Source organism: Collimonas arenae (assembly GCF_000786695.1).
GTDB classification, from domain to species: Bacteria; Pseudomonadota; Gammaproteobacteria; order Burkholderiales; family Burkholderiaceae_D; genus Collimonas; species Collimonas arenae_A.
In genome coordinates this window covers 5237981-5352993 of record NZ_CP009962.1, presented here as the reverse complement: position 1 = coordinate 5352993, position 115013 = coordinate 5237981, and the positions used below count along the sequence as shown (strand labels likewise).

General features: G+C 56.1%; 110 protein-coding genes and 1 pseudogene (2 of these 111 running past the window's edge). 62 read left to right on the top strand and 49 right to left on the bottom strand.

Features of this window, described 5'->3' with window-relative positions:
- Window positions 1–36: the start of a pseudouridine synthase gene (locus LT85_RS23685; RefSeq protein WP_038493961.1), read on the bottom strand. Its footprint begins 687 nt before the window's first position; 36 of the gene's 723 nt are visible here — the first part of the coding sequence; its start codon is at window positions 34–36; its stop codon lies off the left edge, out of view.
- A gap of 101 nt (window positions 37–137) precedes the next feature.
- Here LT85_RS23685 and LT85_RS23680 point away from each other — a divergent pair, with 101 nt between their 5' ends.
- Window positions 138–482 carry a low molecular weight protein tyrosine phosphatase family protein gene (locus tag LT85_RS23680; RefSeq protein WP_038493958.1) on the top strand — a complete coding sequence of 115 codons (345 nt, stop codon included), beginning with the start codon at window positions 138–140 and terminating at the stop codon, window positions 480–482.
- A 14-nt stretch (window positions 483–496) separates the two neighbouring features.
- Here LT85_RS23680 and LT85_RS26825 read toward each other — a convergent pair whose 3' ends face one another.
- From LT85_RS26825 to LT85_RS23665, 4 genes are all read right to left on the bottom strand, one after another.
- Entirely contained in the window at window positions 497–811 is a 315-nt protein-coding gene (locus LT85_RS26825; protein WP_156117626.1) for a hypothetical protein, read from the bottom strand.
- Window positions 812–813: 2 nt separating this feature from the next.
- Window positions 814–1404, bottom strand: a complete 591-nt coding sequence (locus LT85_RS23675) for a DNA-3-methyladenine glycosylase I (RefSeq protein ID WP_038493955.1) — start codon at window positions 1402–1404, stop codon at window positions 814–816.
- Window positions 1405–1470: 66 nt separating this feature from the next.
- Window positions 1471–2946, bottom strand: a complete 1476-nt coding sequence (locus LT85_RS23670; protein WP_038493952.1) for a PepSY domain-containing protein — start codon at window positions 2944–2946, stop codon at window positions 1471–1473.
- A 19-nt stretch (window positions 2947–2965) separates the two neighbouring features.
- Window positions 2966–5152 (bottom strand): TonB-dependent receptor, encoded by a 2187-nt coding sequence (locus tag LT85_RS23665; protein ID WP_437177305.1) that lies wholly within the window; start codon window positions 5150–5152, stop codon window positions 2966–2968.
- Window positions 5153–5391: 239 nt separating this feature from the next.
- Between LT85_RS23665 and LT85_RS23660 the strand changes: the two genes are divergently transcribed.
- Both LT85_RS23660 and LT85_RS23655 read left to right on the top strand, forming a co-directional pair.
- Window positions 5392–6240: a D-amino acid aminotransferase gene (locus LT85_RS23660; protein WP_038493949.1), complete on the top strand. Its 849-nt coding sequence runs from the start codon at window positions 5392–5394 to the stop codon at window positions 6238–6240.
- 167 nt (window positions 6241–6407) lie between these two features.
- The gene (locus LT85_RS23655) at window positions 6408–6722 is read left to right on the top strand and encodes a DUF493 family protein (RefSeq protein WP_052135424.1); all 315 of its coding nucleotides are present in this window, start codon (window positions 6408–6410) and stop codon (window positions 6720–6722) included.
- Here the strand turns inward: LT85_RS23655 and gcvA are convergent.
- Window positions 6706–7662, bottom strand: a complete 957-nt coding sequence (gcvA, locus tag LT85_RS23650) for a transcriptional regulator GcvA (protein ID WP_038493945.1) — start codon at window positions 7660–7662, stop codon at window positions 6706–6708. The genes LT85_RS23655 and gcvA overlap by 17 nt on opposite strands.
- Before the next feature lie 167 nt (window positions 7663–7829).
- Here gcvA and LT85_RS23645 point away from each other — a divergent pair, with 167 nt between their 5' ends.
- The 6 genes from LT85_RS23645 to LT85_RS23620 all read left to right on the top strand — a co-directional run bounded on the left by LT85_RS23645 (window position 7830) and on the right by LT85_RS23620 (window position 15435).
- Window positions 7830–8144, top strand: a complete 315-nt coding sequence (locus LT85_RS23645) for a DUF2917 domain-containing protein (RefSeq protein ID WP_038493942.1) — start codon at window positions 7830–7832, stop codon at window positions 8142–8144.
- A 13-nt stretch (window positions 8145–8157) separates the two neighbouring features.
- On the top strand, window positions 8158–8787 hold the full coding sequence (locus LT85_RS23640; protein ID WP_038493939.1) for a glutathione S-transferase family protein: 630 nt from the start codon (window positions 8158–8160) through the stop codon (window positions 8785–8787).
- A 63-nt stretch (window positions 8788–8850) separates the two neighbouring features.
- Window positions 8851–9525: a lipoyl(octanoyl) transferase LipB gene (gene lipB, locus LT85_RS23635; RefSeq protein ID WP_052135423.1), complete on the top strand. Its 675-nt coding sequence runs from the start codon at window positions 8851–8853 to the stop codon at window positions 9523–9525.
- A gap of 38 nt (window positions 9526–9563) precedes the next feature.
- The gene (gene lipA / locus LT85_RS23630; RefSeq protein ID WP_038493936.1) at window positions 9564–10571 is read left to right on the top strand and encodes a lipoyl synthase; all 1008 of its coding nucleotides are present in this window, start codon (window positions 9564–9566) and stop codon (window positions 10569–10571) included.
- Window positions 10572–11184: 613 nt separating this feature from the next.
- Window positions 11185–12333, top strand: a complete 1149-nt coding sequence (locus tag LT85_RS23625) for an efflux RND transporter periplasmic adaptor subunit (RefSeq protein ID WP_052135422.1) — start codon at window positions 11185–11187, stop codon at window positions 12331–12333.
- A gap of 18 nt (window positions 12334–12351) precedes the next feature.
- Complete coding sequence (locus LT85_RS23620) at window positions 12352–15435, top strand: efflux RND transporter permease subunit (protein ID WP_038493934.1); 3084 nt, start codon at window positions 12352–12354, stop codon at window positions 15433–15435.
- Window positions 15436–15451: 16 nt separating this feature from the next.
- Here LT85_RS23620 and LT85_RS23615 read toward each other — a convergent pair whose 3' ends face one another.
- Window positions 15452–16459: an aldo/keto reductase gene (locus tag LT85_RS23615; RefSeq protein WP_038493931.1), complete on the bottom strand. Its 1008-nt coding sequence runs from the start codon at window positions 16457–16459 to the stop codon at window positions 15452–15454.
- 102 nt (window positions 16460–16561) lie between these two features.
- Between LT85_RS23615 and LT85_RS23610 the strand changes: the two genes are divergently transcribed.
- Together LT85_RS23610 and LT85_RS23605 are read left to right on the top strand one after the other, a co-directional pair.
- Window positions 16562–17464 (top strand): LysR family transcriptional regulator, encoded by a 903-nt coding sequence (locus LT85_RS23610; protein WP_038493928.1) that lies wholly within the window; start codon window positions 16562–16564, stop codon window positions 17462–17464.
- A gap of 118 nt (window positions 17465–17582) precedes the next feature.
- Window positions 17583–18182 carry an SH3 domain-containing protein gene (locus LT85_RS23605; RefSeq protein WP_081992652.1) on the top strand — a complete coding sequence of 200 codons (600 nt, stop codon included), beginning with the start codon at window positions 17583–17585 and terminating at the stop codon, window positions 18180–18182.
- A gap of 42 nt (window positions 18183–18224) precedes the next feature.
- Here the strand turns inward: LT85_RS23605 and LT85_RS23600 are convergent, their stop codons facing one another.
- From LT85_RS23600 to pxpB, 8 genes are all read right to left on the bottom strand, one after another.
- Window positions 18225–18641, bottom strand: coding sequence for a F0F1 ATP synthase subunit epsilon (locus tag LT85_RS23600; protein WP_038493925.1), 417 nt, complete (start codon window positions 18639–18641; stop codon window positions 18225–18227).
- 117 nt (window positions 18642–18758) lie between these two features.
- Window positions 18759–19412 carry a pyroglutamyl-peptidase I gene (gene pcp / locus LT85_RS23595; RefSeq protein ID WP_038493922.1) on the bottom strand — a complete coding sequence of 218 codons (654 nt, stop codon included), beginning with the start codon at window positions 19410–19412 and terminating at the stop codon, window positions 18759–18761.
- Window positions 19413–19422: 10 nt separating this feature from the next.
- The gene (locus tag LT85_RS23590; protein WP_038493919.1) at window positions 19423–20433 is read right to left on the bottom strand and encodes a DUF2891 domain-containing protein; all 1011 of its coding nucleotides are present in this window, start codon (window positions 20431–20433) and stop codon (window positions 19423–19425) included.
- A 9-nt stretch (window positions 20434–20442) separates the two neighbouring features.
- Window positions 20443–21429, bottom strand: a complete 987-nt coding sequence (locus tag LT85_RS23585) for a DUF979 domain-containing protein (RefSeq protein WP_038493916.1) — start codon at window positions 21427–21429, stop codon at window positions 20443–20445.
- Window positions 21426–22154: a DUF969 domain-containing protein gene (locus tag LT85_RS23580; protein WP_038493913.1), complete on the bottom strand. Its 729-nt coding sequence runs from the start codon at window positions 22152–22154 to the stop codon at window positions 21426–21428. Before LT85_RS23580 ends, LT85_RS23585 begins: the two co-directional genes overlap by 4 nt.
- Before the next feature lie 85 nt (window positions 22155–22239).
- Entirely contained in the window at window positions 22240–23040 is an 801-nt protein-coding gene (pxpA, locus tag LT85_RS23575) for a 5-oxoprolinase subunit PxpA (protein ID WP_038493910.1), read from the bottom strand.
- 16 nt (window positions 23041–23056) lie between these two features.
- Entirely contained in the window at window positions 23057–24034 is a 978-nt protein-coding gene (locus LT85_RS23570; RefSeq protein WP_038493907.1) for a biotin-dependent carboxyltransferase family protein, read from the bottom strand.
- Window positions 24031–24684 (bottom strand): 5-oxoprolinase subunit PxpB, encoded by a 654-nt coding sequence (gene pxpB, locus LT85_RS23565; protein ID WP_038493903.1) that lies wholly within the window; start codon window positions 24682–24684, stop codon window positions 24031–24033. The genes LT85_RS23570 and pxpB overlap by 4 nt, the downstream gene beginning before the upstream one ends.
- A gap of 364 nt (window positions 24685–25048) precedes the next feature.
- On the opposite strand from pxpB, the gene LT85_RS23560 reads away from it, so the two are divergent.
- Window positions 25049–25561 carry a winged helix DNA-binding protein gene (locus LT85_RS23560; protein WP_038493901.1) on the top strand — a complete coding sequence of 171 codons (513 nt, stop codon included), beginning with the start codon at window positions 25049–25051 and terminating at the stop codon, window positions 25559–25561.
- 51 nt (window positions 25562–25612) lie between these two features.
- On the opposite strand, the gene LT85_RS23555 is transcribed toward LT85_RS23560, so the two are convergent.
- From LT85_RS23555 to LT85_RS23525, 7 genes are all read right to left on the bottom strand, one after another.
- Entirely contained in the window at window positions 25613–26140 is a 528-nt protein-coding gene (locus tag LT85_RS23555; protein ID WP_038493898.1) for a peroxiredoxin family protein, read from the bottom strand.
- 229 nt (window positions 26141–26369) lie between these two features.
- Window positions 26370–28349, bottom strand: coding sequence for a M48 family metallopeptidase (locus tag LT85_RS23550; RefSeq protein ID WP_038493895.1), 1980 nt, complete (start codon window positions 28347–28349; stop codon window positions 26370–26372).
- A gap of 226 nt (window positions 28350–28575) precedes the next feature.
- Window positions 28576–29166 (bottom strand): LemA family protein, encoded by a 591-nt coding sequence (locus LT85_RS23545; RefSeq protein WP_038493892.1) that lies wholly within the window; start codon window positions 29164–29166, stop codon window positions 28576–28578.
- Window positions 29167–29264: 98 nt separating this feature from the next.
- Window positions 29265–29942 carry a BON domain-containing protein gene (locus LT85_RS23540; RefSeq protein WP_038493889.1) on the bottom strand — a complete coding sequence of 226 codons (678 nt, stop codon included), beginning with the start codon at window positions 29940–29942 and terminating at the stop codon, window positions 29265–29267.
- Complete coding sequence (locus LT85_RS23535) at window positions 29935–30531, bottom strand: phosphoheptose isomerase (protein WP_038493886.1); 597 nt, start codon at window positions 30529–30531, stop codon at window positions 29935–29937. The genes LT85_RS23540 and LT85_RS23535 overlap by 8 nt, the downstream gene beginning before the upstream one ends.
- A gap of 360 nt (window positions 30532–30891) precedes the next feature.
- The gene (locus LT85_RS23530; RefSeq protein WP_038493882.1) at window positions 30892–31275 is read right to left on the bottom strand and encodes a YraN family protein; all 384 of its coding nucleotides are present in this window, start codon (window positions 31273–31275) and stop codon (window positions 30892–30894) included.
- 19 nt (window positions 31276–31294) lie between these two features.
- Entirely contained in the window at window positions 31295–32446 is a 1152-nt protein-coding gene (locus LT85_RS23525; RefSeq protein WP_038493879.1) for a penicillin-binding protein activator, read from the bottom strand.
- Between the two features lie 12 nt (window positions 32447–32458).
- Between LT85_RS23525 and rsmI the strand changes: the two genes are divergently transcribed.
- Complete coding sequence (rsmI, locus tag LT85_RS23520) at window positions 32459–33361, top strand: 16S rRNA (cytidine(1402)-2'-O)-methyltransferase (protein ID WP_038493876.1); 903 nt, start codon at window positions 32459–32461, stop codon at window positions 33359–33361.
- Between the two features lie 287 nt (window positions 33362–33648).
- Window positions 33649–35562, top strand: coding sequence for a potassium transporter Kup (locus tag LT85_RS23515; protein WP_437177279.1), 1914 nt, complete (start codon window positions 33649–33651; stop codon window positions 35560–35562).
- Window positions 35563–35613: 51 nt separating this feature from the next.
- Here the strand turns inward: LT85_RS23515 and trmB are convergent, their stop codons facing one another.
- The 7 genes from trmB to LT85_RS23480 all read right to left on the bottom strand — a co-directional run bounded on the left by trmB (window position 35614) and on the right by LT85_RS23480 (window position 40966).
- On the bottom strand, window positions 35614–36303 hold the full coding sequence (gene trmB / locus LT85_RS23510) for a tRNA (guanine(46)-N(7))-methyltransferase TrmB (protein WP_038493870.1): 690 nt from the start codon (window positions 36301–36303) through the stop codon (window positions 35614–35616).
- Window positions 36304–36528: 225 nt separating this feature from the next.
- On the bottom strand, window positions 36529–36786 hold the full coding sequence (locus LT85_RS23505) for a BTH_I0359 family protein (RefSeq protein WP_014008142.1): 258 nt from the start codon (window positions 36784–36786) through the stop codon (window positions 36529–36531).
- 298 nt (window positions 36787–37084) lie between these two features.
- On the bottom strand, window positions 37085–37498 hold the full coding sequence (locus tag LT85_RS23500; RefSeq protein ID WP_052135421.1) for a hypothetical protein: 414 nt from the start codon (window positions 37496–37498) through the stop codon (window positions 37085–37087).
- 147 nt (window positions 37499–37645) lie between these two features.
- Window positions 37646–39175 carry a YifB family Mg chelatase-like AAA ATPase gene (locus tag LT85_RS23495; RefSeq protein WP_038493866.1) on the bottom strand — a complete coding sequence of 510 codons (1530 nt, stop codon included), beginning with the start codon at window positions 39173–39175 and terminating at the stop codon, window positions 37646–37648.
- 10 nt (window positions 39176–39185) lie between these two features.
- Complete coding sequence (locus LT85_RS23490) at window positions 39186–39428, bottom strand: accessory factor UbiK family protein (protein WP_038493864.1); 243 nt, start codon at window positions 39426–39428, stop codon at window positions 39186–39188.
- A 301-nt stretch (window positions 39429–39729) separates the two neighbouring features.
- Entirely contained in the window at window positions 39730–40437 is a 708-nt protein-coding gene (locus tag LT85_RS23485; RefSeq protein ID WP_038493861.1) for a GNAT family N-acetyltransferase, read from the bottom strand.
- 58 nt (window positions 40438–40495) lie between these two features.
- Window positions 40496–40966, bottom strand: coding sequence for a GNAT family N-acetyltransferase (locus LT85_RS23480; RefSeq protein ID WP_253273614.1), 471 nt, complete (start codon window positions 40964–40966; stop codon window positions 40496–40498).
- A 199-nt stretch (window positions 40967–41165) separates the two neighbouring features.
- On the opposite strand from LT85_RS23480, the gene LT85_RS23475 reads away from it, so the two are divergent.
- From LT85_RS23475 to LT85_RS23395, 17 genes are all read left to right on the top strand, one after another.
- Complete coding sequence (locus LT85_RS23475; protein ID WP_038493859.1) at window positions 41166–42239, top strand: alpha/beta fold hydrolase; 1074 nt, start codon at window positions 41166–41168, stop codon at window positions 42237–42239.
- Window positions 42240–42241: 2 nt separating this feature from the next.
- Window positions 42242–43735 (top strand): PLP-dependent aminotransferase family protein, encoded by a 1494-nt coding sequence (locus LT85_RS23470; RefSeq protein WP_038493856.1) that lies wholly within the window; start codon window positions 42242–42244, stop codon window positions 43733–43735.
- A gap of 279 nt (window positions 43736–44014) precedes the next feature.
- Window positions 44015–44800 carry a TorF family putative porin gene (locus LT85_RS23465; RefSeq protein ID WP_038493853.1) on the top strand — a complete coding sequence of 262 codons (786 nt, stop codon included), beginning with the start codon at window positions 44015–44017 and terminating at the stop codon, window positions 44798–44800.
- Window positions 44801–44864: 64 nt separating this feature from the next.
- Window positions 44865–45203, top strand: coding sequence for a P-II family nitrogen regulator (locus LT85_RS23460; RefSeq protein ID WP_038493850.1), 339 nt, complete (start codon window positions 44865–44867; stop codon window positions 45201–45203).
- Window positions 45204–45272: 69 nt separating this feature from the next.
- Window positions 45273–46772: an ammonium transporter gene (locus LT85_RS23455; protein ID WP_216595091.1), complete on the top strand. Its 1500-nt coding sequence runs from the start codon at window positions 45273–45275 to the stop codon at window positions 46770–46772.
- Window positions 46773–46919: 147 nt separating this feature from the next.
- Window positions 46920–47468, top strand: a complete 549-nt coding sequence (locus LT85_RS23450; protein WP_253273613.1) for a GNAT family N-acetyltransferase — start codon at window positions 46920–46922, stop codon at window positions 47466–47468.
- Window positions 47469–47823: 355 nt separating this feature from the next.
- Window positions 47824–49122, top strand: coding sequence for a glutamate--cysteine ligase (gene gshA / locus LT85_RS23445; protein WP_038493845.1), 1299 nt, complete (start codon window positions 47824–47826; stop codon window positions 49120–49122).
- 22 nt (window positions 49123–49144) lie between these two features.
- Entirely contained in the window at window positions 49145–50086 is a 942-nt protein-coding gene (gene gshB, locus LT85_RS23440) for a glutathione synthase (protein WP_038493842.1), read from the top strand.
- 103 nt (window positions 50087–50189) lie between these two features.
- Window positions 50190–50594, top strand: a complete 405-nt coding sequence (locus LT85_RS23435; protein WP_038493840.1) for a PTS sugar transporter subunit IIA — start codon at window positions 50190–50192, stop codon at window positions 50592–50594.
- Between the two features lie 99 nt (window positions 50595–50693).
- Window positions 50694–50963 (top strand): HPr family phosphocarrier protein, encoded by a 270-nt coding sequence (locus tag LT85_RS23430; protein ID WP_038493837.1) that lies wholly within the window; start codon window positions 50694–50696, stop codon window positions 50961–50963.
- Between the two features lie 166 nt (window positions 50964–51129).
- Complete coding sequence (ptsP, locus tag LT85_RS23425) at window positions 51130–52884, top strand: phosphoenolpyruvate--protein phosphotransferase (protein ID WP_038493834.1); 1755 nt, start codon at window positions 51130–51132, stop codon at window positions 52882–52884.
- Window positions 52885–53314: 430 nt separating this feature from the next.
- The gene (gene metX / locus LT85_RS23420) at window positions 53315–54499 is read left to right on the top strand and encodes a homoserine O-succinyltransferase MetX (RefSeq protein ID WP_052135419.1); all 1185 of its coding nucleotides are present in this window, start codon (window positions 53315–53317) and stop codon (window positions 54497–54499) included.
- Window positions 54489–55091: a methionine biosynthesis protein MetW gene (metW, locus tag LT85_RS23415; protein ID WP_038493831.1), complete on the top strand. Its 603-nt coding sequence runs from the start codon at window positions 54489–54491 to the stop codon at window positions 55089–55091. Before metX ends, metW begins: the two co-directional genes overlap by 11 nt.
- A 92-nt stretch (window positions 55092–55183) precedes the next feature.
- Window positions 55184–56419 carry an AmpG family muropeptide MFS transporter gene (locus LT85_RS23410; protein WP_038493828.1) on the top strand — a complete coding sequence of 412 codons (1236 nt, stop codon included), beginning with the start codon at window positions 55184–55186 and terminating at the stop codon, window positions 56417–56419.
- A 191-nt stretch (window positions 56420–56610) separates the two neighbouring features.
- Window positions 56611–58533, top strand: coding sequence for a PrkA family serine protein kinase (locus LT85_RS23405; RefSeq protein ID WP_038493826.1), 1923 nt, complete (start codon window positions 56611–56613; stop codon window positions 58531–58533).
- Window positions 58534–58589: 56 nt separating this feature from the next.
- A complete protein-coding gene (locus tag LT85_RS23400; protein WP_038493823.1) occupies window positions 58590–59858 on the top strand; it encodes a YeaH/YhbH family protein in 1269 nt (422 codons plus the stop codon).
- Window positions 59855–61402: a SpoVR family protein gene (locus LT85_RS23395; RefSeq protein ID WP_038493820.1), complete on the top strand. Its 1548-nt coding sequence runs from the start codon at window positions 59855–59857 to the stop codon at window positions 61400–61402. The genes LT85_RS23400 and LT85_RS23395 overlap by 4 nt, the downstream gene beginning before the upstream one ends.
- A 108-nt stretch (window positions 61403–61510) precedes the next feature.
- Here LT85_RS23395 and guaD read toward each other — a convergent pair whose 3' ends face one another.
- The 4 genes from guaD to xdhA form a co-directional block, all read right to left on the bottom strand.
- Window positions 61511–62863, bottom strand: a complete 1353-nt coding sequence (gene guaD / locus LT85_RS23390; protein ID WP_052135418.1) for a guanine deaminase — start codon at window positions 62861–62863, stop codon at window positions 61511–61513.
- 217 nt (window positions 62864–63080) lie between these two features.
- Complete coding sequence (gene xdhC, locus LT85_RS23385; protein ID WP_038493818.1) at window positions 63081–64181, bottom strand: xanthine dehydrogenase accessory protein XdhC; 1101 nt, start codon at window positions 64179–64181, stop codon at window positions 63081–63083.
- Window positions 64182–64195: 14 nt separating this feature from the next.
- Complete coding sequence (gene xdhB, locus LT85_RS23380; RefSeq protein WP_038493815.1) at window positions 64196–66565, bottom strand: xanthine dehydrogenase molybdopterin binding subunit; 2370 nt, start codon at window positions 66563–66565, stop codon at window positions 64196–64198.
- Between the two features lie 46 nt (window positions 66566–66611).
- Entirely contained in the window at window positions 66612–68141 is a 1530-nt protein-coding gene (xdhA, locus tag LT85_RS23375; protein WP_038493812.1) for a xanthine dehydrogenase small subunit, read from the bottom strand.
- 511 nt (window positions 68142–68652) lie between these two features.
- Between xdhA and LT85_RS23370 the strand changes: the two genes are divergently transcribed.
- The 5 genes from LT85_RS23370 (at window position 68653) to LT85_RS23350 (ending at window position 73389) form a co-directional block, all read left to right on the top strand.
- Entirely contained in the window at window positions 68653–69954 is a 1302-nt protein-coding gene (locus LT85_RS23370) for an NCS2 family permease (RefSeq protein ID WP_038493810.1), read from the top strand.
- 249 nt (window positions 69955–70203) lie between these two features.
- Window positions 70204–70587, top strand: a complete 384-nt coding sequence (locus tag LT85_RS23365; RefSeq protein ID WP_052135417.1) for a helix-turn-helix domain-containing protein — start codon at window positions 70204–70206, stop codon at window positions 70585–70587.
- Window positions 70588–70712: 125 nt separating this feature from the next.
- A complete protein-coding gene (locus LT85_RS23360; RefSeq protein WP_038493807.1) occupies window positions 70713–70922 on the top strand; it encodes a SymE family type I addiction module toxin in 210 nt (69 codons plus the stop codon).
- A gap of 599 nt (window positions 70923–71521) precedes the next feature.
- Window positions 71522–72469 (top strand): retron St85 family effector protein, encoded by a 948-nt coding sequence (locus LT85_RS23355; RefSeq protein WP_038493804.1) that lies wholly within the window; start codon window positions 71522–71524, stop codon window positions 72467–72469.
- Window positions 72466–73389: a retron St85 family RNA-directed DNA polymerase gene (locus tag LT85_RS23350; RefSeq protein ID WP_038493801.1), complete on the top strand. Its 924-nt coding sequence runs from the start codon at window positions 72466–72468 to the stop codon at window positions 73387–73389. The genes LT85_RS23355 and LT85_RS23350 overlap by 4 nt, the downstream gene beginning before the upstream one ends.
- Window positions 73390–73458: 69 nt before the next feature.
- On the opposite strand, the gene LT85_RS23345 is transcribed toward LT85_RS23350, so the two are convergent.
- The 3 genes from LT85_RS23345 to LT85_RS23330 all read right to left on the bottom strand — a co-directional run bounded on the left by LT85_RS23345 (window position 73459) and on the right by LT85_RS23330 (window position 78246).
- Entirely contained in the window at window positions 73459–74133 is a 675-nt protein-coding gene (locus tag LT85_RS23345; protein ID WP_038493799.1) for a DUF4276 family protein, read from the bottom strand.
- Window positions 74130–75221, bottom strand: coding sequence for an AAA family ATPase (locus LT85_RS23340; protein ID WP_038493796.1), 1092 nt, complete (start codon window positions 75219–75221; stop codon window positions 74130–74132). Before LT85_RS23340 ends, LT85_RS23345 begins: the two co-directional genes overlap by 4 nt.
- 820 nt (window positions 75222–76041) lie before the next feature.
- Window positions 76042–78246 carry an OsmC domain/YcaO domain-containing protein gene (locus LT85_RS23330; protein WP_038493791.1) on the bottom strand — a complete coding sequence of 735 codons (2205 nt, stop codon included), beginning with the start codon at window positions 78244–78246 and terminating at the stop codon, window positions 76042–76044.
- Between the two features lie 705 nt (window positions 78247–78951).
- Here LT85_RS23330 and LT85_RS27640 point away from each other — a divergent pair.
- The 8 genes and pseudogenes from LT85_RS27640 to LT85_RS23300 all read left to right on the top strand — a co-directional run.
- A pseudogene (locus LT85_RS27640) lies at window positions 78952–79185 on the top strand (PAAR domain-containing protein); the annotation flags it as partial.
- A gap of 45 nt (window positions 79186–79230) precedes the next feature.
- On the top strand, window positions 79231–79506 hold the full coding sequence (locus LT85_RS27265) for a hypothetical protein (RefSeq protein ID WP_253273612.1): 276 nt from the start codon (window positions 79231–79233) through the stop codon (window positions 79504–79506).
- 62 nt (window positions 79507–79568) lie between these two features.
- Complete coding sequence (locus tag LT85_RS23320; RefSeq protein WP_038497286.1) at window positions 79569–80216, top strand: M35 family metallo-endopeptidase; 648 nt, start codon at window positions 79569–79571, stop codon at window positions 80214–80216.
- Window positions 80213–80668 (top strand): hypothetical protein, encoded by a 456-nt coding sequence (locus LT85_RS23315; protein ID WP_038493788.1) that lies wholly within the window; start codon window positions 80213–80215, stop codon window positions 80666–80668. Before LT85_RS23320 ends, LT85_RS23315 begins: the two co-directional genes overlap by 4 nt.
- 50 nt (window positions 80669–80718) lie before the next feature.
- A complete protein-coding gene (locus tag LT85_RS26820; RefSeq protein ID WP_156117625.1) occupies window positions 80719–81153 on the top strand; it encodes a hypothetical protein in 435 nt (144 codons plus the stop codon).
- An 18-nt stretch (window positions 81154–81171) separates the two neighbouring features.
- A complete protein-coding gene (locus LT85_RS23310; RefSeq protein WP_156117624.1) occupies window positions 81172–81636 on the top strand; it encodes a hypothetical protein in 465 nt (154 codons plus the stop codon).
- A 50-nt stretch (window positions 81637–81686) separates the two neighbouring features.
- Window positions 81687–82094: a hypothetical protein gene (locus LT85_RS23305; protein WP_156117623.1), complete on the top strand. Its 408-nt coding sequence runs from the start codon at window positions 81687–81689 to the stop codon at window positions 82092–82094.
- A 241-nt stretch (window positions 82095–82335) separates the two neighbouring features.
- Window positions 82336–82929, top strand: a complete 594-nt coding sequence (locus LT85_RS23300; protein ID WP_156117622.1) for a hypothetical protein — start codon at window positions 82336–82338, stop codon at window positions 82927–82929.
- 395 nt (window positions 82930–83324) lie between these two features.
- Here LT85_RS23300 and LT85_RS23295 read toward each other — a convergent pair whose 3' ends face one another.
- The 5 genes from LT85_RS23295 to rocD form a co-directional block, all read right to left on the bottom strand.
- Window positions 83325–84065 carry a hypothetical protein gene (locus LT85_RS23295; RefSeq protein ID WP_038493775.1) on the bottom strand — a complete coding sequence of 247 codons (741 nt, stop codon included), beginning with the start codon at window positions 84063–84065 and terminating at the stop codon, window positions 83325–83327.
- 84 nt (window positions 84066–84149) lie between these two features.
- Window positions 84150–85049 (bottom strand): SGNH/GDSL hydrolase family protein, encoded by a 900-nt coding sequence (locus LT85_RS23290; protein ID WP_038493772.1) that lies wholly within the window; start codon window positions 85047–85049, stop codon window positions 84150–84152.
- Window positions 85050–85198: 149 nt separating this feature from the next.
- Complete coding sequence (gene metH, locus LT85_RS23285; protein ID WP_038493769.1) at window positions 85199–88969, bottom strand: methionine synthase; 3771 nt, start codon at window positions 88967–88969, stop codon at window positions 85199–85201.
- 120 nt (window positions 88970–89089) lie between these two features.
- Window positions 89090–89968, bottom strand: a complete 879-nt coding sequence (locus LT85_RS23280) for a dimethylarginine dimethylaminohydrolase family protein (protein ID WP_038493766.1) — start codon at window positions 89966–89968, stop codon at window positions 89090–89092.
- Window positions 89965–91206, bottom strand: coding sequence for an ornithine--oxo-acid transaminase (gene rocD, locus LT85_RS23275; RefSeq protein ID WP_038493764.1), 1242 nt, complete (start codon window positions 91204–91206; stop codon window positions 89965–89967). Before rocD ends, LT85_RS23280 begins: the two co-directional genes overlap by 4 nt.
- Window positions 91207–91638: 432 nt before the next feature.
- Between rocD and LT85_RS23270 the strand changes: the two genes are divergently transcribed.
- The 3 genes from LT85_RS23270 to LT85_RS23260 all read left to right on the top strand — a co-directional run bounded on the left by LT85_RS23270 (window position 91639) and on the right by LT85_RS23260 (window position 93501).
- Complete coding sequence (locus LT85_RS23270) at window positions 91639–92118, top strand: Lrp/AsnC family transcriptional regulator (RefSeq protein WP_038493761.1); 480 nt, start codon at window positions 91639–91641, stop codon at window positions 92116–92118.
- A gap of 173 nt (window positions 92119–92291) precedes the next feature.
- Window positions 92292–92924: a cysteine hydrolase family protein gene (locus tag LT85_RS23265; protein ID WP_038493759.1), complete on the top strand. Its 633-nt coding sequence runs from the start codon at window positions 92292–92294 to the stop codon at window positions 92922–92924.
- 172 nt (window positions 92925–93096) lie between these two features.
- The gene (locus tag LT85_RS23260) at window positions 93097–93501 is read left to right on the top strand and encodes a tautomerase family protein (protein WP_038493756.1); all 405 of its coding nucleotides are present in this window, start codon (window positions 93097–93099) and stop codon (window positions 93499–93501) included.
- 8 nt (window positions 93502–93509) lie between these two features.
- Here the strand turns inward: LT85_RS23260 and LT85_RS23255 are convergent, their stop codons facing one another.
- Window positions 93510–93812, bottom strand: coding sequence for a 2Fe-2S iron-sulfur cluster-binding protein (locus LT85_RS23255; protein ID WP_038493753.1), 303 nt, complete (start codon window positions 93810–93812; stop codon window positions 93510–93512).
- 138 nt (window positions 93813–93950) lie between these two features.
- Here LT85_RS23255 and LT85_RS26270 point away from each other — a divergent pair, with 138 nt between their 5' ends.
- Window positions 93951–94106: a DUF3096 domain-containing protein gene (locus LT85_RS26270; RefSeq protein WP_081992646.1), complete on the top strand. Its 156-nt coding sequence runs from the start codon at window positions 93951–93953 to the stop codon at window positions 94104–94106.
- Window positions 94107–94122: 16 nt separating this feature from the next.
- Here the strand turns inward: LT85_RS26270 and LT85_RS23250 are convergent, their stop codons facing one another.
- Window positions 94123–95025 carry a LysR family transcriptional regulator gene (locus tag LT85_RS23250; RefSeq protein ID WP_038493750.1) on the bottom strand — a complete coding sequence of 301 codons (903 nt, stop codon included), beginning with the start codon at window positions 95023–95025 and terminating at the stop codon, window positions 94123–94125.
- Between the two features lie 60 nt (window positions 95026–95085).
- A complete protein-coding gene (locus tag LT85_RS23245) occupies window positions 95086–96177 on the bottom strand; it encodes a BMP family ABC transporter substrate-binding protein (RefSeq protein WP_052135414.1) in 1092 nt (363 codons plus the stop codon).
- Here LT85_RS23245 and LT85_RS26815 point away from each other — a divergent pair.
- Window positions 96171–96464, top strand: coding sequence for a hypothetical protein (locus LT85_RS26815; RefSeq protein ID WP_156117621.1), 294 nt, complete (start codon window positions 96171–96173; stop codon window positions 96462–96464). The genes LT85_RS23245 and LT85_RS26815 overlap by 7 nt on opposite strands.
- A gap of 18 nt (window positions 96465–96482) precedes the next feature.
- Complete coding sequence (locus LT85_RS23240; protein ID WP_038493747.1) at window positions 96483–97247, top strand: class II glutamine amidotransferase; 765 nt, start codon at window positions 96483–96485, stop codon at window positions 97245–97247.
- Window positions 97248–97518: 271 nt separating this feature from the next.
- On the opposite strand, the gene LT85_RS23235 is transcribed toward LT85_RS23240, so the two are convergent.
- The gene (locus tag LT85_RS23235) at window positions 97519–98286 is read right to left on the bottom strand and encodes an exodeoxyribonuclease III (RefSeq protein WP_038493744.1); all 768 of its coding nucleotides are present in this window, start codon (window positions 98284–98286) and stop codon (window positions 97519–97521) included.
- 233 nt (window positions 98287–98519) lie between these two features.
- Between LT85_RS23235 and pyrE the strand changes: the two genes are divergently transcribed.
- Entirely contained in the window at window positions 98520–99185 is a 666-nt protein-coding gene (gene pyrE / locus LT85_RS23230) for an orotate phosphoribosyltransferase (protein WP_038493742.1), read from the top strand.
- Between the two features lie 190 nt (window positions 99186–99375).
- Window positions 99376–99996 carry a DUF4124 domain-containing protein gene (locus tag LT85_RS23225; protein ID WP_038493739.1) on the top strand — a complete coding sequence of 207 codons (621 nt, stop codon included), beginning with the start codon at window positions 99376–99378 and terminating at the stop codon, window positions 99994–99996.
- A gap of 62 nt (window positions 99997–100058) precedes the next feature.
- Here the strand turns inward: LT85_RS23225 and gatB are convergent, their stop codons facing one another.
- The 4 genes from gatB to gatC all read right to left on the bottom strand — a co-directional run bounded on the left by gatB (window position 100059) and on the right by gatC (window position 103936).
- On the bottom strand, window positions 100059–101519 hold the full coding sequence (gene gatB / locus LT85_RS23220; RefSeq protein WP_038493736.1) for an Asp-tRNA(Asn)/Glu-tRNA(Gln) amidotransferase subunit GatB: 1461 nt from the start codon (window positions 101517–101519) through the stop codon (window positions 100059–100061).
- A gap of 10 nt (window positions 101520–101529) precedes the next feature.
- The gene (locus tag LT85_RS23215; protein ID WP_038497278.1) at window positions 101530–102063 is read right to left on the bottom strand and encodes a hypothetical protein; all 534 of its coding nucleotides are present in this window, start codon (window positions 102061–102063) and stop codon (window positions 101530–101532) included.
- A 12-nt stretch (window positions 102064–102075) separates the two neighbouring features.
- Window positions 102076–103542 carry an Asp-tRNA(Asn)/Glu-tRNA(Gln) amidotransferase subunit GatA gene (gene gatA, locus LT85_RS23210; protein WP_038493732.1) on the bottom strand — a complete coding sequence of 489 codons (1467 nt, stop codon included), beginning with the start codon at window positions 103540–103542 and terminating at the stop codon, window positions 102076–102078.
- A 91-nt stretch (window positions 103543–103633) separates the two neighbouring features.
- Window positions 103634–103936 (bottom strand): Asp-tRNA(Asn)/Glu-tRNA(Gln) amidotransferase subunit GatC, encoded by a 303-nt coding sequence (gene gatC, locus LT85_RS23205; RefSeq protein WP_038497276.1) that lies wholly within the window; start codon window positions 103934–103936, stop codon window positions 103634–103636.
- Between the two features lie 247 nt (window positions 103937–104183).
- Here gatC and LT85_RS23200 point away from each other — a divergent pair, with 247 nt between their 5' ends.
- The 10 genes from LT85_RS23200 to LT85_RS23155 all read left to right on the top strand — a co-directional run.
- Window positions 104184–105227 carry a rod shape-determining protein gene (locus tag LT85_RS23200; protein ID WP_038493730.1) on the top strand — a complete coding sequence of 348 codons (1044 nt, stop codon included), beginning with the start codon at window positions 104184–104186 and terminating at the stop codon, window positions 105225–105227.
- Window positions 105228–105555: 328 nt separating this feature from the next.
- Entirely contained in the window at window positions 105556–106566 is a 1011-nt protein-coding gene (gene mreC / locus LT85_RS23195) for a rod shape-determining protein MreC (RefSeq protein WP_038493727.1), read from the top strand.
- Window positions 106563–107075, top strand: coding sequence for a rod shape-determining protein MreD (mreD, locus tag LT85_RS23190; RefSeq protein ID WP_038493724.1), 513 nt, complete (start codon window positions 106563–106565; stop codon window positions 107073–107075). Before mreC ends, mreD begins: the two co-directional genes overlap by 4 nt.
- A 65-nt stretch (window positions 107076–107140) precedes the next feature.
- On the top strand, window positions 107141–109144 hold the full coding sequence (gene mrdA / locus LT85_RS23185) for a penicillin-binding protein 2 (protein WP_038493721.1): 2004 nt from the start codon (window positions 107141–107143) through the stop codon (window positions 109142–109144).
- A gap of 29 nt (window positions 109145–109173) precedes the next feature.
- Complete coding sequence (gene rodA, locus LT85_RS23180; protein WP_038493718.1) at window positions 109174–110286, top strand: rod shape-determining protein RodA; 1113 nt, start codon at window positions 109174–109176, stop codon at window positions 110284–110286.
- Window positions 110287–110371: 85 nt separating this feature from the next.
- Window positions 110372–111499, top strand: coding sequence for a septal ring lytic transglycosylase RlpA family protein (locus LT85_RS23175; protein ID WP_081992644.1), 1128 nt, complete (start codon window positions 110372–110374; stop codon window positions 111497–111499).
- A 243-nt stretch (window positions 111500–111742) separates the two neighbouring features.
- Entirely contained in the window at window positions 111743–112591 is an 849-nt protein-coding gene (gene phnC, locus LT85_RS23170; protein WP_253273611.1) for a phosphonate ABC transporter ATP-binding protein, read from the top strand.
- An 84-nt stretch (window positions 112592–112675) separates the two neighbouring features.
- Window positions 112676–113653, top strand: a complete 978-nt coding sequence (phnD, locus tag LT85_RS23165) for a phosphonate ABC transporter substrate-binding protein (RefSeq protein WP_038493712.1) — start codon at window positions 112676–112678, stop codon at window positions 113651–113653.
- A 27-nt stretch (window positions 113654–113680) separates the two neighbouring features.
- Window positions 113681–114460 (top strand): phosphonate ABC transporter, permease protein PhnE, encoded by a 780-nt coding sequence (gene phnE, locus LT85_RS23160; RefSeq protein WP_414649086.1) that lies wholly within the window; start codon window positions 113681–113683, stop codon window positions 114458–114460.
- Window positions 114461–114588: 128 nt separating this feature from the next.
- Window positions 114589–115013, top strand: partial view of a GNAT family N-acetyltransferase gene (locus LT85_RS23155; RefSeq protein ID WP_172657017.1) — the 5' portion only. The gene runs 67 nt beyond the window's last position; only the first 425 of its 492 coding nucleotides appear in the window; the start codon lies at window positions 114589–114591; its stop codon lies off the right edge, out of view.

The window sequence follows — 115013 nt, the reverse complement described above, 5'->3', positions numbered from 1 at the left end:
CGATTGCAGGATCCGGTCTAAGGTCAGTTTAGGCATGGCGGGAATGTAGCAGAACGACAGGCAGACGGAAAGGGGTCATGTAGCATGCTGCCAGATCAAATAAATAACAAAAACGATAAAAACGATAAAAGCGATAAATGACCAGATTACTCTTTGTTTGCAGCCGTAACCAATGGCGCAGCCCCACGGGAGAGCAAATATGGCGACGCCAGCCGGACATCCGGGCGCGCTCGGCAGGCACCAGCCCGAATGCGCGCAAGACAATCAGCGCCGCCGATATTGCCTGGGCCGATCTGATCTTTGTGATGGAGAGCAAGCACAAGCGCCGCATCATGGCGGAGTTTGGAAGCTTGCTTGAAAACAAAAAGATCCATGTGCTGGATATTCCCGATGAATACAAGTACATGGATCCTGAGCTGGTTGAGCAACTCACCGATGCTGTCGCCTGTGTGCTGGCAAACGACAACCTTGGACAGACGTAGCTGCCCGCCTGTGCTCATGCCAGCTTGGCATAAGCTTCCAGCAAACGCCGGTGCATTTCACAGCCTTCCAGGTTCAGCCAGGAGCGCTCGTCAATGTGAGAACCGAGCATTTCCGATCTGGATTTCATCGAACTGACGGGGGAGTCAAGCGAGGCGTCTTTGCCCGGGATAAAGTTTTCGGTTGTCGCGGGGTCTCCTGGATGGAGAGTGGGAGAGGTGGAGCGACAAAGTGTCCATTGCCGCAATGGCAACAGCGCAACAATCTTGGCATCGCGGAATGGCCTGACGACACCTTGCCTTGTGCCGCCGCTCACAGCCACCTCGGCCAAGATTACTTCTGTACGGCGTGGTGCCTGTAACATTCGACGCAATGGTCATTGACCATGCCGATTGCCTGCATATAAGCGTAAATGATGGTGGATCCGACGAATTTGAAGCCGCGCTTGGCCAAATCCTTGGAAATCCGGTCAGATAACGGCGTCTTGGCAGGATTGCCTCCCAGTAATGTCCATTGATTCTGGATCGGCTCGCCATCGACAAAGGCCCACAAATAAGCATCGAGACCACCCAGTTCAGCCTGTAGCTTCAGATAGGCTTGCGCATTGGTGATGGCGGCCGCGACTTTCAGGCGATTGCGGACGATGCCGGCATCGGCCAGCAGAGACGCCACCTTGCTTTCATCGTAACGGGCGATCTTTTTGGCATTCCAGCCATCGAACGCGCGCCAGTAATTCTCGCGCTTGTTGAGAATGGTTTCCCAGCTAAGGCCAGCTTGCGCTCCCTCCAGGTTGAGCATTTCGAACAGGCGCACTTCGTCGTGGCAAGGCTGGCCCCATTCCTCGTCGTGATAGGCAAGGTAACGCGGATTGGCGGGATTGGCCCAGGCACAGCGGACAACGGGAGAGGAAGCAGAGTCGGTCATGGCGAGCGGGCGGAGGAACTGCTACGTTCCCCGGGAGTTGAATTACGCACATGCTACCGCACAAAATCATCTGCTGCGGCAACGCCGCCAGGCGATCACGATTCCGCTTGCGCTCAACACAAAACCGCCCACGCTGAAAAAGATCAGCGCAATGTCCCACAAGGGCCGGCTGGCCAGCATCGGCGGCAGATCCCAGCTATGCAGGAAAGAGAATAGCCAGCGTTGCAGACGCTGGCGTGCGTCAAGCTGGCCGAGAATGACGCCGCTGTAGGGATCGATGTGGACCCAGGTTTGTTGCGGGTCGGCGAATTTGACGCGCAGCATCGGCAGGCGTTGCGTGGCGTCGCCCATCATGGTGTGGGCATCGCGGCTGTAGTAGTACGCGTCATAACGCCGGAGCAATTCTGTTTCACCAATCGCGGCCGGAAACAAATGACTGGCGGCGGCAACCAGCTGCTGCGTCGGGAAAGAGGAAAGCGCGGGCCGGTCTGCTGCCGACACAATCCGTGTGCGCCCAATACTATCCTTTGCAACCAGGTAAGGCAGGCCGTCCAGCAGATGCCAGCTGATTTCGCGTGTCCGCAAGTCTCCCCGCAAACCTGCCAGCGCATCCCGGGCCTCGATCCTGAATTGCGTCGGCTGCAGTTCGCCGCCTGCATACGCTAGCCGGTTTATCGGCGCACCGCCGGTATGGAAGATTTTCCATGGATTCATCGACATCAGACCGCTGAAGATCCAGGTGACCGTTACCGCCGCAAATAGCAATCCGCTGAGATGATGCCAGCGCATCATCGATGCGCGATACGGTGTCTTGCCGCCCGATTTGAACTTGCCGCGAAAGCGCCAGCGCAGCAAGCCAACCACAGTGCCGGTAAGCGCCAGCACTACGCCGGCCAGCGACAGGTAGACCACGATGCCGGTCCAGGCCCAGTCCACCGGCCCGCCACGGAACATGTACAGCCAATGCAGCCAGGCGCCGGCATAATTCCAAAGCCGTTCGTTGCGGGTCGCAGTGCGCACCACATCGCCGGTGGCCGACGACACGTAGAGCAAAGTACGGGCGCCATCGGTCATGTGCACGCGATGCAAGGGCCGGTGCGGATCCAAAGACCGCGAATGGCTCCAGCTGTCTTCCGTCACTGCATCCTGGTAAGTCGCCTCCGCCCGCGGCATAAAAGCGCGCGCGGCGCGCAACGCGTCTTCTGCATCAACCTTGGTCAACCGGACGCCGCTGACGGCATCCACGGCGGCAATGCCATGCCCGATGCGGAACTGGTACTGCGGCTTGCCGGCTACGCTGGTGAGCGTGATCGCCGATGGCTTTGCATCCGGCGGCAAAGCCTGGGACGCACGCGCCAGGGAAATGATGGCCGGTGCAGCCGCGCCGGCATCCAGTTCAGGCAAGTGTGTCAGCCGCTCGGCCGCCGTCAGCTTGGGATAGCCCACATACATCATCACTACACCGCTGAAAAACCAGAGCGCCATGAACAGGCACAAGCTCACGCCCAGCCAGCGGTGCAGCAGATACAGGTAGCGTTTCATTTTTCGTGCAAAGCGCTGGTCACAGGTCGACGCTCAGGGCAAGCTCAACGCTGCGCGGCGCACCCAGGTAAAACATGGGCGTGCTGGTGATGTTGTCGGCGTATATCTTGTCCGTCAGGTTTTTTACCCTAAGTGCGACGCTGCTGCTTTTCTGCAAGCGATAACTGAGGCTGGCGCCATAAATCGTATAGGCAGGTGCGCTGACCGTGTTGGCCGTATTGCCGTAGACCGAGGAGACATAGCGCGCATCGGCGCCGATATTCCAGTCTCGCAGAAAGCGGTAATCCAGCCACAGGTTGGCGACACGCGAAGGCGTATTGGTTGGGCGCTTGCCGGCCCGTGAGACGCTGACGCCGCCGACGTTCTCGGTGAAATCGTCGAACTGCGCGCTAACCAGCGCCAGGTTGCCTTGTATACGCAAGTCGTCCAGCGGACGCAAGCCGAATGCCAGTTCGACGCCCTTGGACGATTGTGCGCCGACCGGCAAGGTCATGGTTGGATTGTTGGGATCGGCTACCGCCAGGTTCTTGCGCTTGATGCTATACGCCGCCAGAGTGGCGTTGCCGCAGCCATTCCAGAAATCGGCCTTGCTGCCGATTTCGACCTGGCGTCCGGTACTGAGATTGAAATCGCGCACCTGCCCCAGGCTGGCGGTGCTGAGTATCCCGGCCGGCGGATCGGCGGCGGTGCTGTACTGGATGTAGACGTTGGCATGCGGCGTGATATCCAGCACCAGTCCGGCGCGGCCGGTTGTGGGAGCGTAGTTGCGCTTGAAATAGGCGGGATTGCTGGCGCTGGCCACACGCTTGTTATCCACTTCCAGCGTGATTTCATCATGCCGCAAGCCGCTCACCAGCGACAGGTTCGGCAGCAAGCGTGTGCGGTTTTCGAGGAAGGCCGAGAAGGTGCTGACGTGGTTGGTCCGGTCCGGTGAGAAGCCAGGCTGCATGCCAGGTATCGCAAAGAAAGATCCGGTGCTGAAGTCATAAGGATCCACCGTGCTGACCGGTCCCGGCAAGGAACGCGGGAAGCGCGTGGTTTTGTTGACGCTGTAATCGATGCCACCGGCCCAGTCGGAAGCGAGCTTGCCGAGCTTGCCCCGATGTTGCACTTCCAGCCGGTCGCCGATCAGTTCCTGATCGTGCCGTTGCAGCAGCGCTCCGGAACGGATGATCTGGCTGTTGTCGGCGTTGTAGCGGTATTCCTCCACGTTGCGGAAATCGCGCAGCGCCGTGTAGCGGTAGAAGGTGTTTTTGACGGAAGTCTGCGAGGACAGGCGGTAGTCCAGTATCGAGCGCAGCCACTGCACATTTTGCTGATACAGCGCATCGCTGGCGTTGTAGTTTTTGAAGCGGATACCGCTGTCGATGCGGCCGTCGCCCAATATCGGATTGAGCAGCGGCGTACCCCAGTAAGGTCGTTTCACGGTTTCCTTTTGATACTCATAAGCCAGGGTGTGCGAAAGGTTCGGCGTGAAATCGCTGAGCAGCGACAGTGCAATATTATTCGCGCGCCGTGATACGCCATCGACATAGCCATCGCCGGCCGAGCGACTGGCGTCAATCCGAAAATAGTTGGCGATGCCTTGACGGTCATCGCTGATTTTGCGGTTCAGGCCGAATGCCAATACCGACGTATTGTGCGAGCCATAGCTGCCGAACAGCTGCGTTGCGTTACCGTCGCGATTGGCCAGCTTGGTGATGTAATTGATCGAACCGCCGACCGCGCCCGCGCCATACAAAAAGCTGGAAGCGCCGCCGACCGCTTCCACACGGTCGTAGATCCAGCTGTCGACGGGACGGGCGGCGATGGTGTCGTACTGTACCGTGATGCCGTTGAACAGTTGTGTGATCTGGCTGCCGCTGAAACCGCGATAGGAAACAAAGCCGGCGCTGCCGGGCGGCGAGGAGGCGGTAATGCCGGGCACGCCTTTGAGAATCTGCTGGGTGTCGGAAGCGCCGCGCGCTTCGATGGCCGCGCGGTCGACGATGCTCACGCTGGCCGGCGTTTCACGCAGGGTCAGGCCGAGCCGGCTGCCGGTAGAGCCAGTTTCGTCCAGTGGCAGCTGGGCATTCGGCGCCTCACGCGTGGCGCTCACATGGACTACGTCGAGCGTGGTTTCTGGCTGGGTTTGCGGGGTGGCGGCATGACTTGTGCCGGTCATCATGCCGATCAGGTTGCAGGCGGCAAATACGGCCAGGGCCATGCTGTGCGGAGCGCATTGCCGGGGCAGGGAGGTACAGGCGGAATGGAAAATACGGCTCACCGGTGAACTCCAAAAACGAGGAATTCTACGGTTGGCGCGCGGGCTTGCACATGTGACAGATTGTCGCAGCGGCAGTCAGCCAGCCAGCGGCAACATACTTTTTTTGCATACCCCGCATGGCGGCGCTGTGCCAGAATTGAGTTCTCTACTCTTTCAGGAAGCCGATTGTGCAAGATTCTATGCAAGACCCGCTGGTCTATCTCAATGGCAGCATGACTCCGCTCTCGGAAGCGCACATCCCTGTGCTCGATCGTGGCTTCATTTTTGGCGACGGCGTATACGAAGTGGTCCCTATCTATGGCCGCAAACTGTTTCGTTCGGAGCATCATCTGGCGCGCCTGTTCCGCAGCCTGGCGAAGATCAGTATTCCGAATCCGCATGACAAGCAGCAGTGGCTGGCGCTGATCCAGGGTGTGATCGACGCCCATCCGGCGGCTGACCAGATGGTCTATATCCACGTTACCCGCGGCGTCGCCAAGCGTGGGCACGCGTTTCCGAAGGAACCGTTGACGCCGACCGTGTTCATCATGACCAACCCGCTGGTATTGCCGAGCGCGGCTTTGCGCGCCAGCGGCGTGCCTTGCGTGGCGATGGAAGACCAGCGCTGGCTGCACTGCGAGATCAAGTCGATCTCGTTGCTGGGTAACGTGCTGGCGGCGCAGAATGCGGCCGAGCACGGCGTGGTCGAGGCGATCCAGTTTCGCGACGGCTGGCTGACCGAGGCTTCGTCTTCCAATGTCTGGATCGTCAAGCACGGCAAGCTGATGGCGCCGCCCAAGAACAACCTGATCCTGGAAGGCATCCGCTATCAGCTGATCGAGGAATTGTGCGCCGGCGGCGGCATTCCGTTCGAGGCGCGCCGCATTGCGCGCGAAGAAGTGTTTGCCGCCGATGAAGTGCTGCTGTCGTCGGCCACCAAGGAAGTGCTGCCGGTAGTGTCGATTGACGGCAAGACTATTGGAAATGGCGCACCCGGCCCCATATACAAGCAGTTATACGAGGCTTATCAAGCAGCGAAGGCGGCTTGAACAGAAGTCGTTGTTGCAGCTGGCAGCTGACAGTTAAGTGATTACAGGATGGAAAACCCAGCGTCTTTCCATCCTGTTTCCATTTGCGCAACGGATTCTTGCGGATTGTCTTACCTTTGATAAGCTTGGAGAGTAAACTACCTGATCACCATTGAAGAGCAGCTACCATGACCAAGCCCATCGATCCAAGCAAACCCCTCGATCTGAACGCGCCTATCGATCCGGCTGACAGCCTGATCGAATATCCCAGTGTTTTTCCGATCAAGATCATGGGGCCGACGCATGATGCTTTTGCCGAAACCATCGTCGGCGTGGTGACCCAGCATGATCCGACTTTTCATATCGGCAAGCTGGAAGTACGGCCATCGGCCAAAGGCAACTACACCGGCCTGACGGCCAATGTGTACGCCACCCACCGTGAGCAGCTGGACAACCTGTACCGGGCCTTGTCTTCGCATCCGATGGTCAAGATGGTGTTGTAGCGCTCTCGTCAAGGGACAGCGGCGGCGGCCCCGGCCAGTCGCTCTGCGCCTTGAAAATCTTCACTTCCTCCAGCAGCCAGCGATAAAACGCCTGGACTTGCGGTTTGTTCATGGCTTCCGGCGTGCAGGCGAAATAATAGGAAGTCGGGCAGCGCGCCACGACATCGAACAGGCGTATCAGCTGTCCCGAGGCGATTTCCTGCAGCGCAATCGCATGCCTGGTCAAGGCAATCCCCAACCCGTCCGAGGCCGAACGCAGCAGCATGGAGGCGTCCTCGATCAGCAAGCCGCCGGTCGGCTCTACCAGATTCACCTTGGCGGCATCGAACCACGGCAGCCACGATGCCTCCGTATCCATTCTCAGCAGGCTGCACTGCTCCAGCTCCTGTGGCGATTTCGGCAGGTTGCCGTTTCGATAGGTCGGGCTGGCCACCGGATAATAAAAGTCGTCCATCAGTTTCTCGACCACCATGCCCGGATAGTTGCCAAAGCCGAAGCGCAGTCCCACATCAATCGGTTCGCGCGCCAAGTCGTTGAGGTGGCTGCTCGATTGCAACACCACCTCGGTGTCAGGATGCAGGTCAATGAATTTCCACAGGCGCGGCGCTAGCCAGCGCGATGCAAACGATGGCAAGGCTGAAATCGTCAGTCGCTTCTGCTTGGCGTCGAATTTCAAGGTTTCGGTGGCAAGTGCGATTTCATCCAGTGATTTACGGATGGTGGCGGCGAAGCGCTGCCCCTGTTCGGTGATGGTGATGCGCTTGCCGTGACGGGTAAACAACTGCACGCCCAATTCCTGTTCCAGAGTCCGGATCTGATGACTGATCGCCCCCGGCGTCACGTAGATTTCTTCTGCCGCGCGTGAACAACTGCCGGTACGGGCAGCAGCTTCAAAAGCGCGCAAGGCAGAGAGATTCGGCAGTTTTCTGAGATCGACCATGGCGGACCTGGATTTATGTGAGAAAAATTAGCAAGAGAGAGGAAAATTACTCGTTTTGTTAACACTCTTGGCTTGATTAAAATAACCCTCTAGAAACAACAAACGGCTATATCAAGCGCTCTAAAGATGTAGCGGTCAATATACCAGCAGTTTCAAGGAGTGACATCATGAGAAAATTATTAGCTAACGAATCGTTGACTATCGGCGCCGGCCAAGCCATGTCGGTGACTGCGCCAGTGGCGCAAACCCTGCAAATCACCCAAGGCCGGGTATGGGTGACAGTATCGGGTCAAGGCGACGATTATTGGTTGTCTGCCGGTCAATTCCTGAATGTCGCGGCCGACAGCCATATCGTGATCGAAGCGTACAAGGGCAACAGCGTGGTGCAAGTCCAGCAGCAAGCGACTCGCCTGCCTGCGGTCAGCGCACGTGCCGGTTTCAGCAAGCCGCTGACGGCAGGCCGCACTCCGGCGACTTGCTGATCAGATACCGGATATGCAAGACCAGATCGCGTTTTACGGCAACGCCGTTTCCGGACACGCTTACAAAGTCGGTTTGATGCTGGCCGTGAGCGGTGTTGCGCACACTTACCAGTCTATCGATATCGACCAGCCGCGCCATTTGCGGCCGGAGCCGTTTCGCAGCCTCGCCAAGTTCGGCGAGGTGCCGTTGTTGGTGCACAACGGTCAGCCCTATATCCAGTCCGACGCCATTCTCATGTATCTGGCGGAGCATACCGGCCGTTTTGGCGCCGAATCGCCATTGCGTCTGGCGCGTGTGCGCGAATGGCTGTTCTGGGAAGCCAACCGGCTCGGCATGTGCTTGCCGCAGTTACGCCAGGCGCGCAGTTTTTCGCCGCAAGACTATCCTGCCGGGGCGCTGACCTGGCTGCAAAGCCGGTTTGACCTGGATATCGCCAAGCTGGAAGCAGAGCTGGCCGACGGCCGTCATTTCATCATCGATGACCGGCCGACCATCGCCGATTTCTCCTTGTGCGGCTATCTGTTCTGGGCCGATGCCGCCGAAGTGATCCTGCCGCCGCACGTCGTTGCGTGGTTGCAACGTATCAGTGAGTTGCCGAACTGGCAATCTCCCGAGAGTTTACTGGCTCCCCTGAGGACCTGACGGTGGGGCGGCGTGCCAGCCATATCCGCACGCCGTCCGCCTTTTTTCGTTACACTTGCGCTTATGTCCAGCGTGCAGCAACTTCTTTCCCCCGTTCATCCGCCCAGCCTTCAGATCATCCAGCGCGGCGTCGAATCTTACCCGGTCAGTTTTGACGCCATGCGTGCGTTTACTGCAGCGCGCAGCCTCGATACGCCCGACCAGTTGTGGATAGTCGAGCATCCGCCGGTGTATACATTAGGCTTGGGCGCAGATCCTGGCCATGTCCTGGCGCCGCACGAGATTCCTGTTATCCAGACCGACCGTGGCGGCGAAGTGACTTATCACGGCCCCGGACAGGTGGTGATTTACCTGTTGCTGGACCTGCGTCGCCGGCGTCCCGCCGCGCGCCTGTTCGTGCGCGAATTCGTGCAAAGTATTGAGCAGGCGGTGATAGACACGCTGGCAGCGTATAATCTGGCCGGTGAACGCAAGCCCGGCGCGCCTGGAATATATATTGCCGACGGTGCCTGGCAGGGTGCGAAAATCGCCGCTCTCGGCTTGAAAGTAAAAGCCAGCGGCTGCACCTACCACGGTGTGTCGCTCAATGTCGCGATGGACCTGACGCCTTTTTCCTGGATCAACCCATGCGGCTACGAAGGCCTGCAAACCGTTGACATGAAAACACTAGGCGTTGATATAGCTCTCTCTGAGATGCAGTTAGCGCTTGCTCACAAACTGATAGAACGTTTTAACTGAGTCTCCTCCCGAGACTCCAGCAAGGACTTGCCTAGACCATGACTACCGAAACCACGCCGTCGCAGCCCACTGAACCCGTAGTTGCAACTGCTAGCTACAATCCATCCGAAAAGCAGAAGGGCGCCAGCAAGACTGCACGCATCCCGATCAAGATCATCCCGATCGAGCGCCTGAAAAAGCCGGACTGGATCAGAGTCAAGGCGGCGTCGCCTTCCTCGCGTTTCTATGAAATCAAGGACATCCTGCGCGCCAACAACCTGGTGACGGTGTGCGAAGAAGCCAGCTGCCCGAACATCGGCGAATGCTTCGGCAAAGGCACGGCCACCTTCATGATCATGGGTGACAAGTGCACCCGCCGCTGCCCGTTCTGCGATGTCGGCCATGGCCGTCCGGATCCGCTCGACGTCAACGAGCCGGAAAACCTTGCCAAGACCATTGCAGCGCTGAGACTGAACTACGTCGTCATCACCAGCGTTGACCGTGATGACCTGCGCGACGGTGGCGCCGGCCACTTCGCCGACTGTATTCGTCACGTGCGGGCGCTGTCGCCGAATACCCGTATCGAAGTCCTGGTGCCCGACTTCCGCGGCCGCATGGACCGTGCGCTGGAAATTCTCAATATGGCGCCGCCGGACGTGATGAATCACAATCTGGAAACCGCCCCACGCCTGTACAAGGAAGCGCGTCCCGGTTCGGACTACGAATATTCGCTGAACCTGCTGAAGCGCTTCAAGGCCCTGCATCCGAACGTCCCAACCAAATCCGGCATCATGGTCGGCCTCGGCGAAACCGACGAAGAAGTGCTGCAAGTGATGCGCGACATGCGCGCCCACGACGTTGACATGCTGACCATCGGCCAATACCTGATGCCAAGCGGGAATCACCTGCCGGTACGGCGCTATGTCCATCCTGATGTTTTCAAAATGTACGAAGAAGAAGCCTACAAGATGGGCTTTGCCCACGCTGCGGTGGGCGCGATGGTGCGCAGCTCCTATCATGCGGACCAGCAGGCACATGATGCTGGCATGGTTGTAGATAATCAGTAGAAAACTCTTTTTTATGCAGTAAGCCGACATGGATTTTCATCCTTCCAAAGGATGAAAATCCATGTCGAATTGACCAGTTCGGCGAACTAGCCTTCCCTCACAGGGTGTTTGGCCGGAAACAACCTTCCGCTCTATTGCATGTGTCGCGTGTACCAGACGATAGCTATTGCGACAATCCCAGTGTTTTACACTCCTCCCAGAATCCACAACTGCCGTCAAGCAGCAGCGCAAGTGCCCCTTTTTCTTGCAGAATTGATCCTATTTAACGGATTCGCTCGCCTTGTGATGCAAGGACAGTAACTCGATCGTACGGCCCCTAAAAATTCCGATAAGCTGCAGCTACTGGCTCACGAGCCGCGTGGCGCGATTGCTGCTGTTGAAGGAAGATGTGGTCCAACAGTTCACGCTGGCAGGGATCGCGGGGTTTGCTTGGCGGAGATTGGAGATATCCGGCTAAGTTTTTCCTAAGTATTGGCTGGTAGCTTCGCCATCGCGCAGATTCTTTCGGGGACAGGCATTGCTTCGCCGGGCACATGACACAACGGCAATTGCCTGGATTTACCGCATGGGAATTTTCCTGCATCGCCATCTCCCATATCAAAAAAGATACAGCATGAAATTGAAAAGATCCTGGTACTTGGCTGCTGCCCTTTGCGCTGTGGCAGTTTTGTACTTTGGCGCTGCCAGGTCGGGCCTGTTTGGCCATGTCAAGAAGGGCGGCGACGCCAGACCGGCGATTGCGGTCAAGTTTGCGCTGGCCGAGCGCGGCAACGTGCACAGCTACCTGGACAGCGCCGCCACTGTGCAAGCGTTGAATACGGTAGTGGTGCATGCGCGGGTGGATGGCCAGATCAGCAAAGTGCTGTTCCAGGAAGGAAAAAGTGTCAAGAGCGGCGAGGTGCTGGTCGAGCTCGACCGCCAGCCGTTTGAAGTGCAGCTGCGCGCTGCGCTGGCGCAAAAGCAGAAAGACCGCGCGCAATTCGACAACGCCAGACTTGATCTGGGGCGTTACGAAACGTTGGCGAAAACCGAATCGGGCACCATGCAAACGCTAGACACGACGCGCGCGCTGGTGGAGCAATTGCGGGGTACGCTGAACGGCGATGAGGCGCAAATCGACCTGGCTCGCCTGCAGCTGGATTACGCCACTGTGCGGGCGCCGATGGATGGACGGCTGGGGGCGAGGCTGGTCGATGCCGGCAATCTGGTCCACGCCGGCGACACCACCGGCCTGGTCATCCTTAGCCAGATCAAGCCGATAGCGGTGACCTTCTCGCTGCCGCAGGGCGTGTTAGCTGTATTGCGCCAGCAGCAGGAGCGCCAGGTTCTGCGCGTGCTGGCATTGGCCGACGATGGCAAGGCGGTGCTCGATGAAGGCGATCTGACGCTGATAGAGAGCCAGATCGATCCGCTCACCGGCACCATCCGTTGCAAGGCAATTTTTAAAAACGCCCAGGAAAATTTGTGGCCGGGCGCCTTTGTCGCGGTGCGCGTGCAGCTCAACGATTTGCCGAATGTCGTATCAGTGCCGAGCACCGCGATCCAAGCGGGAGCCAAGCGTCCGTTCGTGTATATCGTCAAGCCGGACAACGTCGTCGAATCCAGGGAAATAACGACCGGGCCGCTGGCCGACGGCCGCAGCGTCGTCCTGGCTGGATTAACCGGCGGCGAGCGGGTGGTGGTGGAAGGCCAGTTCCAGCTTGAGGATGGCGCTCGGGTGGAGCCCAGGGATGCCGCTGTCGCCAAAGCCCTCGCACGTTAATCTTTCCGGACTGATGCCTTGAACCTCTCCGCATGGTTTATCCGACGCCCGGTAGCGACATTCTTGCTGATGCTGGGATTGTTGTTCGTGGGCGTCGCCAGTTACACGCAGTTGCCGATCGCCGGTGTGCCGCAGGTGGATATCCCGACCATTTCGGTGAATACCTCCTTGCCAGGCGCCAGTGCCGAAACTGTCGCATCCTCCATCACTTCGCCGCTTGAGCGGGCGCTCGCCATCCTGCCAGGCGTTACTTCGCTGACCTCTTCCAGCTCGCTTGGCGTCAGTTCGATCAGCGTGCAGTTCGACCTGGCGCGCAGCGTCGATGCAGCTGCCCTGGACGTGCAAAGCGCGATCAATGCGGCGCTGGGCGACTTGCCAAAGGACTTGCCGCATCCGCCGACTTTCGAGAAAAAGAATCCATCGGACGCGTTGCTGATGACGATCGCCGTTTATGCCGATCACCTGCCGATCGGCCAGGTCGACGATTACGTCGAGAATTTCCTGACGCCGGAACTCGCACGCGTGCGCGGCGTCGGTGCGATTGATTATCACGGTCAGCAAAAGCCGGCGGTGCGGATTCAGATTGATCCGGGGCGCATCGCAAGCATGGGCTTGACCATGGAAGATGTACGCCAGCGGATTAGCGAATCAACCGCGAACGGTCCGAAAGGCAGCCTGAACGGCGACCGGCAAGCGATAACGCTCGATACCAGCGATCAGCTCAGCGTAGCGGCGCAATATGGCGATATTGCACTGACCTCGCGCAATGGCGCCATTGTCAAATTGCGCGATGTGGGCACAACCATCGCCGGCGTCGAAGATGTTCGCCAGAGCGCCTGGCTTGGCCAGCATCAGGCGGTCATGATCGATGTACACAAGCAGATAGGTTTCAACGTGAACGCCACCGTGGCGAGCATCAAGGAAGTATTGCCCGCACTGCAGCGCAACCTGCCGCCGTCGCTGCACCTGGTGTTGCTGGGCGACCGTACCCAGACCATCCGCTCCTCGGTCAGTGATGTCCAGTTCACCCTGTTCATCACCTGCCTGCTGGTGGTACTTGTCGTCTACCTGTTTCTGGGCAGCCTGCGTGCGACCTTGATTCCTGCGATCGTGATTCCGCTGTCGCTGTTCGGCACCATGGCCGCCATGTACGGGCTGGGCTATACCCTGGACAATGTCTCGCTGATGGCGCTGACCATTTCCATCGGTTTCGTGGTGGACGATGCAATCGTGATGCTGGAAAATATTTTGCGTCATGTGGAAGAGGGAATGGATCCGCAAGCCGCGGCGTTCCAAGGCTCGCGTGAAATCGGCTTCACGATCTTTTCCATGACGATCTCCCTGGTGGCGGTATTCATACCGCTGTTGTTCATGGGCGGCGTGGTGGGGCGTTTGTTCCGCGAATTTGCCGATACCGTTGCGATAGCCATCCTCATTTCCGGTGTGGTGTCACTGACGCTGACGCCGGTTCTCTGTGCCCGCTTTCTCAACCCGCAAACGGTTCACCGCGGCCTGTTTCACCAACGCTGCGAGAAAGTCCTTGAGCGCTTGCGGCAAGGCTACGCCCGCGGTTTGCGCGCCGTGCTGCGGCATCAGCCGTTGACCTTGGGCGTGATGCTGGCGACGCTGGTAGTCACGTTGGGAATCTACGTCTACATTCCCAAGGGATTTTTCCCGCAGCAGGATAACGGCCTGATCGCAGGCGTCACCGAAGCCTCACCCGATATTTCCTACCCGGCGATGCTGGAGCGGATGCAGTCGCTGGCGGCCGCGGTCAGGAAAGACGACGCTGTCGAGAATGTCTATTTCTCGATTGAAGGCGATCCCTCCACCAATGTCGGACGATTGCTGATTGACCTGAAGCCTTTTGAAAACCGCAATGTCTCGGTTTACCAGGTCATCGACCGTATCGGCAAGCGGGTCAAGAATATCCCGGAAATTACACTACACATGCAAGCTCGGCAGGATTTGCAGATTGGCGCCCGCGTCAGCAAAACCCAATTCCAGTACACGCTGCGCGACGCTAATTTGGCAGAGCTGCAGCAATGGGGGCCGCGCATGCTGGCGGCGTTGCGGACCCTCCCTGAACTGCGCGACGTCGAAGGCGATTCCCAGCCTACCGCGCCACGCTTGCAGATTGTGCTGGACCGCGACGCGATGGCGCGCCTCGGGGTCAACGTCCAGGCGGTTGACGACACCCTGTACGACGCCTTCGGCCAGCGCCAGGTCGCCAGTTTTTATACGCAAGTCAGCATCTATCGGGTGATTCTGGAGGTCGATCCGCGCTTCCAGTTGGATGCGAATGCGCTTGGCCGCATTTACGTGCCGTCCAAGAGCGGCGTTCCGGTACTCTTGAGCGCCATCAGCAGACTTGAAAGTTCGGCGGCGCCGCTCACGGTGAATCACGACGGCCAGTTTCCAGCCACCACCCTGTCATTCAACCTGGCGCCGGGACAAGCCTTGGGCGATGCGATCAACGCCATCAATGCGAAAGAGCGGTCGATGGCCAAGCCTGCCGGTTTGAGCTCGGTCTTTGCGGGCAGCGCGCAAGCCTTTCAAGAGTCGCTGGCCAACCAGCCGTTCCTGATCCTGGCGGCGCTGTTGACCATCTATATCGTACTCGGCATGCTGTATGAAAGCTTTATCCATCCAATCACGATCATGTCCACGCTGCCGTCAGCCGGTATCGGCGGTTTGCTGGCGCTACTGCTGCTGCACTACGATTTTTCCCTGGTGGCGCTGATCGGGATCATGCTGCTGATCGGCATCGTCAAGAAGAACGGCATCATGATGGTGGACGTCGCCATCGTCGAGGAAAATGCCGGCCTGTCGCCCGAAGAGGCGATTTACAAAGCATGCCTGTTGCGATTCCGGCCGATCATGATGACCACCATGGTCGCCTTGCTAGGCGCCTTGCCGCTGGCTCTGGGCAGCGGCGCGGGGTCCGAATTGCGGCGGCCGCTAGGGATCGCCATGGTCGGCGGCCTGCTGCTGTCACAAGTGTTGACCTTGTATACGACGCCGGTGGTGTATCTGTATATGGACCGCCTGGTGCAAAGATTCCGCCGCCGTCGCTTGCAAGGCAGCGGCGGAGAGATTTGACTGCGGCATTTACGGATCAGCGGTTGATCAGTTCCAACTCTGGTTTGTTGTAACGCTGACCTACGATCCGGTCCTCGTCCAGCACTGTGCGGATAGCGGCGAGTTCATCAGCGCGTAATACGATATCCGCCGCCGCGGCATTCTCTTCCAGATGCCTGATTTGCCGCGCGCCAGGAATCGGCACGATGTAATCGCCCTGCGCCAGCAGCCATGCCAGCGCCAGTTGCGCCGGCGTGCAGCCGCGTTCGCTGGCCAGCGGCGTGAGCGCGTCCAGCAGGATGCGGTTGCTTTGCAGCGCGCCTTCCTGGAAACGCGGCAAGCTGCGGCGGAAGTCATCGGCCGCCAGTTGCTGGGGGCTGTTGATTTTGCCGGTCAGGAAGCCGCGACCAAGCGGACTGTACGGCACAAATCCTATCCCCAACTCGGCGCATAGCGGCAAAATCTCTTGCTCCTGGTCGCGGCTCCACAAGGAGTATTCCGATTGCACTGCGGCGATCGGATGCACCGCATGCGCGCGGCGCAAAGTGGCGGCCGACATTTCCGACAATCCAAGATGCCGGACTTTACCGGCGCGCACCAGATCGGCCATGGCGCCGACCACGTCTTCGATCGGCACCTGCGGATCGACCCGGTGCTGGTACAGCAGATCGATGGTTTCCACACCGAGCCGCTTGAGAGACGCTTCGACCACATCGCGCACGTGCTGCGGCCGGCTATCGACGCCGACCAAACGCGCCGTGCCTTGCACCTCTTTGCTTTCCGGCAGGATCTTGAAGCCGAATTTGGTGGCGATGGTGACCTTGTTACGCACCGCCTTGAGGGCGCGCCCGACCAGTTCTTCGTTGACGTAAGGGCCGTAAAGTTCGGCGGTATCGAAATGGGTGACGCCAAGGTCGACCGCATGTTGCAGGGTCTTGATGGAGGTCGCATCGTCGCTGGCGCCGTAGCCGAAGCTCATGCCCATGCAGCCCAGGCCGATGGCGGAAACTTGCAGGCCGTTGCGGCCAAGTGTGCGGGTTTTCATTGGAATTGTTCCGTAGGTTGTGATGACAGGCTCAGTATCTCTTGTGCAATTACCGTTGATAAGTCATGTTATATTTCATGTAATACTGAAAATATTTCATCAATGAGCAAACCCGACCTGACTGAACTGGACGCCTTTGCCAGCGTTGCCCGCCATCGCAGCTTTACCAAGGCGGCGCTGGAATGCGGGGTTTCCGCCTCGGCGCTGAGCCACGCCATGCGTACGCTGGAAAGCCGTCTTGGCGTGCGCTTGCTCAACCGCACCACGCGCAGCGTGACGCCGACCGAGGCCGGCGAACAGTTGCTGACGCGCCTGGGGCCGGCGTTGCGCGAAATCGGCGAGGCGCTGGACCAGGTCAACCAGTTTCGCGATACCCCGCGTGGGACCTTGCGGCTGAACGTCCCGCGCACGGCGGCGCGCTGGCTGCTGGCCCCGGTGTTCGCACGCTTCCTGGCGGCATATCCGGAAATCCGGCTGGAAGTGGTGACCGACGACAGTCTGGTTGATATCGTTGCGCAGGGTTTCGACGCCGGCATCCGCTTCGGCGAGACCCTGGCGCGCGACATGATCGCACTGCCGATGGGGCCGCCGCTGCGCCTGATCGTAGTCTGCTCGCCGCTGTATGCAGCGCGTCGTGGCTTGCCGCGCCATCCGCAGGACTTGAAACAGCATGCCTGCATCGGCCGCCGCTTTCCCAGCGGCGCACTCTATGCATGGGAGTTTGCCAAGGACGGCGAGGCGCTGGCGGTTGCGGTCGACGGCCCTTTGCTACTGGACGATGATGAGTTGATGCTGGGCGCGGCGCTGGACGGCATCGGCCTGAGTTATCTCTATGAAGAACAGGCGCGGGAATGGCTGGCGCAAGGCCGGCTGGTGCGGGCGTTGGACGACTGGTGCCCGCCGATGCCAGGTTTCTTCCTCTACTATCCGAGCCGCCGCCAGTTGCCGACCGCCTTGCGCTTATTCATTGAAATGCTGCGCGCCAGCCTGGAACGATCAAGGTAGGGTGTCGTTGGAGAGACTGTTTTTACTGCTATGTTGCAAGTTTTTCGGGGTATCCTTGATCGCAATTAAGTAGGATATAAGTAGGATATTTCATCGATTGCACTTCAGGAGCCAGCCCATGATCCGCATCCGTTTGATTCCTCTACTTGCCGCCGCCTGCCTGGTTTTCCCTGTGGCAGCCATGGCGCAGCAGGCATTTACCAGCAAGCCTGTCAATTTGCGCGCCGGTCCGGCGCGCGACTATCCGCTGGTGGCCCAGCTTGCCCCGGGCACGCCGGTATCGGTGGCCGGTTGCATCAATGGTTATAGCTGGTGCGATGTCACTTTACCGGATGGCAATCGCGGCTGGGTTTATGCACAGAACCTGAATTATCCGTACCAGGGCAACCAGGTGCCGTTGATTAACTACGGTAGCGCCATCGGATTACCGATCGTCGTCTTTTCGTTGGGGACGTATTGGGGGCGGTATTATCGCGGCCGGCCGTGGTATGGCCAGCAGTCGCACTGGGCGCACCGGCCGCATCGTCCGCGGCCACCGGCAGTACGGCCGCCGCCAAGACCGCATCCGCGGCCGCCGGCGATCTTGCCAGGAAAGCCGCGTCCACCTGGATTAGGTGGTGGCCAGCGGCCGCCGCCAAACGGTATCAGGCCGCCAAGTGGCAGACCTCCGGGCGGAGGGCGTCCACCGCATGGCGGCAACCGGCCTCAGCCTCGCTGATTGACGAGAGCGCGTCCGGCACAAGACCGGCGTCTCCCCAGCTTATTTTCCGCGTCGCATTTGCGCCAACGTCGCGAGTTGTGCGGTGGCTTGCGCCAGCTCCGCTTGCGCTAGTGCATAGTCGATATCCGAATGGAGGTTTTGCAAACGTTCCTCGGCTTTCTGCCGCGCCAGGGTGGCTTTGGCTTCGTCCAGGTCCTTGCCGCGGATTGCGGTGTCGGCCAGGATAGTGACGGCATGCGGCTGGATTTCGGCGTAGCCGCCGGCGACATAAATGAAATCGTCTTCGCCGCTGGGGCGTTTGATATGGACTGCGCCCGGCCTCAGGCGCGTCAGCAGCGGCGTATGGCCGGGCAGGATGCCGAGCGAACCTTCGATGCCCGGCAGGGTGACTAATCCGGCGCTGCCAGCGTACAGCTCGCCTTCCGGACTAACGACGACGACTTGAGTTTCCGACATACGGGTTCCTGTTGCAAGACTCGATCTTCAGGGAGTAACGAATCTCCCAGTCGAGTCTATGATACAAGATCGGCCGTACCAGAATCAGGAAATTCGCTGAACTGGCGCGGGCGGCATTCAATGCAGCTGGCCGCCGCCTTCGACGACATCTTGTTGCAAGGTCATGGCGCTCTGGATTGCCGTACGCAAGCCTTCAATCACGGTGTCCAGCGCCAGGCTTGGCTGGCCCGGATGACGCGCCGCCTGCGATGGAATGTAGGGGATGTGGATAAAGCCGCCGCGTATCGCCGGCGTGTGCTGCGTCAGCTGATGCAGCAAGCCGTAGAACACATGGTTGCAAACGAAGGTGCCGGCGGTTTGCGATACTTCAGCCGGGATGCCGGCGGCACGCATCGCCTTGACCATGCTCTTGATGGGCAAGGTCGAAAAATAGGCAGCGGGGCCGTCATTGTAGATAGGCTGGTCGATCGGCTGGCGGCCGGCGTTGTCGGCAATCCGCGCATCGTCGACATTGATCGCAACGCGTTCCAGCGACAACTGGCTGCGGCCGCCGGCCTGGCCGACGCATATCACCAGCGCCGGCTTGAATTCCGTGAGCATCTGGTCCAATACTTCCAATGCCTTGCCGAACACGCAAGGCAGCTGGCGTGCCACTACCTGAGCGCCTTGGCATTGCCAGCCCTCAAGCGCACGCACCGCTTCCCAGGAAGGATTGAGCGGTTCTTGTTCGAACGGTTCGAAACCGGTTAACAGGATATTTTGGGTAGTCATAAATTGTGCCTTAGTTGACCGCTTCCATCGCCAGCATGGCGAAGGTCGCCAGCCAATGCTCGCCGGCGTATTCGCCGCTGACCACATTGGGCAGGCCGGCTTCGATATGGCGTCTTGCCGCGGCGCTCAGGATAGGACCCGCCGGATCGCTTTCCGGCAGGCGTCGCGCAATCCGTTTCATGCACCAGGCGCGGCTCAGGTTCAAGCCGTTCAGGTGGGCGATCTTGGGATCGCTATGATCGCTGACGTCGGCCGGATTCATCAGGCGGCCGATATCGCCCAATGCCGGCAGATACTGGGCGAACCAGTCGGGGAAAACATTCGGCTCCAGCACATCCGACATCAGCAAGGCTTCGGTCAGCGCCGCCGACAGGAATTCGTCGCCGCCCGGCTCGTAATGCGCCGGATAATTGCTGTCGCCCATGAAATAGCGGCAGGATGCGGTGACCACTGCGCTTTCCAGTTCTATATCGTTGCGGTGACGGGCGAAATCCAGGATCAGCTTCAAGGCGAAGGCGCTGTTGTAATGGGTGCCAACCCGGATCGCATAACTGAGCTTGGCGAAGTAACTGAATACGCGGCTGCGGATTTCTGCCACCAGCGGCTCCATGGCTGCCAGCCAGATTTTTGCCTTGGGATGCTGCCAGGTATCCAGTTCTTGCGCTAATGCCATGATCCAGGCCCAGCCGTAAGGGCGTTCAAACGATACGCGCCCAGGCGTCTGGAAGTAAGCCCGTTCCTGTTGCATGTTGGCGGCGGTGAAGTGTTCATCGAACAGCACAGCGATGTTGTCCTGCTGCGGCAACGTGGGATACTGCCTGGCGCAACGCGCCAGCAGCCAATAGCCATGCACCGCCGAATGCCAGTCGTAGCAGCCGTAGAACACAGGATGCAGCGCACGCGGCGAGAGCACGTCTTGCGGACCGTTGAGGGCATGCATGATGTGGTTCGGATATTCATGGCGCAGCGAGCGCAACGGCAAGGCTGCAAAAGCCGAAACCTGATCGAGAGTGAGGTGCATGGCTTCTCCTTAGCGGAAAATCAGGAAATACATCAGGAAAATATTGGCGACCAGCAGCGTCAGCGCCGTCGGGATTTGCGTTTTGATCACTAGGTATTTATCTTTAAGCTCCAACAATGCCGCCGGCACGATGTTGTAGTTGGCGCCCATCGGCGTCATCAATGTACCGCAATAACCTGCCAGCATGCCGATGGTCACCAGTGGCGCCGGATCGGCGTGCTGGCCGACAATCAGAAACGGCAGCGCGATGCCGGCGGTCAGCACCGGGAAGGCGGCAAAGGCGTTGCCCATGATCATGGTGAACAGCGCCATGCCGACGCAGTAGATTACCACCAGCATGAAGCGGTTGTGCGGATCGACGAACAGGCTAACGATTTCTTGCACCGATTTGCCGGTCTGGGCCACGACGAACACGCCGCCCAGCATCGCCAGCATTTGCGGCAGGACCGAGGCCCAGCCGATCGAATCCAGCAAGCGGCGCGATTCGCGGACAGCATGCAGCGGCGTACCGCCGGTCAGCTTCCAGCCGGCAAGGATGGCGCAGATACAACCGACGCATAGCGCGGCCAGGGTCAGCTGCTTCTGGTCGAGAATATACATGCCGCCAATGGCGACGTCTTTCAGGAGCACCGTGCACAGTACGGTGACTACCGGGATCAGTATCGCTGGCAGGAACAGCCAGTTACCCAGCTTGTTGGCTGAGGCCTGGCGTTGTTCGGCGTTGCGCTGTTTGTAAGTGCCGATCGACAGCAGGCCGCAACCGGCGATCAGCGAAATCAGCACGACAATCACGCCGACAATGCGATACGCCATCGGCTTGCCAAGCGTAGAGATCAGCAGGTCGCTGAACAGGAATACCGAACCGAACAGGAACCAGAAAAGCGCCGTGGTAACGCGCTTGGGATTACCCTTGTCGCGCAGGGTCATGCCGACCAGCAGCATCAGGATGACGCCGATCAGATAGTAGATTTCGTTGATGGTGATCAGTGCGCTCATGCTGTCACCTCATTGGCGTTGGACGCGTTGGTTTTTTTCCATGCATCGACGTCGCGCTGGATGCTGGCATCCAGTCGCACCAGGCGGAACATGTGGATGGCGAGCGCAGCGAGAGCGGTCGGGATAGCCCACAGGCCGAGATGCAAGGGTTCGATGCCGGCGATGCCGTTTTCCTTGAGGAAGGCGTCCATCAGCAGCACGGCGCCGAAGGCGATGAAAATATCTTCACCGAAGAACACGGCGATGTTGTCGCAGGCAGCAGAGTGGGCGCGCAGCTTGTCGCGTATGTGTTGCGGCAGGTCGCCGTGGCGTGCTGCCGCAGCGCCTTCCACCATCGGCGCCAGCAATGGCCGCACGGTTTGTGCCTGGCCGCCGATGTAGGTGAGCCCGAGCGCACCAAAACCCTGGCGCAACACGAAATACAACATCAGGATACGGGCGGAGGTGGCGCTGGCCAGGCTGGAGATCCAGTCTTGCGCACGCTCTTTCAAACCGTAGCTTTCCAGCAGGCCGATGATCGGCAGGATCAGCACATAGACTGCCAGCGAACGGCTGTTGATGAATTTTTCGCCGAAGGTTTCCAGCAAGGTACCGGGGTCCATGCCGACCGAAAGGCCGGTCGCCAGCCCTGCCACGGTGACTACCAGAAGGGGGTTGAATTTAAGCGCAAAACCAGCCACCACAATGGGTATGCCTATCAGCGGCAGTAATTCCGTTACGGTCATTGCTATCTCCTCATGTTGATGACGGTCGTTGCTGCGCCGTCGATTTTATTAACTACATTCTGTGGTGATCGATATTCCAAAAAAATTAACCGAGCAAAGGAAACAAGGTATCGCCGCCGCTCATCTGCGGGGCGCGAATCGCTATCCCTTGCTGCGTAAGCTCGCCATGGATGCGCCGTGCAAAAGCCAGTGCATGCGCACCGTCGCCGTGCAGGCAGACGGTATCGGCCTTGACCTCTGCCCAGCTGCCGTCAATTGCATATACCTTGCCCTCGCGGATCATATGCATGGTTTGTGCCAGAGCCTGTTCTTCATCTTCGATCAGCGCGCCCGGCGTGCCGCGCTTGACCAGGCTGCCGTCGGCCATGTAGCCGCGGTCGGCAAATACTTCTTCTACCGCGTGCAGGCCGGCGCGGTGGGCGGCGGCGATCAGTTCGCTGCCAGCCAGGCCGAACAGCGCCAGCGACGGATCGATATCGCGGATCGCGGCGACGATGGTGTCTGCCAGATCCGCATCGCGTGCGGCCATGTTGTACAGCGCGCCATGTGGCTTGACGTGCGCCAGCTGCGCACCGTGGGCGCCGGCAATAGCTGCCAGCGCACCGATCTGGTACTGCACACCGCTATAGATTTCGTTGGCAGGCAGTTGCATTTCGGTGCGGCCGAAATTGTCGCGGTCGGGAAAGCTCGGATGAGCGCCGATGGCGACTCCTTGCGCTACCGCCCATCTGACGCATTGCTGCATCATCAGGGCGCTGCCGGCGTGCCAGCCGCAAGCGATATTGGCTGAACTGACCAGCGCCAGCAGCGCTTCGTCGCTGCCATTGTCTTGTTCGCCGAGATCGGCGTTGAGATCTACCTGCCGTGATTTGTCTTTTCTGGGCATCATCTGCTCCCCGTCGTCATTTGGCCGGACGCAGCCAGTGCATCGCGGATTCGATTTGTTGTAGATACAAGGCTTCTTCGCGCAATGCGTCGCGCGCCTCGGTGGCGTCGGTTTCGACGAATTGCAAAGTACGGTTGAAGCGCAGTTGCGCCAGCTTTGCCAGGTCGGCCCCGATCACGACGCCGATCTTCGGATAACCGCCGGTGGTCTGCGCATCCGCCATCAGCACGATCGGCTGGCCTGCGGGCGGCACCTGGATCACGCCGGGCAGTACGCCATGCGATAGCAGGTCGCCGCCTTTTTTTATTTTCAATTCAGGTCCGCTCAGGCGGAAACCCATGCGATTGCTTTGCGGCGTCAAGGTCCAGTGATCGTTCCAGAACGCCTTTTGCGCAGCAACGCTGAACATGCCATATTCGGGGCCGGGGATAACGCGGATCGCCAGCGATTCGGCATCGTCGGGTTCGTACCAGGATGGCGCGCGTACGCCAAATGAAGGGGCAGTGTGAACCGCGGCCTCTGGCTTATCCAGCGCGCCGGCGGAGAGAGCGTCGCCTTCCGTCAGTGCGCGACCGCCGTGGCCGCCGAAGCCTGCTTGCAAATCGGTGGCGCGCGAACCCAGCTGGGCCGCAGAGTTGATGCCGCCAGCGACTGCGAGGTAGGTACGCATGCCGTGGCGCGCCGCATTCAGTTTGAGGATCTGGCCTGCGCGGGCGCACACACTCCACCACGGCAGCAGCGGCCGGCCGGCCAGGGTCGCGCCGAAATCGGCGCCGCCGAGGGCGATGCGGGTGTCGACGGTAAATTCCAGCTCGCAAGGACCGAGTGTAAATTCGATGGCAGCGCAGTCACGCGGATTACCCACCAACAGATTGGCGATGGCTAGCGCGGTGCGGTCCAGCGCGCCGGATTGGCAAATGCCGAGATGGCGAAAGCCGTTGCGGCCCATGTCCTGGACCGAGTTGATGCGGCCGGCGCGGATGATCTTGATCATGCCAGCACCTCGCTGGCGACAAAACGCACGCGGTCGCCGGGTTGCAGCAAGGTTGGCGGATTGAAGCCGGGATCGAACAGTTGCAGCTCGCTGCGGCCAATCAGTTGCCAGCCGCCCGGCGAGGCCGCCGGATAGATCCCGGTCTGGCTGCCGCCGATGCCCACCGAGCCGGCAGGCACAACCAGGCGAGGCTCGCTGCGGCGCGGCGTCGCCAGTTTGGGATCAAGTCCGCCGAGATAGGGGAAACCAGGCTGGAAGCCGATGAAATAGACAATGTATTCAGCCGCCGTGTGGCGCTTGACGATTTCCGCCGGCGACAGGCCAGTGTGAATCGCTACCTGCTCCAGGTCGGGGCCGCTGTCGCCGCCATATATCACGGGAATCTCGATTTTCCTGCCAGCCTTCTGGCTGATCAGATCTGCATCCCAGGCGGTCTGGAGTTTCTCGGCCAGTTGCGCGCCGTCGGTCGCCAGCGGGTCGAACAGGATGGTCAGGTTATTCATGCCAGGCACCACATCGCTCACGTACGGCCAATGCGTCGCCTTGGCCGCGATCGCCCACAGGCGTTGCTGGCATTCGAGAGTGGCGTTGGCTCCGGTGTTCAATATCAGAGCATTTTCGCCAAGAGCTTGTATGACGGGTTGAGTCATTGCGGCCGGATTCTTTCTGCACGAAATCAGCGCGGCAGGATCGAGTCCGAGCGCCGTCGGACAATGCCGGTGGCGATTTCCTCTGCCCTTCACTGATCAGATCAATATTTACATTGCTCAGAAAATAATTGCGAACAGCTGTCGTTGAAACATCCCGAATCCCCTGTCCCCAACCAGCTTACTCTTTGTAAATCAGAGTTTAAGCAAAGGGCAATATCGTTCATCAAAAATAAAATGTCAATAATTTGTATGTAAATAGTTTATATTCCTGTTGAAATACAGATGTTCAACCACCTCAGATTCAGCCTGGTTTTTGCGTAACTGGTTGTATGATTTGGTTTTCTTGGCGTTTAGCGAGATACCTATGAACGTTGCCGCACCTAAAATCCTGTCTTCCGCACATCTGGCTTCGGAAAGCAGCGTCGAATTGTCTGAACTTGAATATGCCTTGATTATTGCGGGTAATGCGTTCAATCGCTGGATGTCGCGCTGCATGTCTGCCGCCGGGGTCAAGGATATGACACCAGTCGAAGTTTCTTTGTTGCACCATGTGTGCCACCGCGAACGTAAGAAAAGCCTGGCCGACATTTGCTTCGTGCTCAATATCGAGGATACACACATTGCCAGTTATGCTCTGAAAAAACTGGTGAAGGCGGGCTATATACAAAGCGAGAAAGTCGGCAAGGAAGCTTATTTTTCCGCCACCGAGGAAGGTTATGCGCTCTGTCTCAAATACCGTGAAATGCGCGAAGAGTGCCTGATCACCGTGCTGTCCGATACCGGTCTCTCGAATCAGGCGCTGGGCGATGCGGCGAAATTGCTGCGCACGGCCTCCGGCTTGTACGACACCGCTTCGCGTGGCGCGACTTCGAGGTAGGCGTGAACGCAGGGCGGTCATAAAAAAAGGCGCTCAGGGCGCCTTTTTGGTTTATGTTGCTAATGCCTTGTCTAGTAGTGCATGCAACTCGGCGAACTTGGGCTCGCCTACGTAGCGCTTGATGATATTGCCTTGCTTGTCGATGACGAAGGTAGTCGGCGTCAGCCTGACGTCGCCGAAGGCATCGGCCAGCTTGCTTTGCGTATCCAGCGTGACCTGAAACGGCAGGCTGCGGGTCTGAACGAAATTCACGACGTAATTCGGCTGGTCGTAACTCATCGCCACAGCGACATAATCCAGGCCCTTGTCTTTGTAGGCATTATAGGTCTGCACCATTTGCGGCATTTCCGCGACGCAAGTGGTGCAACTTGTAGCCCAGAAATTCACCATCACGACTTTTCCGCGCATGCTCTTCAGCGATACTTGTTCACCTTTGAGATTGGTGAAACTGACATCGGGCGCAGCATGTGTATTTGACATCGACATGTAACCGCCTACCGCCAGCGCCACCACAACGGCTACGGCTGACAGTTTTATCCAGAGCCGCTTGCCAGCAGTGTTTTCAATTTGAGCTTGCATGACAGAAATCCAATACGGGCGAAGCCCGAGAACAATCATTATAGCTATCTGCCGCCGGCTCTGCCTGAAAGCGAAAATTTGCAGTGAGCTGTAACAGTGAAATCGAGAGTGCCTGCCACGCAGGCGCTGCGCATGGAGGCGTTGCAAATGCTCGCGATAGCCAAACTATCGCTGCGCTGTGCGCCTGACCCTGCGCGTCCTTCACTCCCAATTTCACTGTTACAGTCCACTAATTATCGAACTGCCAGGGATAGGCTTGATAGGTGGCGGCAACGGCAGGCGGGATCGGTGCTTCGATGCCGGCGCAAATGGCGCGTAAGATGTCAGCGCTGGAAATCTGCAAGGCCTCGCCGCCATCGGCTGCTGCCAGCAGCGCCTTGACCAGTTGCGGCTTGGCGAGCGGCGCCAGCTGATTGACGTTGTCCAGCGCCTGCCGGACGCGCGGAAAGCTGAGCGTCGCGCCGTCGCAATAGTCATGGCTGGCAAGCTTGAGTTCAGGGCAGGCGGCAGCGCCGCGCAGGAAAGCGGTCAGCCGCGCTGCGGTCACATCGGTGCGGCCGGCCGGCACTGCCACGTGGGCCACCAGTGATAGCAGCAGCGCGACGTCTGCGCTCAAGTCCGACAGCCGATTGAATCTGATCGGCACCAGACGTCCGGCGCGTGGCGCCAGGCGGCGCGTGAGGACGGTCTGCAATACAAACTCGGCTAGCGTGATACGGCTGTCGGCGGCGATAAGTTGCTCGACAATCGCTAGCAAGCGATCACGGTCGGCTTGCGCCAGTTGCCGCAGCGCCGGCGCGGCAAGATCAACCAAAGGCAGGCGGGCGCTGAGCGGCAGCTGGGCCACAGCTTCGGCCAGGAAGGTGGTTAATGCAGCTTGTTGCGGCGTTTCCTTCTTGAGGATGGCCAGTTGTGTATCGCGTTCTGCGCCTTCACCCAGCAACAACGCATACACGACGGCGCAAGCGCCAGCCGGATCGCGCACCGCGCCATCGAGTTGCGGCGACAAAGGAGATTTCATGCCGCTGCTGTTACCGAATTCAAGCGAAGGTGTTGCTGCTGCGCCGGATACAGTAACTGGAGCGGGCATGCTAGTCGATGCGACGGCGCTGGCAAAGCCGGCGGCGGCAAACGGCAAGTCCGCCAGACGTTCAGTGGTTTCGGCATAAGGCGTGGACAGTTCAGGCGCTTCCAGCGGCGACATGCTTCTGCCGTAAATTCGTTTCAGGCGTTCAGTCAGTGGCGGATGGGTGGCGAACCAGCCGTCCAGCAGATTGGGGCGGGCGCTGCCGAGAAACAGATGCGACAGCTGTTCTGCGTTGGGGTGATTGATCTGCGAGCCGATTTTTTTGCCATCGGTAAGGCCGCCTATCTTGCGCAAGGCGCCGCCGATGCCTTCCGGATTACGGGTGAATTGCACTGCGCTGGCATCGGCCAGAAATTCGCGCTGGCGCGACACCGCAGATTTGATCACGCGGCCGAAGAAGATGCCGATATAGCCAACCACGAACAGTGCCAGGCCAGCAAACAGCATGATTAGCTGCCACGGCGGTCCTTTGTCGTCGCGGCTACTAGATGAAAATCTGCCGAAATTCATCAGTTGCTGGCCAAAGCCGGCAATCATCTGGATGCCGAACAAGACGCCGATCAGATGTACATTCAAACGCATGTCGCCATTCAGGATATGACTGAATTCGTGGCCGACCACGCCTTGCAACTCATCGCGCGTGAGCCGGTTGAGGGTGCCGCGCGTAACCGCAACCACCGCTTCATTCTGGTTGTAGCCAGCGGCAAAGGCGTTGATTGAATCTTCTTGTTCCAGCAGATAAACCTTGGGACAGGCGATGCCGGAAGCCAGCGCCATTTCCTCTACGACGTTGAGCAATCGGCGTTCTTGCAGGTCGCCGGTGGCAGGCGAGACCAGGCGGCCGCCAGCCATCTGCGCCACGGCGTCGCCGCCGTCGCGCAAATTGAACGTCTGGATCAGGGTGCCGCCGCCGATCAACGCCAGCGTGATCAGGGTATTGATGGCGAAGAAACCCTTGGGATAGCTGCGCATCAATTCATGATGGCCGCCGAACTTGAAATTCCACAGTAGTGCCATCGCCAGGTTGACGGCGATAACGATGGCGAGGACTGCCAGCGCGAACAGGAATACCAGTTTCTTGGTCTCCTGTCGCGCCTGGTGCTGCTGTTCAAAGAAGGTCATGTAGACGGTTCAGTCAAAGGCTTTGTCAAATTTAACTAAGAGGTTGTTGCAAACACAGATGGCTAGGCGCTCCGACGAAGACAGTACGAGTAATACGGCTAGGAGGGTGTAGCAGGGGTTTCAGGCGACACTGTCGTCTGTCTGCGGAACGGCCCGGGCTTGCAAGCCCGGGCGCGCCCTGCAAGGGCAACAACGCCAGGTGTGTTTGCAACAGCCTCTAAAGACCTTAAAACGTGACCTTGACTGCCTTGCGTTCTTCCGGCGCTTCGGTCGCTTGCAGCAACTCAGCCGGCTTGAACGCAAACATATTCGCCAGGATCGAGCCCGGGAACTGTTCGATTGCCGTGTTGTATTCCATCACGCTGTCGTTGTATGCCTGGCGCGAGAAGCCGATCTTGTTTTCGGTGCCGGTCAACTCTTCCGTGAGCTGCATCATGTTCTGGTTAGCCTTCAGGTCCGGATAGGCTTCCGATAAGGCGAACAGTTTGCCAAGGCTGGCGCTCAGCGCGCCTTCGCTGGCCGCCATCTGCTGTACTGCAGCAGCATCAGTAGCGTTGCCGCCGACTTTGGCGTTTGCGGTGACCGCCTGGTTGCGCGCCGAGATCACTGCTTCCAGTGTTTCGCGCTCATGTTTCATGTAGCCTTTGGCAGTTTCCACCAGATTCGGAATCAGGTCGTAACGCCGTTTCAGCTGGACGTCGATCTGCGCAAAGGCGTTCTTGAAGCGATTGCGAAAGCTCACCAGACCGTTATAAATGCCGACAATCCAAAAGACGATGACAAGCACGATTGCCAGAAAGATGATGAAGCCGATCATGTTTTTTCCCCAAAAAAAAGCCGCCGAACATTTGTTCAGCGGCAACGTTACTTGAGTAATTGAGGAAATGCAAGCCGCTCCCGGCTCACCTGCTGTTTTTAAGGCTGTGTGGATGGCTTGGCCGATTCCCTTGGCGCAGATGACATTTGTGTCAATTCGTCTTCGGTAATGTATTCAAACACCTTGACAACTTTTTGCACGCCACTCACGCCGGCAGCGATTTCACCTGCGCGCTTGCCTTCACGTTCCGTCACCCGGCCCATCAGGTAGACATTGCCGCGTTCGGTCACAACCTTGATGGAATTGCCGAATACGTCCTTGGCGTCGACCAGGGAAGCGATGACTTTGCTGGTGATATAGGTATCGTTGGAGCGCGAGGAGAAGGAAGACGGCGCGCCAATCGCCAGTTCATTCGCTACCGAATGGACGTTTTCAATCGATTGCGCTTCGCGTTCCGCCGCCGCCTTAGCGGCATCGTCGCGTACTTCGCCGGTCAGCAACACCTTGCGGTTGTAGCTGGTGGCGTTGACATGCCCATCCTGGCCGACGACGCCGGGAATCCGGGTTTCAGCCTTGACCATGATGGCTTTGTCTTCAGTCTGCGCGCCCAGAGTGCGGCGATCCGTTGCGGCAAAGCCGCCAGCCACCGCGCCGCCCAGCGCCAGCGCCACGCAACCTTGCAAGCCCATCACCACAGCGCCGCATAATGCGACTGCCGCCAACGGTCGTTGCAACGTGCTCCAGCCTACTTGTCGCTTAGTTTGCCCATCAATCATTCGCATCTCCTCCAAATAAAGCGACATCGATGCCGTCGCATAAGCAGTGAATCGTTAGCAGATGGACTTCCTGGATGCGCGCGGTGCGGTCGTGCGGCACACAGATGTGGACATCTGCTTCAGTCAGTTTCTTGCCGATGGCGCCGCCCCCTTTGCCGGTCATGGCTACCACCCGCATGTCGCGCTCCAGCGCGACATCGATAGCCGCCAGGATGTTGGCCGAATTACCTGAGGTCGAAAACGCTAACAATACATCGCCGGCTTGTCCAAACGCTTGTACCTGCTTGGAAAAGATTTCGTTGTAGCTGTAATCGTTGCCGACCGCGGTGATGATCGAGGTATCGGTTGTCAGCGCCAATGCAGGCAGCGGCAAGCGTTCCCGCTCGAAGCGTCCCACCAGTTCTGCGGCAAAATGCTGGCAGTCGGCAGCCGATCCGCCGTTACCGCAGGCAAGAATCTTGTTGCCATTGGACAGCGCTGAGAACATAAGTTCCACTGCGCTCGCAATCGGCGCCGCCAGGACTTCTGCTGCATGGGCCTTGAGTTCGGCGCTTTCATTGAAGTGCGCCAATATACGTTGAGTTATCATGATGTCGGTATTGAGAGTGAAATGCTGTGGCCGTATGGCGTGTTGAGCTTGGTGTTAGTCAGGTTAGTCAGTTTCTGGTCCTGATTATAGCGGCCTCTAGGGCCTGTTGACATATGATTTGGGAGTGCGAACGCGCGGCAGGCGTTGCGTGCCTAGGCGCAGCGACGCGACGTAGCGGTGCTACGGCAAGGAGATGCAACAACGGCATGCGACGCCTGCAGCCGTTCCCGGAGGGTTCAAGCCAAACCGTGCGCTGGCCGCGTTGCATGGCTTGCTGGGGCTGAAGCCCCAGCAAGCCACGCGCCTTGCCAGCACACGGTTTGACTTGAACGCATCTCCCAAATCATATGTCAACAGGCCCTAGGCTTCAAATGCCTGTTTGATCCAGTCGATGGTTTGGTCGTTCATGGCCAGCACGTCGAAACGGCAGGCAGGCGGATGCTGGTAGCGTTGCAGAAAAACCTGCGCGGCGAGAATCAGCTTGGCCTGCTTGCCGGCCGTCACGCTGGCTGCTGCGCCGCCATAGCGTGGGTTGCTACGTTGCCTGACTTCGACAAATACCAGTAATTCCTGCGCGCCTTTATGCGTTGCCGGTTCGGACAGGATCAAATCGATCTCGCCACCCTTGCAACGAAAATTTCTTTCGACCAGTTTAAGTCCTTGCCGCTGCAAATAGATGAGCGCCTTGTCTTCTGCCAATTTGCCGCTGGTTTGGCTGCTGAAGATTGTCTTGAGCATTCTCATCAATTGGCCAGCCCTGTTTTCACGGGATGTCGAGCGGCATGACGATACCGTTCTGATATGCCGCCGTCGGTTCGACCCGCTCAAAGCCGGGTGTGCCTGCGCCGAAATTGACATTCAGTTTACCGGTGACGCCGTCGATCTGGAATACGGTATTGCGCGCGGCGACTTCGTGGGCGATGCGGAAAGCATCGATGCCGAGTGCATACAAGCGTTCCATATCGGCGTTACGGCGCTGATCGGCGGCCACTTCATGACGCGGGTAAATCATCACCGCAGGGTTATCCGGCTGTACTTGCCAAGGAATGTCCACCAGCCGTACGCCATTCAGTTCGGGGATTTGATGATCGGGATTGCTGTCGCCGAGGGTCAGCGGGTTTAACTGCGAAATTCCGAAGATCGGCGTCTGGTCGCCAATTGCGATGCGTATCTGCTTGGTCTGGTCGGCATTCAGTGCGGCAAACAGCAAACGCGGCATTTCGCCCTCGACCCGTTGTTGCAACTGGGTCAGCGCATCGACATTGAAGACGCCGTTTTCCAGGCTGAGCGTTACTACTTCGGCATGCAGTCCACTGCCTTGGATCTGTTGCGCGAAAGCGCTGGCGACCCGTTTCTGCCAGGCGGTACTGGTGCTCAGCACCAGTACCTTGCCGGGTGCGTAATCGGTGCCGACCCAATTGGCGACCTGGCGCGCCTCGGCTTCAATCGACAGGCCGATGGGCAATAACTGTGTCGGCAAAACAGCATCCTTGCCGCCCGAGAAATCCGGCTGGGTCAGGGCGATCGTCGGTTTTTCCACTTTGCCGTTCTGGATGATGGCGGTCAGGCCGGTACGCGACAGCGGTCCCACCAGGATATCGTATTTTTTGCTGGCGGCATTGTACGCGGCGAGCATGTCGCTGGGGGTATCGGCAGCTTCGATCACGGTCACCGCCAGACCACTCTTGTCGCGTTCGTAGGCATTCAGAAAGCCGCTGCGCACCGCATCGGCCGCCGCCCCCAAGGGACTGGAGCGCAAAGGCAACAATAAGGCGATGCTGGCCAGCGGAATGGTATTGCCGTCGGCGTCCGCGTTGGCGGCATCGCCGGTGGTTGTGTTTGCCAGCGCAGGCGGGCACAATCCGTTCAACAGGATACCCGCCGCTAGCGCCAGCTTGGCCCATTTATATAACATTCATAACTCCCAATGACTCATCAATCTGCCAATGCCCTCATCAACCCAGCAATTTTGGATGAGGTGGCGCAGCAAGCGTATCCAGCTTCAACATTATATGTGCTGGCCACACCGATCGGAAATGTCTGCGATATCAGCCTGCGCGCCCTGCATGTATTGTCGCTGGTCGACGCCGTGGCCTGTGAAGACACGCGCAATACCGCCCATTTGCTGGGCCGCTATGGCTTGTCCAAGCCCTTGCTGGCGGCGCACGAGCACAACGAGCGGGAAGTTGCGGAAAAAATCGTAGCCCGCTTGCAGGCAGGAGAGCGTATCGCACTGGTGTCCGATGCCGGCACGCCGGCGGTGTCGGATCCTGGCGCCCGCATCGTCGATGCGGTGCTGAGGGCGGGGTTGCGCGCCTTGCCGTTGCCGGGGCCGTCGGCGGCGGTGACGGCATTGTCAGTCAGCGGCCTGGTCAACGACCAGTTCCAGTTCATTGGATTCTTGCCAAGCAAGGCGCGTCAGCGCGAGATCATCCTGGCCGGACTGGCGGGCGCCAGTGCAACGCTGGTGCTGTATGAAGCGCCGCACCGCATTATTGAAACCGTCGATGCCCTGTTGCAGGCCTTCGGGCCGGAGCGCCAGGTGGTGCTGGCGCGCGAGCTGACCAAATTGTTCGAGAGCGTGCACCGTTGCGCGCTGGGCGAAGCGCCGGCCTGGCTGGTGGCTGACGCCAACCGGCAGAAGGGCGAATTTGTGCTGCTGGTCGAAGCGGCGCCGGTAGCGCGCGACGACAGCGCCGAAGGTGAGCGGGTGTTACAAATATTGCTTGCGGAATTGTCGATCAAGCAAGCTTCCGCGTTGGCGGCGCAGATCACCGGGCAAAAGAAAAATGCCTTGTATGAGCGAGCGTTAGCTTTGAAAGATGCGTAACGCGGGATAAGATGTCTTTAATATTTTCCATGTTTTTTTGTTATTGATAAGTTTGTACCTCTTTTGAAGCGGGCAAGGTTTCAACAAGACCGGTGCAGAAATATAGGCACAAAAATGCCTGGATGAGGATGTATTTTAGCAACGGCAGCTATACGGCAAATTAGTTTCCGCGCAAGGTTCGATAGTAAAATCCGCCTCCTTGTGCAATGCGACAAACAGTTTCAAGAAAGAAATCAAATTGAAGTAAGCGGGTCACGTGTTTAGCGATACTTGCCCTTACTAATAAGATGAGAGAGAACATGAGTACAACGCAAACCAGCAACCACCCCGGATTCAAGTCTTCCCGTCTACACATCATCACGCTGGCTGCCTTGGGAATCGTGTTCGGCGACATCGGCACCAGTCCGCTGTACGCGCTGAAAGAGTGCTTTAGCACTGATCACGGGATTCCATTCACACCTGATGCCGTGCTGGGGATTATCTCGATGCTGTTCTGGGCGATCACCATCGTGGTCTCGCTCAAGTACGTCTTGTTCGTCATGCGCGCCGATAACAACGGCGAAGGCGGCGTGCTGGCCTTGATGGCCCTGTCGCTGCGTACTGCCGCAAGCGGTTCGAAACGCGCCAAGACGCTGATGATGCTGGGCGTCTTCGGCGCCTGCATGTTTTATGGCGACGTCGTGATCACGCCGGCTATCTCGGTGCTGTCGGCGGTGGAAGGGTTGGAAATCGCCACGCCGGGATTGACGCGTTTTGTCTTGCCGCTGTCGCTCATTATTCTGATTGCCTTGTTTTTGATCCAGAAGCACGGCACCACGGTGGTCGGTAAATTATTTGGACCGGTCATGTTTGTGTGGTTTGTCGCGCTGGGTTTGCTGGGCGTTTATAACGTCCTCAAGGCGCCGGAAATCCTGGTTGCAATCAATCCTTACTACGCTGCTGCTTTCATGAAGACACACGCGTTGCAAGCATTCGTGGTGCTGGGTTCGGTAGTGCTGGTGCTGACCGGCGCCGAAGCCCTGTATGCTGACATGGGCCACTTCGGCATCCGTCCGATCCGTTTTGCGTGGCTGTTTACCGTCATGCCTTGCCTGATGCTGAATTACTTTGGCCAGGGTGCAAACTTGCTGATCAATCCAGCGGCTATCCAGAACCCGTTCTACCTGATGGTGCCGGACGCGTTGCTGTTGCCAATGGTGATCCTGGCGACCGCCGCCACCGTGATCGCTTCGCAGGCAGTCATCTCCGGCGCGTTCTCATTGACCAGCCAGGCCATCCTGCTGGGCTTTGTGCCGCGCATGCGCATCCTGCACACGTCGGAAGATGAGCGCGGCCAGATCTATGTGCCAGTGATCAACTGGATGCTGCTGTTGCTGGTGGTGGGCGTGGTGCTGGCTTTCAAGAAATCCGATAACCTGGCGGCAGCCTATGGCGTGGCGGTGACGACTACCATGCTGATCACCACCGTGCTGGCAGCGGTCGTCATGCGCACGGTCTGGAAGTGGAATCCTTTTCTGGTGGCGTTGGTCATCAGCGCTTTCTTCATTGTCGATTTCGCGTTCTTCGCCGCGAATCTGCTGAAGATCGTCGACGGTGGCTGGTTCCCATTGCTGCTTGGCGGCATCGCCTTCTTCCTGCTGATGACCTGGTACGCCGGTCGCATGCTGCTGCGTGAGCGCAGCAAGGATGAAGGGATTCCGCTGGAGCCCTTCATTGAAGGCTTGCTGGCGCATCCGCCGCATCGGGTCGATGGCACTGCTGTTTTCATGACCGGTAACAAAACCACCGTGCCGGTGGCCCTGCTGCATAACCTGAAGCACAACCGCATCTTGCATAAGCGCGTGTTCTTCCTGAAGATCAGTATCTGGGACGTGCCTTTCGTTGAAGACAGCAAGCGCCTGACTTTGAAAGAACTGGGCAGCGAGGTGTATGTCTTGCGCTCCGCCTTCGGGTTCAAGGAAGCGCCTGACGTGCAAACCGTGATGGCCTTGGCGACGGCGCAGTTCGGCCTGGAATTCGACGTGATGGATACGTCGTTCTTCCTGGCGCGCGATACGGTGATCCCAAGCAAGATCCCGGGTATGCAGCTGTGGCGGGAAAAACTGTTCGCGTGGATGTATCAGAACGCAGCCAAGCCGTCCGACTTTTTCCATATCCCGATCAACCGTGTAGTGGAACTGGGAACCAAGGTCGAAATTTAAAATGCCGAAAAAAGCCCCGCAAGCCGTTCAGGTTTGCGGGGCTTTTTCTTTTCAGGCGCCTGGCGCTGATCCGAGATTGACCTGACAACGCCACAGCTGATGGCCTGACGCCAGATATTTGCTTTCAAACGGCGTTATCGGAAGTTCTGGCCGATAAGCCTCGCAATCAACAGTCAAGCCGCTCAACTGGCGCAGGGCGCTGGCGCATTCCTCGACATAAATCTGCCAGTTGCTGCGGCACTCCAGGATACCTCCCAGCGCGACGATCGTCGGAAACACTGGATGGCCATGCCAGCGCCGGCTGAGCTGGCCGATTTTCGGCCATGGATTCGGATACAGCAGATAATGGCGCGCCGGAAAAACCTGCGCCGCCAGCAGCAATCGCCAGTAATCCACCAGGTCGGCGCGAATACGGATGAAGTTGTGCGGCAGCGCTGCCAGCCCCGGCCATAGCGTGTTGCGGCCAACCCGGTCGGCGGACTGGTCGACCCCGATCACAAAATGATCCGGATAACGTGCCGCCAGGTACATGGTCGAGAGACCGACGCCGCAACCCGCATCGAGGATCAGCGGTGCACTGCCGGCGGCGCGCCAGGCGGCAATGCTGTCGTCGAACGCACTTTGGTTATAGGCACTGACCGGCTTTTGAAATGTATGCGAGGCGTGCTTGGCGACGGTAGCCGCAAGCTGGTCGTGAATGCCGCTCTGGGCACTGTGAATCGGGCTGGAATTGGCGTACATGTCGACGTACCGGAAGAAATCTAAAAGGTACGGCAATATACATTAATAGGACTGACGCAAAATTCCGCCAGCGGCGTTATGCCTCCTAGCTGTATCTTCGTACTATCTTCGTCGGCATGCCTTGCTGGCGAAATTTTGCGTAAGTCCAAATTAATTATCCCAACCAGCCCGTTATTGCCGTGATTTTCGGCAACATCGGGTGAAGGGACGTGTTGGAAGTAAGGGTTATTGCAAAGTGACGGGCTGACTCATCATCGAGTCATAGTTACCCAGGAAAGCATCGATATCCTCGATGCTCGGCTCGGTCGCAATCAGATCTTCGACCCCTTTACGGAAAAATTCAGCCAAGGCACCAGCAATAAAAATCTCGCGCTTGAACGATTTATCGACGATTTCGTAGCCGCCGAAACGCAAAGCTTCGCGTTGTTCATCGGCACCAAATTCGACGACGCTGTATTGGTCACTGTTATAAATCAGGTTCATATGCGCTCCCGGTAGTTAGAACAGAAGGTAATGATCGAGTAAGCAGTTTTCAAGCCAGCAAGTGAAAATATTATTTCTCAACTCCTTTTCTGATCGATATGTTTCTTTTCAGACAGACATATTTCAGTGGTAAAAGAAATTTTGCGCTTGTTTCAATTACATAGTACGCCACAGGTTATTTTTGTCACGTGCTAAATACTTATCAAGGCAATGTATTTCTTCTAAGAGTGTATTTAATATTTATATATCACTGGGCGCAGGCCAATAGCGTCACCTAATGTTGCCCGCTAACGCTACATTATTCTTGCCACTCGAACATGATGTGCTGGTGCGATCCTGGCGTGATGGCGATCTTATGATCTTTTACTTGCCCATTCTTGGCTGCTTCCAGGTGATAGCTGCCAGCTGGCAGTTTTGCCAGGAAAAATGGCCCTTTGGAAACGGCGTCCAACACCACTTTATTACTTGCGTCGCTGATTTTCACGTGGATGTCGGCTGCATATTCGTCTTTCGGGGAAGCTTTGATGAGGAATTCCAGTTCCAGTGGATAGTTTTTCGCCTCTTGCTGTATCAGAGTCGATTCATCCAGACCGATGCCGCCAGACATGTAGGTGGCTACGCCTTTCGTGATCGGAGTGGGAGCTGCATTGGCGTTGAACGTCAATGCGGCGGCGATCAAGGCGGTTAGTGCGAGAACTGTGCGCTTGTTCATGATGGTTCCTCCTGTCGTGCGTTGGGTTTCCATTTCTGTGTGCCCATGAAACCCAGCATACGGGCTAAAAATTAAAACTGACTTAAATCCACAGGGATCTCAGATTTCAATTTCGGGCGCATTATCTACATGTCGTTTGCATAACGCTCAGGCTTGGCTTAAAGCCCGGCGATATTGAATCGCTTCGGCGACATGACTCGCGGCAATGTTTTCCGCTCCGCTCAAATCGGCAATCGTGCGTGCAACTTTAAGCGCGCGATGATAGCCGCGCGCCGACCAGTTCAGGCGGGTCATGGCCCCTCGCAACAGTTTTTCTCCAGCGTTATCAGGCTTGCAAAGCTGATCGATTTCACTCGCCGATAAGGCATTATTCTGCTTGCCTTGACGCGCCAGTTGCAAGGCACACACTTGTTCGATGCGCGTTGCGATGGCTGCCGACGATTCCCCTTGAGCGGCATTCAGCAGTTCATCATGAGGCAACGCCGGCACTAGAATCTGCATATCGATGCGGTCGAGCAATGGCCCCGAGATCTTGTTTTGATAACGCAGGATATTGTCGGGCGTGCAGCGGCATTGTTTGACGGTATGTCCGAGGTAGCCGCAAGGACAGGGGTTCATTGCCGCGATCAACTGAAATTGTGCCGGAAAATCTGCTTGCCGCGCGGCCCGCGAAATCGTGATGCGGCCGGATTCCAGCGGCTCACGTAGTACCTCCAGCACACGCTTGTCGAATTGCGGCAACTCATCCAAAAACAACACGCCACGATGCGCCAGTGAAATTTCGCCGGGGCGGGGCGGACTGCCTCCTCCGACCAGTGCAACGGCGGTCGCTGTGTGATGTGGCGAACGATATGGCCGTACCTTCCATGCCGCGCTGGAAAAGCCGCTGGTCAGCGATTGCACCGCAGCCGATTCCAGGGCATCACGGTCGCTCATCGGCGGCAGAATTCCAGGAAAACGCGTCGCCAGCATCGATTTTCCAGTGCCTGGCGGTCCCATCAGCAAGACGCTATGGCCACCGGCCGCGGCTACTTCCAGCGCGCGCTTGGCTTGCAGCTGACCCTTGACGTCGCTGAAATCCATGTAGCCAGGTAGTCTTGGCTGTGGTTCGGCAATATGGCGCGATAATCTTGTTTCTGCCTGCGCAGATGAGAAGTGGGCGCACACTTGCAACAGGCTGTCGGCCGGCAGGATACGGGCATCGGTGACCAGCGCCGCTTCGTCGGCATTGGCGCGTGGCAGGATGAAGGCACGGCTTTTGCCGTTTGGCGCATTGCTGCTTTGGGCAGTCATGGCGAAGGTCATCGCCAGCGCGCCGCGTATCGGCCTTAACTCGCCGGACAACGAGAGTTCGCCGGCAAATTCGTAGTCATCGAGTTTGTTCGCAGGCATCTGTCCGGATGCAGCCAGGATGCCGAGCGCAATCGGCAAGTCAAATCGTCCTGATTCTTTGGGTAGATCTGCAGGCGCGAGATTGACGGTGATACGACGGGAAGGAAATTCGAAACGGGCGTTTTGCAGCGCTGCGCGGACCCGGTCCTTGGATTCCTTGACCTCGGTTTCGGGTAGCCCGACGATGGTAAAACTAGGCAGGCCGTTGGCCAGGTGGACTTCAACTGTCACCTCGGGCGCCTGCATGCCTGCCAGCGCCCGGCTTTTCAATACTGCCAGCGTCACTGGCGCGGCATCATGGCTGTTTCAGGTGTGCTTCAAGCTCGGTCACGCGTGCCTCGAGTGCTTCGAGTTTGGCGCGCGTGCTCGCCAGCACCTGGGCTTGCACGTCGAATTCTTCACGGGTGACCAGATCCAGTTTGGCAAAGCCCTGACTCATCATGGCCTTGACGTTCTTCTCGATATCCTTGGCGGGGGAATTTTCGATGGCCTGGTTGATCTTGGCTTGGATGTCGTCGAAAAAGTTGGGTTTGTTCATGGCGGCCCTCTATCTGCAAATAAGAAAAATGATAACCGATACGAGCAAACCCCACATCGAAATTGTGGCCAGGCGCTGTAGTTTAAGTCTTTACTGCCTTAGAGGTTGTTGCAAACACACCTGGCGTTGTTGCCCTTGCAGGGTGCCCCCGAGCTTGCAAGCCCAGGTCGTTCCGGAGGCAGACGACAATGTCGTCTGAAACCCCTGCTACACCCTGCTGGCCGTACTGCTCGTACTGTCTTCGTCGGAGCGCCTAGCCATCTGTGTTTGCAACAGCCTCTTAGCCAAATCGCCAGGTATTTCAAGAAAGCGCAGCACGAATTTCATTTAGCGATTTCTTTTGACGTCCCTCCGCATCGAAATTATCCGCTTGCAACCAGGCTTCGAAAATCGCACGTTGCAATGGCCATTCGCTATCCAGCATCGAGAACCATGCGGTATCGCGATTTTTTCCTTTGAATACGCGATGTTGCCGGAATAGGCCCTCCGGCGTGAAGCCGAAGCGCAATGCCGCTTGCTGCGAACGCTGGTTGAGCGAATTGCATTTCCATTCCAGACGGCGGTAGCCAAGCACTTCGAACGCATGTCGCGCTAGCAGGTAAATCGCTTCGGTGGCCTGGCGGCTGCGCTGCATGCGGCCGCTAAACCAGATATGGCCGATTTCGATAGAGCCGTGTTCCGGCGTGATGGCGAGATAGCTGAGGACGCCGGTGGCCAGTCCGCTTTGCTGGTCGATCACGGTATAGAAGAATGGATCGCTGCTGACGGCGCACGTCTTTAGCCAGGCGCTGAAGTCGAGCTCGCTCTGGAACGGGCCAGCGGTCAGGAAGTCCCATTGGCTGGGGTCGGCGTCGGCAGCGTGTTCTGCCTGGTACAGGGCAGCGGCATCGCGCTCGGCGTCTAGCGGCAACAGCCGGATGCTGCCGCCTTGCAATTGGGTGCGCTGCGGCAGTGCGGCTGGCTGCCAGTCTGGCAGCGGCCGACCGGTTTCAGTGGATTGCTGTGGCATGGCTGAACTTTATCTGAGTGGGTGGATAAGTAAGGTTGATAGAGCGGGTGATAACGTTTTAATCAAGTTGCTTGCGGTACTGCACGAAGCCGGCGCGTTGGGCGATGCGATCATACAGTTGCATCGCGGTGCTGTTGGTTTCACGTGTGAGCCAATGCACACGGGTGCTACCGGCGGCCTTGGCTTGTGCGTACACGTGCTCGATCAGTTGCCGGCCGAGACCGGTGCCGCGCTGTTCCGGGGCGACATACAAATCTTGCAGATAACAGGAGTATTCCACGGTCCAGCACGAGCGATGGAAAATCCAGTGCACCACGCCGACTGCCTGTCCATCAACCATCGCCAACGCGCCGAACATTGGTTCCTTGTGATCCAGCAGGCGCTGCCAGGTGATCAGGCGCGTGGCTTCCGGTACTTCCGTCTGGTAGAAGCCAAGGTAACCAAGCCACTGCGGCTGCCAGAGAGCGAAGTCTTGTTCGCTGAGCGGTTTGATGTAAATATGCGGACGCGGTGCCGGTTCTGAAGCCAAGATGATCTCCTATGTGAAAACGCAACGGGGTAACGCTATGTATCCGGGCCGGATACAAAACAGTACTTATCGTAGCGCCTTAAGTTGGTATCATCAAAGATCCAAGATTGTTCTTATTTATAGGTCCAATCTCTGTAAGGCCGGTGGGCTGGCAAAGACAAAGATAGTCTTTTTAAAAAGACACTAATCGAGGAGCGACATGGTTCATAGGCAATTATTGATTCTGTTTGCGGCGTTCTGTTTTTCCGGGACTGCACTGGCGGATGCGCCGCAAGCGGTCGAGCATGATGCGGTGTTCAAGGATTTCCGTTTTGCGTCCGGCGAGACCTTGCCGGAACTGCGCATCCACTACCGCACCTTCGGTACGCCGCAGCGCGACGCCGGTGGCAAAGTCAGCAATGCCGTGCTGATCTTGCACGGCACCGGCGGTTCCGGCGCGCAGTTCATTCGTCCGGAATTTTCCGGCGAACTGTTCGGCGCCGGCCAGTTGCTCGATGCGTCACGTTATTTCCTGATACTGCCGGATGGCATCGGCCATGGCAATTCCAGCAAACCTAGTGACGGCCTGCGCAGCAAATTTCCGCATTATGGCTACCGCGATATGGTCGAAGCCCAGTACAAGCTGCTCACGGAAACCTTGGGAGTGAACCATTTACGCCTGGTGATGGGTACGTCGATGGGTGGCATGCAGACCTGGATGTGGGGTGAACAACATCCGGAATTCATGGATGCCCTAATGCCGCTGGCCAGTGTGCCGTCTCAGATTTCCGGCCGCAACCGCGTCTGGCGTCGCATCATCATCGATGCCATCCGCAACGATCCGCAGTGGCAGGGCGGTAATTACACGGTGCAGCCGCCGAGTTTGCGTACCACTGAGCAGATGCTTTTTTTCATGTCCAGCAATGCAGTGCTGCGCCAGCAGCAGATGCCGGATCTGGCGCAAGCCGATGCCGCGCTGGATGCTGCCGTCGCCATCTCGATGAAGACTGCCGACGCTAATGACACCTTGTATTTCATGGATGCTTCGCGCGATTACGATCCCGGACCGTTGCTGGAAAAGATCCGGGCTCCGCTGATTGCTGTAAATTCCGCCGACGATCTGATCAATCCGCCGGAAATCGGTGTTCTTGAACGTGAGGTCAAACGTGTGCCGGGCGCGCGTATGGTGATGGTCAAGCAAAGCGAGGTGACGCGCGGCCACGGCACCCACACAGTGGCGATCGTCTGGAAACCCTGGTTGCGGCAACTGCTGACATCGACGCAGCGCGATTAAGCATGAAACCAGTATCGCCAGCGCTATCCATGCATCTGGATCCGGCCGGGATTGCGCTCGAGGGTGGTAAAGGTCTGGCCAAGCAGCTCTGCCTGGCTTTGCGCCAGCGCATCCTGGCGACGCCGGCTACTTATCGCATCAAGCTGCCTACCTCGCGTAATCTGGCGCTGGCGCTGAATGTATCGCGCAACACTGTGGTGCGCGCTTACGAGCAGCTATATGCAGAAGGCTATATCAGCAGCAGAGTCGGCGATGGCACTTACGCCGATGGCTTGGCGGCGGCAGCCGCTCCCGATCTTGCTGCAACGGCCGCAGCCGTGCCGGCAATGCAGCAATCAACCATGCAGCAGCGCCTGAGCGGCTACGGAGTGCGCCAGCGCCGGTTTGACGGCCCGGCGCGCGCGTTTCGCCTTGGCGTGCCAGCCTATGATTTGTTCCCCAGCGCCATCTGGGCGCGCTTGCAAAGTAATTTCTGGCGTCATGCGCCGTTGGCGCATATGGGCTATGGCGAGGCTGCCGGCAATCTTCGTTTGCGCGAATTGGTCGCGGCCTATCTGCGCCATGCGCGCGGCCTGGTCTGCGAGCCGTCGCAGATCATGATTACCGCCGGCGCCCAGCATGGCATTGCCCTGTGCGCGCAGCTTTTGCTCGACGCCGGCGACAAGGTCGCCATAGAAAATCCCTGTTATCCATCGGCAGCAGCTGCATTGAAGGTGGCCGGCGCGCAGCTGGTGGGAATCGCGCTGGACCAGGATGGCATGGATACTGCGCAATTGGCTCAGCATACCGATTGCCGTATAGCGTACGTAACGCCATCGCACCAATATCCGGTCGGCGTCACGCTGTCGCTGGCGCGGCGGCTCGAATTGCTGGCCTGGGCCGAGCGCCACGACAGCTGGATTATCGAAGACGATTATGACGGAGAATATCGCTATGACGGCACGCCACTGGCGCCGTTGGCGGCCCTGGATCACAGCGCCCGCGTGCTCTACGTCGGCACCTTTTCAAAGATCGCCTTTCCCGGCTTGCGCCTGGGGTACCTGGTTTTGCCGGCCAAGCTGGTGCCGGCACTGAGCGCGCTACGTGCCATGAGTGATCGCCATCCGCCGGCCGCGGATCAGGTGGTGATGGCCGAATTCATCGCCGCCGGTCATTTTCAGCGTCACATCCGTCGCATGCGACGCGCCAGCCGCTCCCGGCGCGATGCCTTGATGGCGGCTTGGGCACCGTTGTTCGGCGCGCAGCTACCGCTGCCCAAGGTTGCCGCCGGTTTGCATCTGAGCCTGCCATTGGTCAGTTTGCAGCAAGAGGCTGAGCTGGTGGCCAAGGCGATTGCCGTTGGTGTCGAAATCAATCCGATGAGCCGTTTTTGCCTTTCTGGCCAGCCGGTGAACCCGCAGCATCGCGCTGGCCTGGCGCTGGGTTTTGCCGGCGTGGATGAAATTGCCATTCACAAAGCATTGCGATTATTGCAGCAGGCTTGGCATGATTTGTAGTCAGCTACAAAGCGTCATGTAGTTTAAACATATCTTATCTGCACCAAAATAACGCAGCTTAGGCTGCGCGCTTCGTTTTGGTGCGCTGCACTGCACAATATTTCTGCGCAAGAACGTCTCGAAATTAACAGTCACTAAAAAAACAGCAAATAAATAGCCTCATAAGTGGTATTGGCGGGGAAAAGGAAGTGCCGTAACAGTTGGCATGGGTTCTGCTATGGAAAGCCTGAAGAGTAATGATTTATCGGTTTTTCATTCAACATACCAACAGGGACTTTCATGAAGAAGCTGATTTTAGCCGCAGCAATAGCAGCAAGCGTCACAGCAAGTCTTACGGCAGGTCTGGCGCATGCCGAGGATGTCAAGCCGGATAATGAAGTCAGCTACAACATCGGTGCAGTCAACGACTATCGCTTCCGCGGGATTTCGCAAACGCGTTTCGATCCGGCGTTACAGGGCGGCGCCGACTACACCAATAATCCCACCGGCCTGTATGCAGGCACCTGGCTTTCTAACATCAAATGGATCAAGGATGCGGTCGACAGCGCGAATACCGGCACCGGCGGCAAGGGGCCGGTGGAATGGGATCTCTACGCTGGCAAGCGCGGCGATCTGCCTGGCGGCTTTACCTATGACGTCGGCGGTCTGTATTACTACTACCCGACCAACAACTACAGCCAGATCGGCCGCAACGCCAATACTTTCGAATTGTACGGTCAGCTCGGCTACGGTCCTGCTTACTTCAAATATTCGCATGCGATGACTAACCTGTTCGGCACCGTCGACAGCAAGAACAGCGCTTATTACGACGCCGGCGCCAATTTCGATGTCGGCGCGGGCGTCACGCTTGGGCTGCATCTTGGTCATCAGACCGTTGAGCACACCAGTTTTGCCAGCTATACCGATTGGAAAATCGGCGCCACCAAGACCTTTGACCAACTGGCCGGCATTACCTTGGGCCTGGCTTTCGTAGGTACGAATGCCAAGGACGGCGCTTATGTCAGCCCGAGCGGCAAGAACCTGGGCCGCAATGGAGCGGTGTTTTCTTTAGCGAAGACTTTCTAACAATATCAAACAGTAATAGCGGCAGGCGTTTCGCCTGTCCGTCCAACAAAACAACGAGGCCGACATGAAACTGATTACAGCGATCATCAAACCATTTAAGCTCGACGAGGTGCGCGAGGCGCTTTCGGCGATTGGAGTGCAGGGCATCACCGTGACTGAAGTCAAAGGCTTCGGTCGCCAAAAGGGCCACACCGAGCTGTATCGCGGCGCGGAATATGTGGTCGACTTTTTGCCGAAGACGAAAATCGAAGCAGCAGTAGACGACAGTATTCTTGAACAAGCTGTGGAAGCGATTGAAACCGCTGCCCGCACCGGCAAGATTGGCGACGGCAAGATTTTTGTATTTGATCTGCAGGAAGTTATTCGTATTCGTACCGGTGAAACCGGCAAAGACGCAATTTAAGGGGATAAAAATATGAACAGAATATTTGCAACGATTTTAGCGTCTTGCGCGCTGATCGCGGCGACTTCCATGCTGCCGGCATCGGCGGCGGACGAGGCGTCCGCTACAACAGCACCGGCTACGGCAAGTGTGGCGCCGGCCAGTGCCGGTGCAGGTGCTTCCACTGCAGCGCCAGCTGCACCGGCAGCAGTTGTCGCGGCACCCGCTCCGGCAACAACCGCTACGGCGGCGCCTGCCGCAGCAGCGCCGGCCGCACCGGTGCCTAACAAGGGCGACACCGCCTGGTTGCTGGTCTGTACCGCATTCGTAATCCTGATGACTTTGCCTGGTCTGGGTTTGTTCTATGGCGGCCTGGTTCGCAGCAAGAACATGCTGTCGGTGCTGATGCAATGCTTCACTGTATTCTCGCTGATTATCGTGCTGTGGATCCTTTACGGTTACAGCATCGCGTTTACGGAAGGGAATTCTATCTTCGGTGGCTTCAGCCGCCTGTTCTTGCACGGCATGACGCCTGATTCGGTGGCCGCAACCTTCAGCAAGGGCGTAGTCGTACCTGAGTTCGCGTACGTCGTGTTCCAAGGAGCGTTTGCTGCGATCACCTGCGCCCTGATCATCGGCGCTTTCGCTGAACGCGCCAAGTTCTCGGCGATCCTGGTATTCACCGTATTGTGGTTCACTTTCGCTTACCTGCCGATGGCGCATATGGTCTGGTTCTGGCCTGGTCCTGACGGTTTTGTCGATGCAGCTTCGGCGGAAAAACTGACCGCGACCGGCGGCTGGCTGTTCCAAAAAGGCGCGTTGGATTTCGCCGGCGGCACCGTGGTGCATATCAACGCCGCTATCGCCGGCCTGGTCGGTTCCTATGTCATCGGAAAACGCGTTGGTTTCGGCAAGGAAGCATTCAAGCCGCATAGCCTGACCCTCACCATGGTTGGTGCTTCGTTGCTGTGGTTCGGCTGGTTTGGTTTCAATGCCGGTTCCGCTCTGGAAGCCAACGGCAGCGCAGCATTGGCCTTTATTAACACCCTGCTGGCCACTGCCGCTGCGGTGCTGAGTTGGAGCGCAGGCGAATGGATCGGCAAGGGTAAGCCTTCCATGCTGGGCGGCGCTTCCGGCGCTGTCGCCGGTCTGGTGGCGATTACGCCCGCAGCCGGTTTTGTCGGCCCGATGGGCGCCTTGGTCATGGGTTTGCTGGCCGGCTTTGTCTGCCTGTGGGGCGTCACCGGCCTGAAGCGTTTGCTGGGTGCGGACGATGCGCTGGACGTGTTCGGCGTACATGGCGTCGGCGGCATCATGGGTGCATTGCTGACTGGCGTGTTTGCCGCGCCTAGCCTGGGCGGTACAGGGATCTATGACTACGTGACCAATGCGGTCCTGCCAGACTATTCGATTCCGGGTCAGCTGTGGATCCAGTTCGAAGGCGTGGCGACGACGTTGATCTGGTCTGGCGTGGTTTCGCTGATTGCATTCAAGCTGGTCGACATCGTCATGGGCTTGCGCGTGACTGAAGAAGAAGAGCGCGAAGGCCTGGATATTTCCAGCCATGGCGAATCTGCTTATCACGACTAAGCTTGGCGTGATTTCGCCGGATAGCAGGTAACACCGCTATCCGGCGGCTTGATTGGCGTTTTACGTAATCCCGGGTTGATTGCCATCGCCTGGGATTTTTTGTTTTGCTTTTCCTGTTTTTATGCAGCCTGCTTCTGGAGACTTGTCATGGACCCGACCATCACCCCGCAACGCTTGACTGCCTGTATGGTGGAAGATGTCAGGGCCGACCAGTTCGATCAGGTCGTGGGGCCGCTCACCGAAATCCTGATGGCCTGCGTGGCGCAAGGCGCCAGTGTCGGCTTCCTGGATACACCCGATGCCGAAGACGCCTTTTCCTTCTGGTACGGCGTCAGCGGTTCACTGGTGAGCGGCGGCCGGCGTCTGCTGGTGGCGCGTTTTGCCGGTCAGATTGTTGGTACAGTCCAAATCGTGTTGGCGACGCCGGCCAATGGCCATCATCGCGCCGAGATTTCCAAGCTGCTGGTGCATCCCGACATCAGGCGCAAAGGCGTGGCGCGCGCTCTGATGCAACGCGCAGAAGCAATCGCCCGCACCGACGGTCGCTCCCTGTTGATCCTTGATACCCGCACCGGGGATGCCGCCGAGTCTTTGTATTATTCCATCGGCTATGAACGGGCCGGGATTATTCCTGCCTACGCGCGGTCAACGACCGGCAAGCTGAGCGACACCAGTTTCATGTACAAGCAACTGTAACCGGGGGAAATGCGGTTCCCTTGCACATGGTGCGGTGCGGATAAAAAACCAAAATTGCAAATAAGGCAATTTTTTTGCCGGATAAAAACACAACGCAATGCCACGATATTCAACGCGCTTTTTGTTGCCCCCGGGGCTTTAAAAATCCATCAACGACCCGATGTAAAGCAGGCTGATTGGTCTAGCCTGTCAGCCATAGCGCCGTTTACGCAACATCGCGGCGAGTGACCGGCGAAATATTGTATTTCCCGTTAGAATCGGCGTCTCTCGCTTGTCGCGGAAGTCCTGGATTACGCTTCTTTGGCTGGCAGCAACGCATTGCACACGCTACATAGTTCCCAAAAGAAAGTTTTATATGGTTCCGCACCTTGTCACGGCCCTGAATGGCCCCTTGCTTGATCTAGAAAAGAAAATTCTCGCAGCTACTCCGGCTATCGAGCGCTGGTTCCGGATGGAGTGGCAAGAGCACACGCCGCCGTTCTATTGCTCGGTCGATCTGCGGAATTCGGGCTTCAAGCTGGCGCCTGTGGATACCAACTTGTTTCCGGGCGGTTTCAGCAACCTCTCGCCGGAGATGCTGCCGCTGGCTATACAGGCGGCGATGGCGGCTATCGAAAAATATTGTCCGGACGCCAAGAATCTGTTGCTGCTGCCGGAACTCAACACACGCAATACCTTTTATTTGCAAAATGTGGCGCGGCTGATGCAGGTCTTCCGCCAGACTGGCTTGCATGTGCGGCTTGGTTCGCTTGACGAAAGCATGAAGGAGTCGCAAACCATCGAACTGCCGGATGGCAGCACCATTACGCTGGAGCCGCTGGAACGTTCTGCCAATGGCCGTCGCCTGGGGCTGAAGAATTTCGATCCTTGCACGATTTTGCTGAACAACGATTTGTCGTCCGGCACGCCGTCCATCCTGGAAAATCTCAACGAGCAGAATGTCCTGCCGCCGCTGCATGCCGGCTGGACCGTGCGCCGCAAGAGCAACCATTTCACCGCCTACGACGAAGTGGTCAAGAAATTCGCCAAGCTGGTCGATGTCGACCCGTGGATGCTGAATCCGTTTTTCGCCAAGGTCGACCAGGTTGATTTCCAGGCCACCGACGGCGATGACAAACTGGCGGCGAGCGTCAGTTCCCTGCTGGCGAAAATCCGCAAGAAATACAAGGAATACGGCATTACTGAAAAGCCGTTTGTGATCGTCAAGGCTGATGCGGGCACCGATGGCATGGGCGTAATGAGCGTGACCGAGGTTAGCCAGATCAAGGAACTGAGCCGCAAGCAACGTGAGAAACTATCGTTGGGCAAGGCCGATGGCGAGATTCACGACCTGATCATTCAGGAAGGCGTGCATACTTTCGAGCATATCAACGATGCGGTTGCGGAGCCGGTGGTGTACATGATCGACCGCTACGTGGTCGGCGGCTTCTACCGGGTACATGCGGAACGCGGCATCAACGAGAACCTGAATGCGCCCGGAGCGCATTTTGTACCGTTGGCGTTTGCGCAGCAGCATGCATTGCCGGACATGTTGGCCAAGCCTGGCACGACTGCGCCGAATCGCTTCTATATGTATGGTGTGGTGGCGCGCCTGGGCTTGTTGGCGGCGTCGCTTGAAATGGAAAAGACCGATCCGAATCCGGAAGAATATTAATTTTGCTTTTACGGGATAAAAAATGAAAATTGCTTTCCTCGCCGATCCGCTTAATACCTTCAAGACGTATAAGGATTCCACTTACGCCATGATGGTGGAGGCCGTCAAGCGCGGCCATACGCTGTATGCGTTCGAGCAGAAAGACATGGCGCTGGAAAGCGGGATTGTGACCGCCAATGTCGTGAAGGTAACCCTGACTGGCGATGACAAGGACTGGTATCGCGCCAGTGCGCCAACGTCCATGTTCCTGTCGGAATTCGATGCGATCCTGTTGCGCAAGGATCCGCCGTTCGACATGGAATACATCTACACCACGTATCTGCTGGAACTGGCGGAAACCCAGGGGGCGCGCGTATTCAACAAGCCGCAGGCTATCCGCGACCATAATGAGAAACTGGCCATTGCACAATTCGCAAAATACACCTCGCCGACTCTGGTGACGCGTGATGCGGCACGCCTGCGCGCTTTCCATGACGAACATCAGGACGTGATCCTGAAGCCGCTCGACGGCATGGGCGGCACGGGGATTTTCCGGGTGCGTCAAGATGGCTTGAACCTTGGCTCCATCATTGAAACGCTGACAGATAACGGACATCGCACCATCATGATCCAGCGCTTCATCCCTGAGATCACGGCAGGCGACAAACGGGTGCTGGTGATTGGCGGTAAAGTGGTGCCGTTTTCGCTGGCGCGGATTCCGCAAGGCAGCGAAGTGCGTGGCAACCTGGCGGCAGGCGGTATCGGCGTGGCCCAGCCGCTGACAGTGCGCGATCGTGAAATCGGCGAAGCGCTTGGTCCGGTGTTGTCACAGCGGGGCTTGTTACTGGTAGGATTAGATGTGATCGGCGACTATCTGACCGAGGTCAATGTTACTAGTCCAACTTGCTTTCAGGAAATTAAACAGCAAGCGGGTTTTGACGTTGCCGCGATGTTCATTGATGCGCTGGAAGCCGCATTGGCGTAAAGAATTTTTCCCATCGTGGCCGGTCTTTGGCTGTCCACGATGTGTATTGTCGTAAAACCGTTGTAAACCGGGAACCATCCGCTCTGCGGATTTGAGTGAAATTATGATTGGCATTCTTCTTTTAACCCACGCCCCACTGGGCCAGGCATTCATCGCAGCTGCCTCTCACGTGTTTCGCCATACGCCGGAACGGCTTGAAGCGATTGACGTTATTGCTGACCAAAATCCGGCGGAAGTGCAGAAGCTGGCCAAGCAGGCAGCGGCGCGTCTTGACGACGGCTCAGGCGTGCTGGTGATTACCGACGTCATGGGCGGCACGCCGTCCAATTGCACGCTGCCGTTCTGCAGCGGCGCACAAACCCAGGTGATTGCCGGCATCAGCTTGCCGATGTTGCTGCGCGCGTTGACTTATCGCAACGATACGCTGGACGTGGTGACTGAAATGGCGCTGGCCGGCGGGCAGGGCGGCGCCGTCAGGGTGGATAACCGGGTCCGCGTATCACATTGATAATACATTGACGACGCATTGACAACGGATAGCCGGCAGATCGGATTCAATAGCAGTTACAGCTGATAGTTTAGATAGATAACATTATTCAAAGACAAAATGATTCAACAAGAAATCGAAATTATCAATAAGCTTGGACTGCATGCCCGTGCATCAGCCAAATTCACTCAACTGGCCAGCAAATTCAAATGTGAAGTGTGGATGACCCGCAACAAACGCCGCGTCAACGCCAAGTCGATCATGGGCGTGATGATGCTGGCGGCCGGCAAGGGCAGCACGATCTTGCTGGAAGCCGATGGCGAGGATGAGAAAACCTGTTTCGATGCCTTAAACCAGTTAATTCAGGATAAGTTTGGCGAGGGAGAGTAATAACTCTCCTGCAAGCTGACCCGGTTCCGCATTTACAGTTAGAAGTTGTTGCAACACACCAGGCGCTGATGTCCTCTTGGCCGTACTACTCGTACTGTCTTCGTTGGAGCGCTAGCCAGCTGTGTTTGCAGCGGCTTCTTGAATATCTTTTTTCAGCGGTGACCAGATGGCATCCTTTACCCTACATGGCATTCCGGTTTCGCGCGGCATCGCGATCGGCCGCGCGCATTTGCTGGCGCCGGCAGCAATGGACGTCAAACATTACCTGATCGGCGAAGCCGAGATCGAGGCGGAAGTACAGCGCCTGCAGAATGCGGTCACCACGGTGCGTACCGAACTGCAAACCATCCGCAACGATTTGCCGAAAGAATCCCCGCCCGAGTTGGGTGCATTTGTCGACGTTCATTTGCTGATCCTTTCCGACCCGATGCTGGCCGAGATGTCGCTTGATATCGTCCGCAACCGCCAGTACAACGCCGAATGGGCGCTGGTAACCCAGATCGACGAGTTGTCGACCCAGTTCGATGAAATCGAAGATCCCTATCTGCGCGAACGCAAGATGGACGTGCTGCAGGTCGGCGAGCGTTTGCTGAAAGTATTGACCGGCACGGCCACTCGCCTGCCTGAAGTCGACAGCGACGGTGCTTCATTCGCCAACATCGTGGTGGTGGCCTATGACATTTCGCCAGCCGACATGCTGCAGTTCCGCGACCGCGCTTTCGCCGGCTTTGTTACCGATCTCGGCGGCCAGAATTCGCATACTGCAATCGTCGCGCGCAGCCTGGATATCCCGGCCGCAGTCGGCATGAACAACGCTTCGCGCCTGATCAAGCAGGATGACTGGATCATCATCGACGGCGATGCCGGCGTGGTAATCGTCGATCCGGCTACCGTGATACTTAAGCAATACCGCGAACGCCAGGCGCATCTGCTGCGTTCGCGCCGGAAACTCGGCAAGATCAAGAAAACCCGTGCGGTGACGTTGGATGGTACGGAAATCACCTTGCTGGCGAATATCGAACTGCCCAGCGATTGTGCGGCGGCGATGGAGTCCGGCGCCAATGGCGTCGGGTTGTTCCGTTCGGAATTCCTGTTTATGGGCCGTATCGGCACCCAGCATGCATTGCCGACCGAGGACGAGCAGTTTGAATCCTACCGACAAGCAGTGGTGGCGATGAAAGGCCGGCCAGTGACTATCCGTACGCTGGATGTCGGCGCCGACAAGCCGTTGAACAATGACGAGCAGACCGCGCTCAATCCGGCGCTGGGTTTGCGGGCGATTCGCTATTGCCTGGCGGAACCACAGCTGTTCCTGACCCAGTTGCGAGCGATTTTGCGCGCCTCGGCCTTCGGCAAGGTCAAGTTGCTGATCCCGATGCTGGCGCATGCCTTTGAAATCGACCAGACCTTGGCCATGGTTGAGCAGGCCAAGCAGCAGCTGCGCGACGAGGGCGTCAAATTTGACGAAGCTATCAAGATCGGCGCCATGATCGAAATCCCGGCGGCGGCCCTGGCTTTGCCGATGTTTATCAAGCGCATGGATTTTTTGTCAATTGGCACCAACGACCTGATTCAGTACACGCTGGCGATCGATCGCGTCGATCATGAGGTGGCGCACCTGTACAACCCGCTGCATCCGGCTGTCCTGTTCTTGTTGTCGACTGTGATTGCTCTCGGCCGCAAGGCGGGGATTCCGGTCTCGGTCTGCGGAGAAATGGCCGGCGACGTCAAATTTACTCGTTTGTTGCTGGGTATGGGCTTGCTGGAATTCTCCATGCATCCGGCGCAATTGCTGGCAGTCAAGCAGGAAATATTGAACAGCGATCTCGACGACCTGACGCTGCAAACCAAGAAAATCCTGCGTAACACTGAACCTAGCGCGATTGCCACAGCAGTCAGCCAGATGCGCATGATGGCTTGATGTTTTAAGAGGCTGTTGCAAACACACCTGGCGTTGTTGCCCTTGCAGGGCGCGCCCGGGCTTGCAAGCCCGGGTCGTTCCGCAGGCAGACGACAATGTCGCCTGAAACCCCTGCTACACCCTCCTAGCCGTACTACTCGTACTGTCTTCGTCGGCGCGCCTAGCCATCTGTGTTAGCAACAGCCTCTAAGGAAGTAACAACATCATCATAGTTTGACGCCAAGCCCCGGTTTGGTTATTCTTGTCCTATCGCGCCGATTTGAATGGTTTCACCACCTCAGCTTGCGGGCGCGCGGCATCACCTGGTTTCCGGACCGGCGATGCTAAATAAATACGGCTAAAGCGAGCTTGAAGTACAAGCCCAGAATTTAGCCCGATTAGCGAAAGCTCTCGGGCTTTTTTTATTTCTACACAATATAGACAACGAGCCATGTCCCAAGGAATAGTTGCCCCGCAGTCCATGCACTTCGCGACGCCGTTGCAGTTGCAAAGCGGTGCGTTGCTGGCTGATTACACGCTGGTATACGAAACATATGGCGCCCTGAATGCCGATAAATCGAATGCGGTGCTGGTCTGCCATGCGCTGAACGCCTCGCACCACGTCGCCGGTATATATCAGGGCGATGAAAAGAATGTCGGCTGGTGGGACAACATGGTGGGCCCGGGCAAAGCGCTGGATACCAATAAATTCTTCGTCATCGGCGTCAATAACCTGGGCTCCTGTTTCGGTTCCACCGGCCCGATGCACATCAATGCAGCTACGGGAAAGCCATACGGCGCCGACTTCCCGGTGGTCACGGTGGAAGACTGGGTACAAGCCCAGGCGCGCCTTGCCGATGCGCTGGGCATCGCGCAGTTTGCTGCGGTGATGGGCGGTTCGCTGGGCGGCATGCAGGCGCTGGCCTGGAGCCTGGCGTATCCGGCCCGTCTGCGCCATTGTGTGGTGATTGCATCGACGCCAAAGCTGTCGGCGCAAAACATCGCCTTCAACGACGTGGCGCGGCAGGCGATCCTGACAGATCCGGGCTTTCACGGCGGCGACTACTACGCGCATGGCGTGGTGCCCAAGAATGGCTTGCGGGTGGCGCGCATGGTCGGTCACATCACCTATTTGTCGGATGACGACATGGCCGAGAAATTCGGCCGTGACCTGCGTTCCGGCGCTTACCAGTTCGGCTTCGGCATCGATTTTGAAATCGAATCATATCTACGCTATCAAGGTGATAAATTCTCTGAATATTTCGACGCCAACACCTATCTGCTAATCACCAAGGCGCTCGATTATTTCGATCCGGCCAAGGAATTCGACGGTGACCTGACCCGCGCGCTAAGCAAGACCCAGGCGCAGTTTCTACTGGTGTCGTTCATGACCGACTGGCGCTTTTCGCCGGAGCGCAGCCGCGAAATCGTCCAGGCGCTGGTCAACAACAAGCGCCGCGTCAGCTACGCCGAGATCGACGCACCGCATGGCCACGATGCCTTTTTGCTGGACGACCCACGCTACATGAGCGTGGTGGGCGAATATTACAAGCGCATCTGGCAGGAAATAAGCCAGCCGCAGACCGCAGTATCGAATGCAGTGACAGAAGTGGCGGGAACCGAACATGAACTTTGATCAATTAAGCAGTTTGCGCCCCGACCTGGCCTTTATCGCGCATTGGGTGCGCGGTGAGTCGCAGGTGCTCGACCTCGGTTGTGGCGACGGCGTCATGCTCGATTACCTGCAATCCGACAAGCAATGCGCCGGCTATGGCGTCGAAATCGACGATGCCAAGATACCTGTCTGCGTGGCGCGCGGGGTGTCGGTGATCCAGCAGGATATGGAAGCCGGCTTGAACCTGTTTGCCGATAACGCTTTCGATACCGTGCTGTGCCTGTCGGCGCTGCAGATGATGAAAAATGTGGAAGGCGTATTGCGCGATATCGCCCGGGTCGGTCGCGAAGCGATCGTCTCTTTTCCCAATTTTGCCTATTGGCCGCACCGGGTAGCGCTGCTGCGCGGCCGCATGCCGGTATCCAAATCGCTGCCGTATGAATGGTATGACACGCCCAATCTGCGCTGCGCCACCATCAAGGATTTTGAAGAATTGGCGAACGAAGTTGGTCTTGAAGTGCTCGAATGCGTAGCGCTGCACGACGGCCAGCCAATATCGGTACTGCCTAACTGGCGTGGTAGTCTTGCAGTATTCCGCTTTCGCAAGAAGTGAATCCGTAAAAAATAAAAGGATATTCCTGTCGCCCGTGGTTGCATGCAGGGCGGCAGGATTGTCCAAAACTCCCCGCTGCCGCGGGCGCATCTATGACATCAGCTTCAAATCCCTGGCATCACTATCTCAATCGGCGCATGCTGATTTGCGCTTTCCTAGGCTTCAGTTCCGGTCTGCCGCTATTTATTCTGCTCAGTTTGCTGCAAGCATGGCTGAGCAAATCCGGACTCAATGTGAAATCGCTGGGTTTGTTCGCGCTGGTGATGTTTCCCTACACCTGGAAATTCCTGTGGTCGCCGCTGATGGATCGTTTTCACTTCGGCAAACTCGGCCGCAGGCGCAGCTGGATGCTGCTGACGCAGGCCTGCCTGTTCGTTGCTATCGGAGGCATGGGCATGCTCGACCCGCACACGCAGGTGGCGACGATTGCCTTCATGGCTTCGCTGGTCGCGTTTTTGTCGGCGAGCCAGGATATCGTGATCGATGCCTACCGGCGCGAAATCCTGCCGGATAGCGAGCAGGGACTGGGCGCGGCCATCAATGTCAATGCTTACAAAGTCGCCGGCATGGTGCCCGGCGCCTTGTCGCTGTTCCTGGCTGATCACATGAGCTGGCAAGCGGTATTCTGGATCACCGCCGGCTTCATGCTGCCAGGGCTGATCTGTACCTTGCTGATCAAGGAGCCGGCAGTGTATGGTGCGCCGCCGAAGAATCTGCGCGAGGCGGTATTGTTGCCGTTTCAAGAATTCATTGCCCGTGATGGCTGGCGCAATGCGCTGTGGATCCTCGGATTCATTTTTCTGTATAAGCTGGGTGACAGCATGGCGACCGCGCTGGCTACCCGGTTTTATATCGATTTGGGCTTTACATTGACCCAGATCGGCGTGATTTCCAAAACCACCAGCTTGTGGGCCAGCCTTGTCGGTGGCCTGATCGGCGGCATCTGGATGGTCCAGATCGGCATCAATCGCGCCTTGTGGATTTTCGGCGTGGTGCAGGCTGTAACTATTCTCGGCTTTGCCTGGCTGGCGCAGGCCGGTCCGGATCCGCTGGTGCTGGCCATCGTCATCGGTGGCGAGGCATTTGGCGTGGGCCTGGGCACGGCCGCTTTCGTGGCCTATATTGCACGTACCACCGATCCGCGCTACACCGCAACGCAATATGCCTTGTTCACCAGCCTTGCCGCGGTGCCGCGTACCTTTGTCAACTCATCGGTGGGGTTTATCGTTGATCAGACAGGCTGGTTTAATTTCTTTATTTTATGTTTCGGGCTGGCCCTGCCAGGGATGCTGATTCTATTTAAAGTAGCGCCATGGAATCAAAAGTAACGTTTAGTTAGGAATTTATAATTTCCTGTTGCGACGTAGAAAAAGGTTTAGAATCAAAACGTGTAATCCTCTTCTGGACTGTGTCGAAAATGACAGTAGCCAAAACTAGGAACTGCGAGTAGCTGAAGAGGTCCAACTCGGTAGAAGTAATCTTCAATTTGTTTTCGCAACATCGTTGATGCGGGGGTGATATGGATATCTACAGCAGCTTTGCGAGCCGGTTCGACAAAACCAGAGAAGAAGAGTTTTCCCTAGAAGAATATCTTGCGCTTTGTAAGACTGATCCCAGCTGTTATGCAACGGCCGGTGAACGCATGCTGATGGCGATAGGCGAAGCGCAACAGGTCGACACGCGTCACGATCCGACTTTATCGCGCATCTTCGCCAACAAGGTACTCAAGGTTTATCCGGCCTTCAAGGAATTCTACGGTGCGGAAGAGGTGATCGAGCAAGTGGTCGCCTATTTCCGGCACGCCGCGCAAGGGCTGGAGGAGCGCAAGCAGATTCTGTATCTGCTGGGTCCGGTCGGCGGCGGCAAGTCGTCGATTGCCGAGCGTCTCAAGCAACTGATGGAACACATCCCGTTTTATTCCCTCAAGGGATCGCCGGTCAACGAGTCGCCGCTGGGCTTGTTCGATTACGACGAAGACGGCGCCATCCTGGAAGAACAGCATGGCATTCCGCGCCGTTACCTGAAATCGATCCTGAGTCCGTGGGCCGTCAAGCGGCTGCATGAGTTCAACGGCGATATACGTAAATTCCGCGTCGTGAAACGCTATCCCTCGATCTTGCGGCAAATCGCCATTTCCAAGACCGAGCCGGGCGATGAAAACAATCAAGACATTTCCACGTTGGTCGGTAAGGTAGACATCCGCAAGCTGGAGCAATATTCGCAGGACGACGCCGATGCCTACAGCTATTCCGGCGGCCTGTGCCTATCCAACCAGGGTTTGCTGGAATTCGTCGAAATGTTCAAGGCGCCGATCAAGGTGCTGCATCCATTGCTGACGGCGACCCAGGAAGGCAATTTCAAAGGCACCGAGGGCTTTGGCGCGATTCCGTTCGACGGTATCATCCTGGCCCACTCCAATGAGTCGGAATGGAAAGCCTTCCGCAACAACAAGAACAACGAGGCTTTGCTCGATCGTATCTACATCGTCAAGGTGCCGTATTGCCTGCGGGTCTCCGAAGAAATCAAGATTTACGAAAAGCTGATCCGCACTTCCTCCTTGGGGAAAGCAATCTGCGCCCCGGGTACGTTGAAAATGATGGCGCAATTCTCGATACTGACACGTTTGGGCGAACCTGAAAATTCCAGCATTTTCTCGAAAATGCAGGTATACGACGGCGATAACCTGAAAGACAGCGATCCGAAAGCCAAGTCGTTCCAGGAATATCGCGACTATGCCGGCGTCGACGAAGGCATGAGCGGCGTCTCGACTCGCTTTGCGTTCAAGATACTGTCGCGGGTGTTCAACTTCGATTCGACCGAAGTGGCGGCCAATCCGGTGCACCTGATGTATGTGCTGGAACAGCAGATCGAACGCGAGCAGTTCCCGCAAGAGCTGGAGCAGAAATACCTGTCCTACGTCAAGGATACGCTGGCGACACGCTATGCAGAATTTATCGGCAAGGAAATTCAGACCGCTTATCTCGAATCGTATTCAGAGTACGGCCAAAATGTCTTCGACCGTTACGTGACTTATGCCGATTTCTGGATTCAGGACCAGGAATTCCGTGATCACGACACCGGTGAGAGTTTTGATCGCGCGGCCTTGAACGGCGAGCTGGAAAAGATTGAAAAGCCGGCGGGCATCAGCAATCCGAAGGATTTCCGTAACGAAATCGTCAATTTCGTATTGCGTGCACGGGTCTCGAACGCCGGCAAGAATCCGCTCTGGACCAGCTACGAAAAACTGCGGGTGGTGATCGAGAAGAAAATGTTCTCGAACACAGAGGATCTGCTGCCGGTCATTTCATTCAACGCCAAAGGTTCTAACGAAGAGTTGCGCAAGCACGAAGATTTCGTCAATCGCATGGTCAGCAAAGGCTACACGCCAAAACAGGTGCGGCTGCTGTGCGAATGGTATCTGCGCGTGCGCAAGTCATCGTAAGGTGAGCCATAGGTAGTAGCGACTCACCGGATGCCGTCCGACTAGGAGAGCCGACCGTGTTGCATCAGATAATCGACCGTAGACTGTCTGGCAAGAACAAGAGTATTGCCAACCGAGAGCGCTTTCTACGTCGCTTTCGGGCGGCTATCCATCGCTCGGTGACCGAAGCCGTGCGCGACCGGGGCATCAAGGAAATCGAAAACGCCAAGAGCATCAGCATTCCGCGCAAGGGCATCAGCGAGCCGATATTCGGCCACGGTCCCGGCGGCAAGCGCGAGATGGTCCATCCGGGCAACCAGGATTATCTGCAAGGCGACCGTATCGCCCGTCCGCAAGGCGGGGCCGGTGGGGGCGGCGGCAGCTCCGCCAGCGATTCAGGCGAGGGCGAGGATGAATTCGTGTTCCAGCTGTCGCGTGAAGAATTCATGCAGTACTTCTTTGAAGACCTGGAGTTGCCGCGGCTGATCAAGACCAATCTGCTGGCGGTGCCCAGCTGGAAAAACATGCGCGCCGGTTATTCCACCGACGGCAGTCCCAACAATATCGATATCGTTCGCTCCCTGCGCAGTTCACTCGGCCGTCGCATTGCGCTGGGTTCGCCGCTGGTAGTCAGGCTGCGCGAGCTGGAAGCGTTGATGGAAACGCTCAAGGCCGATCCTGATGACCGGCGCGATGAAATCATGCGCCTGGAAGAGGATATCCATCATCTGAAAGGCCGTATCTGGCGGATTCCGTTTATCGATCCGTTCGACCTGCGCTACGTCAACCGGGTAAAGGTGCCGCAGCCCTCCAGCCGGGCCGTGATGTTTTGCGTGATGGACGTATCGGGTTCCATGGATGAGCAACGCAAGGATCTGTCGAAGCGCTTCTTTATCCTGCTATATCTGTTCCTGACCCGCAATTACGAACATATCGAAGTGGTGTTCATCCGCCATCATACGCGCGCCGATGAGGTCGATGAAGATACCTTCTTCCACTCTCAGGAAAGCGGCGGCACCGTGGTGTCGAGCGCACTGGAACTGATGAAAAAGATCATCGATGAACGCTATCCGCCCGGCGACTGGAACATCTATGGCGCCCAGGCCTCCGATGGCGACAACTGGAACGACGATTCACCCAAATGCCGGCAGTTGCTGGAGCTTGAAATCTTGCCGCGTTCACGTTATTTCGCCTATATCCAGGTGACGGTGGAGGAACAGAATTTGTGGACCGAATACCAGCAGATTGCGGCCGTCAATCCGCAGTTTGCGATGAAGAAGGTACAGGCCGCCAGTGAAATTTATCCGGTATTCCGTGAACTGTTTGAAAAGCAGGTCCATACATGAACGACCGCTTAGCCATCGACGCCAAAGGCGTCCGTCAGCCGCTGCCCTGTCCGTCAGACTGGAGTTTCGACCTGATCGAACAATACAACGAGGAGATCGCCAGGGTCGCCGCCAGCTTCAAGCTGGATATCTATCCGATCCAGCTGGAGATCATCACTGCTGAACAAATGATGGATGCCTATGCCTCTTCCGGCATGCCGGTGAATTACCGGCACTGGTCGTTCGGCAAGCATTTCCTCATGACTGAGCGCGATTACAAGCGCGGACAGATGGGCCTGGCCTACGAAATCGTCATCAATTCCAATCCTTGCATCGCCTATCTCATGGAAGAAAACACCATGACGATGCAGGCGCTGGTGGTGGCGCATGCAGCGTACGGGCACAATTCTTTTTTCAAGGGTAACTACCTGTTCCAGCTGTGGACCGATGCCCACGCCATTGTCGATTACCTGGTCTACGCCAAGGCTTACATCGCCGAATGCGAAGAACGCTATGGTTTTTCCAAGGTTGAAGAGTTGCTGGATTCCTGCCATGCGCTGATGCATTACGGCGTCGATCGCTACAAGCGGCCGCAGAAATTGTCGCTGGAAAAAGAGCAGGCGCAACGCCGCGAACGTGCCGAGTACATGCAGTCGCAAGTCAATGAGTTGTGGCGCACCTTGCCGGAGAAGAAAGCGGAAGCGGCGGAACAGATCGAAGGACGCTTCCCGCCGGAGACGCAGGAAAATCTGCTGTACTTTGCCGAGAAAAATTCGCCGCTGCTGGAGTCGTGGGAACGTGAGGTCATCCGCATTGTGCGCAAGATCGCCCAGTATTTTTATCCGCAGCGCCAGACCCAGGTCATGAACGAAGGCTGGGCCACCTTCTGGCACTACACGATTCTCAACACGCTGTACGACGAAGGCAAGCTGACCGACGGCTTCATGATGGAGTTCCTGCATTCGCATAGCAACGTCGTATTTCAGCCGTCGGTGACGAAGCCCTACTACAACGGCATGAACCCCTACGCGCTCGGTTTCGGCATGATGAGCGACATCCGCCGTATATGCGAAAAGCCGACCGAAGAAGACCGTCGCTGGTTTCCCGAACTGGCCGGTACGCCCTGGCTGGATACCCTGCATTACGCCATGCGTAATTTCAAGGATGAAAGTTTCGTCGCGCAGTATCTGTCGCCGAAACTGATACGCGACATGCGCTTGTTCGCAGTGCTGGACGATGAAAACCGCAGCGAGCTGGAAGTATCGGCCATCCATAACGACGCAGGCTATCAATATGTGCGGCAGGCACTGTCGCGGCAATACGATATCAACCACCGCGAACCCAACATCCAGGTCTGGTCAGTCAACACCCGCGGCGACCGCAGCCTGACCCTGCGTCACTTCCGCAGCGACGGCCGGCCACTGGCCGAGGGCACGGATGAAATGCTGCGGCATATGGCGCGCTTGTGGCAGTTCGATGTGTACCTGGAAAGCGTTGATGACAGTGGAAATGTCCTGCAGCGCTATGAATGCGTCAGCGAAAACAGGTATGCGCTGCGGCCTTGACGGACCTTATTCACGAAAGTCACGAAAATAAAAAAGGCATGAATCACCCGACTGAGATTTCATGCCTTTTGTGTATTCTGTGTATTCTGTGTATTTTTCGGATGAATTTTACAAAAGCACGCCATCCCGGCTGTGTACCAATTTGCCGGCAGCATAAGTCGCCGAAATAGTCCGGTCATCCCCTAGCAACGCCAGCGCAAACAGCAGTTCTTCCACGCTCTCGGTACGTTCGCTGCGTCGCGCCAGCAATGGCGTCGCCTTCGGATCGAGCACAATGAAATCTGCTTCCGTGCCAGGCATGAAATTACCGATTGTGCCTTCAAGTTGCATACTGCGCGCACCGCCCAGCGTCGCCAGGTAAAACATCCGCATTGCAGGCAGGTAGGTGGTTGCCATGCGCGCCACTTTGTAGGCTTCGTTCATGGTTTGCAGCATCGAGAAACTGGTGCCGCCGCCGACATCTGTCGCCAGCGACAACGGTACGCCTTCGGCATCGGCGCCGACGAAATCGAACAGGCCGCTACCCAGGAACAGATTGGAAGTAGGGCAAATCGCAATAGCCGACTGTGTCTCCGCCATGCGCTTGCGGTCATGATTGTCGAGCCAGATGCAGTGGCCGTACATGGAACGCGGCCGCAGCATCCCATATTTGTCGTAGACATCCATGTAGCTGCGCGAACTCGGGAACAACGATTTGACCCAAGCCACTTCATCGAGATTTTCAGCAGCATGGGTTTGCAAATAGGCGTCCGGATAAGCCTGTGCCAGTTCTCCTGCCAGTTGCAACTGCTCTTCCGTGGAGGTAGGGGCGAAGCGCGGTGTGATCGCATATAGTTGACGGCCACGTTTATGCCATTTCTTCAGCAACTCTTCACTGTCTCGGATACCGCCCTCGGCGGTGTCTTGCAGGAAATCCGGGCAGTTCCGGTCCATTAGCACCTTACCGGTTACCATCCGCAGGTTGCGCGCTTCGCTGGCGGTGAAGAAGGCGTCCACCGAGGTTGGATTGACGGTGCAGTACACCATCGCCGTCGTGGTGCCGCAGCGTAGCAGTTCATCGAGAAAGAATTCGGCGACGTTGCTGGCGTGGGCTGGATCGGAGAATTTGCGTTCGGTCGGAAAAGTGTATGTTTCGAGCCAAGGCAGCAAGCCAGGAGCGGGCGACGCGATCATGTCGGTCTGCGGATAATGCAAGTGGGTATCGATAAAGCCCGGCATGATGATCTTGCCGCGGTAGTCATGGATCTTCAGTTCAGCTTTCAGTTCACTCTTCAGTTGCAGCGATAGTTGCTGATAGTCGCCGGCAGCCGCCACCTTGCCGTCAGCGATCAGCAGCAAGCCATCTTCATGCCAATGATGGGCGTCCGCATGATGAGCCGGATCAGCGCTGAAATGGAGCACGCTGGCGCGGTAGGCCTGCAATGTAGACTGGTCGATATGGCTTAGGCTGAGGGCTGACATGAAAACTATCCTTGAGTGAAATGCGAAAAAATGCCGCTATGAATAAATAAATATTCGAATAAAATTCGAACGCATCCCGAACCTGGCGCAAGCCGGGCCAGAAGCGGATTTGAATTAAGTGGCTACTGCAAATACAGCTGGCCAGGCGCTCCGAGGAAGACAGTACGAGTAGTACGGCAAGGAGGAGCAACAACGCCAGGTGTGTTAGCAACAGCCTCTAAGTAGCGCTGACCAATTGCAGTTGCAGCCGTAATTGCGGAGCGGTTGCCGCCGCTTGCTGTTGCCGGGCGATCTGTTCCCAGACCTGCAGCAATTGCGCCGTGACCGAGGCCGCGATGACCGCCGGTTCTTTGCCGACGATGCCGGCGATCCCGATAGGGCACACCATGTCGGCCAGGCGTTCCAGCGGAATACCGCGCTCGTGCAGGCGGTGCTCGAATTGCATGCGCTTGCTCTTGGAGCCGATCAGGCCGAACCAGGCGACGCCGTTGCGCTGCAGAATCTGCGCAGACAGGCGCTGGTCCAGCGCGTGGTTGTGGGTCATCACCAGGAAGCTGGAACCGTCGGGCGCGTTTTCTACGATTGATTCCGGCGTATCGGTGGCTTCGATGCGGACATTGGCTGGCAAGGCGTCCGGGAACATTTCTTCCCGTTCATCGATCCACACTACGCGGCACGGCAAATCGCCGAGCGCCTTGACGATCGCCGCGCCGACATGGCCGGCGCCGAACAGGAATAATTGCGGCCGCGTCGCCAGACAAGCATCCAGCAGCCAGCGTTTGCCGCTGTCGTCGCGCAAGATGGTGCAGGCGCCCAGGGCCTTGGTTGACGGTGTCAGCAAGGATGGCAAGGTCGGCAGGCGGCCGGGGCCGTGCAAACGTTCGCCATCGGCATCGCACATGGCCGGCGGCGCTGCGTCATCCAACGCCACCAGGCGCCAGCTGTCGTCGGCGTCGCGCAGGCGGCGTTGCAGGAAACTGAAATAGTCGGCAGATGCCGAAGTCACTCTTTCAAACGCAAGATGGACTACGCCGCCGCAGCACTGGCCAAGCGATGGGCCAAGAGAAAAGCGCTGTAGACGCCGTTCGCGGCTCAGCGACAGGCTTTCTTCCAACATCTCGCGAGCGATTCTGATCGCCTGCAATTCGAGGTGGCCGCCGCCGATGGTGTCGAACTGGCCCACCGCAGTCACCACCATTTTGGCGCCCGGCTCGCGCGGTCCCGAGCCCTCGACCTGCGCCACGGTGATCAGGATCGCCGTGGTGTTTTGCGAAGTTTGCGTGATCAGCGTAGTGAGCGCATCTAGCCAGTTGCTCATGATGAGGCTCCGTGTCAGGCTGGACGCGCTAGCGCGCGCACGGCATCGACTGCTTTGAGGATCGCTTCGCTGGTTGCCGGCGCATTCAAAGGCGGATTGAAGCGGTTTCCACCCACGCTGGCGATCGCATCGCGGATCGCAAAAAATACCGAGAAAGGCAACAGCAACGGCGGTTCGCCGACTGCCTTGGAGCGGTGAATGCTATCTTCCACATTACGGTTCTTGAACAGCTTCACACGGAAGTCTTGCGGGCAATCGGAGATACCTGGGATCTTGTACGTCGACGGCGCATGCGTCATCAGTTTTCCGTCTTTGTTCCACCACAATTCTTCGGTGGTCAGCCAGCCCATGCCCTGAATGAAGGCGCCTTCAACCTGGCCAATATCGATCGCTGGGTTCAACGACTGGCCTGCGTCATACAGCGCGTCGGCGCGCAGCAATTTCCATTCGCCGGTGAAGGTGTCGATCACCACTTCCGATACCGATGCCCCGTAAGCAAAGTAAGAGAATGGGTGGCCGGTCATGGTTTTTGGATCCCAATGCAAGCCTGGGGTGGCGTAGAAACCATCGGACCACAATTGCACCCGCGACAGGTAAGCCTTCTGCGTCAATTCGCCGAACGGCAGGCTATGTTCGCCGAGATGGACTGCCCCGGCGGAGAAAGTCACTGCTTTGGCGTCGCCGTTATGCAATTTGGCGAAGAATTCCGCCAGCCGCTGACGGATTGTGTGTGCTGCGTCCTGCGCAGCCTTGCCGTTCAGATCGGCGCCGGTTGACGCTGCGGTAGCCGATGTATTGGCGACCTTGCTGGTATCGGTCGCGGTGACGCGTACCAGTTCCAATGGGATGCCGAGCTCATGCGCGACAACTTGCGCCACTTTCGTATTGATACCCTGGCCCATTTCCGTGCCGCCGTGATTCACCAACACCGAACCATCGGTGTACACGTGCACCAACGCGCCGGCCTGGTTAAAGTGCGTCACGTTGAAGGCAATGCCGAATTTGACCGGCGTCAGCGCCAGGCCTTTTTTCAGCACCGGGCTGGTAGCGTTGAATGCTTCGACAGCAGCGCGGCGTTGCCGGTATTCGCTGGTGGCTTCCAGTTCGGCCACCAGCTCATGGATCACGTTGTCGACGATTTTCTGATTGTACTGGGTGACGTTGCGGCCTTCTTCGTCGTTGCGGCCGTAGAAATTCAGTCTGCGGATATCGAGTGCATCGCGCCCCAGGTTGCGGGCGATTTCATCGACGATATATTCAATGGCAATCGCACCCTGAGGACCGCCAAAGCCGCGGAATGCCGTGTTCGACTGCGTATTGGTCTTGCCGCAGCTTGCCTTGATGTCGACATCCGACAGATAGTAGGTATTGTCGAAGTGGCAGACAGCGCGAGTTGCCACCGGCGCCGACAAGTCGGCGGAGAATCCGGCGCGGCTGACCATATCTACTTTTGCGGCGACAATCCGGCCGTCGTTGTCGTAACCGACTTCATAGTCATAGTGGAAGCAGTGGCGCTTGCCGGTGACCATCATGTCGTCGTCGCGGTCGGCGCGTAGCTTGACCGGACGTTTCAGTTTTGCGGCAGCAATCGCCGCCACCGCCGCCCACAATGCCGATTGCGATTCCTTGCCGCCGAAGCCGCCGCCCATGCGCCGGCATTCGACCACGATGTTGTGCGAATGGACGCCTAGTGCGTGTGCCACAACGTGCTGCATTTCTGTCGGATGCTGGGTCGAGCACAGCACCAGCATGCCATTGCCTTCTTTCGGAATAGCGTAGGAAATCTGGCCTTCCAGGTAAAACTGCTCCTGGCCGCCTACATACAGCTGGCCGCTGACACGATGCGGCGCCGTCTCGAAAGCTTGTTCCGCATTGCCGCGCTGCAGACGCATCGGAGGCAGTACATATGACTTCGCCGCATGTGCCGCTTGCGGCGTCAGGATGGCCGGCAGTTCTTCATAGTCGATGACAACCTTGCGTACGGCGCGACGCGCATTGTCATGGCTGTCGGCGATGACCGCAAAGATAGGCTGGCCCACATATTCGACCAGGCCGTTGGCCAGGATCGGATCATCGTGAAGGATCGGACCGCAATCATTGGTGCCGGGAATATCGGCCGCGGTGAAGGCCGCAACGACACCCGGCGCGCTACGCACAGCATCGAGGTTGATCGAGCGGATACGCGCGTGGGCTTTCGCCGACATGCCGAGCGCGGCGTGCAAGGTGCCTTGCGCTTCCGGGATGTCGTCGGTATAGGTGGCTTCGCCCAGTACATGCAATATCGCTGATTCGTGCGGATGGGATTGACCGACTTCCGCCCAGGCGGTTTTATCTTCCTGCGCTGGAATATTGGTCTTCATAAAATCTTCAGTTTGCTTATTCATGACGTCTACTCTTTATCTCCGTGGGCTTTGGGTGTGAGCGCTGTACTTAAGCACACACGAAAGGATTTACCTGATCAGTACGCAACGGCGCATCGATACGGGTTTCCAGCCAAAACCGGCGCAGCAGGTTTTGCGATGTCTTCATCCGGTATTCACTGGAGGCGCGCATGTCGGAAAGCGGTTTGTAATCGTCCGTCATCAAAGCGACTGCGGCTTCCAGCGTTTCTTCGTTCCACTTTTGACCGCGCAGCGCGGCTTCGGTCAGTGCTGCGCGTTTCGGGGTTGCGGCCATGCCGCCGAAGGCAATACGGATATCGGTGATCTTGTCGCCGTCCAAAGTGATCGAGAAAGCAGCACAGACGGCAGAGATATCCTGGTCAAAGCGCTTCGCCAGTTTGTAGGTGCGGAAATGTCGTCCGGCATACGGCAGCGGAATCCGCAGGGCTTCGACGAACTCATCGGCTTGCATGTCTTTCTTCATGTAATCCAGATACAGCGCTTCCAGCGGCATCACCCGTTGTCCGGCTGGACCACGCAATACGACTTGTGCGCCCAGAGCGATCAGCCATGGCGGTGAGTCGCCGATCGGCGAACCGTTGGCGACATTGCCGCCCAGAGTGCCCGCGTTACGGATAGGCAGGGAGGCGAAGCGTTGCCACATTTCCGACAGCTCAGGATAGAGCTTGCAGATTTCTGCGTAAGCATCGTTCAGCGTCACGCCCGCGCCAATTTCAAGTTGCTGGTCGCGAACTTCCAGTACATTCAGCTCAGCCACCTGGCCGAGATAAATGATGTCGCCCAAATCACGCATCTGTTTGGTGACCCACAAGCCGACATCGGTTGAGCCGGCCAGGATGCGTGCGCTCGGATATGCAGCGCGTACTTCGACCAGTTGCGCCAGCGTGCGTGGTGCATAGAAAGTTTGGTTGCCCTGTTTGTAGACAAACATTTCTTCGCGTTGCAAAGGCTGCAGGGCTTGTGCCAATGCCTGGCGATCAAAACCGACTGCGGGCAGTTCGCCCATACGGTGCGCCGCGTCGATGATTGGACGATAGCCGGTGCAGCGGCACAGGTTGCCCGACAGGGCGATATCGATATCCTTACGCGGTATCGGTTGCGAATGTGGCTTGCATTGTTTTGCCGAGCCGCAGGAAGGAGCCTGGCTGCCATCATTCTTCAGGTACAAGTCCCACAGCGACATCACAAAACCCGGTGTACAGAAACCGCATTGCGAACCGTGGCATTCGACCATGGCTTGTTGTACCGGATGCAAGGCGCCGTCGTCTTGCTTCAGGTCTTCGACTGTATACAGTGCTTTGCCATCAAGCGTCGGCAAGAACTGGATGCAGGAATTGACCGATTTCAGCGTGACGCCATCTGCAGTCTGTTCACCGATGACGACGGTACAGGCGCCGCAATCGCCTTCGGCGCAGCCTTCCTTGCTACCGGTGCAGTGAAGGTCTTCACGCAGGTGTTGCAAGATAGTGCGGGTAGGCGTCGCCTGATCTACAGTATGGACTTCACCACGGTAGAAAAAGCGGATGACATTATCGGTGGTGGACTTAATTGCGGACATAGACAAACGATCTCCATACTGGTGGCGACTGCTGCAAAAAACTATGCCTTCCTGACCGTATTGCCTGGTGTGCCGGGGTGCGGTGCATGTAGCTAGACTGAATTTGCAACGGCCTATTAATTATGAACTCAGATTAGCATTTGCGCCGTTCGCTCATATAGTGAAAGGGCTAATGTCAATTATCTGCAAAATGGAATAGAGATCGTATAAGTAATTCCATTAGACAAATATAGCCGTTGCATAGGAGATATGAATATTTCATGGCCTATTTGGCAATTATTGCAGTTTTCGCGAATGAGAAAATCTTTAGGCGCAAGATTTACAGGGCTTTCAATGGAGCGGCGGGAGCGGTTATCATCACACCGGAATAACCGATATTTACCTTGGAGCATAATTGTGACCCCTTCCTGTACCCCATTATCTAGCTGCAACGCTGCCAAACGCAGTACAAAGCGCGACGCAAAACGGCAGCCAGAAAATCAAAAACAACAATAATCAAGGAGACATCACAATGCAATTGCTCGAAAAATTCTTCAAGCTGAAAGAAAACGGCACCGACGTCCGCACCGAACTGATCGCCGGCCTCACCACCTTCCTGACGATGGCTTACATCATCTTCGTCAATCCGTCGATCCTCGGCGACGCCGGCATGCCGAAAGGCGCAGTGTTCGTCGCCACCTGCGTAGCCGCCGCGATCGGCACGCTGGTCATGGCGCTGTATGCCAACTACCCGATCGCCCTGGCGCCAGGCATGGGTCTCAACGCCTACTTTTCCTACGCTGTAGTGAAGGGCATGGGCGTGTCCTGGGAAGTGGCGCTGGGCGCCGTCTTTATCTCCGGCTGCCTGTTCATCATCGTCAGCCTGGTCGGCATCCGCGGCATGATCGTCAACGGCATTCCACCCACCATACGGACCGCGATCACCGCCGGCATCGGCATGTTTCTTGGCTTTATCGCGCTCAAGAGTTCCGGCCTGGTGGTCGCCAATCCGGCCACCTTTGTCCAGATCGGCGACCTGCACCAGATCCCGGTGATCCTGTCGATATTCGGTTTCCTGCTGATCGTGGTGCTGGATCATCTCAAGATCAAGGGCGCCATCCTGATCGGCATTCTGACCGTCACCGTGCTCAGTTTCCTGGTGGGCGGCAATACCTTCAACGGCGTGGTGGCCATGCCGCCATCGATAGAGCCAACCTTGTTCAAGCTCGACATCATGGGCGCGCTATCGATGGGCGTGCTTAATATAGTGCTGGTGTTCTTCCTGGTAGAGATGTTTGACGCAACCGGCACCATGATGGGCGTGGCCAATCGCGCCGGCCTGCTGGTCAACGGCAAGATGGCGCGTCTTAACAAGGCGTTGCTGGCGGATAGCACTGCGATCGTGGCCGGCACTTTCCTGGGCACTTCCAGCACCACTGCCTATGTCGAAAGCGCAGCCGGCGTACAGGCAGGCGGCCGTACCGGCCTGACTTCGCTGGCGGTTGGTGTGTTGTTCCTGGCAGCCTTGTTCATCTCGCCGCTGGCCGGCGCGGTGCCAGCGTACGCCACTGCACCGGCCTTGTTCTACGTCGCCGGCCTGATGCTGCGTGAACTGGTGCACCTGAACTGGGAAGATTCCACCGAAAGCGTACCGGCCGTGATCACCGTGCTGATGATCCCGTTTACCTATTCCATTGCCAACGGCATTGCCTTCGGCTTCATCTCTTATGCAGCCTTGAAATTGTTCACTGGTCGCGCCAAGCAGGTGCCGGTCATGGTCTGGATTATTGCGGCGATTTTCCTGTACAAGTTCATTCACCTGGGTGGGGATTGATGCGCTGTATGGTGTAAAGCAACATTCAAATTAAATAAAAGCCCGCCTGAATTTCAGGCGGGCTTTTTTCATTTGAGAGGCCAACAATGTATCGGGCTGTTTGCCAAACAGGAATGCCGCCAGTCAGATTTTTTAAAATCGACAAACAGTTTCCCGATGTACTCACATTGATCCTGTTCTGCGTTTTCAGCCCAAACTTATAGAGATGCTATCTATACTCAGGGGCATCGACATCATTTCTTTTCCGCCATGAGTTTTTCTCAACGCTTGACATCGTTTCGTAAAGAGCAGGGTTTCACCCAACAGCAAATGGCGGACAAGATCGGCATGCACGTCTCGCAATTCAAACGCTATGAAGGTGGAAATGCGCGACCCAACATCGATGTATTTCGACGTATTGCATTGGCATTGAATGTGAGCGCCGATACGCTTCTTTTTGAGGCAGGCGAACGCAATCCAGAGGATCGCCTGAAATTGCAATTCGAAGCAATGCTGAAGCTCGACGAACATGAGCGCGATGCAATGGAGCTAGTCATTGCCAGCGTTTTGCACATGCACGATGCCAAGCGCTGGACCCAAGTCCCCATCCAAGAGAACCCTATAGATCGGATCAACGACCCTGCAACAAAATGAAGGGGTGATGTAAAGGAGTTTTACCTTGTCTGCGTTGTACCGGCAGACATTGAAAGAAGCGCGGGACGAAGATGCTACCAACATCCTTGCCCCGCTAACCACAACCAACTAAGGAGCAGTTGAATATGGCTAAGCACGATCATACGCGAGACAATCCCATGTCGAAAGCACAAGATAAACGAGAGCGGCTCACCGTTTCCTTCTATCAGGAAGAAGATCCCGACATATTCTGGATTCGCCTGTATGGTCCAACATTGAAACGGACCGGCTTTACGTGGGATTCTAAGATGAGTGTAAGGGTGATGGACGGCTGTCTTGTGATTACTAGCAATTAAAAATCAGTACCAGAGCGACACGAGCCGTAAAAAAATCGCCCTCAATTAGAATACCGAGGGCGGTTTTTTCGGAGGAATTTCATATTTCGATGCACCTGTGTCGGCTCGAGAGGTTCAGTCCGATACTCAATTCTCTTTTTTAAATATAGTCATTAAAACATTTTTAGGCCACGGGTTCAATTCCCCACGCTTCTACGAATAATTGGTTTTAAATCAAAGATTCAAAAGTCATGGGCTGTCATTAATTCGGGTGTTTTTGGGCTGTTTTTGCTCGGGAATGACAACTTAATGACAGCATTTTTTGCTCCAACATCAAATCTAAAGCATCCCCAATCTTTATAAGTTGCAATTCGAAAAATTTGTGTCGCGCAGGATACAACATAGATCATCATTGACCACGTGGCATATTTATACAACAATGGCTGCTGTCTACGCGTGATAGCGCACCCAGCTATTAATGTCGGGCGATTCGCCAGACTGTACTGTATTGAGCAGATTTGACGGCACGGAATTGGCCCAAAACCCACTCCGCTTCCGCTTCGCTTCTGCTCCATGGGTTTTGGGCCAATTCCGTGCCTAGGTCAAGGTAGATACTCTTAATGGAGTTATTGCTAGAAGAGTTTAAGAAGGCAGTTGACCCGAATAAGACTCGGATAATAAACGTGCCGCCAAGATTTGCTGTTTTTGGCGGCACGCTTGATGACGCTCGAGATGGAAGTCCTTTTGTTTCAGAAAGGAACCTTTTTGTAACGTCGATTCATAAATTTCACCCAGATCTGAGCGAGCGCTTAATTGTTCCAGAGATTTACCCAGAATGGAACTCATTCGGCATCTACGATGATCTTCTTACCTTCGAAGAAGATCTTGGGCATCTTACAAGTTTAGTTATCTTGTTTCTGGAGTCTCCTGGTTCCCTTGCAGAGTTGGGTGCGTTCGTAAAGATACCAAGTCTTCGCAGTCAGTTGCAAATCGTTGTTCGTAGTGGGGAAATACAAAAGCGAAATTCATTTATTTGGCTTGGCCCTTTAAAGAATCTCCAGAACGAACATGCGGACTGCATTCATGCGTTTCCACACACTACCGTTGCAGAACTCGAACCCCATCTAGCGGTGCTTTTTGAAAGCATCCGTGAAGTGATAACTTCCAAGTCCCCATCATTCAAATTTTCCTCGACAGATCCCCGTTCAAAATTTCTAGTAATCGCGGATCTTCTGGAGCTATTTGTCGCCTTAAAAAAAGGCGAGTTAATAGATCTGTTAAGCCACTTTGGAATCTCAATTAATCGAAAAGCGTTAGATCAGGCTGTTTTTTTGCTAAAAATATTTGATTTAATAGATGAAGGAAAATACGGTAAAACAGATTACATTCTTTCGAAATTCAGACGTGAAACTTTTATCGACTTCGACTCTTACGCCAATTCGGCGCACCCGTTTGATCGCGGCCGATTCCAGATAAAAGTATTGGAGGCGATTCGGGCTGACCGTTGGCGGCGGAGTTTCCTGCCACCTGCGCTCCAAAAATTGGCATCTGAGGCGGATCCAAAATGAAAGTGCTTGACCAACTATTTACCGATTTCCCCATGTCTCCTCAGCAGCTACGCATATTGATGCTTACCGCGCCCTATCGGTATAAATTCTTTCATATCCCTAAGCGTAGTGGTGGGAGAAGACTTATTTCGCAACCAGCAAAAGAAGTGAAATGGTTGCAAAGATATGTGATCGAGATCATACGAAAAAAAATTCCGGTTCATCGTTGCGCCACTGCGTATGAGCCAGGCTCGTCTATTTTCGCAAATGCCGAAGCGCATGTTCAGAATCGATTTCTTCTCAAGATGGACTTCAAGAATTTTTTCCCATCCATTACCGATATGGATGTGAGCCATCTAATCAAATCGGCTTATCCTGATATAGAAGATGGCGAACTTGAATTGATTGTCAGATTGTTGGTCATGAGCGACAAAAAGAACGAGAAATTTGTTCTGGCAGCTGGAGCACCAAGTTCACCATTCATTTCCAACGCTTTACTGAATCAGTTCGATACAGAACTGCATTTACACTGTCTTTCGCAGAATGTGGTTTATACACGCTATGCTGATGACATAGCTCTATCCACTAACGCTCCGCTACTTTTGAGTGAACTTCATAAGTTCATTAGAGTACTAGTTAATGAAATGAAGCACCCTGTACTAAAAATTAATGAAGAAAAAACGGTATACACATCAAAGAAGCACAATCGAAAAGTAACGGGATTGACTCTAAACAGTCAAAAACAAGTATCACTTGGACGCGACATGAAAAGAGAGTTACGAGCGGCAGTGGATAAATTCCGAAAAAATGAGCTTTCACAGGAAGCTGTATCTACGCTTCGCGGAAAACTGGCTTTCGCGTTGGCGGTTGAGCCGGAGTTTGTTTTAAGACTTCGCACTCATTACACTGACGAAGTCATTACACGCCTCTTTCAATCCTAGCAATTACTGCTGCCAGATTAACAATGAAGTTAATGATTTAAGTCCGCACAGATCGAATTTATTAGAAATTTACAAGCGTGCAAAATCCTCCAATTTGTCGACCCATGCAGAAAAATGGGGGCACGCTTCACATATCGATTTTAGTCCAATACGAGTGGCCGTTATTGGACCGTGTAACGTTTTTCGGTAACCAGGAAAAAGCCGCAGGATTCGTTTAGATGGCGCCGTTTCCGGGCGATTATTAATTTCTTCCGGATTATCGAAACTATTTCGAATAGCAGAAAATTCGGCCTGTTTGTTACTAGAATTCATTACTCGCGGCAAAATATCAGCGTCAGAAAATAACAATGCCTCAAACTCATGCAATGCAAGAAACGGAAGAAAATTGTTTGCACTTCCAAAGTGTTTATGAAGTTCAGCTTCCACGTGTAGAACACACTGCGAGCCGGTTGCATTTTGACCGCGGGTCATCATTCCTGGAAAATCGGCTGGCAATGCGTAGTAATCAAGGAACGTCGTAACTAGCGCGTCACCCGCATCATTAAGTAATCTATTTACATCATTTTTGAACTTTATAAAATTGGTGACTCCTCCCCTAAAATTCGGGCCATCCTTGACCCGTTTTGTCATAAGCACAGTTGGCTCGATATAGAGCTCATGCCTCCAGAACGCAGGAGCTAGTACATCTTTAACAAATCGTTCTTCAGTCTGGCCCTCGACCAATACAAGTACTCGTTTGGTCATGGCCGCCCACCGAGTCGATTTTTCTCCCATAAGTCGCCCAGCCCATATTCATCCAACCAATTCGACATATCTACATCGTTCAAGTGGCGGAAAACACTTTGATTATCCTTACGATCTACAGTCCATACATCAGCAGGCTCAAATTGATTCACCAAAGTGACAGATTGGGTGGATACCAGCACTTGGGTACGTGTAGCCGCTGAAGATAGCAAATCAGCGAGTAATGCCACGGCGGCAGGATGAAGACCAAGTTCTGGTTCGTCCAGAAGCACCATAGACGGCAAATTCGGTTGTAAAAGCAGAGTCGCTAAACAGATAAATCGAAGTGTACCGTCAGAAAAAGCTGTGGCATTAAAGTATGTATCACTTCCTTTCTCCTTCCATTCCAGACGAATGCGTGTTTCATTAAGTCTTGAGGGGGTAAGCTGAAAACTATCAAAAAAGGGCGCAATTTGTCGAACCGTATCTTCGATATTGGAAAAATGATCCGGCTTTTTTATTTTTAACCAATATAAGAAAGCTGCCAAATTTTCCGCTTGTGGCCGTAAATAAATATTGTCCTCAAGGTCACATGCGGCCTTTACGGCTGCCGTATCACTTGTGTCGTGAAAATGATATACACGATAACTTTCCAGATCGCGCATTGCTTGAACAGCGCAGATATGCTTGGCAGATTTCAGCTCAGATTCATCCGCGAAATGTGTAACGGTTTGGTCGTACGGTTGAGGATATTTTGTTTTCTCATGGTAATACACGGTCTCATTCCACACCGTGAATTTATCCTCATCGGTACCCCTCAATATTACTTTGTATGAATTGGATGTATTGCCTTCACCGAACTCCAAGAAAAACGACATCTCAGGAGATATCTTCCGGCCAAAGTACAATAAATTATCAGCACCGCCTTTGATTGCTGTGTAGCCAGCCAGATTCTGTGTGACAATTTCCCGAAGTAAGCGAAATGCAGAAATCAGATTTGATTTGCCGACTCCGTTGCCACCAATGAATATGTTTAACTGACCTAGCTCAAGCGTCTGCTCATGGATCGACTTATAGTTTTTAATCGTGAGTTTTTGCAGCGTACGCATAGATTGCCCTAGCCATATCATTAGTTACTTTTAATAGGATTATCGGTCAACATGGTCGTTTTGTCCTAGAAGTTCCCCCTTTCCACGAAATCTCCCCGTAGATTGTAAATATATCGAGCAAAATGCGTTATTTTGCGTCAATTTTCTGCAGATAATTCCCTCCGGAGCTCTAAGCAGTGTGGGGAGCTGGCGTTTTTGCGAACTGCGTTAAAAGCAGTGTATTTAACGAAGCCGACAGGCGTAGGGGGACTGCGTTTTAAAGGCTGGATCTGGGTATGTTCGACACAGATAGCGCCAGGAACAAGGCGTAAAAAAAGCCGCACAAGGCGGCTTTAGACGATACAGGCGCTGCCGTCTCACTACAGTCGCAGGGCGGCTACCATTAACATCCGGCGCGCCTGAGGCTTCCTGCTCCTTCTGGTCGTAATCCCGGCAATCGGTGTTGCAGAACAGTGCCCTATGGGCGACTTGCTCGTCACAGCAGTGGCAGGCAGTAGCCGTTGACCCCCATCTGGGGTGTACGGCGCGCATGCACCTAGGCTACGCGGCGTATCACCGGAACCGGATAGCGACAATCTCTTCATGATTTTACTGATCGGCATCCCACTGTTGATAGCTCTTCGGATTGGCGGGGACATGCTGAACACAAAATTGACGACATCGGAATTCGATGAAAAGTACCCTGAATAATCAAGGTATCGAGATAGAAACATGAAAGCGAAAGCCGGCAAGCACCAATGCAAGCCGGCTCAGATGGTCGCTCTGGTATTGAACGCTGGAGGCTGAACGGCATCCGCGCGTTCAGCCATAACTCGTAATCCTAACGGGATGTAACCGCCACATTACCCCGAGCCTTATGCAATTTTTTGTAGCTGTCGATCAGACGCTGGTGCCTATCGAGACCCTCCAGTTTCATGCTCGTTGGCGTTAACCCGAAGAAGCGCACGCTGCCATCCACTGACCCCATTACCGCGTCCATCCGGGCGTTGCCAAACATCCGGCGGAAATTGACTAGGTAATCGTCCAGTTCCAAGTCGTCATCCAGCAGTACCTCTAGCACCACATTCAAGGCCTGATAAAACATGCCGCGCTCGGCCGTGTTGTCGTTGTACTGCAGGAAGGCTCCCACCAGATCTTGCGCCGCCTCAAATTGCTGTAAGGCGAGATTGATCAGCAGTTTCAACTCGAGAACTGTTAATTGGCCCCAATCCGTATTCTCGTCAAATTCAATACCGATCAGTGTGGCGATGTCGGAATATTCATCGAGTTCATTGTTATCCAGACGCTCAAGCAGCGCTTCCAGGCTGGCATCGTCCAGGCGATGCAGATTCAAGATATCGGCGCGGAACAACAGGGCCTTGTTGGTGTTATCCCAGATCAAATCGTCTATCGGGTAAATTTCCGAATAACCGGGTACCAAAATTCGGCAGGCTATGGCGCCTAAATTGTCATACGCCGCCATGTACACCTCTTTGTCCATGTCTGCGAGAATACCGAACAAGGCCGCTGCTTCGTCGATATTGGAATTTTCACCCTGGCCGGAAAAATCCCATTCGACAAAATTGAAATCCGCTTTGGCGCTGAAAAAGCGCCATGACACAATACCGCTGGAATCGATGAAGTGCTCCACAAAGTTATTGGGCTCGGTCACGGCTTCACTTGTAAAGGTGGGCCGAGGTAATTCGTTCAGGCCTTCAAAACTGCGGCCCTGCAGCAATTCCGTCAGACTGCGCTCCAGCGCCACCTCCAGGCTTGGGTGCGCGCCGAACGACGCAAACACGCCGCCTGTCCGCGGGTTCATCAAGGTGACGCACATCACCGGATACACCCCTCCCAGTGACGCATCCTTCACCAGCACCGGAAAGCCTTGCTCTTCCAAGCCCTGAATGCCGGCCAGAATGCCTGGGTATTTCGCCAGCACTTCCTGCGGCACATCAGGCAATGTGATTTCACCTTCCAGAATTTCGCGTTTTACAGCCCTTTCGAAAATCTCCGACAGGCATTGCACCTGCGCTTCGGCCAGCGTGTTACCAGCACTCATGCCGTTGCTGACGTACAGGTTTTCGACCAGGTTGGAGGGGAAATACACCACCTTGCCGTCCGACTGTCGCACATACGGCAGCGAACAGATACCGCGCTGCTCATTGCCGGAGTTGGTGTCGACCAGATGCGAGCCATATAACTCGCCGTCGGGATTGTAAATTTGCAGACAGTACTCATCCAGAATTTCAGCCGGCAGCGCATCTTTCGGGCCAGGCTTAAACCAGCGCTCGTTCGGGTAATGTACAAACGCCGCGTTGGCGATGTCTTCGCCCCAAAACGTGCCGGCGTAGAAATGGTTGCAATTCAGTCGTTCGATATACTCTCCCAACGCCGACGCCAACGCGCTTTCTTTGGTCGCCCCCTTGCCATTGGTAAAACACATCGGCGAGTGTGCATCGCGGATATGCAGCGACCACACATTGGGAACAAGATTGCGCCACGAAGCGATTTCAATCTTGATGCCCAGGTTCGCCAAAACGCCCGACATATTGGCGATGGTTTGTTCCAACGGCAGATCCTTGCCCGCAATATAGGTACTGACGTCAGAACCCGGCTTCAACGTCAGCAACGACTGAGCATCGGCATCTAAGTTCTCTACCTCTTCAATGACAAACTCGGGTCCGGCCTGCACCACTTTTTTCACCGTACAACGCTCGATGGAGCGCAAGATACCCTGGCGGTCTTTGTCGGAGATATCCGCCGGCAACTCAACCTGAATCTTGAAAATCTGCTGGTAGCGGTTTTCCGGATCAACAATATTATTCTGCGACAGACGGATATTTTCGGTAGGAATATTGCGAGTTACGCAATACAACTTCACAAAGTAAGCTGCGCACAAGGCCGATGAGGCCAGAAAATAATCGAAGGGACCAGGCGCCGAGCCATCGCCCTTATAGCGGATAGGCTGGTCGGCCACTACCGTGAAGTCATCGAACTTGGCTTCAAGACGTAGCTTATCGAGAAAGTTGACCTTGATTTCCATGGGGTAACTCTAAAAATGATGTAGCCGCTATTATCCGTCATCCGTCGTCACGCCGGTACCGTGCAACGTATCGATAGTTTCCTTAAGCGCTGCCGCATATTGATAATTTGACAGGCGAACGCTATGGCGCAGTAGATGGTTGGAGCCGGCGAGCTTCCATGCGCATGGCGATATCGAAGGCCACGCCAGGTGCGGTTGCACCAAATGGAATCACCACGTTCCGTCAATGTCCACTTTGAGTTGACGCGTCATTCGATGGCTCATGGACCAAGACACTGACGTGACCGGTCTACCTCGGTCGGGTCGTAGACCACAGCAAATACCACGTGGCCGTAGTTGGTCAGCCTGCCCGGCGTTCAAGGCTGGTGTGCGTTGAATTCCTGCATGCAGTTGTCCGGCACCTGAAATCTGAGATAGACGCTACCGATCAGGTGCATGCATGGAAAGACTTGGCTCTCGGCTCCTGTAATTCAGAAATTTGAGTTGCTACCCCTCATTTCGCGGACAGGCTAGGCGGCGGGGATGGCTATGCCCCACGGTATAAAAGCCTCGTCATATCTAACTGCTCTGGATACCACGACTAATTGCAAGAGTGCGTATCCAACCTAAGGGAATGCTTAAAAACACCCAAACAACTTATGTTGCAGTGATTTTTATTATCTTTTATTCAAGTTTAAATCTATAGTTATTTTATTGATATCGCTGGTGGAGCTGTTTGTGCGACGTTTTTTTATTCTAGATGGCGACAAGACAAGCGCCGGGGGTGTAGCCATAGCCTCCCAAAATACGATGACGAACATGGGGCGGCCTCTCGTGATGATCGGCGACACCGTAATCTGCAGTAAATGCAACTCGACCGGTCCTATTATCCCGATAGGTCCAAGGCGGCCAATGCGAGTCATGGGGAGGGAGCCAGCGCTCGACAGGGATAGATGCCTTTGCAAATGTCCCGAACAACCCTGGCTTATCAATTCCAGGACGGACATGAGCGAAACCATGACGACTGAGGAAGTTATCGCTCAGGGGTTTGGTACATGGGTTGGATATAAAGAAGAAAAAAATACCGCCATCGCCGACAGTACGTTCAACGACAAATTCATTCTCAAAAGTGCAGGTGGCCAACCAGTCGCCTACAAAGTTTATGCAATTGAACGTGCTTCTGGTTCTGTTGAATATGGAAAGACAACAGGTGCAGGACATACCCACCTACTTTCCTCTATCGCCGCATCAGAAAAAATCAACTTTTACGTTTCAGGATAGCCATGACTAAGCAAATACACATTGGACCAGACGGTACGAAACTTCGGTTTGTAGGATCCGCAATGACTACGCTAACATCGGACACTTCCATAAAGGAAATCATTGTTTATCCAGAGACGATATGTCCAAATATGACAAACGCAGAGTTTGCCAAAAAGGTTATGCAATTGCGGGACATTGCGGTAGAGCGCACGACGGTGCGAATTGAACAGTTAGGTCGGTGGAGCGCAAGCGACATCGATGCAGTAGTGCAGTGGTTTGGCTCCGACAGTGACGAGGTGCGTTCTACGTTGCTGAGAGGGTTGCCAGAAATTAATAGAGTATTGTCCGGTCTCGCCCCATCTAATTTCGTGCGCCTATCGGAGACTGCATTGGCGCATCTCAACTGCGACGGCAGTAAAACAGATAGAAATACAACCGCGGCTGTTTGTATCCCAGACGTTGCAACACATACGATTGCCATTGGCTTGAATTTCTGTGAGATGCCCGACGATAAAAAGAATTTTGATACGGCGGAGCCATTCAATGGTGATTCCAAACTTCTTACGCTTGTGCATGAGGTTTCTCACTTTAACGACACTATGAATTCAATCGATTCATGGTACTCAACAAAGCTTTCTCAGGACCGAGCGCTTGATGGTGACAAGCTCTGTGTTGGAAACGCCGATAATATTGCTGGTTACGTAGTTTTTGCTCGCAGAGGTAAATGATGAAACGAATCATCTGTTTTATTACTATGTTCATCTTGGTGTCGTCAGCCGCCGCAATGTCGATTAGCGGGTTAGAGCACGAGATCCAGTTCGATGATGATTCGAGCCAAATCGGGCGCGAGGAAATACGCTCGTTGGTCGATTGGAAAATAAAGTCTGTCGAAATGGGCGGCATTGATTATGTGGTCTTTTTGTATAAGGATAACCAATATCGAATAGACTCAAATCTCGTTGAAAAGCGTCGTGAGGCGATAGTGTCATTAATGAACACGCTTGGAGTCAAAATTACTAAAGTTGTCATTGTGGACCAACAATCAAAACGTCGAGAGTTAGGTCTGTCAAAAAAGCAAACAAATGCAGCGTCAATAATATTTCAGCCGCCATGCACCGAGAGCCATGATTGTGGGCCACAACCGATTCGTGGGCCGAAGCAGTCAGAACTGAACAAGTAGCGTTGATGCGGATAATCGGTAAGCATGTTCACTCGGCATTTTTTTCCTGCATGGCGCTATTTCTATCGTCAATGGCTCCGTCTACGGCAACGTCCTTTGCAGGACTAGAGCACCAGGTACATTTTAGTAAAAATTCAAATCAAATCTCAAGTGAAGAAATCCGCTCATTGGTGGAGTGGGAAATAAAAACTGTACAGTTCGGAGGTGTCGATTATGGCGTGTTTGCCTACAGAGATGATCGTCTTCAAATAGATTTGAAACTAGCAGAGCGTCGTCGTGATGCGATAGTGTTGTTAATGAATACGCTAGGAATTCAGATTAAAGATACAGGTATCGAAAATCTAAACGCTCCATACATTGGACGGAAATTATCTCAAGAAGAGGCAAGCACAGTTTTCGTCACGGTCCAGCCGCCTTGCATAAGAACTAGGTCATGCTTGCCAGTCCCTATTTCTGCATCAAAGCCGCAGGAACTGAACAAGTAGCTTTGATCCGGACAAACAGTGAACATGTTCACTAGGCAGATTTTTCCCTGCATGGCGCTATTTCTAGCGTCAATGACTTCGTCTACGGCAACGTCCTTTGCAGGACTGAGGCATGAAATTCATTTCCAGCCAAATTCTGCGCATATTTCAGCAGAAGAGATTCGGTCTTTCATTGATTGGCAGGTTGAAAAACAGAAGGTGTTTTCTGGTGGTGAATATGATGTTTTTTTAATTAAAAATGTGCCAATGCGGGTCACGGATGTTCTCGTTAAAAAAAGGGCCGATGCCGTGGTTCAGCTTATGAGTAATTTGGGAATTCGTGTAGAAGTCTCCGTTGAAGAACGGCACAACAAGATTAAATATCAAGAGCTGATAAATCGACTGAATTCTGCTGTAGTGGTCATTCAACCACCTTGCACAAAGGCGCATGATTGTGAATTACAACCGATTCCTAGACCGAAGCCGTCGGAACTCAACAAGTAAAGTTGACCAGGATAAAAGTGAAAATATTTACGAAGCAGAATATTTGCTGCATGGCGCTCCTAGTCTCAGTGACTTTGGCTAGTGCGGCCACTTCAACAACCACTACATCTTCTGCCATCGTGACCCACGAAATTCATTTCGAGAGAAATTCTGATCGGATTTCAGTGGAAGAGATACGGGCGCTGGTCGATTGGAAAATAGAAATTTTACGACTGAGAGGCCTTCTTCATTTGGGGATATATTTGAAAACAGATAGTCGGCTTGATGTGCCATTACGTATCGCTGAGAAACGCCTCGACGCAATAGCATTGCTAATGAACACATTGGGATTCAAGATCTACGACGCGGCCATCGAAGACTTCAACGTTCCAAATGCTGCACGTCGTTTAACTCAAAAAGAAGCAAATACTGCTGTAGTAGCAATTCCACCGCCTTGTATGAGGGCGCTCACATGCTGATGAGTGCCGATCTCCCTGATGACGAATGGTTTGGGGGTGGGAATTCGAGGCGAAAAGCGAAGGTAATGGAAAGCCTATGCATAAGCACCGTCGATATAGCTCGCAATAGAGCATCTTGCTTTGCCGGTGTATTAATTCAATTTTGTATTGTTACTTTTCTATGAGGAAAAATCACGGAACGGATTACATTTCTGACTCTGGCCTGTCTCTTGTCGTGCGTACGATCAGGTACAGCGACGGGGTGACCTGGACCGAGCCAACCTGGGTTGGAGGCGACAGTCGCTCTGGCCCTCTGCTATTTCTTTCTCCTGTCGATGCTGAAATCTTCAGGCTTCGTCGTAACAGTAAAATAGACAGGGATGATCCAACGGAAACAGATAATTGGAAGCGCATTTCACTGAATAAATTTGATCTTTTTCAGCACGTCATGGATTGCAATGGAACACTTGAATGCAACCTGGCATTCGGACTATCCGCAACGCTGAGGGGTGAAATAATCGCGCCAAAAGGGACTCCCCGAATGATATATGCGCCGATACCTTTCACCCTTCCCAAGGGTTCTCCACGCACGACATTCAGTTTTAACGGATGGGTATTAGATTTTATACGTGATCAGTGGAAAATCATTGGTGCGACGAACTATGCAGAACAGCTTGACGACCTCAATGCCCTGGATAGCAGCACGATAAGCGCAATTGCGAAGGAGGCCATGAGTCAAGTTTCCTTCACTAGAAGTGAGTCTGATGACACCGATTGGGGCGTCTTTCTTCCAGATACCATGCAGTGGAGAATGGGGCCTCCAGAAGAACGTCAGAGCAAGACCTCATTTCACTAGAGACAGAAGGGGTCACGACAATACTTAGAGGCTGTTGCAAACACAGCTGGCTAGGCGCGCCGACGAAGACAGTACGAGTAATACTGTCAGGAGGGTGTAGCAGGGGTTTCAGACGACACTGTCGTCTGCCTGCGGAACGGGCCGTGCTTGCAAGCCCGGGCGCGCCCTGCAAGGGCAACAACGCCAGGTGTGTTTGCAACAGCCTCTTAATACATGCTTATCTCCTGCTCTCATACTTCGGCCGCAGCGTCGAAAATGCAGATAGCAAACTTGACCGTGTTTGACAGATGATTACATAGTTTTCGCTGCACGGCCTCTAGTGCGCCTCACGTCAGCACGCACTAGAGTGCACTTCGTACTTGTCAGCATAAAAATATGCTGTGTCGTAGCGTAAATCAGTTTGCGACATTCGCCAGATCAGCCTGCAATTGCGCAAAATCGAAACTGGGCGCAAAGTCGGCGTTGCTGGCCTCTGCCGGCAAGATGGCGTAAGCCTCGTCGACACAGGCATCCCACCAGTCCCAAGTGGCTTTTTGCGTACTGCCCCAGGTCAGTACCGTGACGCCGGTTGCGTCATACGCCACTGCATAGACCGCATGGCCGTCGTTGGTGAGCTTGCCCGGGGTCCAGGGCTGGTGCGCATTGAATTCCTGCTGGCAGTTTTCCTGCACCTGGAAGCCCAGATAGACGCCGCCGAACAGTTGAATCGCTTGCTGGATATGGGTATGGTTTTTTACATCGATGCTGGTATAAGCGAATATTTTTTCGCCGGAGACGGCAGTCTTGCGCCAGTAATTCAGTACGTCGAGTTCGCTCAGTCCCGAGTCCACTCCGCCGGTCAGATGCATGTACAGTTTCACCACTGCCTGCTTGGTGGGAATCTTCTGTGTGCCGATCAGGCCGTTATAGGTCGTGATTGCATGGGCAAGCGCGGCAATCGTGCAGTCGCCCAGCGTATCGTTGCCGTCCATGGGAAACAGTTGGGCCGGGTCGGATACGCCTAGTTTCTGATAAACGTTGGCTAGCACATCGTAGGCGGCAGGCGGCGCTGCCAGTGCGGCGCCGAGGTAATTCTTCAGGCGTAGCGTGCGGTAATCATGTTTCGGCGGGTGCTTACCAAAGCGTAGTGAAGACATAGAGAGCGTATTCCTAAAGAATGTGGTCGGCTGTCAGGGTTACCTTCGCTAGCCGACGGTCGCGATGGCAAATGGAGTGTGTGATTAAATATGCCCGGGAAACCTTTGTCCCAGCGCACTCACAAAACGGGCGGCGATTTTCTTGAAGCCGGCCGGATAGGGATGCAGTTCATTGGCCCAGTCTGCCGTGGCCAGCGCACCCTGTGTCTCGACCAGGATGAAATTGTTGGCCGGGACTGCCGCTAGCGCGCGCAGGGTTGTCGCCAAGGCTGCCAGCGCCTGGTGCACAATCGCGGTGCCTTGGGCGGTGGTCCAGCCGCTGTAGGTCAGCGACGGCAACAGCCATGGTCCGGCGCACACCGGATGGACGCCGCTGGGGATAGCGAAATCGTAGCAATGGCTGAAAATCGGCACGCCCGGTGCGTATTTGTCACGGAATGCAAACAGGTCGAGATAAGAGGCTTCGACCATTTGCAGCAGCTTGGGAAAGCGCAGCGGATCGAGGCCGTTGCTGATGCCGGTGCTGGCGTCGTCCAGGAAAATGCAGAATTTGTCGCCGGCGATATCGTTGCCGCCGCCGGAAAACAAAATGGCGTCAGGCTTGCCGTTGACCCAGTTGGTCGCATCCTGCAGATAGGCAATCAGGCGCTGCTGCTTGGGCAACGCCATTGCGTCGGAGCTGGAGTCGCCGTAATGCGCCAGGTTCAGGATCACCGGACGGACCGTGCCCATGTTCTCCAGTTGAGCGATAATATCCGTGGTGTGCGGCGCCAGCGTATTGCCGTTGAGGGGGTAATCGAACCAGGAATCGCCATGTGCCAGAAGCAGCAGCGGTTTGGGTGGAACTGCGCCACCATTGGCTTTGAGATGGATGTCGCGATTGCGCAGGATGTCCATTTTGGCGCGATGCTGTTGCGCGCGCTGGGCGATTTCAGATTCGATAGACTCCTGCAACTGCTGCTTTAACACTAGGCTTTGACGCATGCCAAGCTCCTTATTTGCAAAAGGAATATTGAACTATTGGACCGCGTCCAGCGCATTGAGTTCTTCAATTTCTACGCAACTTCAGCTTAGCAGATAAAAAAAAGGAGCGTCGTCTGACGCTCCTTTTCCTTTCTATCTTGCCTTTATTTTTATAGATTCGGCGCCAGCCAACGCTCAATGTCTTCCTTGCTGACGTCGCGCCGCGCCGCCATGTCGTTGACCTGATCATCGCCGATCTTGCCGACGACGAAATACTTCGATTCTGGATGCGCGAAGTAGAACCCGGATACGGCAGCGCCCGGGAACATGGCGAACGATTCAGTCACCTGCATGCCGATTTCATCGCATTGCAGCAGCTTGAACATGTCGGCCTTGACCGTATGTTCCGGACAGGCCGGATAGCCAGGGGCAGGACGGATGCCGCTATAGCTTTCCTTGATCAAGGCTTCATTGGATAATTCTTCGTTCGGCACATAGCCCCACAAATCCTTGCGCACCCGTTCATGCATATATTCGGCAAACGCTTCCGCCAGGCGGTCAGCCAGCGACTTCAGCATGATCGATGAGTAATCGTCGTGTGCATCTTCAAAGCGCTTTTCGTGCTTCTCGATGCCGATGCCGCTAGTGACAGCAAACAAGCCGATGTAGTCGGCGATGCCGGAAGATTTCGGTGCGATGAAATCGGACAGGCACTGGTTCGGCCGGGCGACGCCGTCGATCACCGGCTTGACGGTTTGCTGGCGCATGCCGTAATAGGTGAACGCCACCTTGCTGCGCGTCTCATCGGTATAGATTTCGATGTCGTCATCGTTGACTGTATTGGCTGGCATCAGGGCGATGACGCCGTTGGCGGTCAGCCAACGGCCGTCGATCAGTTTCTTCAGCAGCGCCTGGCCTTCTTCGAATACCTTGCTGGCTGCCTCGCCAACTATTTCATCCTTGAGGATGGCGGGATACGGACCGGCCAGATCCCAGGTCTGGAAAAACGGACCCCAGTCGATGTAGCGCGCCAGGGTGCCGAGATCGACGTTCTTGAATACACGGCGGCCGATGAACTTCGGCTTGACCGGCGCAAACTGCAGGCGCATGCGGTTTTCGCGCGCGGCGGCTAGTGACAGTAGCGGTACTGCCTTTTTGTTGGCGTGCTGCTCGCGGATGCGTTCGTAGTCGACGGCGATTTCTTCTATATATTGATCGCGCTGTTCCGGTGTCAACAGGGATTGCGCCACCGATACCGAGCGCGATGCATCCGGCACGTAGACCACCGGGCCTTCATAGTTCGGCGCGATCTTGACGGCGGTATGGGCGCGGCTGGTGGTGGCTCCGCCGATCAGCAGCGGCATCTTGACGCTGCGGAAATACGGATCGCGCTGCATTTCCTTGGCGACGTGCGCCATTTCTTCCAGCGAGGGCGTGATCAAGCCGCTGAGGCCGATGATGTCGGCGTTCTCGGCCTTGGCCATGGCCAGGATTTCCGAACACGGCACCATCACGCCCATGTTCACCACTTCGAAGTTATTACATTGCAGGACCACCGAGACGATGTTCTTGCCGATGTCGTGGACGTCGCCCTTGACCGTGGCGATCACGATCTTGCCCTTGGGTTTGGCGGCGATGCCGGTGAGTTCTTCGTGCAGGCGCTTTTCTTCTTCGATGAACGGAATCAGATGCGCTACCGCTTGCTTCATGACGCGCGCCGACTTGACTACCTGCGGCAGGAACATCTTGCCCTGGCCGAAGAGGTCGCCGACGATGTTCATGCCATCCATCAGCGGGCCTTCGATCACATGGATAGGCCGACCGCCGTTGTGCAGCAATTCTTGCCGCGCTTCTTCGGTGTCTTCCACGATCCACTGCGTGATGCCTTGCACCAGCGCGTGTGCCAGCCGCTGCTGCACCGTGCCGCTGCGCCATTCCAGCGTCGCTTCTTCCTTCTTGTCGCCGGCCTTCAGGGTCGAGGCGATTTCGATCATGCGTTCAGTTGCATCCTCGCGCCGGTTCAGCACTACGTCTTCAACCCGCTCGCGCAGTTCCGCCGACAGGTTGTCGTACACGCCCATCATGCCGGCGTTGACGATGCCCATGGTCATGCCGGCTTTGATCGCGTGATACAGGAACACAGTATGGATTGCCTCGCGCGCCGGATCGTTGCCACGGAAGCTGAAACTGACGTTGGAGACGCCGCCGCTGATTTTGGCATGCGGCAGGTTCTCGCGGATCCAGCGGGTGGCGTTGATGAAATCGACCGCGTAATTGTTGTGCTCTTCGATGCCGGTGGCGATCGCAAAAATGTTCGGATCGAAAATGATGTCTTCCGGCGGGAAGCCGATCTGGTCCACCAGCAAGCGATAGGCGCGCTCGCAGATTTCGATCTTGCGCTCAAAGGTGTCGGCCTGGCCTTTTTCATCGAAGGCCATGACGATCACCGCCGCGCCGTAGCGGCGGCACAGCTTGGCTTGGCGCAGGAATTCCGGCTCGCCTTCTTTCATCGAGATCGAATTGACCACCGCCTTGCCCTGTACGCATTTGAGACCGGCTTCGATTACCGTCCATTTGGACGAGTCGATCATGATCGGTACGCGGGCGATATCCGGTTCGGAAGCGATCAGGTTGAGGAAGCGCTGCATCGCCGCGATCGAATCCAGCATGGCTTCGTCCATGTTGATGTCGATCACTTGCGCGCCGTTTTCAACCTGCTGACGTGCGACCGCCAGCGCTTCGTCGTATTGCTCGTTGAGGATCAGCCGTGCAAACGCCTTGGAACCGGTGACGTTGGTGCGTTCGCCGACGTTGACGAACAGCGAGTTGTCGTCGATGGTGAACGGCTCCAGTCCTGACAGGCGCATTTCGTGCGTGGTTTCCGGCACGGTGCGCGGCTGGATCTTGGCGACAGTATCTGCAATCGCCTTGATGTGCGGTGGCGTGGTGCCGCAGCAGCCGCCGGCGATGTTGACGAAACCGCTTTCGGCGAAATCTTTCAGCAGCGAGGAGGTGACATCCGGGGTTTCGTCGAAGCCGGTATCGCTCATCGGATTGGGCAGGCCGGCGTTCGGGTAAATGCAGACGAAGGTGTCGGCGATCTTGGACAACTCTTCGGCGTACGGGCGCATCAGAGCCGCACCCAGCGCGCAGTTGAGTCCGACTGTCAGCGGCTTGGCATGACGGATCGAATTCCAGAACGCCGGCACGGTTTGTCCGGACAAGATGCGTCCCGATGCATCGGTCACGGTGCCGGAAATCATGATCGGCAAACGCAGTCCCGACTCTTCGAAGAAGGTATCGATGGCGAACAAGGCCGCCTTGCAATTCAAGGTGTCGAAAATGGTTTCGACCAGCAGCACGTCGGCGCCGCCTTCGACCAGGCCGCGGGTTTGTTCCAGATACGAGGCGACCAGTTGGTCGAAAGTGACGTTACGCGCGGCGGGGTCATTCACATCAGGTGAAATCGAAGCGGTTTTCGGCGTCGGGCCGAGTGCGCCGGCGACGTAGCGTGGTTTGTCCGGCGTCGAATATTTATCGCACGCGGCGCGCGCCAGCCGCGCCGAAGCCACATTCATCTCATAGGCCAGATGCGCCATATGGTAATCGTCCTGGGCTACCGTAGTGGCGCCGAAGGTATTGCTCTCGATCAGATCGGCGCCGGCCGCCAGATATTCTTCGTGGATGGCGCTGATGATGTGCGGCTGCGTGAGCGATAACAATTCGTTATTGCCCTTGACGAACAGCTCCCGGCCCGGACCGGTGAATGCGATGAAGCGGCCATTGGGGCCGCCGCGATAATCCTCTTCCGTCAGCTTGTATTGCTGGATCATTGTGCCCATCGCACCGTCCAGGATCAGGATGCGTTGCGCCAGCAACTCGCGCAAACGGGTTTCGGTGGGATTGATCGAAGCAGTCGAGTTTATTGCGGAAGGCGTCATTAGCGTACTCTGGTCAGTAAGAACGCAAAAAACCCGGTCGCCTGTGGCGCCGGGTTATTTGCAAGGGCAATGCCAGAAATTATACGTTAAATCAATGGCTTGCGTATTCCAGATAGCTGATTAGGCAGCTTCCTGGCGCGCTACCTGCGTAGCGCCTTGATGTGGTTCATTGAGTTTCAAAGTCAGGCATTTTGCTGCGCCGCCAGCCTTGAGGAACTCGGTCAATGCTGTCTGATGGACAACAAAGCCGTTTGCCTGCAACTGCGTGACCAGCGCATCCGACGCCTGGTTCAGGAAGATATGGCGGCCGGAATTGACGGTATTGCAAGCAAAATGCAAGGCATCTTCGCTGCTGACGATAATGCGCTTGTCTGCTGGAACGCGGGCCGCGATGTGCGCTTGTGAATCCGCATCGAATGCTTCGGGGAAATACATCACATAGCCGCCAGCCAATGGACAGAAGCAGGTATCCAGATGATAGAAGCGGGCGTCGACCAGTTTCAACGGCTGCACTTCGATGTCCAGCAGTTCCGACAAACGCGTCGCACAGGCGATATCCGAACGGTGGCCGTGACCGAACCACAACAGGTTTTCGCTACGGTCCATCAGCGCATCGCCGGCGCCTTCAAAAGGCAGTTCCGGCGGTAGGGTCAGTACTTCAAAACCGTGGGCGGTAAATGCTGCGTCGAAATAGACTTCTTCGGCTTGCCGTTCAACGTGGCGGAAGCGCGACAACACTACTTTATTGCCCAGCACTACGCCGGCATTCGCGGTAAAGACCAGATCAGGGACACCCGGCATGGCTGGCATCATCTTGATTGTTGCTACCTTGCCCATGGCTTCCACCAATGCTAGCCACTGCTGCATGGCGACACTACGGTTGCCATGCGCAATATTGCCAGCCATCCACGGATTAATGACATAAGACACTTCAAAATGGTCCGGAGCGCACATCAAGAATGTGTCTTCTGCGGTATGGTCCAGCAGTTGGTTGGTCATGCGTAGCTCCTTTCGGTCAGGTGAGTTGCGGGTGTATCAGTTAAGGTCGAAAATGTATGCCTGATGGCTTCCAGCGCGGCGTCGATGTCGTTGGCGCTGATGATCAGCGGCGGCGCAAAGCGGACCACGGTGTCATGCGTGTCTTTCGACAAGATGCCTTGGCTCATCAGCCGTTCGCAGAATTCGCGGGCGGAGATAAAGCTCGGATCGAGGTCCATGCCGATCAACAGGCCTTTGCCGCGGATCTGGCGGATCGCAGGATGCTGGATAGCGCGCAGGCCGCTCAGCAGGCGTTCGCCCATGCGTTGTGCGTTATCGGCGAGCTTCTCTTCGCGCAGCAGGCGCAATGCGGCATGGCCGACAGCTGCCGACAGCGGATTGCCGCCGAAGGTGCTGCCATGGTCGCCGGGCGTAAACACGGCCATCAGATCTTCCCTGGCTAAAAATGCCGATACCGGCAGCAAGCCGCCGCCGAGCGCCTTGCCCAGGATCAGGCCGTCCGGCTTGATGCCGTCATGGTCGCTGGCCAGCAGGCGGCCGGTGCGGCCGAGGCCGGTCTGGACTTCGTCGCAAATCAGCAAGACATTATGGCGGTCGCAAATTTCGCGGCATTTCGCCAGATAGCCGTCGGGTGGCACGATGATGCCGGCTTCGCCTTGGATCGGTTCCAGCAGGAAAGCTGCAGTGCGCGGCGTAATCGCGGTTTCCATGGCGGCCGCATCGCCGAACGGCACGCTGTTGAAACCACCTGAAAACGGTCCGAAGCCGTCGCGGTATTGCGCTTCCGACGAGAAGCCCACAATGGTCGTGGTGCGGCCGGAAAAATTACCGTGGCAAACGATGATTTCGGCGCTGTTTTCAGCAATGCCCTTGACCTTGTGGCCCCATTTGCGAGCCGCCTTGATTGCGGTTTCAACCGCTTCCGCGCCGCTGTTCATCGGCAAGGCTTTAGGCATGCCGGTCATTTCGCACAGCAATTGCAGGAATGGTCCGAGCTGATCACTGTAAAACGCCCGGGAAACGATCGCCAGCTGGGCAGCCTGCTTGGTCAATGCGCCGACCAGGGTAGGGTGGCTATGGCCGAAGCTGACGGCGGAATAGGCCGACATCATGTCCATGTAGCGTTTGCCATCCTGGTCCCACAGCCAGATACCCTTGCCGCTGCTGAGCACTACCGGCAGCGGTTCATAGTTGTGCGCGCAGTATCGGTCTTCGAGAGTTATTGCATGGTTTTTCATGGTCTGCTCCTGGTGAGGCCACTTCTAAGAGGCTGTTGCAAAATTAATCTGGCGTTGTTGCCCTTGCAGGGCGCGCCCGGGCTTGTAAGCCCGGGTCGTTCCGCAGGCAGACGACAATGTCGTCTGAAACCCCCGCTACACCCTCCTAGCCGTACTACTCGTACTGTCTTCGTCGGCGCGCCTAGCCAGCTTAATTTTGCAACAGCCTCTAAGAACCTAGCGTGATCAAGGGCGGATAAGCCAATGATATTTTGTCCGCTGGCGAAAGCCGGCCAAGACGCTTAGAGGTGGCTGCAAAATGCTGTATTTATAGGTTTAAATGCAGTGTGTCGCATCTGCCTACATGATAATCACAAGCGATGGAAATATTTGTGCATAATGAAGCGTGAATTGGCCGTAATGCGCACGAATCGTGCATAAGTGGAGATAAAGATGGAAGATAAGGTAGAAAAACTCGACCGCTACGACCGTATCCTGTTGCGTACGCTCCAGGCGAATGGCCGCGCGTCCAATGTGGAACTATCCGAACAAGTCAATTTATCGCCGCCGCAGTGCTACCGGCGGGTCCAGCGTTTGGAAAAGGACGGCATCATCCGCGGCTATGCGGCGCAAGTGGAGCCGGCGGCCATTGGCCTGGGCGTGGTGGCCTTCGTTAATCTGAACATCGCACGCGAGCAGTTCAAGCAAGTGCGCAAGCTGGAAAAGGCCATCCGCCTGTTTCCCGAGATATTGGAGTGCTACACGATTTCGGGGGATTTCGACTATTTGCTCAAGGTTGCGGCCAGCGACTTGAAGTCGCTGTCGGCTTTTTTGACAGATCGCTTAATGCAGGTTCCTGGAGTGGCCGGGGTGCGTTCGATGGTTTGTCTGGAGGAAATCAAGCCGTCCAGTCCACTGCCATTGGCTGATTAGGGCAATACCAGCGCGCTTTCAAATCAAGTTGGTTTAGCGTGGCTTATTAATATACCAACTTCGTTTCATCATGATTTGTGCTATTTCTGCACAAATCATGTGTCTTCTACCTGCTGTTCTTACGTTGTTCGCGGGCTTAATCTGTGTACTCCAACTCACCAACAGGAGATCACATGAATGCCTCGACCAACAACCTGACCGGCAATCCAACCATCCGCACTCTCGTCGGCGCGACTGCCAGCACCAGCCTTGATCCGAAAACGACGGCTTTGTTGGTGATTGATATTCAAAATGAATATTTCAGCGGCAAGTTGCCCATTCCTGATGGTCTGGCCGTGGTGCGCAACGCCAATCGCCTGATAGCGCTGGCCGATAAGCATGGCATGCCGGTGTTTCATGTCCAGCAATGGAATGCCGTTGAGCGGCCTTTGTTTACCAAGAACACGGTGATGTCTGAATTTCATCCCGATATGCAGGTTGCTCCGCACCATGCGATCGTCCGCAAAACTTTCGCCAGTTCTTTTGCCAGCACCGATCTGCATTCGCAACTGCAGGCGCGCGGCATCAAGACCCTGATCGTGACAGGTCTGATGACCAATAATTGCGTGGCGGCGACCTCCTTTGACGGCGTTGCCAACGGCTATAAGGTCATTATCAGCAGCGACGCCAGCGCCACGCGCGACATCCGCACCTGGGACGGCGGTGTGGTAGGTCATAAGGACCTGCACCGCGCCGTATTGACCGGGATGTCGGACGCCATTGCTGAAATTCGCAGCACCAGCGAGATCCTGGAGCTGGTCAGCTAGAAACTGATTCATCTTCGTTGCAGTAACCGTTGCTTCTTTATTTACATCATCAGGACTTACGCAAAATGTCGTCAGCAAAGCATGCCGACGAAGTTAGTACGAAGGTACGGCTAGAAGGTGTAACGCCGCTGGCGGAATTTAGCGTAAGTCCTATTTATATTGAAAGCCCATCATGCCCATACTTACCGTATTGTTATCCACTCCCCCAGACACGGCGGTTTCCGCCAAAGTCGCCGGCACCTTGTCGCGTCTGACTGCGGAGATTTTGCACAAGAAACCTGAGCTGACCTCGATTGCGATTTCGCATGTCGATCCGACGCACTGGTTTGTCGGCGGCCCGTCATTGGCGGCGCAACGGAAAACCAGCTTCTTCCTGGATATCCGCATTACAGACGAAACCAATACCGCCGATGAAAAGGCGCGCTATATCGATGCTGTCTTCAGGGAGATCGGCGCCTTGCTGGGCGAGTTGCACCACGAAAGCTACGTCCACGTCAACGATGTGCGAGCCGCCGCTTATGGTTTCGGTGGCTTGACGCAGCAGCATAGGGCTGTAGCGGCGCGCCTGCAAGCTTGATGCGTGGCCTACTTGATCAGGCGCGTGGCGCGCGTTTCTTCGATGACCAGGTCTGATTGCGGGTAGGCGATGCAGGGCAGGATGTAGCCGTCTTTCTTTTCGTCGCTGCTCAGGCCCGGCCATTCGATCTGGTAGCGTATTTCTCCGTGGAGAAGGCGGCACATGCAGGTTCGGCATGTGCCGTTTCTGCAAGAGCTCGGCAAGTTGATATCGGACTGCCGCGCAGCCTCCATGACCGGGGTAGCGCCAGACGTTTCAAAATGCCATCCGCTTGGTTCGATCCGGACGATGAATCTGTCTTCAACCGGCATGCTTCATTCCTCTATATTTCCATATGTAAATCTCTCCGTGTGATGGCGGCGATCTTGTAGAATCGCTGATCGGCCAGAACCGTTGGCCGCTATCGCAAGGCGCATTGCGCCATTCATTTTCCATCCAACAGATTGCCCATGAATATTCATTTTTCGCTGGTCCCTATCGTTTCCCTGATTGCAGGCATCCTGATCCTGGTCACGCCGAAGCTCCTGAACTATATCGTCGCCTTCTACCTCATCGCAGTCGGCCTGATCGGTTTGTTCGGCGTCGGCCATTTCCGACTACATTGAGGATGGCCGGGTTACTTTAATCCCAGCGCGGGGTGGCATACCAAGCTACCGCGAAATCGACAAAAGCCCGTACTTTCGGCGACAGGTGGCGGTTTTGCGGATAGATTGCGTACAGGTCGCGCGGTTTCAGCGTGAAGCCGGGCAGTACCTGCAGCAGATCGCCGCGCCGCAAATCTTCATGCACGATGAAGGAACTGGTGGCGGCGATGCCTAGCCCGGCCAGCGCTGCCGAGCGCAAGGCGATCCCGGTGTTGGCTTGCAAATTGCCGCGCACAGTTACTGCATGTTCGCGGCCATCGGCTGCATAAAACTGGAATTCGCTGGGCTTTAGCGCAAGCGTATAAGTCAGGCAATTGTGCCGGACCAGATCGGCAGGCTGCTGCGGAACGCCTTGTCGTTCCAGATAGGCCGGCGCAGCCGCCAGGAGTATTTCACAAGTCGCCAGGCGCTTGGCAACCAGGGTCGAGTCGGGCAAGCCGCGGGTCAGGCGCAAGGCCACGTCGAAGCCTTCTTCAATGACATCGACCAGGCGGTCATTGCATACCAGATCAACCTTCAACTGCGGATTGGCGATGATGAACTGTGGCAGCCACTGCGCCAGTTCCAGCGTGCCGAACGCCATCGGCGCGTTTATCCGCAAGGTGCCGGACGGCCGTGTCTGATGTGCCGACACCGCTTGGGCAGCATCGTCTATCTGATCAAGTATGTGACGGCTACGCTCGTAATATTCCTGGCCGGCTTCGGTCAGAGCAAAGCGGCGGGTGGTGCGGTTCAGAAGTTGCGCACCCAGTTCCAGCTCCAGTTGCCGCACCTGGCGTGAAACGATGGTGTGCGACTGGTTCAGTTCAGCAGCGGCAGCAGTAAAGCTGCCGCTCTCCACTACGCGCCGGAAAGCGCGCATCGCAGCCAGTTGATCCATGCACCATGCTCCAGGATAAATAAAAGCACAACGCTATCAGAATCGACCGGCCGCCGCTATTTAATCTATCTTGAGTTTGCCGCTGATGATCGCATTGCTGGCCTCGCGCAGCTTTTGCAATACCGGCCGCTGGCGCAGGATGTCGCATTCCGAATAGGCGGCATCCAGACCCAGTGCGGTCAACGCCACGGCCCCTTCTTTCAGGCCGAAATCAAAACGCTGCGCCGTCGAGCCGTTGGTCAGCAAGCCGACCGCAAGGATAATCGCGCTATCCGCATGCACTTCGACATTATCGAGCACTTTACCCGGCGCCTGCATGCATTGATTGACGCCGCTGCCGATGGCTTTGGCGTGGGATTGCGGCGTGAGCGCCTTGAATACGCCGGAATTGCTGCCGGCGGCGGCGGCCCAGATGACGTCGACGCCATCGCCGAGCATGGTTTTGGTCAACGCTTCGGCACGTGGCGGATCGTTGAAGGGTTGTGGGCCTTCCACCCACAGTGGTTCGTGTATCGAAATGGTGGCTTTGGCTGCCCGTGCGCCATTGGTGAAGGCCTGACTGTTTTTCTGGCGCAAAGCGGTATCGCTGGCGCCGATCAGGCCGATCTTGCCGGTGCTCGAGGTCAGTGCCGCCTGCATGCCGGCCAGGTAACTGGCTTCGGGTTCACGGAAGGTGATGCAAGTGATATTGTTGGCGGCATTGTCGATGCAGTGCTCAAGAATCAGGAAACGGGTTTGCGGCGCCTGACGCGCCACGCTGTCGAGCAGGTCCTTGAATTCGATTCCCATCACCACCACAATCTTGGCGCCTTGCTTGACTGCGTTGTCCAATTGCAGCAGGCGGCCAGCCCGGGTAGCCTGGCTTTCCAGCGTGCTGGCTTGCATCTTGTACAGTTTGGCGGCGTTGTTGACGCCGCTGCTGCCTTGCTGCAGCAGGACATCGTCATTGTTTGGCACCGGCCGTACATAAATGATCTTGGGGAGGTCCGCAGCGCCGGCATTGGCGGCTGTGCAGTCCAGGAAAACCCCCAGCAACAGTGCTATCGGCAGCAGCAGGCTGTGCCATTTAGTCGCTTTGCGCGATTGTTGGCATTTCGTTCTGGATATGGCGGGATGTGAGTTTGCGTGCGGCGTGCGAGGGGCCAGTGTCATTGTCTCTTCCTTTTATTTTATATACGGTGCCGAATCTGATGCCGGCACGCGGTGTGCTCACATATTGCTGGCAAAGCGGATGCACTCCATTTGGGGGAAGATATACAAGGTATTGCGCCAAACTGATGTCCGGCGCTCTGGTGCAGGGCATCGGCACCATATTTAACTTTTTATTACGGCTTCTGCGTGATACCGTTATCACACTGAGGATCGCAGCAATAACGCAACAAAAGCGCAACACAGGCGCAACAAAAAACGCAGCAGCAAATTACGTCTATCTCACCTGATTCAGGAATTTCGGGAATATGTGTCAGTTACTTGGAATGAACTGCAATGTGCCGACCGACATTGTGTTCAGTTTTACCGGCTTCGCCACACGCGGTGGCCAGACCGATCATCACAGCGACGGCTGGGGCATTGCCTTTTTTGAAGGCAGCGGCGTGCGCCATTTTGTCGATTACCAGGCGGCAATCGCGTCGCCGGTAGCGGAGTTGATCCGGCGCTGCCCGATCAAGTCGAAAAATGTCATCGCGCATATTCGCAAAGCCACCCAAGGCCAGGTCGCGCTGGAAAACTGCCATCCGTTCGTACGGGAGTTATGGGGCCGTTACTGGGTTTTTGCCCATAACGGCGATCTGAAGGAATTCGCGCCGCGCCTCAACGGGCCGTACCGTCCAGTCGGCAATACGGACAGCGAACTGGCGTTCTGTTACCTGCTGCAGCAACTGCGTCAGCGTTTCGGCGACAGTGCGCCGTCGCAGGCCGAGCTGACCGCTGCGTTGCGCGAACTGACCAGCGAAATCGCAGCGCATGGCACATTCAACATGATGCTCTCGGATGGCTCGGCGTTGTTTACGCATTGCTCGACCAATCTGTATTACATCGTGCGCCAGTTCCCGTTTGCCGAAGCCCATCTGTCGGACGAAGACGTGAGCGTCGATTTCTCGCAAGTAACAACGCCGCAAGACCGGGTCGCGGTGATTGTCACCGAACCGCTGACGACCAACGAGGTGTGGACCAAGTTCGGCGAGGGCGAACTGATCGTGTTCGTCGACGGCCAGCCGGTCTAGGGCCTGTTGACGTATGATTTGGGAGATGCGTTCAAGCCAAAATGTGTGGTGGCAAGCCATGCAACGCAGCTAGCTCACATTTTGGCTTGAACCATCCGGGAACGGCCGCAGGCGTCGCATGCCGTTGTTACTTGGGGCGGCCATCCGCATCCTTGCCGTAGCATAGTACGTCGCGTCGTCGCGCCTAGGCCTGCAACGCCTGCCGCGCGTTCGCACTCCCAAATCATACGTCAACAGGCCCTAGCGCTGCCGTCGAGAAAAACAGGACGAATCAGGAATAATCGATCGTCAGCGGTGCATGGTCCGAGAAGCGCTCGTCTTTGTAAATGGCGACCGCGTGGGCGTTGGCGGCGATGCCGGGCGTGGAGATGTGGTAATCGATACGCCAGCCGACGTTCTTGGCCCAGGCTTGGCCGCGGTTGCTCCACCAGGTGTATTGTTCTTCGCGCTGGTCGACTTTGCGGAAAACGTCGACCAGGCCGACTTCATCAAACAGCTGGGTGAGCCAGGCGCGTTCTTCCGGCAGGAAGCCGGAATTCTTCTTGTTACCCTTCCAGTTTTTCAGGTCGCGCTCCTGATGCGCGATATTCCAGTCGCCGCAAATCACCACTTCACGGCCGCTGGCCTTCAGTTCTTGCAGATGCGGCAAGAACGCTTCCATGAAGCGGAACTTGGCGATTTGCCGTTCTTCGCTGGATGATCCGGACGGGCAGTACAACGAAATGACCGTCAAATCACCGAAATCGCACTCCACATAACGGCCTTCGGCATCGAATTCCGGGTTGCCGAAACCTATCCTGACCGCGTTCGGCTTGCGCTTGCTATACAAACCGACGCCCGAATAACCCTTCTTTTCGGCGTAATGAAAATGCCCTACGTAACCTTCCGGTGTGAGGAATTCCGGCGTCATGTCGGCGGCTTGCGCTTTTAGCTCCTGGACGCAGATGAAATCGGCGGACTGTTTGGTCAGCCACTCGAAGAAGCCTTTTCTGGCTGCGGAACGGATACCGTTGAGATTGGCGGAAATAATTCTTGGCATGTTTGTCGTTGATAAAAAATTAAGAATAAGTAATGCCCGGTCAGATGCCAAGGATAACCGAAGCGCAGCCCGCGCGTGCAGACAACCCTGTACGCAAACCTTGACATGGCAGGCACGTTGTTTGCACTTACTGCTGTGTAGCAGGTGAACTCCATTTAAAATGGCGGTCTGGTGTCGCTTTTGGTTTATAAATAGCGACAAAATTTGTCAGCATCAACCGTCTGGAGTGCATTTTGAACAATTTACGTCAACAATTTATTGAATTTGCGGTGAAGGCCGGAGTGCTGAAGTTCGGCGAGTTTGTCACCAAGGCAGGTCGCACCTCGCCGTATTTCTTCAATGCGGGCATGTTTAACGAGGGTGCCGCCCTGGGCCAGCTGGCGCAATTCTATGCACGTACCCTGATTGATTCGGGTTTGCAGTTTGACATGCTGTTCGGGCCGGCCTACAAAGGTATTACGCTGGCTTCGGCAACTGCGGTGGCATTGGCGGCGCAAGGGCGCAATGTGTCGTTTGCCTACAACCGCAAGGAAGCCAAGGATCACGGCGAAGGCGGCAATATCGTCGGCGGGCCATTGAAGGGCCGGGTGCTGATTATCGATGACGTGATTTCAGCCGGGACGTCAGTCCGGGAATCGGTCGAGATGATCCGCGCCGCCGGCGCTACGCCTTGTGCGGTAGTGATCGCGCTGGACCGGATGGAGCGTTCCGGCAAGGATGACGCCTTATCGGCCAATTCCGCAGTAGAAGAAGTGACGCAAGCGTATGGCATGCCGGTCATTTCAATCGGCAACCTGAACGACTTGCTGGAATATATTTCCGGCGCAGGCGCCGATGCTGAGCTGAACCGTTACCAGGCTGCGGTCGCTGCTTACCGGGAGCGCTACGGCGTAGCATGATTGCAAGGCTTGTGTTGACGCACGAGCCGTTGCCATTGCGCTGTTTGTGCCGCATGTGCCGCATGTGCCGCATGTGCCGCATGTGCCGCATGTGCCGCTTTTGCCGCGCGCAGGATTGCAACGTGTTGTGTGTCGACATTTGTCGTGGATGATGGGAATGAAGCGGATTGTACTAACTCTTAAGCGAACCTTGGTTTTCAGCGTAGCGGGCTTGTTGCCTTTGCTGCCAATCCTGGCGCACGGCCAGATTTATACCTGCAAGGATGCAGCCGGTCGTACCGTGACCGGCGATCATCAGATGCCGGAATGCGCCGATCGCAAGATTGTGGAGTTATCAAAGGCGGGAGTAGTCAAGCGCGAAATCCCGGCGCCGCTGACCGCCGAACAACGACGCCAGCAGGATATCCTGGATGAAAAACGCAGGACCGACGCGGCTGCGGAAGAGCAGCGGCGCCAGCAGGACCGTGCTTTGTTGGCGCGCTATCGTAGCGAGGCAGACATCGAATCGTCGCGCCGCTATTACCTGTCCTTGTCGCAGGATCTGATCAAGCGCGACCAGATCGGCATCGACGACGCCCAGAACCAGCTGAAAGCGGCCAATACCGAAGCCGAGTTTTACAAGCGCAAAAAAACCTTGCCGTTGAACTTACGCAACAAGATCGAAGGAGCCAACCGCGACATCGCCTATAACCAGAAAAACATGGCGGATCATCAGGCCGAATTGGCCCGTATCAACGGCAAGTTCGATGAAACTCTCAAGCACTATCGGGAGTTGGCCACCGCGGCGGCGGAAGCACAGGCATCGCGCTAAGCACGGTGCAGCAGAAAGCAAAACGGCTGGCAGAGCGCCAGCCGTTTTTTTTGAGCCTGCTTTTAAGCAGTCAGTTTTTGTTTCAACAGCTCAGTCAGTTGGGCCGGGTTGGCCTTGCCCTTGGTGGCTTTCATGGCCTGGCCGATCAAGGCGTTAAAGGCTTTTTCCTTACCGGCGCGGAATTCTTCGACAGACTTGGCGTTGGCCGCCAACACCTCATCGATGATTTTTTCCAATGCGTCGCTGTCGGAAATCTGTTTCAGGCCCTTGCTTTCGATAATCTCGTCAGCCAGATTTTCTTCTGCGGATTTTGCTTCCCACATCGCGCCGAATACTTCCTTGGCGATCTTGTTGGAGATGGTGCCATCGGCAATCCGCTGCAACAGCACGGCCAGCTGCACAGCGCTGACAGGCGCCTGCGCGACATCGACGTTTTCCCGGTTCAATGCTGACGACAGGTCGCCCATCAGCCAGTTGGCGGCAGGCTTGGCTTGTTCCTTGCCGGCCTTGACCGTAACCGCTTCAAAATAACCGGCCATGGCTTTCGACTGGGTCAGCACGGCGGCATCGTATTCCGACAGACCAAACTCGCGCACGAAACGTTCACGCATGGCGTCCGGCAGTTCCGGCATGGTGGCGCGTACGCGCTCTACCCATTCCGCAGCGATCGCCAGCGGCGGCAAATCCGGATCCGGGAAGTAGCGGTAATCCTGCGAATCTTCCTTGCTGCGCATCGAGCGGGTTTCTTTTTTGTCCGGATCGTACAGGCGCGTTTCCTGCACCACTTTGCCGCCGTCTTCGATCACTTCGATCTGGCGGCGAACTTCGTAGTTGATCGCTTCTTCCAGGAAGCGGAAGGAGTTAAGGTTCTTGATTTCACTGCGGGTGCCGTAGGCCGCCTGGCCGACCGGGCGCACCGAGACGTTGGCGTCGCAGCGGAAAGAGCCTTCCTGCATGTTGCCGTCGCAAATCCCCAGCCACATCACCAGCGAGTGCAGTGCCTTGGCATAAGCCACCGCTTCGGCGGCGCTGCGCATGTCGGGTTCGGTCACGATTTCCAGCAGCGGCGTACCGGCGCGATTGAGGTCGATGCCGCTCATGCCTTGATAGTCTTCATGCAGCGATTTTCCGGCGTCTTCTTCCAGATGGGCGCGCGTCAGCTGCACGGTACGCAGTTCGCTCTTGCCGTCTTTTTCCAGCATGAAGGAGACCTTGCCGCCCTGGACCACCGGGATTTCAAACTGGCTGATCTGATAGCCCTTCGGCAGATCGGGATAGAAATAGTTTTTACGCGCAAAAACCGATTGTGGGGCAATCGTTGCATTCACTGCCAGGCCGAACTGGATTGCGCGTTCTACCGCACCGCGATTGAGTACCGGCAGTACGCCAGGCAGCGCCAGGTCGACCGGGCTAGCTTGCGTGTTGGCTTCGGCGCCGAACTGGGTCGAAGCGCCGCTGAATATTTTTGACTTGGTCGAGAGTTGCGTATGCGTTTCCAGACCGATCACGACTTCCCACTGCATAATAATTTCCTTATTTGTCTTGGTAACTACACTCGCCGGTTTTTAAATTGACCGAGAGTTCCGTAAAATTTCCTCTTGAGCCGCACAGCGCCGGACAGCTGGGTATCACGTGCAGTTTGTCGCCGTCGCGCTGCAGACGGATACTGCAATTCATGCCGTGATTGAAAAAATCGTAGCCGCGTTGTTGGCGTGCCGCGGCAGGATCTTTCAAGGTGATGCGCCAGTTGTCTTTCTTGCCGTCTTGCGCGACTTCGGCTTGCGGGTCGTCGCCGGTGTCGATACTGCATTCGAAACCGTGGGTCGGCCGGTATAGCGCCGATTCCCAGCGCAGTGCTTCGATGCGGTCGCCATTCAACCTGAATTCGCCGGTGTCGCCGTAAATCACTTTTTCGCCATCTTCATCGCGCGTCATGTTGCAGCCGAACTTGGTCTGCAACTGTTGCGCGTGGCTGACTGGCGCTAACAAGGCCGTGCTCAGAGCCAGCAGCGCCAACGCCGGCAATCTGCTGCAGCGAGCGGAGCAATGACGCATGATCGAAGACATGGCGCGGCGCATTTAGTCTGGCGTACGCAGATGCCAGTCGGTGACGCGCTGGAACTGGTGGGCCACGTTCAGCAGCTTGGCTTCGTCATAGTAATTGCCGATGATTTGCAGTCCGACCGGACGCCGGGCGTTCTTTTCGCCCTGACCGAAACCGCACGGTATCGACATGCCAGGCAAGCCAGCCAGACTGGTCGACAACGTATAAATATCCGCCAGGTAGTTGGCCACCGGATCGTTGGCCTTGGCGCCCAAGTCCCATGCCACGGTCGGCGATACCGGTCCCATGATGACGTCGCATTGACGATTCGGGCCACTCAGCGCGTTCTGGAAATCCTGAGCGATCAGGCGGCGGATTTTTTGCGCCTGCAGATAGTAGGCGTCGTAATATCCGTGCGACAGCACATAGGCGCCGACCAGGATGCGGCGCTTCACTTCTTCGCCGAAACCTTCTGCACGCGACTTCTTGTACATGTCTGCCAGGTCTTTGTAATCGGCAGCACGGTGACCGTAGCGGACGCCGTCGAAGCGGCTCAGGTTAGACGACGCTTCGGCCGGTGCGATCACGTAATAGACCGGGATCGACAGTTCGGTTTTCGGCAGAGAAATATCAACCAGCGTTGCGCCCAGTTTTTCGTATTCGGTCAACGCTGCGCGCACCGCCTGCTCAACATCAGGCGACAGACCGGTGCTGAAATATTCGCGCGGGATACCGATGCGCAAACCTTTCAGGTCCTTGTCCAGGTCGCGGCTGAAATCTTCCTTGTTGCGTTCCAGGCTGGTCGAATCGCGCGGGTCGAAACCAGTCATGGCGTTCAGCAGCAGCGCGCAATCTTCGGCAGTCTGGGCAATCGGTCCCGCCTGGTCCAGCGACGAGGCGAAGGCGATCATGCCGAAACGCGAGACGCTGCCGTAAGTCGGCTTGATGCCGGTCACGCCACATAACGAAGCCGGTTGACGGATCGAGCCGCCGGTATCGGTTGCGGTAGCGGCCGGCGTCAGGCGCGCGGCCACCGCCGCGGCGGAACCGCCAGAGGAACCGCCAGGAATCGCGGTCTTGTCCCACGGATTTTTGACCGCGCCGAAATAGGAATTTTCGTTTGACGAACCCATTGCGAACTCGTCGCAATTCAGCTTGCCGAGGTTGACCATGCCGGCGTTGTTGAAGTGTTCGACGACGGTTGCATCGAACGGGCTGGTATAGTTTTCCAGCATCTTTGACCCGGCGGTGGCGCGCCAGCCGCGCGTCACAAAAATATCCTTGTGGGCGATCGGCACGCCGGTCAGCGGCGTTGTATCGTTTTGTGCCAGGCGCTGGTCGGCGGCGCGCGCCTGTTGCAGCGTCAGGTCCTGGTCGACATGCAGGAAGGCGTTCAGATCGCTTTGCTGGATCCGGGCCAGATACAGCTGCGCCAGTTCCTCGGCGGAAATTTTCTTTTCGTGCAGCAGCACTGACAATTGCTTGAGTGTTTTGGTATGCATGAGTACTTTTAACGATTAACTTTGCGGAACAGGCCTGCAGATTTCGGGCCATCAGTCGCTTGCACATCGGTGCAAGCAAGCGCGAAATGATTTATTCGATTACCTTAGGCACCAGATACAGGCCATCTTCGGTTGCCGGAGCGACTTTTTGATACTCCTCGCGCCGATTCGGCTCGGTCACTTCATCGTCGCGCAAACGCAAGGAAAGATCCTGGCGAATCGCTGCAATCGGGTGGCTCAGCGGTTCGATGCCGGTGGTGTCTACCGCGCGCATCTGTTCCACCAGGGAAAAAATACCGTTGAGCTTGTCCAGCGTGGAAGCGGCCTGGTCTTCGGTGAGTTCAAGGCGTGCTAAATTGGCAATGCGCTTAACGTCGGAAAGGGCTAATGACATGATTTTCGTTCGCGCTTCGAGGCGCGGCTGCAAGTGTGGTTAAAAAATAAAGGCTTTGCTTGCAAAAAACTTCTCGGATTTTTGTAAAAAGCAAGCATTTTGAGCGCTATACGCCCTAAGTTGAGTCAAATTATAAGGTAGAATGTTGCGTCCATGCGGCAGGTAATAGATCTTTACCATGCGCGGGATACTAGACACCCCCCTAAAAAACGTTTAAGCGCATCATTGTTGCGCATTGGAACAATTCATGTTTGGATTTTTACGCAGCTACTTTTCAAATGACCTGGCGATTGATCTGGGTACCGCGAATACGCTGATTTATGTACGCGATAAAGGCATTGTCCTGGACGAGCCGTCGGTTGTTGCGATTCGCCAGCAAGGCGGCCCGAATGGCAAGAAGACAATTCAGGCTGTTGGCCGTGAAGCAAAACAGATGTTGGGCAAGGTTCCCGGCAACATCGAGGCGATCCGCCCGATGAAAGACGGCGTGATCGCCGACTTCACCGTCACCGAGCAAATGCTCAAGCAGTTTATCCGCATGGTGCATGACACCAAGCTGTTCAAACCGTCGCCACGCATCATTATCTGCGTACCTTGCGGCTCGACCCAGGTTGAGCGCCGTGCAATTCGCGAATCGGCATTGGGCGCTGGTGCATCACAGGTGTTCCTGATCGAAGAGCCGATGGCTGCGGCTATCGGCGCCGGCTTGCCGGTGTCGGATGCGACCGGTTCGATGGTGGTCGATATCGGCGGCGGCACCACCGAAGTCGGCATCATTTCGCTGGGCGGCATGGTCTACAAAGGCTCGGTACGGGTCGGCGGCGACAAATTCGACGAAGCCATCGTCAACTACATCCGCCGCAACTACGGCATGCTGATCGGCGAACAGACTGCCGAAGCGATCAAGAAGGAAATCGGTTCCGCTTTCCCTGGTTCGGAAGTGCGCGAGATGGAAGTCAAGGGACGCAACCTGTCGGAAGGCATCCCGCGTTCGTTCACCATCTCCAGCAATGAAATCCTGGAAGCATTGACTGATCCGCTTAACAACATTGTCTCAGCCGTCAAGAACGCGCTGGAACAGACGCCGCCGGAACTCGGCGCCGATATCGCTGAAAAAGGCATGATGCTGACCGGCGGTGGCGCGTTGCTGCGCGATCTGGACCGCCTGCTGATGGAAGAAACCGGTTTGCCTGTGATCGTAGCCGAAGACCCGCTGACCTGCGTGGTGCGCGGCTCCGGCATGGCGCTGGAACGGATGGACAAGCTGGGTTCGATCTTTTCCTACGAGTAATCCAGGCTGATGCGACGCTTACCCAACCTCTTTTGCTTGATCGTGAGGGTGGGTAACGGCAACCGGGTCGGTGCACAGTGTGGTACTTCGTGAATGGTGGAGCCCCAGAAGTGGTGAATTTTTGTGTCAGGCTAGGCGCGAACCGGAGCGATAGTGTATCTATCGCGAGGATTTGCAACGACACTTGGCGCAAAAAGGCAGCGCTTATGGGGTTTCATCATTTGCGAAGCATCACACTAAGCCATGCGACCCATTGTTGTATCTGCGGTAACAGCGTTCATGCAGCTGTTCCGGCCATCACTGACCATACCGAATCTGTCCATTACTGATGGAATACAGTCCACCACCCCTCTTTAAGCAAGGCGCTTCAGCCCGCGCCAAGGCGGTGATATGCACGCTGCTGGCGTTGTCGCTGCTGATTGCCGACTCAAAGATGCATGCATTGCTGCTGCTGCGGCAGGCTGTCGGTACCGCACTTTATCCGTTGCAGATGGTAGCTTTGATGCCGCGTGATGCCAGCAACAGAGTGATCGATTATTTCTCATCGTTGTCGACGGTGGAAAAAGAAAACCAGGAATTGCGCAGCAAGCAAGGCGAGCGGGCGCAGCAATTGCAGCAGGCGCAGCAGCTGGCGGCAGAGAATACGCAACTACGTAAATTGCTGGGCGTCGAGCAGCGTTTGCCGGTGAAATCGGTGATGAGCGAAATTCTCTACGATGCGCGGGACCAGTTTGCCCGTAAGGTCATTATGGACCGCGGTTCGCAACACGGCGTCGCTACCGGCCAGCCGGTGATCGACGATGCGGGGATTGTCGGCCAGGTGACGCGCGTGTTTCCATTTACTTCCGAAGTCACGCTGCTGACCGACAAGGATCAGGCGATTCCGGTGCAGGTGTTGCGCAATGGCCTGCGTAGCGTCGCCTACGGCCGCGGCCAATCCGGTTACCTCGATCTTCGTTTCATGTCCTCCAACGCCGATATCCAGAAGGGCGACTTGCTGGTGACATCCGGCATTGACGGCGTCTATCCGGCCGGCCTTTCGGTCGCCAAGGTCATACAAGTCGAAACCAAATCGGCCGACGCGTTCGCACATATTGTGTGCGAGCCGGTGGCGGGTATCGACAGACACACGCAACTACTGATCCTGCTGGTCGATCCGAACCCGATCGCGCGTCCGGACGACGAAGCGGCCGTCCCCAACAACAAGGCCGATATTCTCAGCAAGCGTCGTCTGACCGAGAGCACCCGTGACAAGAGCAGGGAAGCCGCCGCCAAAGATGCCGTGAAAGAAAGCCCGGAAGCGGCTCGCAAAAATCCGCAGGGAGCTGGTGTCCAATGATGCGTCCCCACTATATTTTGTTGCCGGCCAATCCGCTGTTTATCGCGATGACCTTGCTGCTGGCATTTCTGCTTAACTTGCTACCGTGGGGGCAATGGCCGGGAGTGCCGGACTTTGTTGCCTTGGTTCTGGTGTTCTGGAGCATTCACCAGCCGCGCAAGATCGGCATCGGCATCGCCTTTTGCATGGGTTTGTTAATGGATGTGCATGAAGCCACGCTGCTCGGCCAGAATGCACTGGCCTACACGTTGCTATCGTATTTTGCGATCATGATCCACCGCCGTGTACTGTGGTTCTCGGTTGGCGTCCAGGCTTTGCATGTGCTGCCTTTGATGCTGTTTACGCAACTGATACAAATGGTGATCCGCATGTCGGTCAGCGGCAAGTTTCCCGGCTGGCTGTATTTCTCGGAGAGTTTTGTCAGCATGGCTTTGTGGCCGGTCGTGGTGTGGCTGTTACTCGCGCCGCAACGGCGGGCAGTCGATCGCGATGACAATCGTCCTATCTAATTTATGCTACGGCGGCCACTGCGGATTCGTTGCTGACCCGTTGTTGACCCGACGCTGACACTTCAATGACCGAATTTAAAAACACTGAACGCGAACTCCGGAATTTCCGTCTGCGGATTTCGGCGGCTATCGCGTTTGTGCTGATCTGCTTTGGCTTGCTGTGCGCGCGCTTTATCTGGCTGCAGGTGGTGCGTCACGATGCTTACGCCGCACAAGCTGAAGACAACCGGATTTCGCTGGTGCCGGTGGTGCCTAATCGCGGCCTGATCATGGACCGCAACGGCGTTATCCTGGCGCGTAATTACTCGGCCTACACGCTGGAAATCACCCGCTCGAAAATCAGAGGAGATCTCGAGAGCGTGATTGACGATCTGGCGCAAGTGGTCAGCATCACGCCGAAAGACCGCCGCCGCTTCAAGAAATTACTGGAAGACTCCAAGAGTTTTGCCAGCCTGCCGATCCGGACCCGGCTGACCGATGAGGAAGTGGCGCGCTTCACCGCGCAGCGTTATCGCTTTCCCGGCATCGATGTGCAAGCGCGTTTGTTCCGGCAATATCCCCTGGGTGAAGTGGCTGCCCATGTGATCGGTTATATCGGCCGCATCAACCAGAAGGACGCTGATCGTATCGACGACAGCGACGACGCCGCCAACTACAAAGGCACCAGCTACATCGGCAAGGATGGCCTGGAAAAGAGTTACGAAAAACAATTACACGGTACCACCGGCTACGAAGAAATCGAAATCGCCGCCAGCGGACGGGCGGTGCGCAGCATGTCGCACGTGTCGGCGACGCCGGGCGACAACCTGATCCTGTCGATTGACATCGAGTTGCAGAAAGTGGTCGAAGAAGCGTTCGGCAACCGCCGCGGTGCGCTGGTGGCGATCGATCCTTCCACCGGCGACGTGCTGGCGTATGTATCGCAGCCTTCCTTCGATCCTAACCTGTTCGTGGAAGGCATCGACCAGCAAAGCTGGGATGAGTTGAATAATTCGCCCGACCATCCGCTGATCAACCGGCCGATGAGCGGCAGCTATGCCCCAGGGTCGACCTACAAGCCATTCATGGCGCTGGCTGCGCTTGAACTGGGCAAGCGGACGCCGGCATCGGCAATCAACGATATCGGCTACTTCATGCTGGGCGGTCACCGCTTCCGCGACGACGTCCCGGGTGGACATGGCCGGGTCGATCTGTACAAGTCGATCGTGGTTTCTTGCGATACCTATTACTACATGCTGGCCAATGACCTGGGACCCGATACCATCCATGATTTCATGAAGCCGTTCGGTTTCGGCCAGCTGACCGGTATCGATCTGGAGCATGAACAGCGCGGCTTGTTGCCATCGACCGACTGGAAGCGCAGATATTACAAGCGTCCGGCCGCGCAGAAATGGGTCGGTGGCGACACCATTTCACTTGGCATCGGCCAGGGATTCAACTCCTTTACGCCTTTGCAGATGGCGCATGCGGTAGCGACACTGGTCAACGACGGCATTGTGATGAAGCCGCATCTGGTGAAAATCATCGAAGATGGCGTGACGCGCCAGCATACCGAGACGGTGCCGAAGGAAAGTTCTCGGATTCCGTTGAAGCAGGAAAATATCGACTTTATCAAGAAGGCCATGGTTGGCGTGACGCGCGAAGGTACTGCAGCCCGGGTGTTCGCTGGCGCTGGTTACGAGTCGGGCGGCAAGACCGGAACCGCGCAGGTGGTCAGCATCAAGCAAGGCGAGAAGTTCGACGCCAAGAAGCTGACCGCGCGCCAGCTTGATCACGCTTGGTATACCGCGTTTGCGCCGGTCGACAAGCCAAGGATCGCACTTGCCGTGATCGTCGAAAATGGCGGCTTCGGTGCGGCGGCGGCGGCGCCGATTGCACGCAAGGCACTGGATTTCTATTTGTTGGGCAAGCGTCCGGGCGACTCCGGCAAGGCGGCGCCAGCTGCGGCAGCGCCGGCGCCGGTGGAGGAAGACATCACGCCGTCGCCACCGACAGACGACACGAAGTCCAGTGAGGGCTCGGAAAACAGTTATAAACCGGGTGAAGAAACCCCGGGGAATCGGGAATAAAAGATGGCCGCCGAATTGAAAGCAACAGCATGAGCCTGACCGATAAACACTCTTGGTTGCGCAGCATCAAATCGCACATCGTGGTGTTCGATGCGGCGCTGTCGCTGATTATTTTCCTGATCCTGGCGGTCGGTATCGTTACCTTGTATTCGGCAGGGATCGATTTCCCGGGCCGGGTTGAGGACCAGCTGCGCAATATCCTGGTGGCGTTCGTTATCATGTGGATCGCCGCCAATGTCCCGCCGCAGACCCTGATGCGTTTCGCCGTGCCGATCTACACGGTCGGGGTGGCCTTGCTGATCGCGGTGGCTTTGTTCGGTATCGTCAAGAAGGGCTCACGGCGCTGGATCAATTTCGGCGTCGTCATCCAGCCGTCCGAGATCATGAAGATCGCCATGCCGTTGATGCTTGCCTGGTACTTCCAGAAGCGCGAAGGCATGATCACCTGGCGCGATTACCTGGTGGCGGCAGTATTGCTGGCGCTGCCGGTCGGCCTGATCATCCGCCAACCCGACCTTGGGACCGGCACGCTGGTGCTGGCGGCCGGTTTTTATGTCATCTTCCTGGCTGGCCTGTCCTGGCGTGTACTGCTCGGCCTGGCGGTTGCAGCCGGCGCCAGTTTGCCTGTGCTGTGGTCGGTATTGCACGATTACCAGCGACAGCGCGTGATGATGCTGATCGATCCCACCTCGGATCCGCTCGGCAAAGGCTTCCACATCATCCAATCGACGATTGCAGTCGGCTCGGGTGGCGTCTTCGGCAAAGGCTGGTTGAAAGGCACGCAAGCCCATCTGGAGTTTATTCCCGAACGTACTACCGACTTCATTTTTGCCGTATTTTCCGAAGAATTCGGCTTGATCGGCAACAGCGTCCTGCTATTCCTGTACATGCTGTTGATCGGCCGGGGCATGATGATTGCGGTCAACGCACCCACCATGTTCACGCGTTTGCTGGCTGGCTCCATCACATTGATTTTCTTTACTTATGCTTTCGTTAACATGGGTATGGTCAGTGGCATTTTGCCAGTAGTTGGCGTACCTTTACCGTTCATGAGCTATGGCGGCACGGCGCTGGTCACTTTGGGCTTGGGCGCAGGCATCCTGATGAGCATCCAGCGCCATCGCAAACTGATACAAACATGATCATGGTTGAACTTGTGGCGCTAAAGCCGAGTCCATTGTTGCAGTTATGCAGGCGGGATGGCCTGCCGACAGTCAGGGAGAGTGCATGGTAGGCAAGCAGGGCGCAAAGCGTCACGGTAAAGTGAGTACCCGCTACGGTATTGCGGCCAATGCCAGCGCATTGCTGGTGGCGCTGATACTGGCCGGATGCGGCTCGTCACCGAAAGCGCCTTCAGCTTCCTCTGCTCCAACCAAGACTGCATCCAGTGGACGTGGCGGACCAACGTTGCCCGCGGCAGGCTCCGGCCGCGGCGGCTACTACAAGGATGACGGTCCGGGCGATGTCACGCCAGAAGGGCTGTTGGACGTCCCTGATGCGATTCCCACCATCGAACCTTATTCGCGCACCGGCAACAAGCCTTATGTCGTATTTGGCAAGACCTACACGCCGCTGACCGACGACCAGCCGTTCAAGCAGCGTGGCATCGGCAGCTGGTACGGTAAAAAATTCCATAATCAAAAGACATCTTCCGGCGAACTGTACGACATGTACAAGATGACCGCCGCCCATCCGACCTTGCCGATTCCGTCCTATGCACGGGTGACCAACCTGAAAACCGGCGCCCAAGTGATTGTGCGGGTCAATGACCGCGGACCGTTTCATTCCAGCCGCATTATCGATCTGTCTTACACCGCGGCGCTGAAGCTTGGCTACCTCGGCAGCGGCAGCGGCCAGCTGGAAGTGGAGCGCTTGCTGCCGGCGGATATCATCGCGATGAACAAGCAGCGTCAGAATGGTACCTTGGCGGCAACCACGCAAGCAGCGCCGCCGCAAGCGCAGATTGAGCCTGTCAGAGACAGCGTCGCACCGGCGACGGTGGTCACCGAATCCGTGGACATGCCGGTGCTGACGGCGCAACCGCTACTGTTCGATCCAACGCCGTCTGCAGCGCCAAGCGTTGCTCCAGTTGCAGCGCAGGGCGATAACAACAGTGCATCCGCCGCCGGCTTCTATGTACAGTTCGGCGCCTATTCCCAGCAAGCCAATGCCGACGGCGCCCGCACGCGTCTCATGCAAGAGTTGAACGGCGTCGTCAATTCGCTCAGCAGCGTTGCCGTCAATGGCTTGTATCGCTTATATGCCGGGCCTTATGCCAGCCGCTCCGACGCCGACAGCGTCCTGCAACAGATCCGCCAGCGCACCAGCGTCAATCCGATCGTGGTGCAACGCTAGGCCGTTTTTACCAGCTTGCGATATCAAGTTGGCCCAAACTTGGTATTGCTCCAAAAGCCTGCCTGAAAAATTGCATCCAGTGCGATAAACCCTCTTAGACGCCTGACAAAACCAGTCAAAATCGACTTGTAGATTGTCTACATTCATGCCTTTTGTAACCGAATGGTCATAAAATTTTCATACGCCTGACATATTTGACCGCAATACTTCGGCCATTCAAAAAGCGTAATGGCGGTAACAATCATGGTTGAAATCAAAGGTTTGTCAAAGACGTTTCGCGGCGGATTCCGAGCTCTGGATAACGTCAGCCTATGCTTCGCCCAAGGCGAAATGGTGGCGTTGATCGGGGCCTCCGGATCGGGAAAATCAACGCTTTTGCGACATATTTCCGGCTTGATGGCTGCAGATGGCGGTGGCGGCACGATTTCCATCGATGGCCAGTCAGTGCAGAAAGATGGCGTGGTCGACCGCAATATACGCGCAGTGCGTGCCAACGTCGGTTTCGTCTTCCAGCAATTCAACCTGGTCGGCCGCCTGCCGGTCCTGACCAATGTGCTGACTGGCGGCCTGTCGCGCATGCCGCTCTGGCGCAGCTGCTTGAAATTATTTACCGCGGAAGAAAAGGCGCTGGGCCTGGAAGCGTTGGCGCGGGTGGGCATTTCCGATCACGCCTATAAGCGCGCCTCGGCACTCTCTGGCGGCCAGCAGCAACGGGCGGCGATCGCCCGCACTATCGTGCAGAAGGCGCGCGTGGTGCTGGCCGATGAGCCGATTGCATCGCTGGATCCGGAGTCGGCGCGTCGCGTCATGCAGACGCTAGCTGATGTTAACCAGCTCGACAAGAGCACTGTCATCGTATCGCTGCACCAGGTCGACGTGGCGCTGCGTTTTTGCCCGCGTACTGTGGCGCTGCACAAAGGCCGTGTGGTGTACGACGGTCCGTCCAATGCGCTGACTGAAACCATGCTGCGTGAACTGTATGGCAGCGAAGCGGAAGATATCCTGGGCGGATCCAACAGCAGTCTGACCCGGCCGGCGGCTCCTGCGCCGGCCTCGTTTGACAGCATACCGGCGTTGGCTGTCGCAGCTTGAGTACAACCGAAATAGAAATCGCAAGCAGCATCACATTACCCACCACAAGTTAATAACACTTATCCTCATCAGGAGTTCCAAATCATGTTTGCAAAATTATTTTCCGGCGTTGCATTGGCGATGCTGGCGGTGACAGCTTCTGTAGCGCATGCAGACGACGATGCCAAAACGCTGAACTTTGGCATCATCTCCACCGAATCGTCGCAAAATCTGAAGCAAGACTGGCAGCCGGTTCTGGACGAAATGAGCAAGCGTATCGGCATCAAGGTCAACGGCTTCTTTGCCTCAGACTATGCCGGCATTATCGAAGGCATGCGTTTCGGTAAAGTGCAAATGGGCTGGTTCGGCAACAAATCGGCGATGGAAGCGGTAGACCGCGCCAGCGGCGAAGTGTTTGCGCACGTGGTCAATCCGGATGGCACATCGGGCTATTACAGCCTGGTCGGCGTGCAAAAAGACAGCCCGTACAAGAGCATCGACGACGTCTTGAAAAATTCCAAGAGCCTGACTTTCGGCATCGGCGACCCTAACTCGACTTCCGGTTTCCTGCTGCCTAACTACTACATCTTCGCCAAGAACAATGTCGATCCAAAGACAGCGTTCAAGGTAATCCGCACCTCCAACCACGAAGCCAATATCCTGGCTGTCGCCAACAAGCAGCTCGATTCCGCCGTGTTTGCATCCGACACCATGGATCGCATCGAAGAGCGCCAGCCTGCAGTTGCCAAGGAAGTGCGCATCGTCTGGAAATCGCCGTTGATCGCCGCGGATCCGCTAGTGTGGCGCAAAGATTTGCCTGCCGATACCAAGGCCAAGATCAAGAATTTCTTCCTTAACTACGGAAAGACCGGTCCTAACGCAGCACAGGAAAAAGCTCAGCTGGCCAAACTGCAATACAGCGGCTTTGCAGAGTCCAGCAACGTCCAGCTGAATCCTATCCGCCAACTGGAACTTTTCAAGCAAAAGGGCAAGCTGGAAGCGGATGAGAATCTGAGCGCCGAAGAAAAGAAAACCAAGCTTGAGGATATCAACCGCAAATTGTCCGACCTGGCCAAATCCTAAGCAATGACTAGTTCCGTACCTCTGAAAATGCAAACTACGTTTCCTGTCCCGCCCAAGCAATCGATAGGCCGGACGCTGTTCTGGGGCGTGTTGCTGGCAATTCTGATCGCGTCATGGAAGGGCGCCGACATGCGCCCGCTGGAACTGCTGCGCGACGGCGGCAACATGGGCACCTATGCCGCCAGTTTCTTTCCGCCTGACTTTCATGAGTGGCGCACCTATCTGCAAGAACTGCTGGTGACGATACAGATTGCGGTCTGGGGTACGGCGCTGGCGGTGGTCTGCGCAGTGCCTTGCGGTTTGCTGGCATCCTCGAATATTGCGCCGGCCTGGGTCAACCAACCGGTGCGCCGTCTGATGGACGCGGCGCGTGCGATCAACGAGATGGTGTTTGCTATGCTGTTCGTGGTGGCAGTCGGCCTGGGACCGTTTGCGGGCGTGCTGGCCTTGTTTGTAGCGACTACCGGCACCTTGTCGAAACTGTTTTCGGAAGCAGTCGAAGCGATCGATCCGCAACCCGTGGAAGGCATTCGCGCTACCGGCGCCAATGCACTGGAAGAAATCGTCTATGGCGTCTTGCCGCAAGTGATGCCGCTCTGGATTTCCTACGTGTTGTACCGTTTCGAAGCCAATGTGCGTTCGGCGACGGTGGTCGGTATGGTCGGCGCCGGTGGTATCGGCGTGATCTTGTGGGAAGTGATACGCAGTTTTGAATACGCTCAGACTTGCGCTGTGCTGATCATGATCGTCGTGGCAGTCAGCATGATCGATCTGGTGTCGTCGCGCATGCGCAAACTGTTTATCTAATCAATTCCTGTTGCTGTTTTCCCGATGACGGGTCGCCTGGTCTACAGGCGCCCCGTCATTTTTCCATGTGCGGAATTTTCGGTATAGTCTTCATCTTCGCGCCTTATTCCGCCATGGAGCCAAAACCGATGACTGCCGCCGCCCCCGATCATTCTCTGCCACACATCACGGTGCGCCAAGCCACGGCCGACGATGCCGATACGCTGGTGGCTTTGCTGGCCGAGATGGACGACGCGCTCACTCGTGCGGCCACGCTGGATGCGGATGGTGCCCGCAAGATCATGGCGTTAATGGCAGGGTATCCTTATTTTCGGGCGTACCTGGTATTTGCCGACGACGTTGCTGTAGGTACGTTCAGCATGCTGGCGTTCTGCAGCCTGACGCACGAAGGTACGCAACAGGCCGTGCTGGATGCAGTGGTTATCAGCCGCGCTTGCCGTGGACAGGGCATCGGCAGCGTGATGCTGGATCACGCGGTGAGAATTGCCGGCGAAGCCGGGTGCTACAAGATTGCGCTGTCTTCCAATCTAAAACGTATGGATGCGCATCGTTT

Bases quoted from the DNA above. Each gene is read 5' to 3' on its own strand.
- LT85_RS23350 (WP_038493801.1), top strand. From the start codon at position 72,466: ATGAAAGTGCTTGACCAACTATTTACCGATTTCCCCATGTCTCCTCAG.
- LT85_RS23645 (WP_038493942.1), top strand. From the start codon at position 7,830: ATGAGAAAATTATTAGCTAACGAATCGTTGACTATCGGCGCCGGCCAA.
- phnE (WP_414649086.1), top strand. From the start codon at position 113,681: ATGCAAACTACGTTTCCTGTCCCGCCCAAGCAATCGATAGGCCGGACG.
- LT85_RS23255 (WP_038493753.1), bottom strand. From the start codon at position 93,812: ATGCCGGTTGAAGACAGATTCATCGTCCGGATCGAACCAAGCGGATGG.
- LT85_RS23535 (WP_038493886.1), bottom strand. From the start codon at position 30,531: ATGATAACTCAACGTATATTGGCGCACTTCAATGAAAGCGCCGAACTC.
- LT85_RS23455 (WP_216595091.1), top strand. From the start codon at position 45,273: ATGCTGCCGGCATCGGCGGCGGACGAGGCGTCCGCTACAACAGCACCG.
- lipA (WP_038493936.1), top strand. From the start codon at position 9,564: ATGACTACCGAAACCACGCCGTCGCAGCCCACTGAACCCGTAGTTGCA.
- LT85_RS23410 (WP_038493828.1), top strand. From the start codon at position 55,184: ATGACATCAGCTTCAAATCCCTGGCATCACTATCTCAATCGGCGCATG.
- phnD (WP_038493712.1), top strand. From the start codon at position 112,676: ATGTTTGCAAAATTATTTTCCGGCGTTGCATTGGCGATGCTGGCGGTG.
- LT85_RS26270 (WP_081992646.1), top strand. From the start codon at position 93,951: ATGAATATTCATTTTTCGCTGGTCCCTATCGTTTCCCTGATTGCAGGC.
- metX (WP_052135419.1), top strand. From the start codon at position 53,315: ATGTCCCAAGGAATAGTTGCCCCGCAGTCCATGCACTTCGCGACGCCG.
- LT85_RS23500 (WP_052135421.1), bottom strand. From the start codon at position 37,498: ATGAACAAGCGCACAGTTCTCGCACTAACCGCCTTGATCGCCGCCGCA.
- LT85_RS23430 (WP_038493837.1), top strand. From the start codon at position 50,694: ATGATTCAACAAGAAATCGAAATTATCAATAAGCTTGGACTGCATGCC.
- LT85_RS23590 (WP_038493919.1), bottom strand. From the start codon at position 20,433: ATGCACCTCACTCTCGATCAGGTTTCGGCTTTTGCAGCCTTGCCGTTG.
- xdhB (WP_038493815.1), bottom strand. From the start codon at position 66,565: ATGAATAAGCAAACTGAAGATTTTATGAAGACCAATATTCCAGCGCAG.
- mreD (WP_038493724.1), top strand. From the start codon at position 106,563: ATGATGCGTCCCCACTATATTTTGTTGCCGGCCAATCCGCTGTTTATC.
- LT85_RS23245 (WP_052135414.1), bottom strand. From the start codon at position 96,177: ATGACACTGGCCCCTCGCACGCCGCACGCAAACTCACATCCCGCCATA.
- lipB (WP_052135423.1), top strand. From the start codon at position 8,851: ATGTCCAGCGTGCAGCAACTTCTTTCCCCCGTTCATCCGCCCAGCCTT.
- LT85_RS23530 (WP_038493882.1), bottom strand. From the start codon at position 31,275: ATGAGAATGCTCAAGACAATCTTCAGCAGCCAAACCAGCGGCAAATTG.
- ptsP (WP_038493834.1), top strand. From the start codon at position 51,130: ATGGCATCCTTTACCCTACATGGCATTCCGGTTTCGCGCGGCATCGCG.
- LT85_RS23360 (WP_038493807.1), top strand. From the start codon at position 70,713: ATGGCTAAGCACGATCATACGCGAGACAATCCCATGTCGAAAGCACAA.
- LT85_RS23450 (WP_253273613.1), top strand. From the start codon at position 46,920: ATGGACCCGACCATCACCCCGCAACGCTTGACTGCCTGTATGGTGGAA.
- LT85_RS23580 (WP_038493913.1), bottom strand. From the start codon at position 22,154: ATGACCGTAACGGAATTACTGCCGCTGATAGGCATACCCATTGTGGTG.
- LT85_RS23465 (WP_038493853.1), top strand. From the start codon at position 44,015: ATGAAGAAGCTGATTTTAGCCGCAGCAATAGCAGCAAGCGTCACAGCA.
- xdhC (WP_038493818.1), bottom strand. From the start codon at position 64,181: ATGAGCAACTGGCTAGATGCGCTCACTACGCTGATCACGCAAACTTCG.
- LT85_RS23475 (WP_038493859.1), top strand. From the start codon at position 41,166: ATGGTTCATAGGCAATTATTGATTCTGTTTGCGGCGTTCTGTTTTTCC.
- LT85_RS23460 (WP_038493850.1), top strand. From the start codon at position 44,865: ATGAAACTGATTACAGCGATCATCAAACCATTTAAGCTCGACGAGGTG.
- LT85_RS23610 (WP_038493928.1), top strand. From the start codon at position 16,562: ATGAGCAAACCCGACCTGACTGAACTGGACGCCTTTGCCAGCGTTGCC.
- rsmI (WP_038493876.1), top strand. From the start codon at position 32,459: ATGACTCATCAATCTGCCAATGCCCTCATCAACCCAGCAATTTTGGAT.
- LT85_RS23435 (WP_038493840.1), top strand. From the start codon at position 50,190: ATGATTGGCATTCTTCTTTTAACCCACGCCCCACTGGGCCAGGCATTC.
- LT85_RS23355 (WP_038493804.1), top strand. From the start codon at position 71,522: ATGGAGTTATTGCTAGAAGAGTTTAAGAAGGCAGTTGACCCGAATAAG.
- LT85_RS23395 (WP_038493820.1), top strand. From the start codon at position 59,855: ATGAACGACCGCTTAGCCATCGACGCCAAAGGCGTCCGTCAGCCGCTG.
- LT85_RS23200 (WP_038493730.1), top strand. From the start codon at position 104,184: ATGTTTGGATTTTTACGCAGCTACTTTTCAAATGACCTGGCGATTGAT.
- LT85_RS23405 (WP_038493826.1), top strand. From the start codon at position 56,611: ATGGATATCTACAGCAGCTTTGCGAGCCGGTTCGACAAAACCAGAGAA.
- LT85_RS23315 (WP_038493788.1), top strand. From the start codon at position 80,213: ATGATGAAACGAATCATCTGTTTTATTACTATGTTCATCTTGGTGTCG.
- LT85_RS23290 (WP_038493772.1), bottom strand. From the start codon at position 85,049: ATGCGTCAAAGCCTAGTGTTAAAGCAGCAGTTGCAGGAGTCTATCGAA.
- LT85_RS23605 (WP_081992652.1), top strand. From the start codon at position 17,583: ATGATCCGCATCCGTTTGATTCCTCTACTTGCCGCCGCCTGCCTGGTT.
- LT85_RS23305 (WP_156117623.1), top strand. From the start codon at position 81,687: ATGGCGCTCCTAGTCTCAGTGACTTTGGCTAGTGCGGCCACTTCAACA.
- LT85_RS27265 (WP_253273612.1), top strand. From the start codon at position 79,231: ATGAGCGAAACCATGACGACTGAGGAAGTTATCGCTCAGGGGTTTGGT.
- LT85_RS23295 (WP_038493775.1), bottom strand. From the start codon at position 84,065: ATGTCTTCACTACGCTTTGGTAAGCACCCGCCGAAACATGATTACCGC.
- rocD (WP_038493764.1), bottom strand. From the start codon at position 91,206: ATGAAAAACCATGCAATAACTCTCGAAGACCGATACTGCGCGCACAAC.
- gshA (WP_038493845.1), top strand. From the start codon at position 47,824: ATGGTTCCGCACCTTGTCACGGCCCTGAATGGCCCCTTGCTTGATCTA.
- LT85_RS23585 (WP_038493916.1), bottom strand. From the start codon at position 21,429: ATGAGCGCACTGATCACCATCAACGAAATCTACTATCTGATCGGCGTC.
- gatC (WP_038497276.1), bottom strand. From the start codon at position 103,936: ATGTCATTAGCCCTTTCCGACGTTAAGCGCATTGCCAATTTAGCACGC.
- LT85_RS23615 (WP_038493931.1), bottom strand. From the start codon at position 16,459: ATGAAAACCCGCACACTTGGCCGCAACGGCCTGCAAGTTTCCGCCATC.
- pxpB (WP_038493903.1), bottom strand. From the start codon at position 24,684: ATGACTCAACCCGTCATACAAGCTCTTGGCGAAAATGCTCTGATATTG.
- gatB (WP_038493736.1), bottom strand. From the start codon at position 101,519: ATGCAGTGGGAAGTCGTGATCGGTCTGGAAACGCATACGCAACTCTCG.
- LT85_RS23215 (WP_038497278.1), bottom strand. From the start codon at position 102,063: ATGTCTTCGATCATGCGTCATTGCTCCGCTCGCTGCAGCAGATTGCCG.
- LT85_RS23470 (WP_038493856.1), top strand. From the start codon at position 42,242: ATGAAACCAGTATCGCCAGCGCTATCCATGCATCTGGATCCGGCCGGG.
- mrdA (WP_038493721.1), top strand. From the start codon at position 107,141: ATGACCGAATTTAAAAACACTGAACGCGAACTCCGGAATTTCCGTCTG.
- LT85_RS23260 (WP_038493756.1), top strand. From the start codon at position 93,097: ATGCCCATACTTACCGTATTGTTATCCACTCCCCCAGACACGGCGGTT.
- LT85_RS23340 (WP_038493796.1), bottom strand. From the start codon at position 75,221: ATGCGTACGCTGCAAAAACTCACGATTAAAAACTATAAGTCGATCCAT.
- LT85_RS23270 (WP_038493761.1), top strand. From the start codon at position 91,639: ATGGAAGATAAGGTAGAAAAACTCGACCGCTACGACCGTATCCTGTTG.
- LT85_RS23250 (WP_038493750.1), bottom strand. From the start codon at position 95,025: ATGGATCAACTGGCTGCGATGCGCGCTTTCCGGCGCGTAGTGGAGAGC.
- LT85_RS23175 (WP_081992644.1), top strand. From the start codon at position 110,372: ATGGTAGGCAAGCAGGGCGCAAAGCGTCACGGTAAAGTGAGTACCCGC.
- LT85_RS23265 (WP_038493759.1), top strand. From the start codon at position 92,292: ATGAATGCCTCGACCAACAACCTGACCGGCAATCCAACCATCCGCACT.
- LT85_RS23240 (WP_038493747.1), top strand. From the start codon at position 96,483: ATGTGTCAGTTACTTGGAATGAACTGCAATGTGCCGACCGACATTGTG.
- LT85_RS23665 (WP_437177305.1), bottom strand. From the start codon at position 5,152: ATGGCCCTGGCCGTATTTGCCGCCTGCAACCTGATCGGCATGATGACC.
- guaD (WP_052135418.1), bottom strand. From the start codon at position 62,863: ATGTCAGCCCTCAGCCTAAGCCATATCGACCAGTCTACATTGCAGGCC.
- LT85_RS23345 (WP_038493799.1), bottom strand. From the start codon at position 74,133: ATGACCAAACGAGTACTTGTATTGGTCGAGGGCCAGACTGAAGAACGA.
- LT85_RS23560 (WP_038493901.1), top strand. From the start codon at position 25,049: ATGAACGTTGCCGCACCTAAAATCCTGTCTTCCGCACATCTGGCTTCG.
- mreC (WP_038493727.1), top strand. From the start codon at position 105,556: ATGGAATACAGTCCACCACCCCTCTTTAAGCAAGGCGCTTCAGCCCGC.
- LT85_RS23640 (WP_038493939.1), top strand. From the start codon at position 8,158: ATGCAAGACCAGATCGCGTTTTACGGCAACGCCGTTTCCGGACACGCT.
- LT85_RS23505 (WP_014008142.1), bottom strand. From the start codon at position 36,786: ATGAACCTGATTTATAACAGTGACCAATACAGCGTCGTCGAATTTGGT.
- LT85_RS23550 (WP_038493895.1), bottom strand. From the start codon at position 28,349: ATGACCTTCTTTGAACAGCAGCACCAGGCGCGACAGGAGACCAAGAAA.
- LT85_RS23660 (WP_038493949.1), top strand. From the start codon at position 5,392: ATGCAAGACCCGCTGGTCTATCTCAATGGCAGCATGACTCCGCTCTCG.
- LT85_RS23680 (WP_038493958.1), top strand. From the start codon at position 138: ATGACCAGATTACTCTTTGTTTGCAGCCGTAACCAATGGCGCAGCCCC.
- LT85_RS23570 (WP_038493907.1), bottom strand. From the start codon at position 24,034: ATGATCAAGATCATCCGCGCCGGCCGCATCAACTCGGTCCAGGACATG.
- trmB (WP_038493870.1), bottom strand. From the start codon at position 36,303: ATGTACGCCAATTCCAGCCCGATTCACAGTGCCCAGAGCGGCATTCAC.
- xdhA (WP_038493812.1), bottom strand. From the start codon at position 68,141: ATGTCCGCAATTAAGTCCACCACCGATAATGTCATCCGCTTTTTCTAC.
- LT85_RS23540 (WP_038493889.1), bottom strand. From the start codon at position 29,942: ATGATTGATGGGCAAACTAAGCGACAAGTAGGCTGGAGCACGTTGCAA.
- LT85_RS23655 (WP_052135424.1), top strand. From the start codon at position 6,408: ATGACCAAGCCCATCGATCCAAGCAAACCCCTCGATCTGAACGCGCCT.
- gatA (WP_038493732.1), bottom strand. From the start codon at position 103,542: ATGCATACCAAAACACTCAAGCAATTGTCAGTGCTGCTGCACGAAAAG.
- LT85_RS23370 (WP_038493810.1), top strand. From the start codon at position 68,653: ATGCAATTGCTCGAAAAATTCTTCAAGCTGAAAGAAAACGGCACCGAC.
- LT85_RS23670 (WP_038493952.1), bottom strand. From the start codon at position 2,946: ATGAAACGCTACCTGTATCTGCTGCACCGCTGGCTGGGCGTGAGCTTG.
- gshB (WP_038493842.1), top strand. From the start codon at position 49,145: ATGAAAATTGCTTTCCTCGCCGATCCGCTTAATACCTTCAAGACGTAT.
- LT85_RS23235 (WP_038493744.1), bottom strand. From the start codon at position 98,286: ATGCCAAGAATTATTTCCGCCAATCTCAACGGTATCCGTTCCGCAGCC.
- LT85_RS23365 (WP_052135417.1), top strand. From the start codon at position 70,204: ATGAGTTTTTCTCAACGCTTGACATCGTTTCGTAAAGAGCAGGGTTTC.
- rodA (WP_038493718.1), top strand. From the start codon at position 109,174: ATGAGCCTGACCGATAAACACTCTTGGTTGCGCAGCATCAAATCGCAC.
- pcp (WP_038493922.1), bottom strand. From the start codon at position 19,412: ATGACTACCCAAAATATCCTGTTAACCGGTTTCGAACCGTTCGAACAA.
- gcvA (WP_038493945.1), bottom strand. From the start codon at position 7,662: ATGGTCGATCTCAGAAAACTGCCGAATCTCTCTGCCTTGCGCGCTTTT.
- metW (WP_038493831.1), top strand. From the start codon at position 54,489: ATGAACTTTGATCAATTAAGCAGTTTGCGCCCCGACCTGGCCTTTATC.
- LT85_RS23485 (WP_038493861.1), bottom strand. From the start codon at position 40,437: ATGCCACAGCAATCCACTGAAACCGGTCGGCCGCTGCCAGACTGGCAG.
- LT85_RS23625 (WP_052135422.1), top strand. From the start codon at position 11,185: ATGAAATTGAAAAGATCCTGGTACTTGGCTGCTGCCCTTTGCGCTGTG.
- LT85_RS23525 (WP_038493879.1), bottom strand. From the start codon at position 32,446: ATGTTATATAAATGGGCCAAGCTGGCGCTAGCGGCGGGTATCCTGTTG.
- phnC (WP_253273611.1), top strand. From the start codon at position 111,743: ATGGTTGAAATCAAAGGTTTGTCAAAGACGTTTCGCGGCGGATTCCGA.
- LT85_RS23545 (WP_038493892.1), bottom strand. From the start codon at position 29,166: ATGATCGGCTTCATCATCTTTCTGGCAATCGTGCTTGTCATCGTCTTT.
- LT85_RS23490 (WP_038493864.1), bottom strand. From the start codon at position 39,428: ATGAACAAACCCAACTTTTTCGACGACATCCAAGCCAAGATCAACCAG.
- metH (WP_038493769.1), bottom strand. From the start codon at position 88,969: ATGACGCCTTCCGCAATAAACTCGACTGCTTCGATCAATCCCACCGAA.
- LT85_RS23280 (WP_038493766.1), bottom strand. From the start codon at position 89,968: ATGACCAACCAACTGCTGGACCATACCGCAGAAGACACATTCTTGATG.
- pxpA (WP_038493910.1), bottom strand. From the start codon at position 23,040: ATGCCCAGAAAAGACAAATCACGGCAGGTAGATCTCAACGCCGATCTC.
- LT85_RS23515 (WP_437177279.1), top strand. From the start codon at position 33,649: ATGAGAGAGAACATGAGTACAACGCAAACCAGCAACCACCCCGGATTC.
- LT85_RS23330 (WP_038493791.1), bottom strand. From the start codon at position 78,246: ATGGAAATCAAGGTCAACTTTCTCGATAAGCTACGTCTTGAAGCCAAG.
- LT85_RS23555 (WP_038493898.1), bottom strand. From the start codon at position 26,140: ATGCAAGCTCAAATTGAAAACACTGCTGGCAAGCGGCTCTGGATAAAA.
- LT85_RS26820 (WP_156117625.1), top strand. From the start codon at position 80,719: ATGGCGCTATTTCTATCGTCAATGGCTCCGTCTACGGCAACGTCCTTT.
- LT85_RS23675 (WP_038493955.1), bottom strand. From the start codon at position 1,404: ATGACCGACTCTGCTTCCTCTCCCGTTGTCCGCTGTGCCTGGGCCAAT.
- LT85_RS23600 (WP_038493925.1), bottom strand. From the start codon at position 18,641: ATGTCGGAAACTCAAGTCGTCGTCGTTAGTCCGGAAGGCGAGCTGTAC.
- LT85_RS23320 (WP_038497286.1), top strand. From the start codon at position 79,569: ATGACTACGCTAACATCGGACACTTCCATAAAGGAAATCATTGTTTAT.